Consider the following 113,528-nt stretch of genomic DNA (forward strand, 5'->3'; position numbering starts at 1 on the left):
CGTCGCGGTAGATCCGCTCCCGCGCCGCGACCGGCAGGTGACACGCCGCCAGGTGACCCGCCGCCCCTGCCGCAACCAGCTCAGGCACCTCGGTGCGGGACCGGTCGCCGTTCACCCCGGCCCACCGGCACCGCGGATGAAACGCACACCCCGACGGCAGGTTGATCAGACTGGGCGGGTTACCCGGAATCGGCACCAGATCCGCGTCCGCGTCACCGTGCAACGACGGCACACTCGACAACAACCCCCACGTGTACGGATGCTGCGGCGCCCGCAACACCCGCTGCACACTCCCGTGCTCCACCGCCCGGCCCGCATACATCACCAACACGTCATCAGCCACCTGCGACACCACACCCAGATCGTGGGTGATCAACACGATCGCCGACCGGAACTCCTCCTGCAAATCACTGAGCAGATCCAAAATCTGCGCCTGCACCGTCACATCCAGCGCCGTCGTCGGCTCATCCGCGATCAACAGATCCGGATCGTTCACCAACGCCATCGCGATCATCGCCCGCTGCCGCATCCCACCCGAGAACTCATGCGGATACTGCTCGAACCGCTTGGCCGGCTGCGGAATCCCCACCCGGCCCAACATGTCCACCGCCCGCGTCCGCGCCTCCCGCTTCCCGGCCCCCGGATGATGCACCCGATACGCCTCAACGATCTGCCTGCCCACCGAGTAGTAGGGATGCAACGCCGACAACGGATCCTGGAAGACCATCGCCATGTCCCGGCCCCGCAGCCGGCGCACCTCCTCCTCACGCAGGCCGACCAACTGACGACCGCCGACCGAGATCTCCCCCGAGATGGTCGTCCGCTTCGCGTTGTGCAGACCCAGGATCGCCAGCGACGTCACACTCTTACCCGAACCGGACTCCCCCACGATCCCCAGCGTGCGACCCCGCTCCACCGCGAACGACACCCCGTCCACCGCCCGCACCACGCCGTCCTCGGTGTCGAACCGCACCCGCAGATCCCTGACCCGCAGGTACGGGCCCTCGCCGCGACGCGGCGCCGGAAGCTCCACCATGTCCGTCTCCTTCTCCTCAGCCCAGCCGGACCCGTGGGTCGATCACCGCGTACAGCACGTCGACGACGATGTTGGCGACCACGATGAACACCGCCGCCAGCAGCACCGTCGCCATCACCACCGGCAGGTTGAGGAACTGCACCGCCTCCACAGTCGCCTTCCCGAGACCCTGGAGGCCGAAGATGGTCTCGGTGATGAACGTGCCGCCGAGGCTGGTGCCGATGTCCAGCCCGGCGATCGTGACGATCGGGGTGATCGCCGCCCGCAGCGCGTGCCGGGTGTGCACCGTCCGGGCGGGCAGCCCTTTCGCCCGGGCGGTACGGACGAAGTCCTCCGACAGCGTCTCCAGCATCTGGGCCCGGGACAGCCGGGCGTACAGCGCCGAGTTGAGGAAACCGAGCGTCATCCAGGGCAGCAGCAGCCCGGCCGCCCAGCGCAGCGGGCTCTCGGTCAGCGGGGTGTAGCTGGGGAACGGCAGCAGGCCGGTGGAGTAGACGAGCAGGTAGAGCAGGATCAGCCCGAAGAAGTAGACCTGCATCGACGCCCCGGCCAGGGTGACGCCGATGGCGGCGCGGTCGAACGCCGTACCCCGGCGTAGTGCCGACACCATGCCCAGCGAGACGCCGAGGCCGAGCCAGAGCACGGCGCCGCCGAGGACGATGCTGAACGTCACCGGGGCGCGCTGGGCGACGATCTCGGTGACCGGCTGGTTGTTGCGGAACGAGTAGCCCAGGCAGGGCGCCGGGCAGTCCTGCCGGAAGTCGCCCTCGCCGTAGGTCCGGCCGGCGAAGACGCCGCTGACGAAGTCGGCGTACTGCCGGGGCAGCGGCTGGTCGATGCCGAGGCGGCGCTCGACCTGGGCGATGTCCTCGGCCGTGCAGTTCTTGCCGCACATAACCTTCGCCGGGCTGCTCGGCACCGCGAAGAAGAGACCGAACGTGACAAGGCTGATGACGACCAGGGTCAGGGCGGCGACGAGCAGCCGCCGTACGACGAAACGGAGCACGGGAGCACCTCCCCCGGGGTGGGCGCGGGGACGGCCGTGGCAGCCGTCCCCGCGCGGCTGTCACTTCTTCACGTAGATGCCGTTGAGCGAGATGATCCCGAACGCGTCGCTGAGGAAGGCGTTGCCGACCTTCGAGCCGTGCAGCTCGTAGGTGGCGTCGTAGTAGCAGGGCACCACCGGGGCGTACTTGTCCATGATCATGCGGTCGAGCGCCATCCAGCCGGCGTCCTGCTCGGCGGCCGGCAGGTCGCGGACCCGGTCGATCTCCGCGCTCACAGACGGTTCATTGAGGTACGACAGGTTCTGGTTGCCCTCGGCCACGATCTCCCGTCCGTCGTAGACCGGCGGGATGACTGTCGAGCCGGTGGGCCAGTCCGAGCCCCAGCCGGTGAGGTACAGGTCGTACGGGTTGTCCTTGCGGCCGACCTCGTCGTAGTAGCTGCTGTTGTCGATCGGCTTCATCACGATGTCGAAGCCCATGTCGGTGAGGTTCTTGCGCAGCGCCTCGGCCTGCTGGGTGCGCAGCTCCAGGTTGGAGTGGGCGAGCACCAGCTTCGGCCGCTTGCCGGCGAGCAGCTCGGCGGTCTTGGCCTTGTCGCCGGTGACCGGGGCGCCGAACAGGTCGTACGGGACGAACCCGGCGGTGGTGGGTGACATGAGCGTGGTGGCCGGCGTCCCGGCGGCCTGCCCGCCGAGCACCTTGAGCAGGGCGTCCTTGTCGACCGCGTAGTTCAGCGCCCGCCGGACGCTCAGGTCGGTGACCCGCTGGGTGTTGATGCTCAGCACCCAGTTGTACTGCGTCGGACCGCGTACCACCCGGTCGGCGACGCCCGATCCGGTGGTGCGGGGCAGCACCGACGGCGGCACGTCCGACCAGCTCAGCGCCGCCTGGTCGGCCGGCCCGTCGGCGACCAGGCGCTCGGCGATCTGGGCCTGCTCCAGGCCGAACGTCATCCGGATCGCGTCCGGGTACGCGTTGCGGATCGGGTCGGTCGCCGGATCCCAGTTCGGGTTGCGTTCCAGCTCCAGCGACACGTCGCGCTGGTAGGTCTTCACCCGGTACGGCCCGGACGAGAACGGCCGCAGATCGTAGTTGGCGCGGGTGTCCTTCGCTGCGGGCACCGGCGCGCTGGTGGGCAGCGCCGCCGCGTACGGCAGGTCGCAGTGCGGCTGCGGGAAGGTGAACCGGATGGTCCGGTCGTCGGGGGTGGCGACGCCGTCGGGCACCGGCTTGCCACCGTCGTACGGTCCCTTGTAGGTGGCGTTGTACGCCCCGCCCGGGTAGAGCCACTGCTGGATGTAGTGCGGGCCCTCGTTGAGGTTCGCCGCGAACGACCGGGCGATGCCGTGGGCGACGTCCTTGCTGGACACGGGTGTGCCGTCCTCGTACTTCACGCCGTCGCGGAGGGTGAACTCCCAGACCTTGCAGTCGCCGTTGACGTCCTTGCCGGGGTTGGTGGCCAGGTCGCCGACGAGCAGCAGCTTGCCGGTGCCGTCCTCCTTGTAGCCGTTGAGCGCGCGGTAGAGCAGCCCACCGGCGACCTGCTGCACGTTGACGTAGTTGCGGGCCGGGTCGAGGTGCTCGAAGTCGGCCGGCTGCATCACGGTGAGGGTGCCGCCGCGGGTCGCCCCGGCGACGTCCTTCGCCGGGCCCTGGTTGTCGGCGGCCTCGTACGAGATCGAGCCGCTCTGGGTCTTGGTCTTCTGGTCGTCGCCGCCCCCGCCGTCGTCGGTGGTGGGGCTGCAGCCGGCGGCGGCCAGCGCCGCCGCGGCGAGGACACCTGTCAGTGTCCGGATTCGTGCGCGCACGGTGTGCTCCTTCCTGCCCGGCGGCCCCCGCCGGCCGGGCACTGATGGCCGTGGGGACTACCGGGTGGAGCGGGGGTCCAGCGAGTCGCGCAGCGCGTCGCCGAGCAGGTTGAACGCCAGGACCAGCAGGAAGACCGTCAACCCGGGGAACAGGGTGTACCAGGGGTCGCTCGCGACGTAGCCGATGCTGTTGAAGATCATGCGGCCCAGATCGGGCGTGGGTTCGGTGACACCGATGTTGACGAACGCCAGCGCCGCCTCGATGGCGATGAACTGCGGCACCATCAGCGAGACGGTGACCAGGATCGACGCCCAGATGTTCGGCAGCAGCTGCCGCAGCAGGATGTGTGCGGTGCCGGCGCCGGCGGCCCGGGCCGCCTCGACGAACTCCCGCTCGCGCAGCGAGATCACCTGCCCGCGGACCAGCCGCGCGGTGTACGTCCAGCTGAACAGGCCGAAGGTGGCGACGATCAGGGCCACCCGGAAGGCCGGCGACGGCGCCTCCCGGTCGGAGTAGAAGCGGTCCTGGAGGATCGGGATGACCGCGAGGGCGAAGATGAGGAACGGGAACGCCAGCGTGAGGTCGATCAGCCAGTTGACGACGCTGTCCAGCCAGCCTCTGGCCCACCCGGCCAGCACACCCACGGCGACACCGATGCCGGATGCCAGCAGCGCCGAGGCGAACGCGATGAACAGGGACGTCCGCAGGCCGTAGACCAGTTGCATCAGGATGTCCCGCCCGCTGCCCGGTTCGAGCCCGAGCCAATGGTCGGCGCTGATTCCACCGGCGTACCCGATCGGCATTCCGAAATCGTTGAGCCGGTCGGCGAACTTGTCGGTCGGGTCGATTCCGGTGAGCCGTTCCAGCAGTGGCGCGCCGAGCGCGACTAGGGCGGCGACGGCGAGCGTGACGGCGCTGGCGCGGGCCGTACGGTCGCGTTTGAGCCGCATCCAGGCGAGCCGTCCGGGTGACCGGCCGACGAATTCGCCGGGCTGGCCGACAGGGCCGGGAACGGCCTCGACATCGGGGCCGGGAGCGGCGGGTGGGTACGACAGTTCGCTCATGAGCAGTCCTCCCGACGGGGACGAAAACGCCCTGCCACCCGACGGTAATGCGCTATGAGGCGCCCAAAAGAATCGTTCCGGTAACGGCCGTTCCGGTTGTCGCGCATTGACAACGATCCGGCGTACGGAATGCATCGGCGCAATAACGGCGCGATTCGGTTGTCAGCCTTTCAGACAGGCGTGCCGCGAATTCGGAATGCGTTGCCGCAAGGCCTTCGGGCGGTTGTCAGCCGTTCGGGCATTCCCGTGCACCGATGTCACACCGACCGGACGGCGAGGTCGACTGGTGTAACACTTCGTGACTCTTCGCGTTCACACCGTCCACCTAGGGTTCTCGGCGGTCCGGTTCGCACGACATGCCGGGCCGTCCACCGGCCCGCACCCGGGGCCCCGACGGAAGGACCACCCATGCCCTTCGCCCGACGTACCGCCGCTGCGGCCCTGGCCGCCGCGCTCGGCGGCCTCGCCGCGCCGGCCTCGCCCGCGCAGGCCGCGCCGCGCCCCGGCCCGGAGACCCCCTCGGTGCTGCTGCTCACCGTCGACGACGGCGCCGGCCTGCGCGCCACGGTGCTGACCTGCGGGCCCACCGGCGGCCTGCACCCCGACCCGATCACCGCCTGCCGGCTCGTCGCCCGCGTCGACGGCGACCTGGACGCGCTCGACGTGGACGGCGCGCCGTGCACCTCCCAGTACGACCCGGTGACCGCGCGTGCCGTGGGCGTCTGGCAGACCCGCCCGGTCTCCTACACCCGGACGTTCACCAACGCCTGCCTGATGCAGCGCACCACCGCCTCCCTCTTCACCTTCTGACCCCGCCCCACCTTGTCGCGTTGATCATGAGGTTGGCGGCGGTTCCGGTCCGGTTCGCCACCGTCAACCTCATGATCGACGGGGTGGGTCGGGAGGTGGGCGAGTGGGGTGGGGAGAATGGGTGCCGTGTCGGGAGGAGGACGGGTGGTCGGCGGGCGGGAGTTGCGGGCGGACTGCTCGCGCTGCGCCGGGGTGTGCTGCGTCGCTCCCGCGTTCACCGCGTCGGCCGACTTCGCCATCGACAAGCCCGCCGGGCGGGCCTGCCCGAACCTGGGCGCCGACTTCCGCTGCGGCATCCACACCGAGCTGCGGCAACGCGGCTTCCCCGGCTGCACCGTCTTCGACTGCTTCGGCGCCGGTCAGCACCTCACCCGGCACACGTTCGCCGGCCGCGACTGGCGGGCCGACCCCGCCACCGCACAACGCATGTTCGACAGCTTCGCCGTGCTGCGGCCGCTGCACGAGCTGCTGTGGTACCTGACCGAGGCGGTACGCCTGACCCCGCCCGGCCCGCTGCGCGACGAGCTGACCGCCGCGCTCGACGAGACCGGCCGGCTGACCGACGGCACCCCCGACGAGCTGCTCGCCCTCGACGTCGACGCGCACCGGGACCGGGCCAACCGGCTGCTGTCCCGCGCCGCCGACCAGGCCCGCGCCGGGCGGGCCGGCCCGGACCGCCGGGGCGCGACGCTGATCGGGGTGGATCTGCGCCGTACCCCGCTGACCGGGGCGAACCTGCGCGGCGCCTGCCTGATCGGCGCCGACCTGCGGGGCGTACGCCTCGGCGCCGCCGACCTGACCGGCGCGGACCTGCGCGGGGCCGACCTGCGCGGCGCGGACCTCGGCGAGTGCCTGTTCACGCACCAGTCACAGCTCGACGCCGCCCGCGGCGACCACCGCACGGTCCTGCCGCCGGGCCTACGCCGCCCGTCCCACTGGTCCCTGACCCTGACCCCGGCAAACCCCCAGCCCCGCAGGCGCCACCCCCGCCCCCGACCTCGTCGGTGATCAAGGAGTTCGTGTCCGGTTCGGGGCCGGATCAGGACACCAACTCCTCGATCACCGCGTGATGGGTCCGGGGGCGGTTTGGTGGGGGTGAGGTGGGGAAGGCGGTGCGGACGAGTGTTGCCGACGGGAGGGGCCCCGGTGGGATATCGGGCACGCGACGGTGCGGAGCCGGTCGACCCGGCGCACGCCGAGGACGAGGCCGGGCAGGTGCCGCTGGTGCAGACGGCCGCGGACACCGACGTGCCGGCGCCCGCTCCCGGTGCGCCGAAACCGGACGAGGTGACCGAGGACGACGGATCCGGCATGGCGGGCGGCGCCTCCGGCAGCAGCTCGGGCGGTTCCTCGATGCCGACCCACCCGGACGCGGCCCGCGGGCGGGACGCCACCGGCTGAGCGGGTGCGAGCACCGGCCGGACAGCAGGCCACCCGAACGTTTGCCGTCACCCGCTGCGGGCAGGAGTGCGACATGACCAGTGAAGAATCCTTCGGCCGCGCGGCCGGCGACGAACCCGACGGCGCGACCGCGTACGAGGCGTCCCTGCGCCCGCCGGGCGAATCCCTGCACACCACCGACGACACCGGTGACGACTTCGCCGACCTGCCCGCCGAGGACCGGCGCTCGGCACGGGAGGTCAGCCGCGCCGGTTACGACGTCGAGGCGGTCTCCGGCACCGGCGACCCGTCCGAGGAGCCGGAGGAGATCGAAGAGGGCCGGCCGCTGCGCTGACGCGCGCGCGGGGTGGCGGCCGGGCCGGCGCCCCGCGCCTCGGTCATGCCCCGGTTCGCCAGCGCGTCCGCGCGCTCGTTCTCCGGGTGCCCGTTGTGGCCCTTCACCCACAGCCACGTCACGTCGTGCCGGGAGCAGGCCGCCTCCAGCGCCTGCCACAGGTCGGCGTTCTTCACCGGCTGCTTCGCGGCGGTCAGCCAGCCGTTGCGCTTCCACGCGTTCAGCCAGCCGGTGATGCCGTTGCGTACGTACGTGCTGTCGGTGTGCAGCCGTACCGTGACCGGGCGGGTCAGGCTCTCCAGCGCCCGGATCGCGGCGGTCAGCTCCATCCGGTTGTTCGTGGTCGGGGTGGCCTCGCCGCCGCACAGCTCCCGCTCGTGCCCGCCCCAGCGCAGCACCGCACCCCACCCGCCGGGCCCGGGATTGCCGCTGCACGCGCCGTCGGTCCAGATCTCCACGACCCGGCCGGTCTCCGCCTCCGCCATGCCCGGCAACCTACCGGGTACGCGAGCACGCGGGACCACCCGACCCGCCGCGCCCGGCTAGCGTGCCGGTGTGACAACTCCCCCGGACTTCGCCACGCTCTGCAACTTCCGTGACCTCGGCGGCTGGCGGACCGGCGACGGCCGCACCGTCGCCCCGGGCCGCCTCTACCGCTCCGACTCACTGGCCAAGCTCGCCGGTGCGGATCTGGAACGGTTCGCGGCGCTCGGCGTCCGCACCGTGATCGACCTGCGGTACCCGTGGGAGATCGCCGATCGCGGCCGGGCCCCGGAGAGCCTCGGCGTCACCTGGCACAACCTGAGCATCGAGCACCGGCCGTACGTGCAGGCCGACATCGATCCCGGCGTGGACCCGTGGCGCTACCTGGCCGACCGGTACGCCGAGGTGGCCGAGGACGGCGTGGCCGAGCTGCGCCGGGCGATCGAGGTGATCGCGGACGGCGAGCACCCTCTGGTGTTCCACTGCGCGTCCGGGAAGGACCGCACCGGGCTGCTCGCCGCGCTGGTGCTGTCCCTGCTCGGCGTGGACGACGACCAGATCGCGGCGGACTTCGCGCTCACCGAGCACGCCACCGACCGTCTGGTGGCCGAGTGGCGGGACCGCAACGGCGGCGCGACGCCGGGCTGGCCCGCGTACGGGCGGGCCCCGGCCGAGATCATCCGGCTGGTGCTGGCCGAGCTGCGGGCCGCACACGGTTCGGTGCACGGCTACGTGACCGGCCGGCTCGGTGTCGGCGAGGAGACGATCGACGCGCTGCGCGCCCGGCTGCTCGCCGGCGGCACGAACCCGCTGCCCACCCAGGGCACCACCGGCAGTACGCCGACGGCGGCCGCCCGGTAGAGCACCGCCGGCCGCCGCCGTCCCCACGAAAAGCAGACGACGCCGATACGGCGGTCTGGCACGCTGCGGGATCGTGGACACGCGGTGGGACGGCCTGCGGGCCGAGGTACGGGCGACTATCGACGAGCTGGTCTCCTCCGGCCGGGAGGCCGGAGTGCAGGTGGCCGCGTACCTGGACGGGGTCGCGATCGTCACCGAGCAGGCCGGGCTCGCCGACACCACCACCGGCCGGCCGATGACCGCGGGCACGCCCGTGCACGCGGTCTCCACCGGCAAGGGCCTCACCGCCACAGTGGTGCACGTGCTGGCCGAGCGGGGACGGCTCGACTACGACCTGCCGCTCGCCGCCGTGTGGCCGGAGTTCGCCCGGCACGGCAAGGACGGCATCACACTGCGGCACGTGCTCACCCACACCGCCGGCCTGCCCGCGCTGCCCGCCGACGTCACACCCGAGGACTTCACCGACTGGACGCGCATGTGTGAGCTGCTGGCCGGCGCGCGGCCGCTGTGGGCACCCGGCGAGCGGCTGGCGTACCACGCCTGGACGTGGGGCTGGCTGCTCGGCGAGGTGGTGCGGCGGGTCACCGGCGCCCCGGTGTCGCGGGTGCTCGCCGAGGAGGTGGCCGGGCCGCTCGGCGTGGACCGGGAACTGTTCCTCGGCGTACCGCAGGCGGACCTGCCCCGGCTGGCGCGGCTGGAGGACGCCGGCCTGTCCGCGCTCATGAGCTGGGCCGGGGCCAACCTGCCGCACTTCGACGCGGTCGCTCCGCCCGCCGTACGGCCGGACACCGTCATCGGCTCCCGCCCCGACGTGCTGCGCGCCGACGTGCCGTCGGTCGGCACGATGAGCGCCCGCGCGGTGGCCCGGATGTACGCGGCGCTGCTCGGCCCGGTCGACGGGGTCCGGCTGATCTCCGCCGAGCGGATGCGGGAGGTGTCCGCCCCGGCGGTCCGCGCCCAGGAGTGGGTGTTCGGGCAGGAGAGCACGTTCGGGCTCGGGTACGCGGTCGAGGACGACGGATCGTTCGGCACCGCCGGTAGCGGCGGGAGCCTCGCGTACGCGTACCCGGAACTGGGGTTGACCGTGGCGGCGGTGCGCAACCGGCTCGGCGCGGGCGACGGCGACCCGATGGAGCAACTACGGACGCTGGTGCGCGACCGCGTCACCGAGGCGACCGGCCACCGAGGCTAGCGGCGCAGGCGGGCGCGCAGCCGGCCGGCCGCGTCGCCGAGCACCGCGCCGGTCATCGGCAGCAGCGGGCTGGACCGCATCACCGCCAGATCCTCGGCCGGGCTGGTCACGCCGTCGAGGAACCGCAGCACCCGCTCCGGCGGGTTGCGGTCGAACAGCCGCTCGAAGAACTCCACGCCGCCGACGTGCCCCCGGTCCAGCGCGCGCAGCGCCACCGCGTCCATCCACAGGTGCCGGCCCGGGTACGCGGGCGCCGGCACCGGCGGGCGGCCGGCGGCGAGCGCCAGCGCCACCTGGCCGGCCTGGCGCAGCATCGCGGAGAACGTGAAGCCGGTGGACGGACGGGTCGCCCCACCCGCGGTGCCCAGCCGCACCACCCGAGGGCTCGGGCGGGACTCGAACGGGCCGTCGGTCATCGGGATCACGCCGTCCTCGACCTCCCGCACCCGCAGCGCGGTCAGGTCCAGGCCGAGCAGGTCGGCGTACCCGCGCAGCGCCGCGTCGTAGCCCGCGTCGTCGAGCAGGGCCGGGCCGAACTCGGTGTACTCGACCAGCGCGAACCGGTCGTCGACGGGCAGCACGTACCCGAAGGAGACGCCGCGCTGCGGCTGCGGCGTGCGGAAGTCCATCAGCACCGCCCGCTGCGGATCGAACGTCGGCCGGTCGGCGGCCAGCCACCAGCCCCGGAAGTGCTGCAACCAACTGGTCCGCCCCGGCCGCCTCGGCCGCCGGGGCCGCGAGTCCAGCACCCACCCGGCCCGCACCAGATCCCGCCCGTCCGGGTCGCGGACCGTGACCCGCTCACCGTCGTCGTGCAGCTCCCCCGCCGGGGCGCTGATCCGGACCGCGTCCAGCCGCCGCTCGGCCGCGGCAGCCCGGTCGTAGACCGGGGCGGAGCGGAGCATGGCGTACCGCAGGGGGTCGAGCGTGAGGACGCGGCGGCCGGCCGGCGTGACCACGTCGACCTGCGACCAGCTCGCGCTCAGCAGCGGGTCGAGGTCGTCGCCGGGCAGGCCCCAGAACGCCCAGGTGCGGTCCTGGCCGCGCTTGTGCACCGGGTCGACCACCGCGACCCGCAGCCCGGTCACGTCGTGGCGGTCCAGCGCGGCCAGGACCAGGGACGCGGCGCCGCCGCCGCCGACCAGCGCGAGGTCGACGTCGACCGGGAAGGAAGCGTGCATCCGGCCACGCTGCCACATCGGCGGAGGCGGCCACCGGCCGACCCGCTCAGGCCACCGGCGCGGGCTTCTGCGGGGCCGGCTCGGCGTAGGCGGCGGCCACCGTCGCCCGGTCGAAGACCCGCCACGTCGCGGCGATCACCGCGACCGCCACCACGAAACCCACCCAGTACGGCGCGGTGATGCCGAACCGGGCCGCCACCACGCCGCCGAGCAGCGCGCCGACACAGTTCCCGCCCGCCGCGACGAACAACGTGGTGCTGCCGACCCGGCCCATCAACGCCGGCGGGGTGAGCCGCTGCCGCAGCGAGTTCGCCACGATGTTCCACAACGCGCTGTGCGCCCCGAACGCGAACAGCGCGAACCCGACCACGGCCGCGCTGCGGGACGCGGCGAGCGCCAGGTGCAGTCCCGCCTCGATCAGAAGCCCGGTCCGCACCGTCCAGGTGGGCGTGATCGCGGCGATCAGCCGGTCCCCCACCAGCGAGCCGAGCACGCCGCCGACCGCCATGCAGGTGAACAACGCGCCGTAGCCGACCGAGCCCAGCCCCAGCCGCTCGGTGGCGAGCAGCACCAGCACCGCCACGGCGGCGGTGAGCGTGACGTTGAGCAGGCCGATCAGCACGGTCATGGTGCGCAGCAGCCGCTGCCCCCACAGCCAGCGGAACCCCTCGGCGACCTCCGCCCGCACCGAGCGCCGCTCCTCCGGCGCCGGCCCGGCACGGTACGTCCCGGCGAGCAGCCCGACCAGCACGGCGCTGAGCGCGTACGTGCCGGCGTTGAGGGCGAACGGCAGCGACGCCGCCAGCACGAACAGGAACCCGCCGAGCGGGCCGGCGATCATGTTCTGCATCACCTGGGTGCCGCCGCCCAGCCAGCCGTTGGCGCGTTCCAGCAGGGAGCGCGGCACCACCGCCGGCAGCACCGCCTGCGCGGCGGTCCGGAACACCACCTCGCCGGTGTTCACCACGAACAGCACCGCGTAGAGCAGCGCGATCCCGGCCCGGTCGGTGAGCATCGCCACCGCGAGCACGGCGAGCGCGGCGACGCGTACCCAGTCGATGAGCACCATCAGCCGCCGCCGGTCCACCCGGTCCGCGAGCACGCCGCCGGGTAGCGCGAACAGCAGCCACGGCAGCCACGACACCGCCGCCCCGGCCGACACCACCAGCGGATCGTCGGTGATCGACGCCACGTACAGCGGCGCGGCCACCGTCGCCGTCCCGCTTCCCAGCGCGGACAGCGTGCTCGCCGTCCACAGTCGGGCGAAGCGCCCGCCGAGCCGTTCCCCCGTCACGGCGAGGCAACCTACCAGCGGCGACGCGCGCCGCCGACCGGTTTATCCGGGGCGGCGGCTGTTGAGGCGGGCCGCCTGCCGGTGCAGGTGGTCACGTTCGGCCAGGCTGGACGCCCGGCGGGCAGCCTCGGCGTACAGCCGCGCCGCCGTGTCCGGGTCGCCGTCGCGTTCGTGCAGGTACGCGGCCACCGCCGTGTACCGGGGCAGCGTGTCGTCGAGCGCCGCGAGCGCCGCCAGCCCGGCCCGCGCGCCGTCCGCCTCGCCGACCGCCACCGCCCGGTTGAGCCGGGCGATCGGGCTGCCGGTCAGGCGCACCAGTTCGTCGTACCACTCGACGATCTGCACCCAGTCGGTCTCCGCCGCGGCGGGCGCGTCGGCGTGCAGCGCCGCGATCGCGGCCTGGGCCTGGAACTCACCCAGCCGGTCCCGGGACAGGGCGGTCTGGAGGATGCCCACGCCCTCGGCGATCAGCGTGGTGTCCCACCGGCTACGGTCCTGCTCGGCCAGCGGCACCAGGCTGCCGTCCGGCGCGGTCCGCCCGGCCCGGCGGGCGTGGTGCAGCAGCATGAGCGCGAGCAGCCCGGCCACCTCGGGGTGGTCGATCGCGGCGGCGAGCTGCCGGGTGAGCCGGATCGCCTCGGCCGCCAGGTCCACGTCGCCGGAGTAGCCCTCGTTGAACACCAGGTACAGCACCCGCAGCACGGTGCCGACGTCGCCGGCCCGATCGAAGCGGACGCCGGACACGGTGCGCTTGGCCCGGCTGATCCGCTGCGCCATGGTGGCCTCCGGCACCAGGTACGCCGCCGCGATCTGCCGGGTGGTGAGCCCGCCGACGGCGCGCAGCGTCAACGCGACGGCCGACGACGGGCTCAGCGACGGATGGGCGCAGAGGAAGTAGAGCCGCAGCGTGTCGTCGACCGCCGGCACCGGCCCGGGCGGCGGCTCCTCGTCCACGAGGTCCTCACGTCGGCGCCGGGCGGCGTCGGCGCGGACCACGTCCAGGAACCGCCGCCACGCCACGGTGACCAGCCAGCCGCGCGGATCGCGGGGCATGTCGTCCGGCCAGACGCGCAGCGCCTCGATCAGCGCGTCCTGCACGGCGTCCTCGGCCGCCGCGAAGTCGGCTCCGCGGCGGACGAGGACACCGAGCACGCCCGGGATGAGGCTGCGGAGCGCGACCTCGTCCATCGGACGGATCACTCGGTGATGGTCGGCGGCGCGGTCAGGAACGGGCGCAGCTCCAGCCACTCGTGGATCGGCTTGCCGCCCTGCCCCGGCGCGGCCGACAGCTCGGCGGCGAGTTCGAGGGCGCGCTCGTAGCTGTCCACGTCGATCACCATCCAGCCGGCGATGAGATCCTTCGTCTCGGCGAACGGGCCGTCGGTGACCGGCGGGCGTCCCTCGCCGTCGTAGCGGACGAACGTCCCCTCCGGGGCGAGTGCCTGGCCGTCGACGTACTCGCCGCTCTCCTGGAGCCGGGCCGCGAACTCCTGCATGTAGTGCACGTGCGCGGAGATCTCCTCCGGCGTCCACTTGTCGATCATCGGCATGTCGGACACCGGGGTCGGGCCGCCACGGTAGTGCTTCAGGAGCAGGTACTTCATCTGTGTCTCCTCGTGGAGGGTGCGACCCATTCTGGCCGCGTTCACTCCGGGGACGAAGCCGCCCTGGCGTTCTCGACATCGGCGGCGGAGGAATTCCGGGCGTCACATCGCGTAGGGCGTCCTAGGAGGCTGGTTCTGATGGTCCGGGCCGCCTGCCCCCGTCGCAGCGGTCCGGACCCGTCAGCGGATCGCCGCGCGTCAGCGGGCGGCGGTCCGGCGCAGGCCGGTGATCAGCACCGCGCCCGCGACCAGATGCAGCGCCACGAGCGTCAGCGTCGCCCCACTCCCCGCTCCCCCGCCCAGCGGCCCGAGCAGGGACACCAGCAGCACCAGGCCCGCGACAGCGGTCCAGGCCGTCCGGGCGCGGGCGGTGAGCCGCTCCAGCAGGGCCAGCAGCGCCCAGCCGGCCAGCCCGGCGAGCAACGTGCTCACCACCACTGCCACCGGCGTCACCCGCTGGTCCGTGGAGCCGCTACGCGCGATCAGCTCCACCCCCGCGACCGGTACCGCGACCACCCAGCCCAGCAGCGCGGCGGCGGGCGCCGCGAACACCGTGAGCAGGCGGTCCCGGCGGCGGTTCGGGCGGGCGGCGACGGTCGGGATCGTGGTCTCCATCGGTGACTCCTCCACATCGGGACGACTGCCGGAGACGCTAGGTCCGGCGGGCCGCCGCGCGGATCGGGCCGCGGAGCGGTTCCCGGCTCCGTCGCCGGAACGACCACCGGCCCGGATCTCCGTCCGGCGACCGATGAGAAGCGGTGGACCGGCGGCCTAGCATCCGGACATGAGGTGCGCGTCCCGGTCCCGGTTCCTGCTGCTGCTCGACGGCGGCATCGCCACCGTGAGCATCGCCGTCTGCCTGCTCGCGCTGCTGGCCTCCGACGCCGGCCCGGACACGCCCAGCGCGACCGCCGTCGCGGTCGGCCTCGCCGTGGCGCAGGCGAGCTGTCTGCTGTGGATCCGGCGCCACCCGGGGTACGCCCTCGGCGTCGCCGCGCTGGCAGGCGTCGGCTTGGAGGCGCTCTGCCCGCAGCTCGGCTGGCTCGGCCTGGTCGCGGTGCCGATGGCGTACACGGCCCGGCTGCGCCCGCCCCGGTACTCGCTCGTCGCACTCGGGCTGCTGCTGGCGCCCACGCCGTGGAAACTGGTCACCGGCGGCTGGCGGGACCTGCTGCTGGCGGTGACCGCGCTGGGCCTGAGCTGGACGCTCGGCGAACTGCAGCGGGGCCAGGCGCAACGGCGCTGCGCGTGGGAACGGCAGGTGCTGGCGGCCGAGCGGGAACGCATCTCCCGGGAACTGCACGACGTGGTGGCGCACCACGTCGCGGTCATCGCGGTGCAGGCCGCCGCCGCCGAGGACGTGTTCGACGAGCACCCGGCACAGGCCCGCGCCGCGCTCGGCGCGATCGACACGGCGGCCCGGTCGGCGCTGACCGAACTGCGGGCCATGCTGCACGCGCTCGCCGTCGACGACGGGTCCGAGCAGGGCGGGCCGCAGCCGGGTCTGGCGCAGCTCGACGCGCTCGCCGACGCGGTCCGGGCGGTCGGTCTGCCGGTGACGCTGCACCGGGAGGGCGACGGCGAGGCGCTGCCCGGCGGGGTGCAGCTGTCGGCGTACCGGATCGTGCAGGAGTCACTGACGAACGCGCTGCGCCACGGGCACGCCACCCGCGCCGACGTGGACGTCCACTACCGCGACGGCGTACTGCGGCTGGAGGTCGTCAACGACGGCCCGGCGCCCGCCCGCCGGCCCGGTACGCCAACCGGGCGCGGCATCGTCGGCATGCGGGAACGGGCCCGGCTCCTCGGCGGCACACTCGACGCCGGCCCGCTGCCGGCCGGCGGATTCCGGGTCCACGCCCGGCTTCCGGTCGGAGCGGGCCGGTGACCGTGCGGGTGGTGGTCGCCGACGACCAGGAGCTGATCCGCGCCGGGCTGCGCACCGTCCTCGACGCGCGGCCCGACCTGAGCGTGGTCGGCGAGGCCGCCGACGGCGTCGAGGCGGTCACGGTGGCGACGCGGACGAGGCCGGACGTGGTGCTGATGGACGTGCGGATGCCCCGCCGCGACGGCATCGCCGCCACCCGGGACCTGGTGGCCGCCGGCAACCCGGCCCGGGTGGTCATGCTCACCACGTTCGACCTGGACGAACACGTCTACGGCGCGCTGCGCGCCGGGGCGAGCGCGTTCCTGCTCAAGGACACCCGCCCGGCCGACCTCGCCGAGGCGGTACGCGTGGTGGCCCGCGGCGAGGCACTGCTCGCGCCCACCGTGACCCGGCGGCTGCTGGACCGGTACGCCGACCGGCTGCCCGCGCCCGCGCCCACCGCCGACGCGCTCGCCGTGCTGACCGCCCGCGAGCGGGAGGTGCTGACGCTCACCGCGCGGGCACTGTCCAATGCGGAGATCGCCGCCCGGCTGCACCTGAGCACCGCCACAGTGAAGACACACGTCTCGGCGATCCTCACCAAGCTGGGCCTGCGGGACCGGATCCAGGCGGTGGTGCTCGCGTACGACACCGGACTGGTCCGGCCGGAGCCACCGGTCCGGTAGGCGCCGAACCGGACAGCGGACCCAGACGTGCCGAACCGGGACGGCACGCCGCCCGGCCTGGCCCGGCATGTCCGCCGTCTCGTGGCGGCAGGGAGCACACCGGACGGCAACGAAGATTTCTCAATTACCCCCAGTGACCGCCGCAACCCTCCTAGTGTTGACCACACCGGTGCTCGTCACGGAGTTGGCCACCCGAACGACGTCCCACGCCTACAGCGGACGAAAAGTGAGGGAAGACGCGGATGAAGGCACAGTCATTTCTCGGATCGGCGGCGTTCGGCGTGGGCCTCGGCGCACTGCTGCTCCCGGCCGCCGCGCTGGCGGACACCAGAGTCTCACCCGCCACCACCCCGGTCGGCGGCACCGTCGTGCTGACCACGACGTGCAACCCGAACGCCGGTGACGCGATCTTCCGGGTCACCGGCCCGGACCGGGACCAGAACGTCCGGTCCACCACTGCCGCCGCAGGCGGTGGCCTGAGCGCCGAACTGTTCACCGCCGGGTTCACGCTCGGCACGTACACCGTCGCCACCACCTGCGGCGACGGCAGCGACGGCGGCAGCGCCACGTTCACCGTCACCCCGATCGGCGGCGCGCAGGCCGGTGGCGGCGGACGCGACGGCGACACCGGAGTGCTGATCGCCGGTGGCGTGCTGGCCGCCGGTGCGCTCGCCGGAGGCGCGTACGCGGTCATCCGCCGGCGCCGGGCGGACGCCGTCGCCTGACCGGCTCGCCGAGCGGTCCGCCCGCGCCGGAGCATCCGGCGCGGGCGCCGCGTCCCTGTCGGACGGAGGTGGGATGCTGTCGGAGTCGCAGCGCCGGTCGCGCCTGCACGCCGCTGTTGTGGTCACCGCCGTCACGGTGGCCGCCGCCACCGGCGCCGGCCTGGTCTCGGCCGGGCTCGGCACCACGTCGGCGTCACCACCACAGCCCGGCGTCTCCGCCGCACCGGCGACCGAACGCCCGGGTACGGCAGGCCCCGCGCTGCCCCGCGCCACGCCGGTGCGGGTCACCATCCCGCGCATCGGCGTCGACGCCGAGATCGTCCCGGTCGCCACCGACGCGGACGGCGCGCTGGAGGTGCCGCCCCTGGAACGCCCGGAGGTCACCGGCTGGTACCACCCCGGTCCCGCCCCCGGTCAGGCCGGCAACGCGGTGCTGGTCGGGCACGTCGACTCGCAACACGGCCCGGCGGTCTTCTTCGACCTCGGGCGGCTGCGCGGCGGCGACACGATCCGGGTGCTGCGCGCCGACGGGCGGACCGCGACGTTCACTGTGGACGGCGTCGGGGCGTACCCGAAGGAGCGCTTCCCCACCGCGCGGGTCTACGGCGGCGACGCGGCGGCGCGGCTGCGGTTGATCACGTGCGGCGGGCGTTTCGACCCGCGGACCGGCAGCTACCCGGACAACATCGTCGTCTTCGCCACCGCGACCCGGTGACGCTCAGTCCGCCAGGTCGGCCAGTTCCGCGTCGAGGAGTTCGGCCAGCAGCTCCACCCGGCCCGGGTCGTTGCCGGCGGTGATGTTCCGGCTGGGCATCTCGACGGTCATCAGCAGGTAGAGATACAGCCGGTACAGCCCGAGCCGCCGCCGCGCCCCGGCGTCCAGCGGGAACGGCGCCGCCGCCCGGTAGGCGCGTACCAGGGGGTCGTCCGGGTCGTCCTCGGCGCGCCGGAACAGCAGCGGCGACACGAGGTCCATCAGCGGATCGCCCCACAGGTACCGCTCGCCGTCGACCAGGCCGGTGAGCCGGGGCTTGCCGTCCGGCCCGTCCACGGCGAGCACGTTCCCGGCCCAGCCGTCGAAGTGCAGCAGCGCCGGACGGCGTACCGCGTCGAGCACCCACGCGTGCCGCGCCACCAGCTCCCGGATCCGGGTCGCGGGCACCGGCAGCGGCACCGCCCAGTCCGCGGCGTCGGCGAGCATGTCGTCCACCATGGCCGTGTACGCGTCCCGCCACGTCGCGCCGGAGGCCCGGTCGCCGTCGTAGCCGTACCGCTCGCCGGTGACGCCGTGCAGCGCGGCGAGCGCGCGGCCGAACTCGGCGCGCAGCGGCCCGACGTCCGCGCCGGCCCGGCTCAGCTCCCACAGGGTACGACCTGGTAGCCGCGCCATGAGCAGCCAGTCGCCCAGCGCGGGGTCGGCGCCGTGGTGCAGCAGCGCCGGCGTCGGCACCCCCGGTGCGCGGTCGGCCACCAGGCGCAGGTAGTGCGCCTCCGCGCCGATCATGTCGCGCTCGTAGCGCAGCAGCGGTACGTGCGGCGGCGGGCCGACCTTGAGCACCACGTCACGGTCGTCGGTGAGGCGTACCCACCAGACGGCGGCGAAGCCGCCCCCGGTCAGCGGCCCGCAGTCGGCCACCTCGGCGCCGGTCCCGAGCGAGGCGGTGAGGTAGCGGCGGACCTGCGCGGGGTCGAGGACACGCTGAGTAGGACTCACACTCATGAGGGTAAGGAAGGGCCCCCTGTTAACGCCTCCGGTAGAGGAAGGGCCCCCTGTTAACACCTTCCCGACGCTTGGGAGACTCGTGCGATGACGAGACGGGGCGAACGGACGGCGGCCTGCCCGTGCGGCACCGGCCGGCCGTACGCGGACTGCTGTGCCCCGGTCCACCGGGGCGAGGCGACGGCGGCGACCGCGGAGGCGCTGATGCGGTCCCGGTTCAGTGCGTTCGCGCTCGGCGACGCCGCGTACCTGCTGCACAGCTGGCACTCCACCACCCGCCCCGACCGCCTGGAGCTGGACGCGGGCACCCGCTGGAGCCGGCTGGAGATCGTGGGGACCGGTCAGGGCGGCCTGTTCGACAGCGCCGGTACGGTCCGGTTCCGGGCGCACTACCGCGAGGACGGCCGGGCGGGCGTGCTGGCCGAGCACAGCCGCTTCGCCCGCGAGGACGGCCGCTGGGTCTACCTGGACGCGCTGCCCGAGTGACGCGGCCCGGCGCGCCGGCTCCCACGGCACGACGATCCGGCCTACACTGAGGCTCGGCGCCGTCCCGCGCCCCACCTCCTTCCCGGTGCCCACGCCACCGGCCCGCGGAGGCAAAGGGAGCCTCGAGCCCTCGGGACGCGACACCTGACCACCGCGCGGCAGCCGCACGGCACGGTCGCCGGAAGCGTGGGTTCCCCGACCGGGTCGTGACAGGGAGCGCGCGATGACCCGTCAGAGGTCCTTCAAGTCCCGGGTACGCACCCGGATGGACAAGACCGGCGAGAGCTACACCACCGCCCGCCGGCAGTTGCTCGGCAGAGCCGCACCCGCGCCGTCCCCGACGGCGGCCCCCACCGGTGGGCGAACCCAGCAGGACCGCATCTCCGATGCGCTCCTGCGCGAGCGGACCGGGCAGGACTGGGCCGGCTGGTTCGACCGGCTCGACGCGTGGGGCGCGGTCGACCGGACCCACACCGAGATCGCCCGTTGGCTGGTCGACACCCACGGAATGCCGGGCTGGTGGGCGCAGACGGTCACGGTCGGCTACGAGCAGGCACGCGGCCTGCGCGCACCGGGCCAGCGGCGGGGCGGCGGGTTCGAAGCCGCCGGCAGCCGGACCGTCGCCGTGCCGGTGCAGACACTGTTCCAGGCGTTCGCCGACGAGGCGACCCGCCGGCGGTGGCTGCCCGGCGTCGAGGTGCGGGTGCGTACCGCCACAGCGCCGAAGACGTTCCGGGCGGACTGGGCGAACGGTCCGAGCCGGATCGTGGTCGGGCTGACCGCGGTGGGCGCGTCGAAGTCGCGGGTGGCCGTGCTGCACGAGAAGCTGGCCGACGCCGCCGAGGCGGAACGGCTCAAGGCGTACTGGCGGGACCGGTTGGGCGCGCTCAAGGCGCTGCTGGAGCGGGAGTCGGCCCGATGACCGGCGCGACCTTCGTCAACCTCCCGGTACGTGACCTCGACGCCGCGGTGGCGTTCTTCGCCGCCCTCGGGTTCGTCCCGGTGCCCCGGCCGCCTGGTGCGCCGGGCGCGCAGCTCACTTTCGGGGCCACCACGCACCTGGTCCTGCACCTCCCGGCCGCCTTCACCGCGTTCGCCGGCGTCGACGTCTGCGACACCGCGACCGCCCGGGAGGTGATCGTGGGCCTCGCCGTGGATCGCCGCGAGCAGGTGGACGCGCTGGTGGAGCGCGCGGTCGACGCGGGCGGGAGCGCGCTCGGTCCGGGTCAGGATCTCGGCTACCTGTACATGCGGGGCTTCCGGGATCCCGACGGCCACCAGTGGTCGTTCCTGCACCCGGCGGGCTGATCCGCGCAGTCGGTTCGAACCGGCCCGGCCCGCCTCTACCTCCGAGGGGCGGGCTGGGCCAGTTCGCCGATCTCCCGCGGCAGCTGGGACAGCGCGCGGTCGAACTGGGCCGGCCCGATCACCCGGTGCAGCGCCTGCAACACCGCCCGCGCGCCGCGCTCGGCGTCGGACGGGGTCGCGCCGGAGCGCTCGGCGACCCGGCGCAGGAATTCGTCGTACCCGAAGACCTCCGGATCCTCGACGCGGGCGCGGGCCAGCAGCGGACGCAGCTCGTGCGCGACGTGCGCGGACAGGTCGTCGGCCTCGCCGCCGCTGATCCGTTCGGCGAGCGTGCGCAGTGTCGCCTCGGTCAGCGCGCGGGCCGTCTCGACCGGCACGCCGGCGCGGGCGGACACCCGCGCGTAGAACTCCGGTTCGGCCATGGTCCGTCCTCCCGTCGCAACGGCAGCGTGGCTACCCGTCGTCGGCCGCGTCAAACCCGGCCGCGAGCGCCGTCGGCCCGGCTGACCCCGCCGCAGCCCGGGGCCCACGCCGCCGGTCCAGGCGACACCGTCTCAGGCCAGGGCCCGCGCCGCCGAGACGATCGCGCCGACGCCGATGCCGGCCCGGTCGAACTGCTGGGCGGGGGTGCCGGAGCCGGGCAGCCCGCGTACCGCCAGGTGGTTGACCCGGGCCGGTTCGCCCAGGTCGGCGAGCGCCTCCAGCACCGCGGACCCCAGCCCACCCTCCGGGTAGTGGTCCTCGACCACGACCAGCCGCCCGCCGGTCTCCACGACGGTCGCGGCCAGGCGCTGCCGGTCCACCGGCTTGATCGAGTACAGGTCGATCACCCGGGCGTCGATGCCCTCGCGGGTCAGCTCGTCGGCCGCGGCGAGGCAGAGGTGCACCGTGACGCCGGTGCCGAGCAGCGCCACGTCGCCGCCGGCGCGCACCATCCGGCTGCCGCCGATCGGGAACGGCTCGGCGTCGTCGTAGAGCACCGGGTACTTGCCGCGCGTCGTCCGCAGGTAGCTCACGCCCGGGTGGTCGGGCATCTGGGCGACGAGCGCCGCACAGGAGACCGCGTCGGCCGGGCACAGCACCGTGGAGCCGGGCACCGCACGCAGCGCCGCGATGTCCTCCAGCCCCATCTGGGACGGGCCGTCCGCGCCGATCTCCACCCCGGCGTGCGACCCGACGAGCGCGATGTCGGCCCGGGAGACCCCGGCCATCCGGATGAAGTCGTAGGCCCGGGACCAGAACGCGGCGAACGTCGCCGCGAACGGCCGGTAGCCGCGCACCGCCAGGCCCACCGCCGCGGCGGCGAGCTGCTGCTCGGCGATGAACATCTGGAAGAACCGATCCGGGTACGCGGCGGCGAAGCGCTCCGCCCGGGTCGAGTCGCTGACCTCTCCGTCGAGCGCGACCACGTCGGGCCGGGCGGCGCCGAGGGCGCGCAGCGCGTCACCGTACGCGTCCCGGGTGGCGACCTTCGCGCCGCGGGAGTACCGGGGCAGTTCCGGCTGTCCGTGCTCGGCCGGGGCGGTGCGCGGCGCTGCCGGTGGTTTCGGTCCGGCGACCCGGATGCGCCGGGGGCCGCCGAGCGCGCGTACGGCCCGGTCGGCCAGTTCCGGGTCGAACGGCCTGCCGTGCCAGGCCGGGTCGTTCTCCACCTCGGGTACGCCCTTGCCCTTGACCGTGCGGGCCAGCACCACTGTCGGCCCGGTGGCGTCGCGTGCCTGCCCGTACGCCTCGTCGATCGCGCCCGGGTCGTGGCCGTCGACGACGATCGCCCGGCAGCCGAACGCCTCGACGCGCCGCCGGTAGGTGTCCAGGTCCCACTCCAGTTCGGTGGGGCCGCGCTGGCCGAACCGGTTGACGTCGACGATCGTGGTGAGGTTGCGCAGCCCGTAGTGGCCGGCCTTGTCCAGCGCCTCCCACACCGAGCCCTCGGCGGTCTCGCTGTCGCCGCACAGCACCCAGACGTGGGCGGGCGACCGGTCGAGGTACTGGGCGGCGAGCGCCACCCCGACGCCGACCGGCAGGCCCTGCCCGAGCGAGCCGGTGGCGACGTCCACCCAGGGCAGCACCGGTGTGGGGTGGCCCTGCAGGCGCGACCCGGACCGCCGGTACGTCTCCAGCAGCTCCTGCTCGCTGATCGCGCCGGTGGCGCGGAACACCGCGTACAGCAGTGGGGAGGCGTGTCCCTTGGAGAAGATCAGGTGGTCGTTGCCGGGGTTGCCCGGGTAGGACCAGTCGTAGCGCAGGTGCCGGGCGACGAGTACGGCGAGCAGGTCGGCGGCGGACAGGCTGGACGTGGGGTGCCCGGAGCCGGCCATCGTGCTGCACCTGATCGCGTCCACCCGTAGCTGGGCGGCCAGGTCCGCCAGCCCGGTCAGCTCCTCGTCGCGCAGCGTGCGCTCTGCTTCCAACGTCACCGCGATCGTCTCCCGGGGTCGCCGAATTCCCGGACCAACGCTAGGCCGCGAACGCGACCATTGGTCCCTTTTCTGCCGATTCATGCTCGACCGGTGAGCAGCCAGAGCGCCACCAGCAGGTACGGCAGCACCGCGACCGCGAAGGCAGCCGGGTTGCCCACCGCACCGGCGAGCAGCCCGTACCCGGCGTAGAAGGCGACGATGGTCAGGTCGGTGGCCATTCCGGCGAGCGAGGTGACGGTGGCCCGGGCCGACCCGGTGATCCGGGCCTGGAGCCGCACGTCGGCGAGCACGGTGGCCAGTTGGAACGCGGCGAACGCCGCCGCCAGCAACACGAACCCCGCCGGGTGCCGCAGCAGCGCCCCGGCGGCGGTCGCCGCGGCCGCGAACACGAGCAGACCGGCGTACCCGCGGTGGGACAGCCGCTCGCCCAGCGGCGCGAGCAGCCCGCCCACAGTCATCCCGGCCCACACCAGCAGGAGCAGCAGCGGTACGCCCACCTCGGCCATGCCGGTGTCGGCGGCCAGCAGGCCGGTGTACTCGTCGAGCCCGCCCCAGATCGCGGTGACGGCCGCGACCAGCAGTACGGCGGCGCGGACGCGGCGGTCGGCGCGCACCTCGCGCAGGCCCAGGCGCAGGCTGTCCAGCCAGCCGGGCCCGTCGTCACCCGGCCCCTCCCCCGGCGCGGCACTCGCGCGCGGCCCGTCCGGCTCGCCACCTGGAACCGGCGCGGACGGTGGGGGGCGGTGTTCCGGGAAGCGGGCCGCGACGGCAGCCGCCAGCAGGCACGTCGCCACGCTCGCCGCACCGACCGCGAGGTAGCCGCCGAGCGCGTACACCGGCCCGGCGAGCACCCCGGAGCCGACCGCGCCGAGCACCTCGGCGGTGCGGGTCCGGCCGATCAGCCGGGCGTACCTGTCGGCCGCGCCGAGGCGTTCCAGCTCGGTGAAGACCAGCGCCTCGAGCGCCCCGGAACGCAGCGCGCCACCGGCGCCCCAGAGCAGGAAGCCGACGGCGAACGCCGGATAGGACGGCAGCAGCACCCAGAGCGCGAACCCGGCGGCGGCCAGCAGCGGCGCGAGGCAGAGCAGCAGGCGGCGCGACACCGCGTCGGCCCACACGCCGGAGGGCACCTCCAGCACGATGCCGGCGGCCGCCCAGAGCACGAACAGCGAGGAGATCTGCCCGACCGACAACCCGGTGTCGGCGAACAGCAGCACGTAGAGCGGGTAGAGCAGGACGAGGTCGGTGAGGAACGCGTACCCGTAGAGCGTCGCCGCCAGACGGCGGGTCGCTGGTACGCGGGCAGGAGCGACGAGCATGGAACCTTCCCACGGGACGTGACGGACACCGGTCGGAATGCACGGCGTCCGCGGCGGCCCGCGGCCTCGTCGCTCAGGAAGGCATCAACATCGCCAGGTCATGCCGGGATCCTATCCGCCGCGAGCCGCTCGGTGGTCCCCCGGCGGGCACGAGATCGGGGCGGGACCGTGCGGTCCCGCCCCGATTCGTCGCCGCTGTCGGGTCAGCGGCGGAACTTCTCCACGTCGGCCTGCGGGATGACCATGGTGGCCTCGCTGTCCGCGGCCTGCTCGGCGGTCGGCTGACGCGGCGTGGTCGGCTGGGTGCGGTCGGAGTCGGCGTACGCCGGGATGTGCTGCGTGGCCTCCGCGCCCGCCTGCGACGGCACCGGCTCGGTGGGGTCCGCACCCGTGGCGGCCGGGGTGGCCGGGTAGGCCGGGACCGGCTGCGTGCGGTCCGCCTCGGCGTCGCGGCTCACCGGCTGGGTCAGCTCGGAGTCCGCGTACGGGCCGGTGGCGGCCAGGCGGGCCTCGACGTCACGACGGCCGGCCTGGTACGCGCGGGCGTGCGTGGCGATGGTGCGCGACTCCTCCTCGGCCCGGGTCAGCCAGTTCTCCCAGCGGCTCTGCATCGGCCGGACCAGCCCGCCGCCGACGCCGACGACCAGGATGCCGCCCACGGTGGCGAGCACCGCGATCAGCACCGGGGTGGTGACGGTGGTGGCGACGCCGATCTGGTTGAGCGCGGCGATGACGCCGAGGCCCAGGATGAACACCGAGGCGAGGTTCGCCAGCACCCGGCCGTACGAGAGGCCGCCGAGCGCGCTGGAGATGATGTCCTTCACCGCGCGGGCGATGGCCGCGGCGACCACCACGATGACGATGGCGACGAACGCCCGGGGCAGCCACGCGATCACACCGGCGATCAGGTCGGAGATGGGGTTCGGGCCCCAGATGCCGAACGCGAGCTGCAGCGTCACCAGCAGCACGCCGTAGTAGGCCAGCTTCGCGACGATGTCGCTGGCGTCGTACTTCGAGCGGGCCAGCGCGGTCTTGATCCCGCCGCGCTCCACGGCCCGGTCGAAGTGGACCCGCTCCAGGACCTTGTCCACGAGCTTCAGCACGGCCTTGGCGATCAGCCAGCCGACGATCAGGATCGCGACGAACGCGACCGCCTTGGGCAGGAACAGCATCACCGAACGGAACGCGTCGCCCACCGCGTCCCCGAAGTTGTCTCTCATCGAAGGGCCTCCACGTACGTGGTCCATGTTTGTTCGGGTGGGGCTACCCGGACCCGCGCGCGGGGAAACGCGGGTCAGCCGCCGGGGCAGCGGTAGACGACCCGGGTGCTGGCCTGCGCCGTCGACGGTTCGACGATGTTGACGGTGGCGATCCCGGTGGTGGTCCCGGCCCCGGTGAACGTCCACTTCAGGGTGAGCGCCGCCGTGTGCTGCCCGCTGCCGACCCGCTCGGTGAGCACGGCGCCGGGTGGCGCGTCGGAGCGGAACCACTGGTACCTGATCGTCCCGCCACGCCCGTTGGTGCGCACGGTGGCCACCACGTCGACAGTCACGTCGCAGGCGGCCCCGGCCGGCCGGGGCACCGCGACGGTGACCCCCTCGACCTCCAGCGGGCGCAGCCGCTGCCACAGGTAGAGGCCGACGGTCAGCAGCAGCACCACGGTGAGGAGCGTGGACAGTACCGAGACGGCGCGACGCCAGACCGGGCGCGGCCGGATCGGCGGTGCGGTGGGCCAGGGCGGCGCGGGCGGCGGCGTCGCCGGCACGCCCGGCCCGAAGCGCAGCTCACCGCCGGGGGCCGGCACGCCGCTCGCCGCCCGCGCGTGGCCGGTCCGATCCGGGTACGCCCCGACACCCGTCGCCGCCGTCCCGGTGGGTTGGCCCTGATGCGGTACGCCGGTGGGTTGCCAGGAGGCGGTGGGCTGCCACGACGCTGTCGATTCCGCGCCGGGCCGCTGGGCCGGTTCCCCGCTCGGACGCGGGTAGACGGTGGCGTGCCCGGTCGCACTTGCCGGTGCCGGGCGCATCTGGACCGTCGCCTCGCCCGCCGGATCAACCGAAGACGACCGCAGGCTCACCGTCTGCTCGTCGGCTGGACCGTCCGGAGCCGTGCCGGGGTGGACCGTCGCCTCGCTCACCGAGCCGACCGAGGCCGGACGCAGACTCACTGTCTGCTCCCCCGCCCTGCTGTCCGGACCCGCCGGGAGGTGAACGGTCGCCTCGTCCGCGTCGTCTGCCCGGCCCGGCCTCAAGTGCATGGTCGGCTCGGCAGCCGGCGGTGCCGCCGTGGCCGAGACGGCGAGGTCTGCGGTGCGGTCGTCCCCGCTGGGGATCGCCGTCAGGTGGACCGTGGGTTCGGCGGTAGGTGGCTGGTCGGCCGCCGCCCCGGGGAGGTGGCCGGTGGGCTCCGCCCGCTCAAGGGCCAACGACACGGTCGGCTCCGCTTTCTCGGGGGCCGACTCCGCCTGCGTGACGGCGAGCGGCACCGTCGGGTCGGCGTCGGCTCGGGGGCGGACCAGGTGCACGGTGGGCTCGGCGGCGTCCGCGTCGCCGGTGATCGGCAGGGCGCGGGTGGGCAGCGCCTCGGTGGGCTCGTCGGGGCGGGTCACGCCGACCGTCCCCGGGACGGGCTGCGGTGCGGGGCAGCGGGCACTGTCGTACTCCTAGCCGGGGGTGCAGTCGTGGTAGAGCGTCACGTACACCGGTGACGTCGAGGTGGTCGTGTTGCCGGCGGCGTCGGTGGCGGTGACCCGGATGGGGATGCGGGCGCTGCGCTTGGGCGTGGACAGCGGGCCGAGCGTGCCGGTGAACAGCCCGCGCCCGGCGGCGGCCATCCGGATCGTGCCGGTGGCGCCGTCGACGGTGTAGCCCAAGGTGACGGTGAGCGCGGCCGGACCGCTGCGGTCGTCGGTGACGGTGGCGGTGACGGTGCTGCTCTTGGCGCCGTAGGGGCATCCCTTCGGGTCCAGCTCGCCCGGGTCGGCGCTGACGCCGTCCACGACCGGCGCTGTCACGTCCGGTGGCGGCGGGCTGGTGGTGCGCGACGCGCTGGGGGTGGGTGTGCCGGTGCGGGCCGGCGTCCCGGTCGGGTCGGGGGTGGCGGACGGCGCGGGAGGTGGCGGCGCGGCGGACACGGCGGACGGGCTGGGCGTCGGTGACGGGCTCGGCGTCGCGGTGCCGGTCGGGTCCGGTACGGGTACGCCGGTGGTGGCGGGAGCGGCGCTCGCCGGGCCGGTCGGTCCCGCGGCGGACGTGTCGTCGTGGGCGGCGTAGCTGTAGCCGGCGCCCCCGGCCAGGACGGCGGCGACCAGGGCGCCGGCGGCGAGCGCGGTGCGGGCGCGGCCCTTGCGGAACCGTCCGGCCCGGCCGGTGGTGGTCGTGCCGAGTTCGGTGTGCGCGACGGCGGTGGCGCCCTCGGCCCGGTCCGGGAACGGCCACAACGCGGCCAGCAGCAGTGCCCGCCGGGCCAGCTCGCGCAGCCCGCGTTCCTCCCATTCCGGGCCGTAGCCGGTGCCGGCGACCCGTTCCAGCAGGTCCAGGAACGCCTCGGCGGACGGCGGACGCTCGTCGGGGCGTTTGGCCATGCCGTGGCGCAGCAGTTCGTGCACCGGCGGGGGTGCCGCCTCGGCGGGGATCGGCGCGCTGGCGTGCTGGTCGCGCAGGGAGAGCAGGTCCGGTCCCTGGTACGGGGGCCGGCCGGTGAGGCACTCGAAGAACGTGGCGGTGGCGGCGTAGACGTCGCACGCGGGGCTTGCCGGGGCACCGGTCCACTGCTCGGGGGCCATGTAGCGGGGCGTGCCGGACACCGTGGTGTCGGAGCCCTGGCCGATCGGCATGGCGATGCCGAAGTCGGCGAGTTTGCTCAACCCGGTGCCGTCGACCAGCACGTTCTCCGGTTTGTAGTCGCGGTGCACGACACCGTGGGCGTGCGCGGCGGCCAGGCCGGCGAGTGAGCCCTTGAGGACGCAGAGTGCGGCCTCGGGTGTGGTCGGGCCGTGTTCGCGCAGCATCTGGCGCAGGGAGACGCCGTCGACCAGTTCCATCACGATGGCCGCGCCGTGCGGGCTCTCCACGTACTCGTAGAGGCGGCTGACGTGCGGGTCGTCGATCTCGCCGAGGAGCCGGGCCTCGGTGCGGAACGCGGTCCGGAAGGCCGAGTCCTCGCCCAGGTCGCGGATCAGGTACTTGATCGCGACAGGGGTGCCGGTCGGGTCGTGGGTGGCGAGCACGACGCTGCCCGACGCGCCGGCGCCGAGCCGGCGGACCGGGGTGTATCCGGACAGTTCCCAGCCGCTCATGCGACAGACTCCACGGCGTCCCACGGGCGGATGTCGGACGCCGCCTCGCTCGTCATTCTCACCGTGGCGCAGCCGCCGGCCATCGCCGCAACGGCTGCTTCCGGACGCCGGTCGGCGCCCGGTTCCCCGCGCGGCGCGGCGCGGCACGACAGGTGGTCGGTATCGGACACACCGCCACGATTACCAGACCCCGGCAACCACCGTCAGCTCGTCGATCATGAAGTTGACAGGAACAAAGAGGACAGACATCGCCGCCAACTTCATGATCGACGGAGAGGGAGCACGGCGGGTGAGAGGGCGCGGGTCAGAAGCGGCGAGGTGCGGGGATGCCTGCGGGTGGAGGGGTGCGGAGCAGCCAGAGGGGATTGCTCGCGCCGACTATCGCGCCGTCGCGGTCGCGGACCTGGGTGCGGACGTACGTGCCGGCGCCGACGCGCACGGGGAGGTCGTACCAGCCCTGCCGCAACCGCCGCCAGGGCACCTGCCCGACCCGGACCGCCGGTGTCGGGTCCGCGACACCGGCCCGGTCGACCTCACCGGTGACCGTCTCCAGCGTGGCCCCGGCGGGCAGGTCGGTGGCGCGCAGCCGCACCGTGACGGTGTCCTCGGTGAGCACGGCGAGCGCGCCCATCGCGCTGCGGCCGCCCAGTTCCAGGTCCAGCGCGCCCCGGTAGCCGGTCAGGTCGGCGAACCACGCCTGCCCGGCGCGCAGCGCCGCGACCAGGTCGTCCCGGCCGGTCGAGGCCGCCCACACCGAGGTGACGTTGCGGTCCCGGCCGGCCCGCCAGTCGGTGCCGTCGTGGTCGTCGGTGACCCCCACGGCGGTGAGCGGGATCGCGTTGCGGGCCGCCACGTCGTACGCCCAGAGGTGGTCCTCGACCGGCCGGCGTCCGATCTCGATCAGGTCTACGCCGAGCGCGTCGCGGGTGACCAGCAGGCGGGCCAGTGATTCGCGGCGTTCGGTGTCCAGCGGGTGGTTCCAGCACACCACCCCGCCGTGCGCGTGCAGGAACTCCACCATCCGCTCGGTGGCGTCGACGTCGTTGTCCCGGTACGGCGGGGACGGGAAGCGCGGCAGCGTGCCGTCGCCGCCGAACCAGTTGAGGTGCCGCACCATCGACACCTCGTACGCCCGGTGGTGGGTGACGCCGGGGTACGCGCCGTCGTAGCCGCGCAGCACCTCGGCGCGCAGCTCCTCGCCCGCCTGGCCGGCGCGGCGGGCGCGGTCGAAGACGAGCCGGTCCACCAGGTACGCGCCGCGCCCGCCACCGGCCACTGTCACGCCGAGGCGCAGTCCGCGCAGCGAGTTGTCCCCGGCGACGATGTCGGGCCAGAGCCGCCGTACGTCGGCGAGCAGGTCGAACGTGTGCCGCCGCCAGGCGCCGGGCGGGGCGGGCAGCTCGACGGTGCCGTGCCGGCCGTCGACAGTGTGCCGGACCGTGTCGACGCCACCGAGGCGGTAGCGCAGCACGAGCTGCCCGGCGGGCCGCCCGGGTCCGGCCGGGTGGTGCGACAGCGCGAGTTCCACGGTGAGCGTGGCGTCGCGGCCGGCCGCCTCGGGGCGTACGTCGAGGTGCAGTGTGGTGTCGGAGATGTTGGAGGTGTGCGTCCAGTTCCACGCCTTGCCCGCGTACCAGAGGGTGCCGGAACCGGCGGCGGTGAGGCGCAGCGCGCGGCCCGGACCGTCGGGGGCGTCCGGCGCTTCCACGAAGTCGGCGGCCGAGCTGGTCAGCCGTCCCTCGGTGGCGGGCTGCCAGGTCCAGGCCAGGCCGCCCTCGCGTTCCTCCGGGCCGTCGAAGTGGACGACCCGGCGGTGGTCGTGGGCGGCGACCCGGAAGTCGTGGTCGGTCCACCACAGCACGTCGACGCCGTTGCGGCGGGCCTGGTCGAGGTGGGCCGCGTAGCTGGCCACGCCCTCGCTGAACGAGGCGTGCAGGTGCATCGCCATGCTGACCGGCCGCCGGCCGCGCGGCGGGGGCGGCGGCCCGTCGTTCGTGGCGGCCAGCCCGATCGGCACGCCGATCCCGGCGACCGCCAGCCCGCCCGCGGCGACGAGCACGCTGCGCCGGTCCAGCCGCCCGCGACCCGCCATGCCACTCCCCCCGTCCGCCGGAGCCAGCGTACGGGCGGAACCTCAGCGCGGGGGCACCGCCACCCGGGCGGCGAGCGGACGTCCCGCCAGCCGCCGGATCGTCAGGTACGCCTCGCAGCCGAGGCAGAGCCCGAACGCGGCGTTTCCGAAGGCGGCGGCGAGCGCCGCGCCGGTGGCGGCCAGGCCGAGCGCGGGCAGCCCGGCGAACCAGCCGGCCGCGCCGGCGACGCTGAAGACCAGGCCGACGACCTGGGCGAAGCGCACCGGCGAGACCGGCTCCAGCTCCGCCGGCGGGTCCAGCCGGGGCGCCACCAGGGCGCGGAACAGCAGGCCGTACGGCCCGACGCGCGGGTTCAGGGCGGTGAGCGCGAACACGACGGCCTGGGCGAGCAGGAGCAGCCCGGAGCCGGTGACGAGGACGATCGCGAGGACGACTGTGGTGAGGACGGCGGCGAAGCGCGGTCCCCGGGGGTCGAGCAGCATGGGGCGGGTCCGTTCGTGCGGGGGGCGGTCGGTCAGGCGGGACGCGCCGCCGCACAGAGGCTCGTGGCGAGCCGGCCGTGGTCCACCACCCGGCGGCGGGTCAGCCGTACGCCGGTCAACGCGCCGCCCCGGCCGTGAGCGCGGCGATCAGGTCGTCGCGGTCGGGCACGCCGGCGGCGCGGCGCACCACGCGGCCTGCGGCGTCCACCACCAGCACCGTCGGGGTACGCCACACGTCCAGTTCCCGGGCCGCGTCGAGGTGTGCGTCCACGCCGACCTCCAGCACCACGACCCGGTCGAGGCGGGCGGCGACGTCGGCGAGCACCCGGCGGGCGGCCCGGCAGGGCGCGCAGACCGGGGCGGAGAACTGCACCAGTGTGACCTCGCCGGGGCGTACCCCGAGGGCGGTGAGGGTGGCCCGGTGCGGCGCGTCGGCGGCCGGTGGGCGCTTCCGGACGGCGCGCAGCCGCCCGTCGTGGCGGCGGCGCCACCAGCCGAACGCGGTGGCGCCCGCGAGCACCGCGACGAGCACGACGATCCCGGTCAGGCTGGGCGACTGCACCGGCCCAGGCTGCCACGGCGGGTCGCGGAAGACCATGGTCCGTCCCGGTCAGCGGACGTGACATCGCCTACTCCGGCGGTAGGAGCAACCGGCTCACCGGCCGGTGAACGTCGCTTTTGTCCTCTGGCGCGCCGCGCGAGCTTGGCAATATTCTCCACCACGCGCGCAGTCGTTGCAGTTCCTTTACATCGCCCGGCGCCGGCCGGGCCATCGAGGAGGCGAGATGCACTTCGACCACCCCGAGCTGGACCGCCGTACGCTGCTGCGGGCCGGCCTCGGCGCCGCAGCGGTCGCGGTCGTCGGCAGCGAACTCGCCCTGCCGGCCGCCGCGCACGCCGCGCCGGGCACGGACCTCGACTGGATCATCAGTTGCGACGAGTGGGCCGCCCGCCCGCCGGCCGACCCGCTGTCGGTGAGCGCGATCCCGACCAACAAGATCATCGTGCATCACATGGCGTTCCCGAACGTCACCGACTACTCCGAGGAGCACGCCAAGCAGCTCGCCCGCGACTGCCAGGACCTGCACATGGACGGCAACGGCTGGTCCGACACCGGGCAGCACTTCACGGTGAGCCGCGGCGGTCACGTCCTGGAGGGACGCCACGGCAGCCTGGACCGGCTGCGGGCCGGTGACCGGCAGATGATCGCCGCGCACTGCCCGGGCGAGAACGGGCGGGCCATCGGCATCGAGAACGAGGGCACCTACGTCACCGAGACGCCGCCGGAGGAGCTGCTCGACTCCCTCGCCCGGCTGTGCACCGCGATCTGCCGGCAGTACGGGCTGCACGCGCACGACATCTTCGGTCACTGGGACTTCCGCGCCACGCTCTGCCCGGGCGCGATGTTCTACCGGGAGTTCCCGGCGCTGCGCCGCGCGGTGTTCCAGAAGCTGGGCACGAAGCCGGGCGACGTGCCGGCCCGCCGCTGGCCCGACATCTGGCGTTTCGTCGGCGGCCCGGTGGTCCAGGTCGCGCAGTATCTGCTCACGTTCCGCGGCTACACCGTGCCGGTGAACGGCGTGTTCGACGCGGCCACCGTCGCCGCGGTCCAGGACTGGCAGGCGCGCAACGGCGTCCCGGTCGACGTCGACGCCACGCTCACGGCGCCGACCTGGGAGACCCTGGCCCCGGAGCTGGACCAGAAGTCGTCGGGCGTCCCGGTGGTGGCCGCGCAGTTCATGCTCGCCTCCAAGGGCTACGCCGAGGTCACCGCGACCGGCGAGTACGACCACGCGACCCGCACGGCGGTGAAGGACCTCCAGCGCCTGCACGGACTACCGCCCAACGGCAAGATCAGCACCACCACGTGGTGCGCGCTGGTGGGGGGTGTGGTGCGCCAGTCGTTCCACAAGCACTGACGGCGCACCGGCGGGGAGAGCGGTGGGGGTGGCAACGGCGCCACCCCCACCGCGTCGTTGCGGCCCGGATCGCGGCGAAACGTCGGCATTGACGGCTGGTGAACGACGGCTATCCCGGACGGCGGTGGTGCGCCGATCATTGCCCGCAGATAGATATGAGTCATTCTCACCTCCGGGCAGGACGCCCGGGCGCGGAGGCCGAGACGCCGTCAGCCGGGCGTACCGAACGGCCCTACTCCGCGTCCCCCGGAGGATCGCCATGCCATTACCCGCCATCCGTGCCCGCCTCGCGGCGCTCACCGCCGCCGCCCTCACCGCGAGCGTCCTGACGGTCATCGCGCCGTCACCGGCGCTCGCCGCCACCACGTTCACCCCCGACGACTACTGCCTCGGTCAGTGCGCCGACATCCTGCCGCCCGGGCAGAACGGCAACGCCACGCTCGTGGCGATCCTGGCCCACCAGGCGCTCGGCACCCGCCCCGCGCACTCCAGCGACCAGCTCGACGAGTACGCGAACCTGGTCTACAACTACGCCGGGCTGACCGACGAGCAGATCGCCCACTTCTACAACGACGCCTCGTTCGGCGTCCCCGACGCGCAGGTCGAGAGCAGGATCTCGCCGCGTTCGGACGTCACCATCGTGCGGGACAAGGCCACCGGCGTCCCGCACGTCACCGGCACCACCCGCGCCGGCACCATGTTCGGCGCCGGTTACGCCGGCGCCCAGGACCGGCTCTGGGTGATGGACCTGCTGCGGCACGTCGGCCGCGGCAACGTCAGCTCGTTCGCCGGCGGCGCCCCCGGCAACCGGGAACTGGAGCAGAGCGTCTGGGCCAACTCGCCCTACACCGAGGCGGACCTCCAGGCCCAGGTGGACGCGCTGCGCCTCAAGGGCACCCGGGGCCAGCAGCTCTACACCGACGTCGTCGACTACATCGCCGGCATCAACGCCTACATCGACAAGTCGATCGCCGACGACAACTACCCCGGCGAGTACGTGCTCACCGGCGCCGGGAAGCCGAAGCACTTCACCATGACCGACCTGATCGCCACCGCCGGTGTCATCGGCGGGCTGTTCGGCGGGGGCGGCGGCAGCGAGATGCAGTCCGCGCTGGTCCGGGTGGCCGCCCGGGCCAAGTACGGCCCGACCGAGGGCGACCGGGTCTGGACGGCGTTCCGCTCGCAGAACGACCCGGAGACCGTGCTGACGCTGCACGACGGGCAGAGCTTCCCGTACGGCGCGACGCCACCCGGTGCCACAAGCGCGGTGCTGCCCGACGCCGGCACGGTGGTCGCCGAGCCGCTCGCGTACGACGCCACCGGCGGGGCGGCCGCCCGCACCGGCACCAGCGCCGCCACCAAGGACCTGGTCGGCGGCCTGTCCAACCTGCGGGCGCACGGCATGTCCAACGCGGTGGTGGTCTCCGGCCGGCACACCACCACCGGCAACCCGGTGGCCGTGTTCGGCCCGCAGACCGGCTACTTCGCCCCGCAACTGCTCATGCTCCAGGAACTCCAGGGGCCGGGCATCAGCGCGCGCGGCGCGGCGTTCGCCGGGCTGAACCTCTACGTGCTGCTCGGCCGCGGCCAGGACTACGCGTGGAGCGCCACCTCCGCCTCGCAGGACCTGACCGACACGTACGCGGTACCGCTGTGCACCACCGACGGCAGCGCGCCGACGCTGAGCTCCAACCGCTACCTCTACCGCGGCCAGTGCGTCGCGATGGACGTGCTGGAGAAGCGCAACTCCTGGTCGCCGACGCTCGCCGACTCCACCCCGGCCGGCGCGTACACGCTGCGCGCGCTGCGCACCAAGTACGGGCTGGTGGCCTACCGAGGGCTGGTCGACGGACAGCCCACCGCGTTCACCAAGCTGCGCTCCACCTACCGGCACGAGGCCGACTCGGCGATCGGCTTCCAGGCGTACAACGACCCGGCGGCGATGGGCAGCGCGGCGGCGTTCCAGGCGTCCGCGGCCAGCGTCGGGTACGCGTTCAACTGGTTCTACGTCAACTCGACCGAGGCGGCGTACTACAACTCCGGCTCGAACCCGGTGCGCTCCTCCACCTCCGACCCGAACCTGCCGATGAAGGCCGAGCCGGCGTACGAGTGGGCCGGCTGGAACCCGGACACCAACGACGCCACGTACGCCCCGGCGTCGGCCCACCCGCAGTCGGTCAACCAGGACTACTACGTCAGCTGGAACAACAAGCAGGCGCGGGACTTCGGCGCGGCCGACGGCAACTTCAGCTACGGCGCGGTGCACCGGGGCCAACTGCTCGACGGTCCGGTGAAGGCGGCCATCGCCCAGCGCAAGGTCGGCCGCGCCGACATCGTGCGGATCACCGCCGAGGCGGCGGTGACCGACCTGCGCGGCCAGCAGGTCCTCGGCGAACTGCTGCGGGTGCTGGACAGCACGCCGGTCACCGACCCGGCGCTGGCCGCCGCGGTGACCAAGCTGCGGGCCTGGCAGCAGGCCGGGTCGCGACGGGTGGAGACGTCACCCGGCTCGAAGGTCTACCAGCACGCCGAGGCCATCCGGATCTTCGACGCCTGGTGGCCGCTGCTCACCTCGGCACAGTTCCGTCCCGGCCTCGGCCCCGACCTGTACGGCGCCCTCGTCGGCGCCCTCCAGGTCAACGAGGCGCCCTCGGGCGGCCAGAACGGCGGCCGCGACGGCACCGTGAACTGGGCGGCGCAGGGCCAGGCGCACAAGGGCTCGGCGTTCCAGTACGGCTGGTGGGGTTACGTCGACAAGGACCTGCGGGCCGTGCTCGGCGACCCGGTCGCCGGCGGGCTCGGGCGCACGTACTGCGGCAACGGCAACCTGGGCGCGTGCCGGCAGGCGCTGCTGGACACGCTCGGCCAGGCCGCCGCGGCGCCGGCGACCACCGTCTACCCGGGCGACTCCTCGTGCGGGGCGGGCGACCAGTGGTGCGCCGACTCGATCGCCCAGTCCGGGCTCGGCGGCATCACCCACCCGCTGATCGCCTGGCAGAACCGGCCCACGTACCAGCAGGTCGTCTCGTTCCCGGCGCGCCGGGGCGACGCGGTGACCAACCTGGCGCAGGGCCGTACCGCCACCGCGTCCAGCACGCAGTTCCTGACCAGCAACACCCCGGCCAAGGCGGTCGACGGCAGCCTCGGCACCCGGTGGGCCAGCAGCTACAACGACAACCAGTGGCTGCGGGTGGACCTCGGCTCGGCCCGGACGATCAGCCGGGCGGTGCTGCGGTGGGAGGCCGCCTACGCCACCGGCTACCGGATCGAGGTCTCCGGTGACGGCAACTCCTGGCAGCCGGTGTTCAGCACCACCGCCGGCAACGGGGGCGTCGACAACGTGACGTTCGCCCCGGTCAGCGCCCGCTACGTGCGGATGTACGGCGTCACCCGGGCCACCTCGTACGGCTTCTCGCTCTACGAGTTCGAGGTCTACGGACGGTGAGGCGCAGGCGACCGGCCGGCGGGTGCTCTCGCCGGCCGGTCGCCTGTGTCCGGGCAGGTCAGCCGCGCTTGTTCGAACATGTGTGCGAGGATGGCGGGGTGTCGAGCGAGGCCACCATCCTGCACGCCGACCTGGACGCGTTCTACGCCTCGGTCGAGCAGCGCGACGACCCCCGGCTGCGCGGCCGGCCGGTGATCGTCGGCGGCGGCGTGGTGCTCGCGTGCAGCTACGAGGCCAAGGCCCGGGGCGTGCGCAGCGCGATGGGCGGCCGGCAGGCGCGGCGGCTCTGCCCGGACGCCGTCGTCGTGCCGCCCCGGATGGCCGCGTACACGGCCGCCAGCCGGGCGGTGTTCGAGATCTTCCGGCACACCACCCCGCTGGTCGAAGGGCTCAGCATCGACGAGGCGTTCCTCGACGTGGGCGGGCTGCGGCGGCTCGCCGGAACGCCGGCCGCCGTCGCGGCCACGCTGCGGGAGCGGGTACGCCGCGAGGCCGGCCTGCCGATCACCGTCGGCGTGGCCCGGACGAAGTTCCTGGCGAAGGTGGCAAGCGGTGTGGCGAAGCCGGACGGGCTGCTGGTCGTCGAGCCGGACCGGGAACTGGCGTTCCTGCACCCGCTGCCGGTCGAGCGGCTGTGGGGCGTCGGCCCGGTCACCGCCGCGCGGCTGCGCGACCGCGGCATCCGTACCGTCGGGCAGGTGGCCCGGCTGGACGAGCCGGCGCTGGTGTCGCTGCTCGGCGCGGGCGCCGGCCGGCACCTGCACGCCCTGGCCCACAACCGCGACCCACGGGCGGTGCAGGTGGGCCGGCGCCGCTCCTCGATGGGCGCGCAGCACGCGCTGGGACGCGGCCCGCACTCCCCCGCCGACCTGGACGCGGTGCTGGCCGGGCTGGTCGACCGGGTCACCGGCCGGATGCGCGCCGCCCGCCGCACCGGCCGCACGGTGACGCTGCGGCTGCGTTTCGCCGACTACACCCGCGCCACCCGGTCGCACACGCTCGACGAGCCGACCGCGCAGACCGGGCCGCTGCGGACCGCCGCCCGTGACCTGCTGCGCGCCGCGCTGCCGCAGATCGCGGAACGGGGCGTCACGCTGCTCGGCGTCTCGGTGGGCAACCTCGGTGCCGGGCACACCCAGCTCACCCTGCCGTTCAGCGCCGAACCCGGCCCGGCGCTGGACGCCGCCGTCGACGCGGTGCGGGACCGCTTCGGCTCGCGGGCGCTGACCCGTGGCGTGCTGCTCGGCCGCGACCCGGGCGTCGAGATGCCCCGGCTGCCGGACTGACCGCCCGGCCTCCTCCCCGGGTAGGAGACGCGCTCCGACCCGGGGCCGCGGACGCGGCCTCCGGGCGGGCGCGACCGGCCCGGCCCGCCACCAGCATCTACAGGCATGACTACGGTACGGAACCGGGCGGCCGGATGGCACCGCCCCCTGATGCTCCTCGTGTCCGCGATGGCGGTGCTCACCGTCGTCGCCGCGGTCGGCGTCGTGGCCGACCCGCGCGTGCTCACCGGCGCGCCGATCTGGCTCAAGCCGCTGAAGTTCGCGATCTCGTTCGTCCTCTACGGCGTCACGCTGGCCTGGATGCTGTCCCTGCTGCCCCGCCGCAGCCGGGCGGCCGAGCGGGCGGCCACCGTGATCGTGGCCATGGCCGTGGTGGAGATGGTCGTCATCGTCGGCCAGGTGCTGCGCGGCACCACCAGTCACTTCAACGGCACCACCACGCTGGACGCGATGCTGTTCAGCGTCATGGGCGCGGCGATCACCGTCCTGTTCGCCGCCCAGCTCGTGCTGGCGGTCGTGCTGTCCCGCCGGTCCCTCGCCGACCGGGCCGGCGGCTACGCGGTACGGCTCGGCCTCGCCGTGTCCCTGCTCGGCATGCTCGTCGCGTTCCCGATGGTGGCGCAGCCACCGGCCGGCGCGCCCGCCGGGATCAGCGGAGCGCACAGTGTCGGTGTGCCGGACGGCGGCCCGGGGCTGCCGCTGCTCGGCTGGAGCACCACCGGCGGCGACCTGCGCGTGGGGCACTTCGTCGGCATGCACGCGTTGCAGGCGCTGCCGCTGCTGGCGATCCTGCTCGACCGGTTCCTCGGCACGCGGCTGGACGAGCTGACCCGGGCCCGGCTGGTGCTCGTCGGCGGGGCCGCGTACGCGGCACTGACGCTGCTGCTGACCGCCCAGGCGCTGCGCGGGCAGCCGCTGCTCGCGCCGGACGCGCTCACGCTCGCCGCGGCGGCCGTGCTGGTCGCGGCCACGGCGGCGGCCACCGCGCTGGTGCTGGCCCGCCGGGCCCGCCGTACCGAGGTGGTGCTGGTCGGATGAGCACCGCGCTGTTCAGCCTGACGTTCGCGCTCGCGGCGCCGTTCTGGGCGCTGATGGTCCTGGCGCCGCGCTGGTCCTGGACCGGCCGGATCGTCGGCTCGCCGCTGATCGTGGTGCCGGTGCTGCTCGTCTACGCGGCCCTGGTGCTCCCCGCGCTCGGCACCGTGCTGCCGGTGGTGACCGCGCCCACGCTCGACGGCCTGCGGGATCTGCTCGGCACCGCCGACGGCGCGGCGGCGGCCTGGGCCCACATGATCGCCTTCGACCTGTTCGTCGGCAGGTGGATCTGGCAGGACTCCCGGGACCGAGGGCTGCCGTCCCTGCTCACCGCCCCGGTGCTGCTGCTCACGGTCCTGCTCGGCCCGATCGGGCTGGCCGTCCACCTCGGACTGCGCTCCGCGTGGCGGCGGCCGGCGAACGCGGTGGCTCCGGCCGCACCGGTTGCCTAGGCTGACGCGGTGGGCTGGGTCGGTCGGCTGTTCGACGCGCGGGACACGTTCGCGCGGATCCTGCTGCTGGACCTCAGCGGCATCGGCTATCTGGTCTTCGGCGCGCACGGCGGCCCGGCCGCCACCGGTACGCAGTGGGCGCTGGCGGTCCCGGCGTTCGTGCTGGCGCTGCTGTGCCACCGCCGGCCCCTGATGAACCTGCTGGTCCAGTCGGCCCTGCTGGTCGCCGCGCTCGTCCTGGTCGACGACGTGATGATCAACCAGGTCGGAGCGAGCTGGGCGCTGCTGGAGCTGACCATGCGGGCCACCCGGCCGCGCACGATCTGGCTGGGCGCCGGGCTGCTCGCCGCCGTCGACCTGTCCGGCCAGATCGGGGAACCGGTCCGCCGGGCGCTCGCCGGCCTGTTCGGGCTGGCCGTCACCGTCGGCCTGCCGCTGCTGCTCGGGCTGGTCGTGCGGACCACCCGGGAACTCGGGCGGCAGGCCGAGGTGCGGGCCGAGGCGGAGCGGCGCCGGCGCGAGTCGGAGAGCCGGGCGGCCCGCGCCGACGAGCGCGGCGCGATCGCCCGCGAACTGCACGACGTGCTCGCGCACCACGTCGCGTCGATGGTGCTGCGGGTCGGCGTGGCCCGGCACGTGCTGCCCGACCTGGATCCCCGGGTCGGCGAGGTGTTCGACGACGTACACGCCACCGGCACGGCCGCGCTGACCGACCTGCGGCGGCTGGTGGCGGTGCTGCGCGACCCGGACGGCGTCCGCGGCGACGCCGCGCTGACCGCGATCGAGCCGTCGGCGCTGCCGGCCGCGCTCGGCGCGGCGGTCGACCGGGCCCGGCAGGCGGGCGTCGTCGTCGAGGCCGACGTCGACCCGGCCGTCGGCACCCTCGACGCGGTACGCGGCCAGGCGGTGCTGCGACTGACCCAGGAGGCGTTGACGAACGTGGCGAAACACGCCGGCGCGGCGGCCCGCGCACACCTGACCGTGTCGGTCGAGGACGGCGCGGTGCACTGGGCGGTCACCGACGACGGGCGGGGCGCCGCGCCGGCCGGGGTGCCCACCGGCGGCGGCCACGGCATCGTCGGCATGCGGGAACGGGTCGAGGTGCTCGGCGGACGGCTGGAGGCCGGCCCCACCGGGTCCGGCTGGCGGGTCCGGACCGTGCTGCCCCCGGCCGGGCCCGCCCACTCGGCGCCCCGGCCCCGCGCGGGCACGCCGGAGCCGGCGTGATCCGGGTGCTGCTGGTCGACGACCAGCACCTCATCCGGGCCGGCCTGCGGATGCTCTGCGACGCCCAGCCCGACCTCGAGGTCGTCGGTGAGGCCGGCAACGGCCGGGACGCGGTCACCCTGGCCGCCCGGCTACGACCCGACGTGGTGGTGATGGACCTGCGGATGCCCGGTGTCGACGGCATCACCGCGACCAGCCGCATCCTCGCCGACCGGCCCGCCACCCGGATCATGGTGCTCACCACGTTCGGCGACGACGACCACCTCTACCCCGCGCTGACCGCCGGCGCCTGCGGGTTCCTGCTCAAGGACGCACCCCCGGCCGACCTCCTCGACGGCGTCCGCCGCGCCGCCGCCGGCGACAGCCCGTTCAGCCCGGACGTCCTGCGCCGGCTGGTCGACCGCGCGGTGCACGCCCGCGCCGGCGCGCCCCGGCGGACGGCCGACCTGACCGCCCGCGAGCGGGACGTGCTGGACCTGGTCGCCGACGGCCTGTCGAACACAGAGATCGCCGACCGGCTGCACATCGGGGTGACCACAGTGAAGACGCACATCACCAGCCTGATGACGAAGACCGGCAGCGCCAACCGGGTACGCCTGGCGCTGTGGGCGCGCGGCGGCTGACCGGGTCATTCCTCGATCGCGCCGCCCACCGCCCGCAGGTGCGCCCGGAACGTCAGCGCCGGGTCGGCCTCCCGGGCCGCCAGGAATGCGCCGAACCCGACCTGCGCGCGCAGCGACTCCCCGGCCCGGATCCGGCCGGCCTGCCGCCGTTCGGTGTCCCGGATGGACTCGGCCAGGTCGAACAGCTCCCCGGCCCGGTCCGCGGCCACGAACAGCACGCCGTCGTCGTCGGCCAGCGCCAGATCTCCTGGGCCGACGGTGAACGGCCCGACCCGGGCGTGCGCCAGCGCGCCGTCCGGGCGCGGGTCCAGCTCCAGCGGACCGCTCGGGGTGGCGCCGAGGCTGTACACCGGCAGCCCGACCGCGACCAGGTCCGCGGTGTCCCGGTGCGCGCCCCACACCACCAGCCCGGCCAGGCCGGCGGCCCGCGCCTCCAGCACCACCAGGTCGCCGACGCAGGCCCGGTCGGTGCGCCCGCCGTCGTCGACGACGAGCACGTCCCCCTCGGCGGCCTGCTCGATCGCCTCCAGGAAGACGTCCACGCTGCCGGCGTGCCGGGCCGGGCGGACCGGGCCGGCCAGGCGCCGTCCGGGCAGCACCGGGACGACGGCGGCCGGGGCGCAGCGGACGGGGACACCGGCGCGCAGGCACGCGTCGGCGACGTGGGCGGTGCTCAACGCGGCGAAGCGCGCGGCCGGCGCGTCGTGACGGATGTCCATACGCCGACGCTAACCAGCCGGACCGGCCCGGGCAGGTGCCAGTTGACGCCCGGTGGCCTTCGGCCGGTGCCGTACGCCGGGCCGGCCCGGGACCGGCCGGCTCATCCTGGCGCGGGCCGGCGGACGCGCCTCCGACTCCCCCGCACCGGCGGCCCGGCGCACACTGCCGTTGGCGTCCTCGGGCCGGCAGCCGGTGGCTCGCAGCAGTTCGCTCTGCGCGGTCCGCAGGTCGCTGATCATCGCCTCGCCGAACGCGCGTACGCCCTGCGACCAGGCGCGCCCGGCCAGCTCGGCGCCCTGCCGGACCATCTCCCGGGTGCGTTCCAGGTCCGCACCGGACTTGCAGGCCCGCTTCAGCTCCCGTACCGCCTGGCCGAGGCGGGCCACCGCGTCGGGCAGCGCGGGCGGAACCGGCTCGTCGTACTGCAGCGCGGTGGCGGAGCGGCGGGCGATCGAGCGGGCGTACAGGACCAGGCGTTCGAGGTGCTGGGTCGCTTCGGCGTACCTGTGGAACAGGGCCCGGCGGTGCCAGCGGGCGGGTGCGATGGTGACCACCTCCTCGGCCCCGCTGAGCGCGTCGTTGAGCCGCCCGATGTCCGGTTCGATCCCACGCAGGTCCTCCAGGGCGCGCTGGGCCGCGTCGGCGTCGCGGCGGGTCAGCGCGTGGGCGACGGCGTCGAGCTGTTCGGTGAGCCGGGCGACCACCGGTTCCACCGCCCGGTCCAGCACCCGGATCGGGTTGACCGGCAGCAGCAGCGCCACCACGAACAGGCCGACCAGGCCGCCGACCAGCGCGTCGAAGATGCGGGGCAGCTCCAGGCCGGGCTGCACCGGCGCGAGCGTGGCGATCAGCACCGCCGTACCGCCGGCCTGGCCGACGAGCGCGCCACCGCGCCCGGCCACCAGCAGCGCGGTGGCGATGGCCAGCGTGACCACCAGGCCGGTCTGCCAGGATCCGCTGCCCAGCAGCGCGCGCAGCAGGTCACCGACCAGGATGCCGAGACCGACGCCGATGAGCAGCTCGAACGTGCGCCGGGCACGCTGGCCGATGGCGGTGGCGATGGTGCCGACCGCGGCGGCGGGGGCGAAGACGTGCGCGCCGGAGCCGAGCAGCTCGTCGGCGAGCAGCGCGGCGAGCGCCGCGGCCAGCCCGGCCTGCGCGGAGATCACCACGGTGACCTCCAACTGGCGCAGCCGGTTGCGGCCGGCCGCGCCACCCTCGGCGCGGGCCCGGGACAGCGCGAGACCGCCCCGCTCGACCGCCCGGTCCAGGGGCGAGCGGACGGTGTCGGCGCGGCGGTCGGCCATGACGGCGGTTACCCGCCTCCGGGCCGGTGAATCGTCCGCCGCGCTCCCGCGCGCCTTGCGCGGGTCAGCGGCGGTACGTGCGGTCGAGCAGGTCGAACAGCGCCGTCCAGTGCCGCTTCGTGGCCTGCTCGTCGTACATCGGGGTGTCCGACTGGGTGTAGCCGTGGCGGGCGCCGGCGTACACCTCGGAGCGGTACGTCACCCCGGCCGCGTCGAGCGCCTTCTCCAGCGTGGCGATCTGCTCGGCGGTCATCGACGGGTCGGCGTCGGCGTGCCCGAAGTAGAGCTCACCGGTCACCGCGCCGACGGCCAGGTGCGGGCTGTCCGGGGCGTCGGTGACCACCCGGCCGGCGTGGAACGCGGCCACCGCGGCGATCCGGTCCGGCAACGCCTCGATCGCGCGCAGCGCGTTCGTGCCGCCCATGCAGTAGCCGGTGATCACCGCCGGTCCCGGCGCGACATCCGGGCGGGCGGCGAGGAAGTCCAGGTAGGCGGCGGTGTCGCGGGCCACCGCGTCCGGCGTCAACGCGGCCATCATCGGCCCGATGCGCTCGAACAGGGCGCCCCGGCGGCTGTCGTCGGCGAGCGCGCCGAGGTCGATCAGCGGGGCACGCCCGGCGCGGTGGAACAGGTTGGGGGCGAGCACCACGTACCCGCGCTCGGCGATCGTGGCGGCCATCTCCGCGACCCGGGGCCGCAGCCCGAACGCGTCCATGAACAGCAGCACGGCCGGGAAGGGCCCGCCGGTCCCCGGCGTGGCCAGGTAGGCGTCAGCGGTTCCGTCGGGGGTGGGCACGTCCACGGTCGTCGGCTGCACTGCCAGGGCCTCCTCGCTGCGGGTTCCGCGCTGCACGCTACCCCCCGGCCCGGCGGCCGTTTGCGGAGGTCCAGCGTGGGAATCCGGCGATCCCGGCGGAGGAAGGCGGCGAGATGGACCAGGATCAGTTCATCGGCGCGGTGGCCCAGCGGTGCGGCGCGTCCGCGGAGCAGGCCACCGCGATCACCCGGGCGACCTTGACCACGCTGGCCGAGCGGATCGACGGCGGGGAGGCCCGTGACCTCGCCGACCGGCTGCCGGAGGCGCTGCGGGCGTACGCGTTCGGCCCGGCCGAGGACGCCGAACCGTTCGGGCTCGACGTGTTCGTCGAGCGGGTGAGCGGACGCGCCGACGTCGACGCCGACGCCGCCCGGGACGGGATCACCGCCGTGTTCGACGTGCTGCGCGACGCCGTCGACCCGGCCGCCTACGCGCAGGTCGTCACGCAGCTCCCGGCCGAGTACGGCGAGGTGGCCGACCAGAGCGCCCCGTTCGTGCGGCGCACGGCGTGACGGGCACGCGATGAGCGAGGACGCGCTGCGCCGGCCGCCCCCGGCCGACGCGCAGGAGCAGCGGCAGGACGAGACGCTCGTCGGGCCGCCCGACACGGTCGGCGCGGCGGTGCCCGAGGCGAGCGAGGCGGACCTGGCCGAGCAGGGTGTGCTGCGCCCGCCGAGCGACCGGGCGGGCCTCGGCGAGTCGGTGCGCGACGACCTCACCGCCGCCGACGCGGTCGAGCAGAACACGGAGATCCCGCTGCCCGACGAGGAGCACTGGGCCTGACCGGTCAATGGTCCGGGCTGTCCGCCCGGGCCATCAGCCGCAACGCGTTCGGGTCCAGGCCGATGCGGACCGGCGTCTGCCCGTACGGCTCGCCGTCGACCTCGATGCGGGCCGGCCGGTCGGTGTCCAGCCACAGCTGGCGTACCGCCAGGAACGGCTCGTCGCCGAGGGTGCGGCGGTGGCCGGCCGCCGCGTTGCGCGCCGTCTCGCGCAGCAGCCCGCGCCGGGTCGGCCCACCCACCGGGTACGCGACCAGCAGCCGGTCGTCGGCGGTGGCGTCGGCGGTGATCGGCCGGCCGGCGTGGAAGCCGCCGTTGGCCACGTACACCTGGTGGGTGGTGAACGTGTGCTCGCGGCCCTCGGCGCGGACCGTCACGGCCAGCGGCCGCTGCCGGGCCAGCAGCCCCAGCCCGGTCATCGGGTACGCGAGCCGCCCGACGACCCGCTTCAGCCCCGGCGGCGCGGCCTGCATGATGTCCGCGGACAGCCCGATCCCGACGTGGTTGGTGAACCGGGTGTCGCCGATCAGGCCCAGGTCGACGTCGATGACCTTGCCGTCGGTGAGCACCGAGATGGCGGCGTCCAGGTCCAGCGGGACACCGACCGTACGGGCGAAGTTGTTAGTGGTGCCCAGCGGCAGCAGGCCCATCGCGATGTCCCGGTGGGCGAGCAGCCGGGCCGCCGCGCCGACGGTGCCGTCACCGCCGCCGGTGACGAGCAGGTCCGGCCCCAGGCCGGCGGCCTCGGCGAGCACCCGGTCCAGTTCGCCGGGCCGGTCCACCGGGTACGCGCCGAGCAGCGCGAAACCGGCTGCGCGCAGGCGTGCGTGGACGGTGTCGTAGAGCCGCCGGCCGCGGCGGGAGTGGGCGTTGACCACCAGCGCCGCCCGCCGTCGTTCCCGGATCGCCGTCGACAGCTCCTGCTTGGTCCGCACGGTTGCGACCCTATCCGGCGGCGCCGGGTCGCCGGTCGGCCGCCGCGCGCCGGTGGACGGCATCGGTTATCGTCGCGACGGCCATGATCGTCGATCTTCGAGGGTGGATGTCCAGATGAGTCAGCCGGCCGCGCCGCAGACGACAGCGCCAGTGCCCCCGCAGCCGTACCGCCCGGCGCGGGCCCTGATCGGGCTGGCGCTGATCGTCCCGGCGGTGATCGCCTGGGTCTGGTCGTACGTCCTGCCCACGCTCTCCACCGTGACCCGCAGCTTCCAGGCCGACGGGCCGCGCCGCTCGGGTGAGTCGGCCGGTACGGCGAACTACGAGGCCGCCCTCACCTCCGGGTTCGCCGGGCAGGTCGGGTTCGCGGTGCTGCTCGCGCTGATCCCGCTGGCGGTGGCGCTGCTCGCCGCGCCGCTGCTCGCGGTCCTCGCCGACCGGGCCGGCCGGGTCACCCGCCTGGTCACCCGGGGCGTGCTGGCCCTGCCGCTCGCCGCGTACGCGCCGGTCGCCGTGCTCCTGGGCATGCGCGCCGAGGGCATCGAGGACGGCAGCCTCGTCCAGGATCTGCAGTCCCCGCGCGTGTTCCTCGCCTCGGCGACGGCGCAGGTGACCGCGGGGCTGGTCGTCGCGGTGGCCGCGACGCTGTACCTGAGCGCCCTGCGCCGGCGGGACCCCGACCACCGGCCCGCGCCCGCCATGCTGACCGTCGGCGGGCTGCTCGGCCTGGGTGTCCTCGCCGCCGCCCTGCAGACCTACGCCGCCCCGCTGATCCTGACCGGCGGCGGGCCGCGCGGCGAATCCACCGCGACGCCGGTGTTCACCGCCGTGCAGACCACTTTCCGGACGATGCGCTTCGGTGTCGGGTCCGCCACGTCGACGCTGCTGCTGGTGCTGCTCGGCCTGCTCGGGCTGGCCGCGGCCGGGCTCATCCTGGCCACCCGGCTGCGCATCGAGTTCGACGGCTGGCGGGACGGCCCGGCCGCCCGGGAGGCGGAGTCCCACTCCGGCCGCCGGCCGCTGCTCGTCGGCCTGACCGCCGCCGCGCTCGTCGTCGTCCTCGGCGTGACCGTCTGGGCGTCGCTGCCGTGGCTGCGGAACCTCTCCTCCGGCACCGGGCGGCTGCCCAACGGGGTCGAGACCTCGACCGTGTTCGCCAACACCTGGGTGCCGCCGCTGATGTCCACACTCGTCGCGGTGACGGTCGCGGCGCTGGCCGGGTTCGGGATCGGCGCGCTGCGCCCGCTGGGGCGCTACAGCGAACTGCTGCTGGTGCCGTTCGCGCCGTGGTTGTTCGTCGGCGTCGGCCCGCTGGCCGTCGCCGGTTACGAGCGCACCGAGGAACTCGGCCAGCTGGGCCTGTTCCTCGGCCTGGTGCCGCCGGTCTGGCTGTCGGTGCCCGCGCTGTTCGCGTTCACGCTGCTGTTCCGGGGCCGGCACGCCCGGGCCGGCGGTACGGGCCGGACGCTGCTGCTGCCGGCGCTGCCGATGCTGGCCGTGACCGCGCTGCCGACCTGGCTGGCGCACGCCCAGTCGCCACTGTGGGCGACACTGGTGAGCCGGGGCCCGGACAGCCTCACCGCGCCGGTGCTGGTGCAGACGGTCGCCGGCAACCGCTTCGGCGCCGGTGGCGAGCTTCCGCTGGGCCTGATCCTGCCGCTGCCGATGCTGGTGCTGTTCGTGCTGCTGTTCGCCGCGCTGATGGTCGGCTACCTGGAGCGGCTCGCCATCCGGGTGGGACGGCCCAGCGGCACCGACGAGCAGCCCGCCGGGGCGGACGAGCCGGTCCGCAAGGTCACCGCATAGGGAAACCCCCGATTACCGGCGGTGACGACGCACCTAGCGTCGGAGTCATGGCATCTGACGCGCTCACACCCGCCCGGACCGCCCGTACCCGCCGCGACGGCGGGCTCCCGCTGGGGCTGATCCTGCCCATGCTGCTGCTCGCCCTGCTCGCGCCGGCCGGGTGCGACTCCGGCGGCGGAACCGTTGACGCCGGGTCCGCCGGCACCGCGGCGGGCGAGGACGGCGGCGACCCGGACGCGGGCGCTGTGGACGATGTCCGGCCGCCGTGCCCGTTCACCGCCGCCCAGGTCTCCGAACTGGTCGACCGGAAGCTGCGCGACGAGGGCAACTGCTCGTTCGGCGACGGCATCGCCCAACTGGCGGTCACCACCGCCTCGGCGACCGCCGGCAAGGCCACCTACGACTACCAGTACGACCAGGCCGGCCAGCAGTACGAGAAGGTCGTCGACCTGGACCGGGGCGAGCGGGGCTACCTCGCGGTCAAGGACGTGCGCGGCGAGGCGGTGCTGATCGACGGCAAGGGCACGTACACGGTGACCATCAGCAGCTTCGGCGGCGGCACCGCCGGCAACGAGCAGATCCTGCGCCGCACGCTCGACGCGATCCCGGCCTGAGGGGGCAGGCATGCGAACCCGCCGACTGATCGCGCTCGCGCTGGCCGCGGCCCTGCTCACCGCGTCCGCCGGCTGCGGCGGCGACGAAACGCCGGCCGCCGGTGGCGCCGTACCCGGGGCGGGCACGCCGGTCGCGGACCCGACCGGGGAGGCGCCGGCCGAGCCGGGCGCCGAACCGGTGGACGGTGCCGCCGATGCGCCGCAGGCATGCACGCTGGTGTCGAAGGACGACGCCGAGCGTCTCGCCGGCACGCCGCTGGAGGAACCGGTGGTGGCCGGGCAGTCCTGCACCTACACCGGCCCGGTGAGCGGGCCGACCGCCCAGGTCGAGGTGTTCGTGGGCGAGGGCGCAAAGAAGTACCTCGACATCGAGCGGCAGCTCGGACACGAGATCCGGGAGCTGACCGGCACGGCCGACGAGGCCCTGCTCACCTACGAGGCGTTCTTCCTGCGCAAGGGCGAGCTGTGGGTCGCGGTGCGGCTGATGCGGCTCAACGACCCGCAGGAGAACCGGGCGCCGCTGGAACGGCTCGCTCGTACCGTCGCCGGCCGGATGTGAGGCGGCCGGTGCGCGGCCGGCGGCTGCTCACGGCCGGCTTGGTGGTGCTGCTCGTGGTGACCGGCTGCGGCGGCCCCGTACCGGGCCCGGCCGACGCGGGCGACGGCGAGCCCCGGTACGGGCGGGCCCCGGCGCCGGGCAAGGACGTCACGCTGCAACCGGACGTGGTGCTGGTCGGCGGCGGCAGCCGCACCGTGCGGTCGGTGAGCCCGGACGGGCTGATCTGGCGGCTCGACCCCGGCGCGCGCGACGCCGACCGGCTCGCGCCCGGCCGGGTCATGTTCCTCACCGGGCGCGGCGTGGGTCGGGTGCTCGACCTGGCCGAGGACGGCGGCGACCTGGTCGTCACGATCGGCCCGGTCACGCTCACCGAGGTGATCCGGGACGGCACGTTCGGCGGGGACGGCGTCATCCTCGACCGCCCTACCGTCTACGTGGCGGGTGAACCGTCGTGGACCCGGGAGGCCGCGGCGGCCGGCGGCACGCTGGGCCGGTCGCGTCCGCTCGCCGTCGCGCCCGCGCAGCCGCCACCCGCGCCGGGCGGGCAGGCCGCCGCGAGCGCCCACGGCTACCGGGTCCGGACGTTCTGCTGCGCCGGTGGCGTCGGCACGCACTTCACGTACGACGACGGGGGGCTCCGGCTGGCCGGCACCGTGACGCTGACCGTGGGCCGACCGGCCGCGTCGTTCCACCTGGCCATCGGCGCCGGCAAGGTGACCCGGGCCGAGCTGGAGATCGGCGGCGGCTTCGGTATCAAGGTGGACTTCACCGCCGGTATCGACGGCGGGCAGAACCACCGCCGGACGTTCCCGGTCCCGGTCGACATCGCGTTCCCGATCGGGCTGGTCGCCGGCCTGCCGCTGTCGTTCACGGTGAGCCAGACGCTTGAGGTGGCCACCGCGTTCGGCGCGAAAGTGGGCACGTTCCGCGGCTCCGGCGAGTACGCCCTGGCCGGCAAGCTCGGGTTCGGCTACGCGGGCGGCCAGGTGGGCTCGCGCGTGACCGAGGGCTTCGCCCGCCGGGTGAGCCTGCTCGACTCGCTCACCGGTGTGCCGGTCGGCGTGATGGGGCTCGTCGTCCGGCACGGCGTGCGGTTCACCATGGGCATCAGCGCGTTCCTGTTCACCGCCGGGATCTGGTTCGAGCTGGTCACGTCGTACGGCGCCACCATCGGGTCCGCGCTCGGCGCCCCGTACGCGCTGTGCCGGGGCGTCGGGCTCGGCGTGCGGGCGCGGTTCGGGATCGGCTACCGGATCCTGGAACCCGTCGTCCAGGTGATCAACAAGTTCCTCAGCCTGCTCAGCCCGTCCCGGGCCCCACGGATACCGCCGATCGTGGCGTCCGGCGGGCCGAGCTGGAGCGCCGACGTCTACCGCAACCAGGAGGTGATCCCGCCCGTCTCGATATGCGGACAGGTTCCGGGCTAGGCCGCGCCGACGCTGGGTTCACGGGCGCCGCTGTGCCACCATCCCGCCATGGACGCCGCACTGGTCGGCCGCGACGCGGTCGTCGAGCGGGTGTGGCGTGCCCTGACCGCCGGTACGCCGGTGCTCCTCGACGGCCCGTCCGGCATCGGCAAGACCGCGCTGTGGCGGGCGGTGGTCGCCCATGCCGGGCGGACCGGCTGGCGGGTGCTGTCCGCCGCACCCACCGAGGCCGAGACCGCGCTGCCGTACGCGGCACTCGCCGACGTGCTGCGCCCGCTCGCGGACGCGCTGGAAGGGCTGCCCGCGCCGCAGCGGGCCGCGGCCGACATGGTGCTGCTGACCGGTGAGCACGACGGCGCGGTGGACGAACGGGCCGTGGGCGCGGCCACATGCACACTGCTCGACGCGGCGGTCACCGACGCGCCACGGGTCCTGCTCGCGGTCGACGATCCGCAGTGGCTGGACCCGCCGAGCGCCCGGGCGCTGCGGTTCGCGCTGCGCCGGCTGAACCGGTGGCCCGCCGTCCTGGCCACCCACCGCACCGGGGACGGCCCGCCGGTGCCGGTGCCGCTCGGGCTGGACGACGACCCGACCGGACGGCACCCGCTGCTGCGCGCCGGCGTACCGCCGCTGGCCCCGGCGGACCTGCACCGCGTCCTGGCGGCCCGGCTCGGCGGCACGCTCAGCCGGCCGCTCACCGACCGGCTGGCCCGCGACGCCGACGGCAACCCGCTGCTCGCCATCGAACTCGCCCGGGCGGTGCTGCGGCTGCCCCGCCCGCCCGCGCACGACGAGGACCTGCCCGTACCGTCGTCGCTGCGTCTGCTGCTCGCCGAGACGCTGCGGGCGCTGCCCGGCCCGAGCCGCGACGCGGTGCGGCTGGCCGCGCTGCTGACCGTGCCGACAGTGCGCGACCTGGCGTCGGCGGGCGTGCCGGCCGGGGCGCTGGACGCGGCCGAGGACGCCGGGCTGGTCGTGGTCACGGCGAGCCGGATCGACTTCGCGCACCCCCGGTACGCGGCGGCGGTACGCGAGAGCATCCCGCCGGGAGCGCGGCGCCGGCTGCACGCGCTGCTCGCCGGCGCGGTCGCCGACCCGGACGAGCGGGCCCGGCACCTGTCCCGGTGCACCGTCGCGCCGGACGCCGCAGTGGCCGCCGACCTGGCCGCGGCGGCCGCCCGGCAGCGGATGCGCGGCGCGTCGGCGCTCGCCGCGGACTGGTACGCCCGGGCCGCCGAGCTGACCCCGCCGCCGGCTGCCGCCGACCGGAACCGGCGCCGCCTCGACGCGGTGCAGTGCCGCATCGACAGCGGCGACTACGCGGCGGCCGGGCGGGCCGCCGAGGCGGCGGCGGGCGAGCTGACCGGCGCCGAGCGGGGCGAGGCGCTGCTGTTGCGCGCGCTCGTCGCGTGGTGCGCCGACGACCTGGTCACCGCCGTCCGGGTCGCCGAGCAGGCGCTCACCGCCGCCGGGCCGGACGGGCACCTGGCCGGGCGCATCCACACCCACCTGACCATGTTCCACGACCAGCCGGAGACCGCCCGCCGGCACGCCCGGGCCGCGATCGCCCGGCTGTCCGACCGGGACGAGCACCGCCCGCTGCTCACCGCCGCGCTGTTGCTGCTGTTCTTCCACGAGGTACGCGCCGGCGGCACGGCGCCCACCGAGTTGCTGGACCGGGCCCTGTCACTGGAGGACGGCGAGCCGTCCTACCTGGCCGGTTCGGTGCCGGCCATCTGGTGGAAGTCGGTCGACGACCACGACCGGGCGCGGGCCCGGCTGCACCTGATGCTGGACCTCGCGGTGGCGCGCGGCGACGACCCGCTGCGGCACGAGGTGCTCACCCATCTCGGCGAGACGGAGCTGCTGGCGGGGCGCTTCGCCGAGGCCGGCACGCACATCGCCGCCGCCCGCGACCTGGGTGAGCAGCTGGGCACCGGGCTGGTGGGCGAGAGCTGGCTGGCCGGTGTGCTCGACGCCCACCGGGGCCGGCTGGCGCAGGCGGGTGCCGCCGCCGCCGGGCTGCGCCGCGACGACGACCTCGGCGACGCCTGGAGCCGCCGGCTGCACCACCAGCTCACCGGCCTGGTGGCGCTTGCGTCCGGGGAGTGGGCCGCCGCCGCGGCGGCGTACGGCGCGCTCGCGGCCGACCTGGACGGGTCGGGCATCGCCGAACCGTTGGGGCAGCGCTTCGAGCCGGACTGGATCGAGGCGTGCGTGGGCGCCGGTGACCTGGACACGGCGCACGCCGCGCTGGACCGGCTGGCCCGGCGCCACAGCCGGCTGCCGCGCCCGTGGACGACGCTGGGTCTGGCCCGTAGCCGGGTGCTGCTGGCCGGGGCGACCGGGACGGATCCGGGCGCGGCGCTGGACGCGCTGACGCAGGCCCGGGCCGCGGTGCCGGAGGCGGTGCTGCCGCTGGACCGGGCCCGCTGCCTGCTCGCCGCCGGGCGCGCGTACCGGCGGGTGCGGCGACGGCGGGAGGCGCGGGCGGTGCTGGACGCGGCGGTGGTCGAGTTCGACGCGCTCGGCGCGTCCGCGTTCGCCGACGGGGCGCGGGCGGAGCTGGGCCGCATCGGCGCCCGCACTCCGGCGCCGACGGCGCTCACCGCGACCGAGGAGCGGGTCGCCCGGCTCGCCGCGCGGGGGCAGACCAACCGGCTCATCGCCGACGCGCTCTACATCAGCCCGAAGACGGTGGAGGCCAACCTGGCCCGGGTCTACCGCAAACTGGGCATCGCCAGCCGCGCCGAGCTGGGCGCGGCGATGGGCCGGCCGCCCGGCGACTGAGCGGTCACGGCGCGACGAGCGCGTCCAGGTGCGCGCCGAGCAGTTCCCGGGCGCGCCCGGGCGGCATCCGGTCGGGGTGCAGCAGCGTGTGCAGCGCGAGCCCGTCGAGCAGGGCGTGCAGCCCGGCGACCACCTCGGGGTCGGCGGCCGGTTCCCCGGTGAGCAGCGTGACGGCGAACTCGACGGCGCGTCGGATGCCGTCGTCCGCCTCGGCCGTCCGGGCCCGGGCGGCCGGGTCGGTCGGGGCGCGCGCGGCGAGCAGCAGCCACACCTCGGCCTCGCGGACGCGCTGGCGGTCCAGCGGCAGCAGTTGTTCCAGGATCCGCTGGGCGATCTCGCGTGGGCTGCCGCTGCGGTCGCCGCCGGTGATCCGCTCGGCCGCCTCGGCCTGTACGTGCTCCATGGCGAACACCAGCAGCTCGGTCTGGGTGGCGAAGTAGTGCCGCAGGGCGCTCGGTGACCAGCCCGCCTCGGCCGCGATGCTGCGCACGGTGGCGGCGCCGACGCCGTCGCGGTAGACGACCCGCCACATCGCCCGCGCCAGCTCGGCACGGCGCGCGTCGTGGTCGACGATCTTGGGCACGGGCCTCCGGAACCTGGTGGACGAGCGCTGTTACGGTTATCGCACAGCGTACTAAAAAAGGAGGCCGCATGCTCGTGGCAGTGATCGTCGGATGCGAGGTGGCGTTCTGGGTGGTCCTGCTCGCCGGACTGATCGCCCGGTACCCGCTGCGACGACCCCGCCTCGGCGCCGCCCTGCTGATCGCCGTGCCGGTGGTCGATCTCGTGCTGCTGGCCGCCACGATGATCGACCTGCGCCGGGGCGCGACGGCCACGTTCGCCCACGGCCTCGCCGCCGCGTACCTGGGGTTCTCGGTGGCGTTCGGGCACAGCATGGTGCGCTGGGCCGACCAGCGGTTCGCGCACCGGTTCGCCGGCGGCCCTCCCCCGAGCCGCCCGCCCCGGTACGGGATGGCGCGGGCCCGGCACGAGTGGCGGGAGTGGGGCAAGGGCATGATCGGCTGGGCGGTCGCCTGCGCCGTGCTGCTCGCCGGCATCGCCGTGGTGGGCGACAGCGAGCGCACCGCCGAGCTGTGGGCGTGGACCGGACGGCTCAGTGTGGTGATGGCGGGCTGGCTGGTCGCGTACACCGTCTTCCCGAAGCGGGCGCCGCGCGGCGCGTGAGGGTCACCCGCCACGCCCGGTGATCCGGCCTCAGACCGGTTGATGCGCGTCGGTGACCGTCGATCGTCCAGCGGCGGCCCGCTCGCCTAGCCGATCGACGGCGATCGCGGCCAGCAGCAGCCCGGCCAGCGCCGCCAGCGCCAGCGGTGGCGGCAGTACCGTCCCGAGCGCGGCCAGCGGCAGCGCCGCACCGGCGACGGCCAGCCGGGCCGCTCCGACCGGCTGCCCGGTCAGCCGCCGGAACAGCAGCCGTCCGGCCAGGTAGACGGCCGCGCCGCCGAACAGCGCCACCGCGGCCGAGCGGTTCAGCCGGGGCCCGGCCTCCGGGTCGGCGACGTGCTCCAGCACCTGCTCGACGCCGAGCGCCAGGTAGATGACGCCGACGACGAGCAGCAGATGGGTCTGGCTGTAGGCGTCCGCGGCCATCCGGTCCCGCTGCGCCGCCGGTGCGGCGGCGAGCGCCCGGGCCGCCTCCGGGGACGTGCGGTGGAAGTAGAGCCACCAGAGGCTGACGGTCACCACGAAACCGACGAGCGCCACGGCGAGGACCGGCGGCTCGGTCACCGCCGAGGCCGCGCCCACCCCCGCGGCCACCACCGACTCCCCCAGCGAGATGATCAGCACCAGGCCGTACCGCTCGGTGAAGTGCGTCGGGCTGCGCAGCGGCCAGGCACCCCGGCGGGTGTACGCCAGCCGTTGACCGGCCACCTCGACGGCGAAGCCCAGCACCCACAACGCCGCGTGCGCGGCACCGTCCATCAGCGCGCCGAGCAGCAGCGGCACCCAGCCGACGGCGCTGACGAACGCGAAGAACCGGATCCGGGCGCGCAGTTCCGGGTCACCCGCCGCGGCCCAGTGGAACAGCGTCAGGTGCACCACGCGCAGCACCACGTAGGCCAGCACCACGATCAGCGGCCCGTCCAGCCCCGGACCCGGCGTCCACGCCTCCGGCATGGCGAGCGCGGCCAGGAACAACGCGGCCATCGCGACCAGGAACCCGCCACGCACCACCCCGACGTCGGCGGGCGTGTGGTTGCCCAACCAGGTGTACGACAGCCACGCCACCCAGAGCAGCACGAGCAGGAGCAGGCCCTTGGCCATCGCGGCCGGGGTCGGGTGCGGCTCGATCAGCGCCATGATCCGGGTGAGCGCGAAGACGAAGACCAGGTCGAAGAAGATCTCGAAGGGGGTGACCCGGCGCTCGTCCGGCCCCGGCCGGGGCGCGCGCAGCCGCCCTCGCACCCGTTCGCGCCCCACGTCCGCCGCCCTCCGCCGGTCCACCTCCTGCGCCGACGGTAGGCGGCCCCGGACGGCCGGTCGGGTGATTCCCGCGATCACGCCCGGCACGGTCTGCCGAACCGGTGCCCGCTGGGCGGGCGACGAGGCGGCGCGGCCAGGCTGTCAGGCAGGGTGGCGGCGGGCGGCTCAGCCGGCGGCAGCGTCCGGCCAGGCGGCGCGGACCAGCGCCGGCAGCACCTCGCCGGCCGGGCCGCGCAGGTTCACCGCGCAGATCGCGTCCAGCGGCGTCGGTACCGGGTTCACCTGCACCACCGGGGCTCCGAGGCGGGCCGCCACGAGCGGGATCTCGGCGGCCGGGTGCACGAGCGCCGACGTGCCCACCGTCAGCAGCAGGTCGCAGCCGGATGCCGCCTCGACCGCCGCGTCGAGCGCGGCCGACGGCAGCGCCTCGCCGAACCACACCACACCGGGACGCACCGGCGCGCCGCATCCGGCGCAGGCAGGTGGCGTGACGCGCCCGTCCGGTGGTTCCGGCATGCCGCCGGGTGCCACCGCGTCGCCGGACGCCACGCCGTCGTCGGGTGCCGCCGCGTCTCCGGGTGCCGCGTCGTCCTCCGGCGCCGTTGCGTCCTCGGGGATCGGCGCGGGCCGGGCGCAAGCCGAGCAGCGGGGCGCGAACAGGCTGCCGTGCAGGCGGACCGGGGCCGGCACGCCGCCGCGCTCGTGCAGGTCGTCGACGTTCTGCGTGATCACCACCGTCTCCGGGCGCCGGGCCGCGATCGCCGCGACCGCCCGGTGCCCCGGGTTCGGCTCGGCCCGGCGCACCCCGTGACGGCGTGCCTCGTACCAGCCCCAGACCAGGGCCGGGTCGGCCCGGAACGCGGCGAGGGTCGCCAGCTCCTGCGGGTCGTACCGCTCCCAGAGCCCGGTCTGGGCGTCCCGGAACGTCGGCACGCCGCTCTCGGCCGACATGCCGGCCCCGGTGAACACCACCGGCCGCCGGGCGGCGGCGAGCAGCCGGCCCGCCTCGGCCGGCTCCGGCCCGGTCACACGTCCACCGTCAGCCGCACGTCGACCCGGTCACCCAGCTCGATCCCCTCGGCCCGGCGCGCCGCGACCCGCAGCGGCACCACGTACCGCCCGTCCTTGGGCCACAGCGACGTCCGCCAGCCGGTCTCACCGATGCGGACCGTCACCGGGATCATGCCCCAGCCGTAGGTGACCGACGCCGAGGCGGCCTCGATCGCCGCGCTCTGCTCGTCGGGCACTGTGACGAAGTGGTACGGCGCCGGGCCGCGCCAGAACCACACCTCGCCGCTGAACGCCAGCTCCATCCGGTCAGGATAGGGGCCGGGACCGACGCGACCGCAGCAGCCGCAGCCCGGCTCGGATCCCAGTCCAGGCCGACGACCACGTTGGCGGCCAGGAAAGACACGGCGGCGAGCAGCCGGCAGGCGCCCGCGAGGCGGCTTCTCATCCGCCGAGTGCGCCGCCCGGGTGCGTCCCGGCGCACGGGGCGTGGCGGGCCGGTCCGGGGTAGGGCCAGACCTACCCGGGAACCGGGGTCCAGCCGGCTGGGAAGCACTGACCTGCCGCCGGACGAGGACACCAACCGGCGGCTGCTCGCCGTGCTGGCCTGGCTGCGGGCGGCGCGCTGACCGGGCGTTACAGGCTCATCGGCACGGGGTCGGTGGCCAGCGCTCGGAACCGCTCACGCGGGTCCGGCACGAGCCGCCGTTCGGCGAGGTCGAGCAGCCCGCCGACGCCGCTGACCGACGCGACGGGGGTGCCGTCGGCGCGGGTGAACTCCTGGCCGATCCGGAACGTCTTGCCCTCGCCCCAGTGGAACTCGCAGGTCACGTCGACCTCGTCGCCGCCGCGCAGCTCCCGCAGGTAGCGCACCGTCACCTCGAGCGCGACCGGCCCGACGCCGCCGGCGAGCAGCCGGTCCTGGCCGATGCCGGACGCGCGCAGGCACTCCCAGCGGGCGTGCTCGGCGTACTGGAGGTAGACCGCCTGGTTGAGGTGTCCCTGCGTGTCGAGTTCGTAACCGCGCACGGTGACGCGTACCCGGAACGGATCTGCCATGCCGGCAGCCTAACCAGGGGCGCAGCGGTAATCCGCGTGCGGTCCGGGCCGTGTGGTCCTAGCCTCCCGGCGTGACCCTGGAGATCGTGACACTGGCGCAGCGGCCCGGCCTGGCACCGCTGCTGGACACCGACTTCGACGGCGCCTGGCCGCCGTTCATGCTCTGGGATCCGATGGGCGCGCTCTACTACGGCGTCGCGCACGAGCTGTACCCCGAGTTCGTCTTCGCCGCCGTCGACCCGGCCGAGCCGGGACGGGCCGTCGCCCGCGGGTACGCGGTGCCGCTGCGCTGGACCGAGGACGAGCTGCCCGACGGCGGCTGGGACCGGGTGATCCAGCGGGCCACGCTCGACCGCCTCACCGGGTCCACACCCAACCTGGTGTCCGCGCTGGAGATCTGCGTGCGCCCGGACCGGCGCGGCGGCGGGGTGTCCGGGCTGATGCTCGCGGCCATGCGCGCGGCGGTGGCCCGCGCGGGCTTCGACACGCTGGTGGCGCCGGTGCGCCCGAGCGGCAAGGCCGCCGTCCCGGACGTGCCGATGACCGAGTACGCGGCCCGGCGCCGCCCCGACGGACTGCCGGCCGACCCGTGGCTGCGGGTGCACGTCCGCGCGGGCGGGGTGATCGAGCGGTTCGCGCCCCGGTCGATGACGGTGACCGGCACTCTCGCGGACTGGCGGCGCTGGACCGGGCTGCCGTTCGACACCTCCGGCCCGGTACGCGTGCCCGGCGCGCTGACGCCGGTGCTCGTCGACGCCGACCACGACCACGCCGCGTACGTCGAGCCGAACGTGTGGGTGCGGCACCGCCTCTGAGCGGGCCCGCGTGTCAGGCCGGCCAGGCGTGCCCGATCCCGTCGAGCAGCAGCACCACGCCCTCGGTGGCCGCCTCCCGGTCCCGGGAGATCTCCCGGTACTCCGGCGAGGTGGACCAGCGCTCGAAGTCCTCACGGCTGTCGAACGACAACAGCACCGCCTTCTGGTGCGGCCACTCCCCCTCGACCACGCGGGGGGCGGTGTCGGCGGCGAGCAGCTTCCCGCCGTAGCGGGCCAGCACCGGCGGGAAGGCGGCGGCATACCTGTCGTAGCGCGCCCGGTCGTGGATGGTGAGCTGTGCGAGGGCGTAGACGGTCACCGGCTCAGGCTACCGACGTCCGACGGCTGCGGCCTCGTCCGTCGGGCCGGATCCCGCGCCGCCGCGAGCCGGGCCGACTGTCCGGTGTGCTCTAGCCATTATGGCTCTGACCTGCGAATACTGGTAGCAGGACCGCGCGGCGTGGGGAAAGAGGTGGGGCACGATGATCGAGCAGGAGACCCAGCCGGAGGCCATACCCGAGCCCCGGAACGCGCCGGAGGGCGGGCCGTCCCGGCCGGCCACCCCGGTTCCCGGCGCGGTGTGGCAGGTCCGCGTACGGACCAAGCTCGACGACCTGTACCAGCAGCTCGCGGTGCTGTCCCCGCGCGATCCCGAGCGGGCCGAGGCGCTGCGCGCGCAGTTGTCCCGGGTGGAGGTGGTGCTCGGGCGCAGCGGCGTGGTCGAGTGGTTGCGCGGCGGCGACCTGGAGTACGCGTGGCAGACGATCCACTCGGTGGAGCGGGCCATGGTGGCGCTGCGCTCCGCGGACGAGCTGACCGGGCTGCTGCCCGCGTACCGCAGCGCGGCGGCACAGGTGCTGCCCGCCGACGACAAGGTGCTCACCGACCTCGACCCGTCGGCCGGCGCCCCGTCCGAGGCGCTGCTGCGCGCCCGGGTGCAGGCGTTGCTGCTGCGCTATTACTCGGCGTCCGACGAGTTCCACGAGTCGGCGCGCCGGCTGCGCAACCGGATGCTGGGACTGTCGGTGTTCGCGCTGCTGGCGGAGGTTCTCGTGGTGCTGGTGCAGTGGCTCAGTCACGACGTCCGGCTGCTGGAGGCGCCGACCGACGCCGGCGGCGTACCGGCCTGGCGGCTGCTGTTCTTCGTGCTGATCGCGGGCGCCCTCGGGGCGTTCCTCAGCGCGCTGCCGTCGATGATCACCTCCCGGTCCGGCGGGCTGCCCTACAAGCTGCCGTTCCAGCAGGGGCTGCTCAAGCTCGCCGTCGGCCCGCTGGTCGCGGTGGTCGGCATCATGCTGGTCATCGGCGGCCTGGTGGAGACCAGCGTGAGCAGCACCGCCGCGCTGCTGGGCCTGGCGATCGTGTTCGGCGCCGGGCAGCAGGCGGTCACCGCGTTCGCCGACCGGCGGGCGGCCGAACTGCTCGGCCCGGCGGCCAAGAGCTGATGCCGCGCGGGCGGCCGCCGGCCCTCGGTAGCCTGATCCCATGATCTTCATTACCGCCAAGTTCCGGGTCCGTCCGTCCGACGCCGACCGCTGGCCGCAGATCGCCGCCGACTTCACCGCCGCGACCCGGGCCGAGCCCGGCTGCCTGTGGTTCGACTGGTCCCGCAGCCTGGACGACCCGACCGAGTACGTGCTGGTCGAGGCGTTCCGGGACGACGAGGCGGGCGCGGCGCACGTGCAGTCGGAGCACTTCCGGACCGCCCAGCGCACGCTGCCGCCGCACCTGGCCGAGACGCCCCGGATCGTCAACACGACGGTGCCGCAGCAGGACTGGTCGCGCCTGGGCGAGATGGCGGTGCCGGGCGACGCCTGACCGGGTGGCCGGTCCGGCGCGGGCGGCGGTCGTGCCGCCCGCGCGGCCGGTCAGGGGATGGTCAGGCCGTACGCGGCGAGGATCTCCAGGATCGGCTGGTAGTAGCTGGTGCCGCCGCTCGTGCAGTTGCCGCTGCCGCCGGAGAGGACGCCGATGACGGTGCCGGTCGCCGCCACGTAGAGCGGGCCGCCGCTGTCGCCCGGCTCGGCGCAGATGTTCGTGCGGATGAGCCCGGTGACGCTGCCCTCGGCGTAGTTGACTGTGGCGTTCAGCCCGGTCACGGTGCCGCACCGCACGCCCGTGGTGGCGCCGCTGCGGCAGACCGCCTGCCCGACGTACGCGCTGCCGGCGGCGGTGACGGTGATCTGCCCCGGGTAGGTGTGGATCGCGCCCGGGTGGGCGACGGTGCCGGTGTAGCGGACCACGCCGTAGTCGTCGCCGGGGAAGCTGCTGCCGGTCCGGCTGCCCAGCACCGTGGTGCCGGCGCCGTCGGCGTACCAGGTGGCGGCCAGGCGGGTGCAGTGCCCGGCGGTCACGAAGTACCAGGTGGTGCCGCGGCGCACGTTCGCGCCCAGCGAGCAGCGCCCGCCGCCGCCGTAGATCGCCTGACCACCGGCGATGAGCGTGCGCAGCCGCCCGGGTTCGTGGCGCAGCACCGCGCCGGCCCGGTCGGCGGTCCGGCGTACCGCGGCCAGCTCGCTGCCGCGTACCGTGTCGTCGGCGGTGACGGTCAGCCGGCCGGTGGCCGGGTCGTTCCCCCAGGCGGTGCCGGGCGTGCGGAGCCCGGCCAGGGCGGCGGGGTCGGGCGGCGGGGCGGCGGCGCCGGCCCGGGCGACCGCCGGGGTGCCGGCGAGCAGGGCCGCGAGGACGAGTACGACGAGCGCGGGTCGGCGCATCGGCCAGGACCTCCTTCATCGTCTACGGTCGATTCGCCAAGCATCGGCCCGGTGGCGCGATCCACTCAACCGGCAGAACCGGCGGTTCCCGAAACTTCCGGAGCCGCGGCGGGCGGGACGCGCGCGCCCGCAGGCCGTTCCCGCCCGCGGATTCCGCCCGTTCAGCGGGTGCCGCGTGCCCCGATGTCGACGCATCGAGGTGATTAAGTTTTCGGAACGCTTCCGGTAGGCTCCGGGGCAGAGATTCGCTTCTATCCACTCACGATGTGCCGGGGAGTCCCTCCCCCACCGGACGCGGCCACCGGGCGGCCGCGCGGAGCCGACATCGTGGCGGGCGGTGGCCGAGGCGAGCCGATCCCATTGACAGGCTAGAGAGGCGTTCAGATGGACAAGGTGCTCGCCCGCGGCAGCGGGAGCGCGGCAGCCCGGTCACGCCCGCGGACCGCAGTGGTCGCGATGGTGGCGGGGGCCGCGGTGGTCGCCGCGACGATAGCGGCGGCGACAAGCGCCAGCGCCGGCACGACGCTCGGCGCGTCGGCGGCGGAGCAGGGCCGGTACTTCGGCACGGCGGTGGCGGTCAACAAGTTGTCCGACAGCACGTACGTCGGCATCCTGAACCGCGAGTTCAACATGGTCACCGCCGAGAACGAGATGAAGTGGGACGCCACCGAGCCGTCCCAGAACCAGTTCAACTTCAGCAGCGGCGACCGGCTCGTCGCGCACGCCCAGGCCAACGGCATGCGGGTACGCGGCCACGCGCTGGCCTGGCACCAGCAGCAGCCCGGCTGGGCGCAGAACATGTCCGGCAGCGCGCTGCGCCAGGCGATGCTCAACCACGTCACCCAGGTCGCCACCCACTACCGGGGCAAGATCTACGCCTGGGACGTGGTGAACGAGGCGTTCGACGACGGCAACAGCGGCGCCCGGCGCAACTCCAACCTGGAGCGCACCGGCAGCGACTGGATCGAGGCCGCGTTCCGTGCGGCCCGCGCCGCCGACCCCGGCGCGAAGCTCTGCTACAACGACTACAACACCGACAACTGGAGCTGGGCCAAGACCCAGGCCGTCTACAACATGGTGCGGGACTTCAAGTCCCGGGGTGTGCCGATCGACTGCGTCGGCCTCCAGTCGCACTTCAACAGCGGGTCGCCGTACCCGAGCAACTACCGCACCACGCTGCAGAACTTCGCCGCGCTCGGCGTCGACGTGCAGATCACCGAGCTGGACATCGAGGGTTCGGGCAGCAGCCAGGCCACCACGTACGGCAACGTGACCCGGGACTGCCTGGCCGTGGCGCGCTGCAACGGCATCACGGTCTGGGGCATCCGGGACACCGACTCGTGGCGGGCCAGCGGCACCCCGCTGCTGTTCGACGGCAGCGGCAACAAGAAGCAGGCGTACACCGCCGTGCTGAACGCGCTGAACGAGGGCGGCACTCCGCCGCCCACGACCGCGCCGCCGACGAGCACCCCGCCCACGTCGACGCCGCCGACCAGCACGCCGCCGACCAGCGCGCCGCCGACGACTCCCCCGCCGACCGGCGCCTGCACCGCCACGTTCACCACCAACCAGTGGCCGGGCGGCTTCGTCACAAACGTGCGGATCACCGCGGGAGCCGGCGGGCTCAACGGGTGGACCGTGTCGCTCACCGTGCCCTCGGGCTCGGCCGTCACGAACACCTGGAGCGCCCAGGCCAGCGGCACCACCGGTGCGGTGACCTTCCGCAACGTGGACTACAACCGCCAGGTCGGTGCCGGCGGCACCACCGAGTTCGGGTTCCAGGGCACCGGCACGGCGCCCTCCGGCACGCCGGCCTGCGCGGCCGGCTGACCGTCGGCGCGACCCGGCACGGTGCCACCGTGCCGGGTCGCGTCCCCGGCGGTCGCCGGCCGCCGACCGTACAGTGGGGTAGGTCCTGTTCCACCGTTTCGCCTGGAAGGACCACAGTGAACCGACGCATCAGGACCACCCTCGGCGTCGCCCTGGCCGCCGCCCTCGTCACCACCGCCGCGCCGGCCCCCGCCGCCGCTGCCCACGACCGCCGTCCCACGGTCATCGCGCTGCCGGACGGCTTCCAGCCGGAGGGCGTCGCCGCCGCCGGCCGGTACGCCTGGTTCGGCTCGCGGGCCACCGGCGAGATCTACCGCGCCGACCTCATCACCGGCGCGGGCCGGCAGGTCAGCCCCGCCACCGGCACCCCGTCACTCGGCCTGAAGGTCGACCCGCGCGGCCGGCTGTTCGTCGCCGGTGGCACCGCCGGCGACGCCCGGGTGATCGACACGCGCACCGGCGCCGTGCTCGCCCGCTACCGGTTCGCCGAGGCGCCGAGGCGCCGACGTTCGTCAACGACGTCACGCTCACCCGTGACGCCGCCTGGTTCACCGACTCGAACCGGCCGGTGCTCTACCGCCTGCCGCTGGGACGCGGCGGCAAGCTGCCGCCCGCCGGCGGCTTCACCACGCTCCCGCTGACCGGCGACTTCCAGCAGAGCGGCACCGGCGTCAACCTCAACGGCATCGTGCCCACCCCGGACGGGCGGGCGCTGATCGTCGTGCAGTCGAACACCGGCACGCTGTTCCGGGTGGACCCGGCCACCGGCGTCACCACCACCGTCGACGTGCCGGGCACCACGTTCGTCAACGGCGACGGCCTGCTGCTGCTCGGCCGCACGCTGTACGTGGTGCAGAACCGGCTCAACCAGGTCGCCGTGGTCGAGCTGAACCGCGCCGGCACCGCGGGCGCGCCGCGCGGGGTCGTCACCGACCCCGGCTTCGACGTCCCGACCACAGTCGCCGCCGCGCTCGGCCGGCTCTACCTGCCCAACGCCCGGTTCTCCACCCCGCCGACGCCGACCACCCCGTACACGGCTGTCGCTGTCGACGTGCGCTGAGCCACGCCGGCCGCCACCCGTCCGGGTGGCGGCCGGCCCGGTTCACTCCTCCATCTCCGGGCCGAGCAGCCGGATCTCCTCGATGTCGATGGCCGCCTGGAGCTGCCGCAGCACCGCGTCGTCGATCTGCCTGGTGTTGCGCAGCCGGGTGATCTCCTGCCGCTTGTGGTCGAGCACCCGCAGCCGCAGCCGGCGGGCCATCTCCCGTTCCGCCTCCGCATCCTCGCCACCCGGGTCGCGGGCGTCGGCCAGGTGCTCCTCGTAGTCGGCGCGTAGCCGGTCCACCGTGTCCTGCGTGGCGCCCACGTCGTCGGCGGCCCGGGGCAGCGCCTCCAGGGCGGCCTCGGTGGCCCGGATCCGGGCCCAGCGCACCTCGTCGTCGCGTTCCCGATCGCCGGTCAGGCCGGCCCAGCTCACGACAGCGGGAAGGGTGGTGCCCTGCACCAGCATGATCAGCACGATCACCACCACGGTCACGAAGATGATCAGATCCCGCTCGCGCACGGTGCTGCCGTCGTGCATGGTGACCGGCACGGCGAGCGCGGCGGCGAGCGAGACGGCGCCGCGGAACCCGGCCCAGCCCACCGCGGTACGCATCCGGCCGTCGAAGTGCCGCGCGCGGCTCGACTCGCGCCGGTCCACCCGTTGCAGCGCCGACACCGACAGGTGCACCCAGACCAGCCGGATAACCACCACGACCAGGGCGACGAGCGCCGCGATGCCGAGCGACGCGGCCGGCGAGTGGCTGGTGATGCTGCGCAGCGAGCGCGGCACCTGCGTGCCGAGCAGCACGAACAGGCCACCGTTGACCATGAAGGTGGACAGGTCCCAGAACGCGAACGCGGTGACCCGGGAACGGGCCCGGATCACCCGGGGCGCGGCGTACGACAGCAGCAGCCCGGACACCACCACCGCGAGCACGCCGCTGGCGTGCACCGCGTCGGCGAGCAGGAACGCGACGAACGGGGTGAGGATGCTCAGTCCGCCCTCGCGCATCGGATCGTCGACGTGTTTGCGGATCAGCACCACGACCGCGCCGACGAGCAGACCGGCGGCCACCCCGCCGGCCGACTTGCCGACGAACTCGCCGGTGAGCGTCAGCGCTCCGGGCACCGTCCCGCCCGCTACCACGCCGGCGGCCACGGCGAACAGCACGAGCGCCGTACCGTCGTTGACCAGGCTCTCCGCGCGCAGCGTGGTGAGGATGCCGCGCGGCATCCGCTTGGCCAGGCCGGCCACGGCTGCCGCGTCGGTCGGCGCCAGGACCGCGCCGAGCACCCACGCGGCGGCCGGCTGCACGCCGAGGGCCTGCGCGGTGAACGCGACGGCGGCCATCGTGACGATCACCAGCACGACGGCGAGCCCGACGATCACCGTGAGGTTGGCCCGGATCTCGCGGAGGCTGATGACCAGGCTCTCCCGGTAGAGGATCGCCGGGAGGAACAGCACCAGCACGACCTCGGGTTCGAGGATCAGGTTGTCGAACGGCGGCAGCAGGCCGATCAGCGCGCCCATGGCGATCAGCAGGACCGGCGGCGCGACGCTGTAGCGACCGCCGATCGTGGTGCCGACGAGCACGGTGGCGCCCAGCACCGTGATCAGCACGAGTGCTTCCACGCCGTACCCCCGTCACCGTCCGCCGGGAATCACGGTGCCCTACGGCGGCGGCCGGGCGGGACGGAATCGGTGATCGCTACTCGAAGCGGGACGGATCTCCGGCGCCGCGGCGCAGGATCTCCGGCTCCGGGCCGGACAGGTCGACCACGGTGGTCGGCTCCAGCCCGCAGTCCCCGGCGTCGACCACCGCGTCGACGAGGTGGTCGAGCCGTTCCTTGATCTCCCAGCCCTGGGTCATCGGCTCGTCCTCGCCGGGCAGCAGCAGCGTGCTGGTCAGGAGTGGCTCGCCGAGTTCGGCGAGCAGCGCCTGGGTCACCGTGTGCCGGGGCACGCGCGCGCCGACCACCCGCCGCCGCGGATCCTGCAACCGGCGCGGCACCTCGGCGGTGGCCGGGAGCAGGAACGTGTAGCTGCCCGGGATGACGGACTTCACCTGACGGAAGACCGCGTTGCTGAGCTTGACGAACTGGCCGAGCTGGGCGAAGTCGGCGCACATCAGCGTGAACGGGTGGCGGTCGTCGAGCCGCCGGATCTCCCGGATCCGCTCCACGCCGTCGCGGTTGCCGATCCGGCAGCCGAGCGCGTAGCAGGAGTCGGTCGGGTAGGCGATCACCCCGTCGGCGCGCAGCAGGTCCACCACCTGCCGGATCACGCGGGGCTGGGGGTTGTCCGGATGCAGGTCGTAGTACCTCGCCACGCCGGTCAGCCTATGTCCGAGCCCGGTCGGGCGCAGGTTTGGCCCGGGCGGTTTCCGGAAACAGGTGGGGGCCGTTCACGACAGGGGGACCGAATCATGTCCGAAGCCAGCACAGACCGCGTCGCCGACCGCCCCGCGGAGGTGACCGATCCGCTGCTGTGGGACCTGGCCGCCGCGGTGGCCGACGCGCACCAGCCGGACGACGAGCGCGTCTGCGCCAGCCCGAGCTGCGCCGGGGCGGCGTGGCCGTGCGCGGCCTGGAACAACGCGCAGGCGGGGCTGAGCGCCGCCCGGACGCCGCGGCAGTCCGCCGCGCCCCGGCAGTCCGCCGGCTCGCCGCAGTCCGCCTCGCGGCCGGTCGCCGGGCAGCCGGGCGACCGGCAGCCGGGCAACGGTCGGGCCGGTGCCGCCGGTGAGCCGGGCACGGCCGCGACCCGCACCGACGCGCGGAGTCTCGCCGCCACCGCCGCCTGACTCAGCGTAGGCGTACGCGTCCTCGCGCCGCCCCCGGCCGCCTCGGCCGGGGGCGGCGCTCGTGCGCGCCGTCGACGCTGGTCAGTGCGCTTCGCGAGGTGACCGTGAGCGCGGGAGAGCGCTCTCTTTGGTAACGAGACATTGACGGACCCGTAACCCGAACCTTACTGTCCCTTCTCAAGAGAGCGCTCTCACGACTGCCGGACCACCACTCCGTACCCCGCCTTCTCCTTGTGAAGGGGACCTCCATGACCCTCCTGCGGGACTTCTCCCCCGACCCCGTACCCCCGGCCCCGCCCGGCCCKYMYSMAGGTCAGCGCTCTCACGACTGCCGGACCACCACTCCGTACCCCGCCTTCTCCTTGTGAAGGGGACCTCCATGACCCTCCTGCGGGACTTCTCCCCCGACCCCGTACCCCCGGCCCCGCCCGGCCCGTCCCCGGCCCGCCGGCGCGGCCTGCGGGCGACCGCCCTCGTCGCCGCGTCGGTGCTCGCCGCCGGCCTGCTCGGCGTCGTGGTCGGCGGTGGCGGCACCGCCACCGCCGGCGCCGTCGGCGCGGGCAGCTACACCGAGACCCGGCCGCCCGGCACCCTGCTGCCGAAGGGCTGCGGCGCGATCAGCACCGAGCCGAGGACGTTCGTCACCGCCGACGCGCCGTCCGGCGCGATCCCCACGAACGACTGGTGGTCGTCGCTGATCTGGAAGCGCAACAACTGCGCCGGCAGCGAGATCCTGCACGCCCACCCGCTGGCCTTCAAGGCCGAGAACAACGGGCTCGGCCTGTCGTACACCACCACGCCGGCGATCAGCGGCACCGCGACCGGCGTGGGCGAGTTCCACTACCCGTACGGCGAGGACGTCCGCGTCGGGATGCCCGGGCTGTCCGCACCGGTGGTGAAGGCCGCCGGCTGGAGCGACTGGACGGTCACCGCCGACTGGAGCGACGGCAGCCGCACCATGCGCGCCACCATCGGCCACGGGCTGCCGTTCAGCTACTACACGGTCAGCGGCGGCACCGCGCAGCTCACCGCCACCGCGACGCCCACCGTGTGGCGCAACTCCGGCGCCACCATCGGCTTCACGGTCAACGGCCACGACTACGTCGCGTACGCCCCGGCCGGCGCGACCTGGACCGTCAACGGCGCCGGCATCAGCTCGACGCTGGCCGGCAAGGGGTACTTCTCGGTCGCGGTGCTGCCCGGCGGCGGCGACCGGGCATCCCTGGCCGACACCTACGCCCGGTACGCACACGCCCACGTCACCGGCACCCGGATGAGCTACGCCTACAACCCGTCCGCCGGCACGGTGCGCACCACGTACGCGTTCACCACCACGCCCCGCGAGGGCAGCGAGACGAAGACGGTGGTGGCGCTCTACCCGCACCAGTGGCGCAGCCTCACCGGCGCCACCCCGATCACCCCGACGTACGTCTCGGCGCGCGGCGCCATGCGGGTGCTCACCGGTGTGCCGTCGTTCACCACGTCCATGCGCTTCACCGGCGTGCTGCCCGAGGTGCCCGCCGTGGGCGACTCCAGCGGCGCGGACCTGTCCACCGTCACCGGCTACCTCAACGCCGAGCAGGGCAACCCGGAGGGCGTCAGCGGCACTGACACCTACTGGGCCGGCAAGGGGCTCGGCCGGGCCGCCCGGATCGCCGAGATCGCCGACCAACTCGGGCAGACCTCGGTCCGCGACGCGGCGCTGACCGCGATGCGGAACCGGCTGACCAACTGGCTCACCGCCGGCTCCGGCGAGACCGGCCAGTTGTTCTACTACGACCGCAACTGGGGCACGCTGATCGGCTACCCGGCCTCGTACGGCTCCGACGAGGACCTCAACGACCACCACTTCCACTACGGCTACTTCATCGCGGCCGCCGCCACGCTCGCCAAGTTCGACCCGGGCTGGGCCGACGACAGCCGCTACGGCGGCATGGTCGACCTGCTCATCCGCGACGCCAACAACTACGACCGCGCCGACAGCCGCTTCCCCTACCTGCGGGACTTCGACATCTACGCCGGGCACGACTGGGCCTCCGGGCTGGCGCCGTTCTTCGCCGGCAACAACCAGGAGTCCTCGTCGGAGGGGATGAACTTCGCCAACGCGCTGATCCAGTGGGGCCAGGCCACCGGCGACACCGCCGTCCGCGACGCCGGGGTCTACCTGTGGACCACCCAGTCCGCGGCGATCTCCGAGTACTGGTTCGACGTGTACGACCAGAACTTCCCGGCCGCGTTCGGGCACAAGACGGTCGGCATGGTGTGGGGCGACGGCGGGGCGTACGCGACCTGGTTCTCCGCGGCGCCGGAGATGATCCAGGGCATCAACATGCTGCCGATCACCGGCGGTCACCTCTACCTGGGCGACTTCCCGGAGTACGTCAAGGCCAACTACGCCGAGCTGGTCACCAACAAGGGCGGCCCGCCGACCGTGTGGCAGGACATCGTCTGGGAGTTCCTGGCCCTCGGCGACGGCGAGCAGGCGCTGCGCAACTTCCGCGCCAACAGCGGGTTCACCAGCGAGGAGGGCGAGAGCAAGGCGCACACGTTCCACTGGATCCGCAACCTGGCCGCGCTCGGCACCGTGGACACCACGGTCACGGCGAACCACCCGCTGGCGAAGGTGTTCGTCAAGAACGGCGTCCGCACCTACGTGGCCTCGAACATCACCGCCCGGCCGCTGACCGTCACGTTCTCCAACGGCACGACGCTCGCGGTGCCGGCCGGGAAGACCGCGACGTCCGGGGCGTACACGTGGAGCGGTGGCGACGCCACCGGCGGCGGCACCGTGCCGACCGGTCCCCCGCCCACCACGACGCCCACCCCGACGCCGACCACCGCGAGCCCCACGCCGACCACCGCGAGCCCCACGCCGACCACCGCGAGTCCCACGCCGACCTCCGCGAGCCCCAGCCCGACGAGTACGGGCAGCCCGCTGACGCCGGTCCGGTACCTGCGGTCCGGCGGCGGGCTGGACGGCACCGCAGGCACCGCCGGCACGGTGAACGTGGCGGCGGCGACCGGCAACTCCGACGGCACGCCGACCAACCCGCAGGTGTTCACCGCCACCGGGCTGACCGGCGCGTACACCGGCGGGGCGACCTCCTTCGACCTGGCCGTCGACGCGGGCACCGCGGTCGGCAACGGCGTCCAGATCCGGGTGTCCTACGACCTAACCGGCGACGGCAGCGTCGAGCGGGCGGAGACCTACAGGTACTTCGCCACCGACCCGATCCCGGGTGCGGAGCGGTACCGGCAGACCCAGGGCCTGCTCTCGTCCACCGGCACGCTGGGCGATCTGTCCGGCGGCACGGTACGCGTCGAGGTGTGGAACGCCATCGGTGGCGCACCCACGATCCTCGGCGTCGGCAACGCCTCGACGGTCACACTGCCGTACGGCTCCTGACCCACGATCCCGGCGCCCCGGCCCTCGTGGCCGGGGCGCCGGCGGCGGCAGCCCGGCGGGGTCAGGCGGTCACGTGGGCGCTGTCGCCCGCGGTCGCGGCGAACGACGTGCCGCTGACCATCCGGGCCGCGTCGGAGGCGAGGAACACCACCAGCGGCGCCACGTCCTCCGGTTCCACCCACGGCACGCCGAGCGGCGTCTTCGACCGCAGCGCCTGAACCGCGGCGTCCTCCACTTCGGCGAGGTCACCGGAGGCCGGCTTCCCCGCCTCGACGAGCGCCTGGACGTACCGGTCCCGGTGCCGGGTCAGCGCGGTGTCGACCAGCCCCGGGATGACCGCGTTCACCGTCACGCCGTGCGGCCCGAGTTCCAGCGCGGCGGACTTGACCAGCCCGATCAGTCCCCACTTGGACGCCGAGTACGCGGACCCGTTCGTGGTGCCGTGCTGCCCCTGGGTGGACGACGTCACCACGATCCGGCCGCCGCCGCGGCGTGCCAGCAGCGGAGCGAAGACCCGCAGCACGTTCGCGGTGCCGGTGAGGTTCACGTCGATCTGGTCGTGCCAGTGCCGGTCGGTCATCTCCAGCAGCGGCGCGAACGCCTGGATGCCGGCGTTGGCGAACAGCACGTCCACGCCGCCGTGATCCCGTTGCACCGCCTCGGCGACCGCGCGTACCGCGCCGATGTCCCGCTGGTCGGCCACGTGCGCCGACCAGCGGGCGCCGGCCGCCGTCACCCGCCGGCCGGTTTCGGCCAGGTCCTCCGGGCCGGCGGGCGGCAGGTCCAGGATCGGGCTGACCGGCCCCGCGACGTCCATCCCGGCGACGTCCGCGCCCGCTTCGGCCAGCGCCACCGCCGCGGCCCGGCCGATCCCCCGGGCGGCGCCGGTGACCACGGCGACCCGTCCCGACAACACCCCCGCCACCGCGTCACCCCTCCCGTGGACTCCCCCACTCGCACCGTAAGCCCTGCCGCCCCCGCCCCGCCCGCAATCGAGACCCCGGTACGCCCGCCCAGCTCACGGCCCCCGCTCCGCTCATCACCGGTGTCTCCCTCAGCCGGCACATCGCTTCGCCTGTAGGCGGCATCCCCTGGACGAAGCAGCCGCCCCGCCCCGACCTGGTGTCGATCACGCAACCCCACGCGCACCCAGCCACGCGAAGATCAACACCATTGCGGGGAGGTGGACGCATCCAACCCACCTGGACCCCGCCACCAACCCGAGCTGGTGTCGATCACGCGGGCAACCCGGCCCTCCGCCGGCGTCGCTACGGGGAGGTGGCCTCGGCCAGCAGCTCCAGCAGGTGCCGGTACGGCTGCCCGGTGGCCCGCGCCAGCCCGATCTCGCAGGTGCGGTTCACCGAGGCGTACCCGTCGAACGGGCGTGCCGTGACGGCGGCGGCCTCGGCCCGGGTGGCCGACGCCGTCAGCTCCGGATGCAGCAGCCCCCGGTCACCGGCGAAGCCGCAGCACTGCCAGCCCTCCGGGACCACCACCTCGTCGGCGACCGCGCGGGCCACGGTGAGCAGCGCGTCGTCCAGGCCGAGCCGGACCGACGAGCAGGTCGGGTGCAGCGCGAGCGAACCGATCCGGCGGCGCACCGTCAGCCGGGGCAGCAGCGTGCCGGCGGTGTACGCGACCGCGTCGACGACCCGGAGGTCCCCGGCGCCGTCGAGCAGCCGTTCGAAGCCCTCGGTGCAGGACGCGGCGTCGCTGACCAGCGGCAGCGCGCCGTCGCGGCTCGCGGCGCGCAGCACCGGCGGCACGCGGTCGCGCACCGCCCGGTAGCCGTCGGTGAGTCCCTTCGACGACCACGGGGTGCCGCAGCACAGGTCGCCGATGCCGTCCGGCACGAGCAGGCGTACGCCGGCCCGCTCGGCGAGCGTGAGCAGCGCGGCGGCGACGCCGGTGCCACCCTGCGCCGGGGCGAACAGCGTGCCGAGGCAGGACGGCACGAACACCGCGTCCGGGTCGTCGGCCGGGTGGGGGCGGCGCGGGGTGCCGCCCCGCGGCAGGTCCCGCTGCCACCGCGGTACCCGGTCGGCGCCGAGCACCGCGCGGGCGGCCCGGGTGGCGGCCTCGGGCAGCGCGGGCGGCAGCGCCCCGGCCAGGTCGAGCCCTCGGGCCATGCCCCGGGTGGTGGCGCCCCAGCGGCGGGCCGCCCCGCGCCAGGCGGTTCCCGCCGTCCGGCCGTGCTCCTGCGCGCGCAGCCGCTTGACCAGGTCACCGGTGTTGATCAGCACCGGGCAGGCGGTGGCGCACATGCCGTCGACCGCGCAGGTCTGCACCGCGTCGTAGTCGTACGCGTCGGTCAGTTCCCGGGCCAGCGCGGTGTCTCCGGCGGCCTGCGCGGCGGCGATCTCCCGGCGCAGCACGATGCGCTGACGGGGCGTGGTGGTGAGGTCGCGGCTGGGGCAGACCGGCTCGCAGTAGCCGCACTCGACGCAGCGGTCCACCTCATCCTCCACCGTCGGCACGGTCTTGAGGTGCCGCATGTGGATCTCCGGGTCGTCGCTGAGCAGCACGCCCGGGTTCAGCACACCGTCCGGGTCGCAGAGCGTCTTCAGCTCGCGCATCACCTCGTACAGCTCGTCGCCGAACTGGCGGCGCACGTAGGGGGCCATCACCCGGCCGGTGCCGTGCTCGGCCTTGAGCGTGCCGCCGTGGCCGAGCACCAGGTCGACCATCTCCTCGGTGAAGCCGGCGTAGCGCGCCGGGGCCTCACCGCCGTCGAACCGCTCGTTGAGCATGAAGTGCAGGTTGCCGTCCTTGGCGTGGCCGAAGATGACGCTGTCGGCGTACCGGTGCCGCTCGAACAGGTCGGCGAGCGACGCGCACGTGCCGGCGAGCGCCTCGACCGGGACGGCGATGTCCTCCAGCAGCGCTGTGGTGCCGGACGGGCGGGCGCCGGCCACCGCCGCGTACAGGCCCTTGCGGATGTGCCACAGCGCGGCGCGGGCGGCCGGCTCACCGCTGAGCCGCGCCGGGGCGCTCAGCGGCAGGCCGGCCAGCACCGGTCCGGCGTCCGCGACCCGGTCGGCGAGCGCCGCCGGGTCGGACTCCTGCCACTCGGCGAGCAACGCGGCGTGCCCGCGCACGGCCAGGCCGCGCAGCGCGGCGTCCGCCTTCGGGTCGCGCTGGGCGACGCGCAGGGCGGCGGCGTCGAGCAGCTCGACCGCCGCCGGCCCGGCGGCCACCAGCGCCGGCATGGCGGCCATCGCCGCGCCCAGGGAGTCGAAGACCAGCAGGCCGGTCGCGGCGTGCCGGTGCACGGGTACGGTCCGGAACGTCGCCGAGGCGACGAACGCGAGCGTGCCCTCGCTGCCCACCACGAGCCGGGTGAGCAGGCCGGCCGGGTCGTCGTGGTCGAGGAACGCGTTCACGCCGTACCCCATGGTGTTCTTCATGGCGTACTGGGCGCGGATGCGGCGCACCGAGTCGGGGTTGCCGCGTACCCGGTCGCGCAGCCGCAGCAGCCCGGCGTGCAGTGCCGGTTCGGCGGCGCGCAGCCGGGCGTCGGCGTCCGGTGCGCCGGTGTCCAGCACGGTGCCGCTGGGCAGCGCGAGGACCAGCGACTCCAGCGTCCGGTACGTGTTGAACTCGGTGCCGCAGGTCATGCCGCTGGAGTTGTTGGCGACCACGCCGCCGACCGTGCACGCGGACTCGCTGGCCGGGTCGGGGCCGAGCTTGCGGCCGTACGGCGCGAGGCGCGCGTTCACCTGCCGCAGCACCACCCCGGGCTGCACCCGTACCCGCCGCCCGTCGTCGAGGACCGTCAGGTCGCGGAAGTGCCGCCGCACGTCGACGAGCAGCCCGTCGGTGACCGCCTGGCCGCTGAGGCTGGTGCCGCCGGAGCGGAACGTCAGCGCGGTGCCGGTGCGGACGCCGTACGCCAGCAGCGCGGCCACCTGACCGGCGTCGGCCGGCGTGATCACCGCGCCGGGGTGCAGCAGGTAGTGCGAGGCGTCGTGGGCCATCCGCAGCCGGTCCGCGGCCCGGGTCGCCACGCCGCCGGGCACCACCGACTCCAGTCCGGCCCGCGTGGACGCGCTCAGCTTCGTCATGATCACCGCACCTCCCCCGGCTCACAGTAGTCACGCACGGCGGGGCTCACCGCACGGTGATCCGGTCCAGCACCCGCCGCTGGAACGCGCGGGCAGCCGGGCCGGACGGCGGCGTGCCGCCCCGGCGGGCTTCGATCGAGGCACGGATCAGCGCGGCGTCGGGGTCGTCGGCGGCCACCCGCAGCCCGGCGTCGACCTTGCCCAGCCAGACGCCGTCGCGCCAGCGCACCAGCGTCCGGCAGGCCCCGAGCACCGCGTCCTCCGCGCCGGGGGCCGGTGCGTCGCCGGGCGGCGTGGGCAGCGCCAGCCACCAGCGCAGCGCGTCCGCCAGCAGCGCCCGCAGCGCCTCCGGGGACGGGTCGGCGAACACGTCGGCGGCGGGCGGGCCGAGCAGGGCCCGGCCGGACTGGCGCAGGATGCTGCGGTCCAGCGCGTACCAGAACCGCCCGTCGGCGGCGGGCCGGTCGGCCGGGTCGTAGGTGGCGCGGAACGGCATGGTCGCGCCGGTGTTCAGCTCGACCTCGAAGCCCGGCTCCGGGGTGCCGGAGGCGGCCACGTCGCGGCGGTGGACGACGAGTTCCAGGCCACGTGCCGGGCAGGGCAGCGACTCGTGCCGCAGCCGGTCCACGAGCAGGCGCTTGTCCGGCTCCGGCACCGGTCCGGCGGCCACCAGCGCCACGTCCACGTCGCTGCGGCCCGGCTGGTACGCGCCCAGCCCGACCGACCCGGCGGCGTACGCGCCGACCAGGTCCTCACCGAGCACGTCCCGGGAGCGGCGGACCACTTCGGCCAGGTAGTCGCGGATGTCGTCACGCATGCCGGCATCCTGCCCCGGCCCGGGCGCGGTCAGTCCGCCGGGTCGGGACAGCACACGGTCAGCGCGCCCGGCACCACCTTCACCTTGAGCCGTTCCGCCTTGCCCCGGGCGCCGCCGTCCAGCTCGTACGTCTTCGGCGCGTCGAACCGCACCGTGATCTTGCGACCTCGGGTGATCCGCACGAACGGCGACTCCTCGGAGCGCCCGGCGGCCATCCGGCCCAGCGTGCGCGCCCAGTCCACCGCGCCGCTGGCGGTGGACACGCCGACCTCGAGGGCCCCGTCGTCCGGACGGGCGTCGTCGAAGGCCGGGATGCCGCCGGTGATGGTGCCGACGTTGCCGAACAGCACGCAGCTCGCCTCGTCGTCGAACCAGTCGGCGCCGTCGACCCGGATCCGCGTCCGTACGCACTCGCCGCGCACGTGCCGCAGCCCGGTCCAGACGTACGCGATCCGGCCGAACCGGCCCTTGAGCTGCCGGTCGGCGTCACGGATCAGGTCGCCGTCGAACCCGGCGCCCGCCATCACCGCGAAGTGCTCGCCGTTGATCCGGCCCAGGTCCAGCTCGCGCCGGCGGCCGTGCAGCGCGATGCGTACCGCCTCCGGCAGGTCTACCGGGATGCCGAGGTTCACCGCGAACAGGTTGGCCGTGCCGGCCGGCAGGATGCCCATCGGCACGCCGCTGCCGGCGAGCGCGTCGGCGCACCGCTGCACCATGCCGTCGCCGCCCCACACCAGCACCAGCTCGGCGCCGGAGTCCAGTGCCGCGCGGACCCGCTTGGGCGCCTTGCGGCTCTTCGGCACCTCGTACCAGAGCAGCCGCCCGACCCCGGCGGCGACGAGCCGGGAGCGCAGCTCGTCGAGCCCTCCCCCGAACGTCTTCTTCCGGTGGGCGACGACGGCGACCACACCGGCCGGGGGCGCGGCGGGTGCGGGGGTGGTGTCCGGGCGTTCGGCCGTGCGCGTGTCCATGGCCCGGCTGGTACCCGCCCGCAGCGGATCCCACGCCTGCGCGCGACGCGCCCGACACCCGTCGGCGGCGTACTGTGCCCGGGCCGCCACGTTCGGTACAGTGCGGGGCGTCGATCCGTGGCGCCGGGTACGGGTGCGAAAGGTGTGGAATGTCGGGACAGGCCGGGTGGGTGGCGCGCTGCACGCTGCGCCTCGGTCTGCTGCTCGGCGGCGTGGCAGTGGTCTGGGGTGCCCACGAGGCCGCCTCCGGCTCGGCCGCCCACGCCGCCGACGGCCGGCCGTCCGGCCCGCTCACCGCCACCGTCGGGGTGCTCACCGACACGCTCGGGACGGTGCTCGGCCTGCCCACGTCCGGACCCGGCGCCGCGATCCCCGCCGGGTCCGGCGGCACCGCGGCGGAGCCGGCGACGCCCGCCACGTCCGCACCTGCGGCCGACTCGGCAACACCCGCGCCTGCCTCCGACTCCGCCGCACCGGCACCCGCACCCGACGCGACCACGCCGAAGCCGGGCACACCCGCGTCCGGCACCGGCCGGCCGAAGGCGCAGCCGGCCCCCGCGACCCCGTTCACCGGCCGGGTGGTCGAGGCGGTGGTGACGCCGGTACACGACCACGTGCTCACGCCCGTCACCGACGTCCTGCGCCCGGTCACCGACCCGGTGAGGGCAGGCGTGCTCGACCCGGTGGCGGACCTGCTGTCGCCGGCCGTCGAGCCGCTGCGCCCGATCCTCGGCCCGGTCTGGCGGGGCCTGGAACCGGTGCTCGACCCGCTGGCACCGGTGCTCGACCCGCTCAGCCCGGTGACCGATCTGCTCGACCCGCCCGCCGCGCCGGACCCCGGATCGCCTCCGGCACCCGGCGAGCCCGGGCCGGTCGAGCCGGGCCCACCGGCCGAGCCCGTCCATCCGGCCGGCCCGGCCGCGACGCCCGCGCCCGCCGCCGAGCGTGCGCACGACACACCGTCCCGCCTCGGCGGTCCGGTAGTCGCCGCCCCGGCGGCGCGCACCCTGGCCGTCGTCGGCGCGCGGTGGGCCGACCCGGCACAGAGCCGGGCACCGGCGGCCCTCGGCCCGGCGGTGCACGTCACGACCACGCCCGCCGTACCGCTGCCACCGCACGGCCTCAGCCACGGCGGCGGCGCGGTGCACAGCGAGGCGGCCGACGCGGACACGAACCGCTGGCGGCTGCCGGCCCTGGCCCACCGGTACGCGCGACCGGCGGCCGATCCGCTGCCGCCGTCGCGCACGTCGCGCCCCGGCACCAGACCCGCCTGAGCGGACTCCACAGACACCACCTCCGATCCGGAGCACGGGCGTGTCCCGCCCGTCTGCCGCGTGCCGCGGCGGCGCCGTCGTCCGGCGCCCGCAACCGACCCGATCACGCCTGGACAACAGGAGTTCGTTCATGAGCACAGCCCTGCCCGTCGTCCGCGCCCGGTGGTGCGACATCGGCCGCATCGCCGACCTCGTCGCCGAGGCCCTCGCGCCCACCGCGCTGGCCGCCTGGCTCGTCCCCGACACGTCCCGCCGGCTGCCGGTCCTCGCCGCCGTGGCGCGGATCTGGACCGAACACGCGTTGCTGTTCGGCGACGCGTTCCTGCTGCCCGACGGCAGCGCCGCCACCGTGTGGTTCCACCGCTACCGTCCGATCCCCGCCCCCCACCGGTACGCCGACCGGCTCGCCGGCGTCGCCGGGCCGGACGGGGACCGGTTCCGCCGCCTCAGCGCGGAGCTGGCGGCACGCCGTCCGGCCGAGCCCCACAACCATCTGGCGCTGCTGGCCGCGCCCCGGGGCGGCGCGACGCAGGCGCTGTCCGCGGCGCAGCGCCGGATGGACACGTTGAGCCTGCCCACGTACGCGCATACGTGCGCCGGTGAGCAGGCGGAGGAGCTGCTGCGGCGGCACGGCTACGCCGAGCGGGAGACGTTCGCCGCCCCCGACGGCACGCCGGTGCGGTCGTTGTGGCGGTCGGCGCCGTTCCACGGTGGCAACGACAGGTGGCGTTCCCGCCGGGCCGCCCGCCGGGAACGCGACGGCCACGCCGCCGGATGGGCGGCGCGCTGACCGGATGAGCCCTCCGGGCCGGGGCGGCGCCCGTGCGCCCCGGCCCGGAGCACGCCACACCGTCCGGGTTCTTCGCCGGTGCCGTCGGCGCTGCTCGGTTAGCCTGCGAGCCGGGCACGACTCAGCCGACCAGTCGGAGGTAACGCGTGCGGAACAGCGGATCCACAGCGGAACCGGGCGGCGCGGCACCGGTGCGCCCGAGGCGAAAGCGGCGGCGTCTGCTTGTCGTCCTCGCGGTCTGCACGCTGCTGGCCGGCTGCGGGCTGGTCGCCGGCGGCTACTACTTCGACAGCGTGCCGACGCCCAGCGACCTGAAGCTGCCCGAGTCCACCACCGTCTACTACGCCGACGGGCGCACGCCGATGGCGAAGCTGGGCGCGCAGAACCGCACCATCGTGCCGTACGACGAGATGAACGACTCGGCGAAGCAGGCGATCGTGGCGGCCGAGGACCGTACGTTCTGGACGAACCAGGGCATCGACGTCAAGGGTGTGCTGCGGGCGGCCTGGGCCAACATCAGCGGTGGGCAGCGGCAGGGCGCGTCCACCCTCACCCAGCAGTACGCGCGCATCGCCGCGGACCTGCGCGGGGTCACCTACTCCCGCAAGCTGCGCGAGGCGGTGATCGCGTGGAAGCTCGACGACGCGTACTCCAAGGAGGAGATCCTCGGTTTCTACCTGAACACCGTGCCGTTCGGGCGGGGCGCGTACGGCATCGAGGCGGCCGCGCAGACGTACTTCGGCAAGACGGTACGCCGGGACGCGCCGGCCGCGCGGCAGCTCACGCCGGCCGAAGCGATGGTGCTCTGCGCGATGGTGAAGCAGCCGGAGGCGGACCCGGCCGACCCGGAGGGCGCGCCCGGTTACGATCCGCGCCGCAACGCGCTGGCCCGGCAGAACTCGATCGACAGGTGGAACTACATCCGCGACGGCATGGTCAAGCTCGGCTACCTGACGCCGCAGCAGGCGGAGGATCTCGCGTACCCGGACACGGTCCGGCCGATCGACAAGGACGCGGGCCGGTCCGACCTGGACCGGCCGACCGGCCTGGTGGTCAACCACGTGCTCGCCGAGCTGCGCGAGACCGAGCCGTTCCGCGGCAAGCCGGACGAGGTGATCCGCGACGGCGGCTACCGGATCGTCACCACCATCGACAAGCGGGTGCAGGACGCGGCCGAGGCGGCGGCGGACATCCGCCGCGACACCGCGCCGCAGGCGGTCCGCGGCCAGCCGCGCAACTGGCAGGCGGCGCTGGTGGCGGTGGAGCCGGGCACCGGCCGGGTGCTCGGCTACTACGGCGGCGACAAGGGCTCGGGCGCGGACTACGCGGGGTGGTACTACGACGAGAACGGCGAGACCCGCGGCTTCGGCCAGCATCCGCCGGGGTCGTCGTTCAAGGTGTACGACCTGGCCGCCGCCGTACGCGACGGGATCTCGGTGAAGCAGCGGTTCGACTCGCCGGACACCAAGGAGTTCCCCGCCTCGGGGCGCACCAGGGGCAGCGCGGCCGGGCCGATCCGCAACGCCGAGCGTGCGCCCTGCCAGCCGGACTGCGCGCTCTGGGAGGCCACCGTCGCCTCGCTGAACGTGACCTACTTCGAGCTGACCGAGAAGCTGGGCACCGACAAGGTGATCGAGATGGCCCGGCAGGCGGGCGTGGAGTCGATGTGGGAGACGGTGCGGGGCGATCCCCGGCCGCAGCGCGTCGACCTGCGCAGCGACCCGGCCGACGAGGTGGCGAAGCGGTTCTCCACCGAGGTCGGCATCGGGCAGTACGGCATCACCGTGCAGGACCACGCGAACGGCATGGCCACGTTCGCCGCCGGCGGCAAGCGCGCCGACGCGCACTTCGTCCGGTCGGTCAGCAAGGACGACGAGGACGTGTGGACCGAGCAGCTCCGTACGACGGACCTGGGCCTGGACCGGGAGGCGATCGACCAGCTCGACTGGACGCTGCGCCGCGTACGGGCCGCCGAGCTGGGCAACGGCTGGGACTCCGCCGGTAAGACCGGCACCTGGCAGGCCGGGCAGAGCACCACGCAGAACGTGCACACCTGGATGGTGGGCTGGACCGGCGCGCTCGCCTCGGCCGTCTGGCTGGGCACCACCGACGGCAAGCCGCTGCGGACCAGGGGCGGCAGCTACGAGGTGTACGGCTCGACCGGCGCCGCGCCGATCTGGCGGCAGTTCATGACCCGGGCCACCGCGGCGATGAAGCTCGACCCGGAGAAGTACCGCTTCGGTCAGCCGACGTTCCCCGGCGAGGCCCCGGAGCCGACGCGGTCCGCGCCACCGCCGCCGACCACCGCCGCGCCGACACCGCCGGAGTCGCCGAGCCCCAGCCCGTCCTCGTCGAGCCCGAGCCCGGACCCGACCGGGCGGCCGACCTCGCGGCCGACGCTGACGCCGACGCTGCCACCGCTGCCGACCGTGTCGCCGACGCGGACCCGTGGCCCGCGCTGACCCGCTCGGGCGGCGGCTCGGCCGCCGCCCGGCCGCAGGAGCGGCGGCCTCGCGTCTATGCGCGCCATTCGCACACAGCGGCAACGTCCGCAATTTGCACCGGCATCCATCCACCGTCGGCGATGTTCGCCCTGATCAGGGCCTATTGAAGATCATGGTTACCTGAATCGACGCGTGTGGCGACACGCCCGACTGCCAGTCGTTGCCCAGGTCACTTATTGCTCCGGCCTCGCGCGGCGTGTGATCGTGCACCAGCGAGCCGCCGACCCCCGGCGAATCGCGACGGTCGATCTGTCGACCCGGAGCCACGCCGGCAGCTCCGGTGACCGGCCGTCACCCTGCCTCGCACCACCGCGCCGCCCGTCCCCACCGGGCTCCGTGCGGCGCGCCTGTAGAACAGGAGCAAACCCCCGTGAAACTCTCACCTCGCCTCGCCGCGCTCACCGGCGCGGCCGCGGCCGGCCTGCTCGCCGCAGGAACCGCCGCCGCCGTGCAGGCCGCGCCACCCGGACCCGCCGCCCCGAACCCGGCGCAGGCCCGCGCGACCGCCGCCGACTCGGCCCGCGCCCTGGTCGCGAACCGCCCCGCCTACCTGCAGGCCGGCTCCGACGACGCGTTCGTCCAGAAGCCGGTCATCTCCTCCGAGGGCACCCAGTACGTGCCCTACGAGCGCACCTACAAGGGCCTCCCGGTGGTCGGCGGCGACTTCGTGCTCGCCACGGACTCGGCCGGCAACCTGAAGTACGCCTCGGTCGCCCAGCAGCGGCCCATCGGCGCCCTCGCCACCACGCCCGCGCTGACCCCGGCCGCCGCCGCGAAGACGGCGCGCGCCCAGCTCAAGGCCGTGAACGCGGTCGAGGGCACCACGCTCGTGGTCTACACGCTCGGCGCCGCACCGGCGCTGGCCTGGGAGACCACCGTTCGCGGCACCGGCGCGGACGGCCCCAGCCGGCTGACCGTCGACGTCGACGCCCGCACCGGCGCGGTCCTGCGCAAGCAGGAGCACGTCGTCCGCGGCACCGGCACCGGCGCCTGGAACGGGCCCAGTCCGCTCACGCTCAACACCACCCAGTCGGGCTCCACGTACACCATGAAGGACCCGACCGTCACCAACCTGAGCTGCCAGGACGCGGCGAACAACACCACGTTCAGCGGCTCCGACGACGTGTGGGGCAACGGCACCGCCACCAGCAAGGAGACCGGCTGCGTGGACGCGCTGTTCTCCGCGCAGACCGAGCACAAGATGCTCGCCCAGTGGCTGGGCCGCAACGGCGCCAACGGCAACGGCGGCTACTGGCCGATCCGGGTGGGCCTCAACGACCAGAACGCCTACTACGACGGCAGCCAGGTGCAGATCGGCAAGAACACCGCCGGCCAGTGGATCGGCTCGCTGGACGTGGTGGCGCACGAGATCGGCCACGGCATCGACGACAACACCCCGGGCGGCATCTCCGGCGGCGGCACGCAGGAGTTCGTGGCTGACACGTTCGGCGCGGCCACCGAGTGGTTCGCCAACGAGCCGTCCAGCTACGACGCGCCGGACTTCCTGGTCGGCGAGAAGATCAACCTGGTCGGTTCCGGCCCGATCCGCAACATGTACAACCCGTCGGCGCTCGGCGACCCGAACTGCTACTCCAGCAGCATCCCGTCGACCGAGGTGCACGCCGCGGCCGGCCCGGGCAACCACTGGTTCTACCTGCTCGCCAACGGCAGCAGCCCGACCAACGGGCAGCCGTCCAGCTCGACCTGCAACGGCAGCAGCGTGACCGGCCTGGGCATCCAGAAGGCCATGAAGATCATGTACAACGGCATGCTGCTGAAGACCTCGTCCTCGTCGTACCTCAAGTACCGCACCTGGACGTTGCAGGCGGCGAAGAACCTCTACCCGGGCAGCTGCGCGGAGTTCAACACGGTCAAGGCGGCCTGGGACGCGGTGAGCGTGCCGGCCCAGTCCGGTGACCCGACCTGCTCAGGCGGCACCCCGACGCCCACCCCGAGCACCACGACCACCCCGCCGTCGGGCGGCTGCTCCGGCAACAAGCTCGCCAACCCGGGCTTCGAGTCGGGCAACGTGAGCTGGAGCGCCTCGTCCGGCGTCATCACCACCGACAGCGGCCAGGCCGCCCACGGCGGCTCGTACAAGGCGTGGCTGGACGGGTACGGCTCGTCGCACACCGACACGCTCAGCCAGTCGGTGACGATCCCGGCCGGATGCCGGGCGACTTTGAGCTTCTGGCTGCACATCGACAGCGCGGAGTCGACCACCAGCACCGCCTACGACAAGCTCACCGTCAAGGCGGGCAGCACCACGCTGGCCACGTACTCCAACCTGAACAAGGCCACCGGCTACGTGCAGCGGTCCTTCGACATCTCGTCGCTCGCGGGCACCACGGCGACCATCTCGTTCAGCGGCGTGGAGGACAGCTCGTTGCAGACGTCCTTCGTCGTCGACGACACCGCGGTCACCCTGAGCTGACCGTGGCGTAGCGCGGCCGGTCGTCGTCCTCCCGGCGGCCGGCCGCCTCGTCGTGCCCGGCCGGCGCCGCGTGGCCGGCGCCGCGTGCGGGGCGGCGCCTCGTCGTGCCGGGTCGGGTGCGGTCGGGTCAGACCGCGCGCCCGGCCCGGGACGCGGCACCGCGGTCGCGGTGGATCCGGGCGGCCGCCTCGTGCATCGCGCGGCCGAACAGCTCGGCCTGGTCGCCCATGCTGCCGAGCCGGGCGGCGAGCGCGTCGGCGTCGGCGCGCGCCGACGCGCTGACCCGGTCGTCCAGCTCGGACAACGCGGCGTTGGCGGCGGTCACGAGGTGTCCGCAGAGGACGTCGAGAGGCTCGCCGGCCAGCTCCGGGTCGATAGTGACGGAATCGAGCCGGCCACCCTGGACGGCGACCGCGCGGACCCGGCCGCCGGCGGCAGTGCCCTCGGCGAGCAGCAGGTCGCCCGGCTCGCCGTCGGCGTGCGCCGAGGCCCGGGAGCGCATCGCGGTGAGCGCCTGCTGCGTGCGGGTCAGCAGCTCGTCGATGCTCGCGGCCGCCGAGAACGGGTCGTTGGTCATATCCGCGCTTTCTTCACGTCTTAGCCGAGCATTCGTGACCCTAGCAACCGGCTCCGACGAATCCCCGTCACCGGCCGGTCCGGGTCGCGTCCCGGCGCCGCGAGCAGGCCGGACACCGGCCACGCGGCGTGTCGCGCCCGGCCGGGCGAACCGGCCGGGCGCTCGGACGAGATCAGCGCAGGCGCAGCCGCTGACCCGGGAAGATCAGGCCCGGATCGTCGCCGACCACTGCCCGGTTGCGCTCGTGCAGGGCCCGCCAGCCGCCGTCGACGCGCTGCGCCACGGCGATCTCCGACAGCGTGTCCCCGCGCCGGACCACGTACTCTCCGGCGCCGGACGACGGCCGCGGCGCCGCGTTCGTCGTGGCGCGTTCCGGCGCGGCCTTCGTCGCGGCGGCCCGCTTCGGCGCCGCCTTCCTCGGTGCCGCCTTCGTGGTGGCCCGCTCGGACCGGCTCGCCGCGCTCGCCGAGCCGCCCTTCTTGCCGCAGACCGGCCAGGCGCCGATGCCCTGGCCGCGCAGGACCTTCTCCGCGACGGCGATCTGCTCGGACCGGCTGGCCAGGTCGGCGCGCGCGGCGTACTTCTGGCCGCCGTAGCCGTTCCAGGTGGCACGGGAGAACTGGAGCCCGCCGTAGTAGCCGTTGCCGGTGTTGATCTTCCAGTTGCCACCGGACTCGCAGCGCGCGACCGCGTCCCAGTTGACGCCCGCGCTGGCCGGAGCGGCCGGGCCGAAGAGGGTCGCGGCGCCGACGGCGGCGCCGGCCAGGACCGCTCCGAGAGCGGTACGGCGGCTTCGGGCTGAGTATTCAGTTGCCATGTGGATTCCTCCACGCCGACGAGGTGAGCTGTCGGGTTCGGGCCGAGGAGCCCGGCCGCCGGTGGCGGCTTCACCCCGAGGTGACGATGCACCGTGGAACGTGTGGTTCCCCCGCTCCCGCACGAGGTTCGGTTACCGGGGCCGGCGGCGGGATTTGGCGTTTCCGGCCCGCGGTGTCCGCGTCTGCGAACGAAACCGACGCTAGGAGCGATTTGCGACGTTCGTCCACTTCTTGTGACGCTCTTCACCCGGCCGGGCGACCGGCGGCGGCGCTACGGTGGCAGGGCCAGGCAAGATCACGGGAGGGCTTGACGGATGACCGATCACGGACACGAGCTGGCCTTCGGCGGCTTCGTCACCCCCGCCGCCGGGCAGCCCGACCAGGTGGTGGCGCTGGCCCGGCTCTGCGAGCAGGTCGGGCTGGACCTGGTCACGTTCCAGGACCATCCCTACCAGCCGGGCTTCCTGGACACCTGGACGCTGATGTCCTACGTGGCCGCCGCCACCGAACGTGTCCGCCTGGCCGGGAACGTCCTCAACCTGCCGTTGCGCCAGCCGGTGGTGCTGGCCCGCAGCGTCGCCAGCCTGGACCTGCTCACCGGCGGCCGGGTGGAGCTGGGCCTCGGCGCGGGCGCGTTCTGGGACGCGATCGAGGCGGCGGGCGGGCGGCGCCTGTCCCCCGGCGCCGCCGTCGAGGCCCTCGACGAGGCGATCCGGGTGATCCGCGAGGTCTGGGACACCGACCGTCGCGGCATGATCCGCGTCGACGGCGAGCACTACCGGGTGGTCGGCGCCAAGCGCGGTCCGGCGCCCGCGCATCCGGTGGGCATCTGGGTCGGCGCGTACAAGCCGCGCATGCTGCGCCTGGTCGGCCGCGCCGCGGACGGCTGGCTGCCGTCCCTGTCGTACCTGCCGAAGGGCCCCGACGAGCTGCCCGCCCTGAACGCGCTCGTCGACGAGGGCGCCCGGGCCGCCGGGCGCGATCCGGCCGCGATCCGCCGCATGCTCAACGTGACCGGCACGTTCGCCCGCTCGTCGGCCGGTTTCCTGGCCGGGCCGCCGGAGCAGTGGGTGGAGGAGCTGGCCGGGCTCACGCTGGAGCACGGCATCACCACGTTCATCCTCGGCAGCGACGAGCCGCGCGCGATCCAGATCTTCGGCCAGGAGGTCGCGCCCGCCGTGCGGGAACTGGTCGCCGCCGAGCGCGCCACGCCCGCCGGCGGAACCCGCACGGCCGCCGACGCGCCTGCCGCCGCCGGCGGCCCGAGCACGCTCGGCGTCACCCCCACCCCCGACCCGGGGGTACGCCTCAGCGCGCGCCGCCCCTGGGACGAGTCCACCCGCCCGAGCGCCCCGCCGCCGCCGGCCGGGCACGTCTACCCGGCCCGGGGACAGGCCGCCGGGCAACACCTGGTGGACGTGCACGACCATCTGCGCCAGGAGCTGGCCCAGGTGCGCGACCTGCTGGAACAGGTCAAGCAGGGCAGTGTCTCGCCGGGCCGGGCGCGAGCCGCGCTGAACGAGATGACCATGCGGCAGAACAACTGGACGCTCGGGGCGTACTGCGCGGCGTACTGCACCATGGTCACCCAGCACCACGGACTGGAGGACGCCTCGATCTTCCCGCACCTGCGCCGCTCCGAGGCCGGGCTGGCGGCGGTGCTGGACCGCCTGGAGGAGGAGCACGTGGTGATCCACGGGGTGGTGGAGAGCGTCGACCGGGCGCTCGTGGAGCTGGTCCGCCGGCCCGGCGACTTCACCGGCCTCCAGGGGGCGGTGGACCTGCTCACCGACACGCTGCTGTCGCACCTGTCGTACGAGGAGCACCAGATCGTCGAGCCGCTGGCCCGGCACGGATTCTTCCCCGGCCAGCTGTGAGGTAGCTGACTTATGTGTTCCTAAGTCAGGGGGGTACCGTCGACGCCATGACGGACCTCCTTGCGCAGCGTGACTCCTGGTCCACCGCCAACTGCTCGATCGCCCGGGCGCTGGAGGTGGTCGGCAACCGCACCACGCTGCTCCTGCTGCGGGAGGCGTCGTTCGGCACCCGCCGCTTCGACGACTTCGCCCGGCGGGTCGGCGTCAGCGAGCCGGTGGCCGCCGCCCGCCTCAAGCAGCTCGTCGCGGACGGGCTGCTCGACCGGCGTCCCTACCGCGAGCCCGGGCAGCGCACCCGCGACGAGTACGTGCTCACCGCCAAGGGCAGCGACCTGATCCCGGTGCTGGTCGCGCTGCGGCAGTGGGGCGACGCGTACGCCGCCGACGAGGTGGGCCCGGCGGTCCGGGTGGCCCACGACGAGTGCGGCGCTCCCGTGCACGCCCGGCTGCGCTGCGACGCCGGGCACGACGTACCGCCCGGCGAACTCGCCGTGCTGCCCGGTCCGGGCCTGCTGTCCGCCTGACCTCCCTCACCACACCTCGGAGCGACACATGAAGATCGCTGGAAGCACCGCCCTGGTCACCGGCGCCAACCGCGGCTTCGGCCGGCACCTGGCCGCCGAACTCGTCGCGCGTGGCGCGACCGTCTGGGCCGGCGCCCGCAACCCGGACGCCGTGGACCTGCCCGGCGTCACCCCGGTACGCCTGGACGTCACCGACCCCGCGTCGGTCGCCGCCGCCGCGGAGCGGGCCGGTGACGTGACGCTGCTCGTCAACAACGCGGGCGTGAGCACCGGCAGCGACCTGCTCGACGGCGACCTCGACAAGATCCGGCTGGAGCTGGAGACGCACTACCTCGGCACACTGTCGGTGGTCCGGGCGTTCGCGCCCCGGATCGCCGCGAACGGCGGCGGCACGATCCTGAACGTGCTGTCCGCGCTGTCCTGGTTCACGTTCCCCGGCGTCGGCGCGTACGGCGCGGCGAAGGCCGCCGAGTGGTCGATGACGAACGCCCTGCGCCTGGAGCTGGCCGGCCGGGGCGTCCGCGTCGCCGGCCTGCACGTGGGCTACATGGACACCGAGATGGCCGCCGCCGTACCCGGCCCGAAGGCCCACCCGGCTGACGTCGCCCGGCTCGCCGCCGACGGCATCGAGTCCGACAGCTACGAGATCCTGGCCGACGACGTGGCGCGCCGGGTCCAGGCCGCACTGTCCGGCGGGGTGGCCGCGCTCTACCCCGCCCTCCCCTGAGCCGACCGGGCTCGCCGCCCCGGCGCACCGGCTCAGCGGCCTCTTCACCAGCCAACGGCGATTACGGCCGGCCGCGCGGGCTGGACACCAGGCCGGCGCCTCACCGGCGCCAGCAGATCCAGCCCGACCCACACCCGTCCAACCAGGCAGGCCCTGCCGACGCGGGCGTGCAGAGACCACCAACCGGGAGCTCACTCACCGAGCCGGCTCCCTCCATCTGGGACTGATCTTCCCCATCCTGGGACAAGACAGCTTGATCCACCAGCTCGGCGAGGTGGCGGTATCGGGGGCATCCTGATACCGCCACCTCGGCGTAATGGAGTCGATCAAGCCGGCCGGGTCCGGCCGGCGGGGCGGGTGGGGCTAGAGGCCTCGGGCCAGGCGGTCGGCGAGGATGCGGGTGAACCGGGCCGGGTCGGCCAGCTCGCCGCCCTCGGCCAGCAGCGCCATGCCGTACAGCAGTTCGGCGGTCTCGGTCAGCGCGGCCGTGTCGCCGCCCTCGCCGTGTGCCTTGCGCAGCCCGGTGACCAGCGGGTGGGCCGGGTTCAGCTCCAGGATCCGCTTGACCGGGGGCACCTCCTGACCCATCGCCCGGTACATCTTCTCCAGCGTCGGCGTCATGTCGTGCGCGTCGCCGACCACGCAGGCCGGTGAGGTGGTCAGCCGGGTGGACAGGCGCACCTCCTTGACGCTGTCGGCGAGCGCGCCGCCGAGGAACGTGAGCAGGTCGGCGTACTCCTGCCGTTCCGCCTCGGCCTTCTCCTTCTCCTCCTCGGTCTCCAGGTCCACCTGCCCCTTGGCGACCGAGCGCAGCGTCTTGCCGTCGTACGCGCCGACGCGCTCGACCCACACCTCGTCCACCGGGTCGGTGAGGATCAGCACCTCGTAGCCCTTGGCGCGGAACGCCTCCAGGTGCGGCGAGTTCTCGATGGTGGCCCGGTTCTCGCCGGTGGCGTAGTAGATCTCGGTCTGGCCGTCCTTCATCCGCTCCACGTACGCGCGCAGCGTGGTCGGCTCGGCCGGGTCGTGGGTGCTGGCGGCGCGGACCAGCTCCAGCAGCGTCTCGGTGTTGTCCGGATCCTCCAGCAGGCCCTCCTTGACCGCCGCGCCGAACTCGGTCCAGAACGTGCGGTACGACTCGGCGGACATGTCCTTGAGCGTGGCGAGCACCTTCTTGACGAGCCGGCGGCGCACCGCGCGGATCTGCCGGTCCTGCTGGAGGATCTCCCGGGAGATGTTCAGCGACAGGTCGTGCGCGTCCACCACGCCCTTGACGAAGCGCAGGTAGTTGGGCATCAGAGCGTCGCAGTCGTCCATGATGAACACGCGCTTGACGTAGAGCTGCACACCGCGGCGGCCCTGCGGGGAGAACAGGTCGAGCGGGGCGTGCGAGGGCAGGAACAGCAGCGCCTCGTACTCGAAGGTGCCCTCGCCGCGCATGTGGATCGTCTCGAGCGGGTCGGCCCAGTCGTGCGCGACGTGCCGGTAGAACTCCTTGTACTCGGCCTCGTCGACCTCGTCCCGCGAGCGCGCCCAGAGCGCCTTCATCGAGTTGAGGGTCTGTTCCTCGCGGGTGGTGGCGCCGTCCTCGCCGGGCTTGTCGACGGTCATCCGGATCGGCCACGAGATGAAGTCGGAGTACCGCTTGACGATCTCCCGGATCGTCCACTCGGCGGTGTAGTCGTGCAGGTTGTCCTCGGTGTCGACGGGCTTGAGGTGCAGCGTGACCGAGGTGCCCTGGGGTGCGTCCTCGACCTCCTCGATCGAGTACGTGCCCTCGCCCGCGGACTCCCAGCGGGTGCCGCCGGACTGCCCGGCGCGGCGGGTCAGCAGTGTCACCCTGTCGGCCACCATGAACGTGGCGTAGAAGCCGACGCCGAACTGGCCGATCAGCTCCTGGGACGCGGCGGCGTCGGCGGACTCGCGCAGCTTGCGCAGCAGTTCGGCGGTGCCGGACTTGGCGATCGTGCCGATCAGGCCGACCACCTCGTCGCGGGTCATGCCGATGCCGTTGTCCCGCACGGTGAGCGTACGGGCGTCCTTGTCGACCTCGATCTCGATGTGCAGGTCGGACGTGTCCGCCGGCAGCTCCTTGTCGACGAGCGACTCCAGCCGCAGCTTGTCCAGCGCGTCGGACGCGTTCGAGATCAGTTCGCGCAGGAAGACGTCCTTGTTCGAGTAGATCGAGTGCACCATCAGCTGCAACAGCTGACGGGCCTCGGCCTGGAACTCCAACGTCTCGACCCGGTCGCTCACACCGACTCCCTTCCCTCTGGCGGGCCTACGGCGGAAAGGATACGAGGGGTGATCGAGGGGGCACGCACCGGCCACCCTCGAAATCCACTGGTACAACCAGTTGACGGGTTGATGTGTTCGGGGCCACACTGCTGCGCATGACCTTCGATCCCGCGCCCCGTGTCTCGGTCTCCGACCACGTCTTCGGCCGGCTGCGCGACGCGATCGTGTCCGGCCGCTACGCGCCGGACGAGACGCTGCCCGGCGAGCGGGAGCTGGCCGGGGCGTTCGCGGTGAACCGGCACGCGGTCCGGGAGGCGCTGCGGCGTCTGCAACAGCTCGGCCTGGTCCGGGTCAGCCAGGGCGGCGCGACCCGGGTGCTGGACTGGCGGGTCCACGCCGGACTGGACCTCGCGCTGTCCCTGGCCCGCTCCGGTGACGTACTCCCGGTCGAGACGCTGGTGCGCGACATGCTGGAGATGCGGGCGTGCGTCGGGATCGACGCGGCCCGGCTCTGTGCCGAGCGCGCGGACGCGGCGGTCGTCGCCGCCCTGGTCCGGGCCGCCGAGGAGTACGGCGACCTGGCCCCCGACCTGGACCTGATGAACGAGGCGAACATCGCCATCTGGCGGCTGATCGTGCGCGGCAGCGGCAACACCGCCTACCAGCTCGCCTTCAACAGCCTGGTGGCCGGCACGTTCGCGGTCGGCGACGTCCCCCCGGACGCCCGCGCGGCCGAACTGCTCGACGTGGCCGGGCACCGCCGTCTCGCCGCGTCGATCGCCTCCGGTCAGGGCGCGGCGGCGGCCCGGCACGCCCGGGAACTGCTGACCGCGCCGGTCACCACCCCCACCACCCCCACCCCCGGAAGGGAAGCGCGCGCATGATCCCCGCCGTGCTGTACGCCGTCCCGGCGTTCCTGCTCCTGATCGTCATCGAGGCGGTCTCCTACCGCTTCCTGCCCGACGACGACGAACGGGGCTACGAGCTGCGCGACACCACCACCAGCCTGTCGATGGGTCTGGGCAGCCAGATCATCGGCTTCCCGTGGAAGCTGCTCACCGTCGGTGTGTTCGCGGCGCTGTGGACCGTGGCGCCGGTGCACCTGTCCCCCGGCGACTGGTGGACCTGGGTGATCCTGTTCTTCGCCGACGACCTGGCCTACTACTGGTTCCACCGCTCGCACCACGAGGTACGCGTGCTCTGGGCCAGCCACGTCGTGCACCACTCCAGCGTCTACTACAACTTCTCGACCGCGTTGCGGCAGAGCTGGACGCCGATGACCTCGCTGCCGTTCTGGCTGGCGCTGGCGCTGCTCGGCATCCCACCGTGGATGATCTTCCTCCAGCAGTCGGTCAGCCTGCTCTACCAGTTCTTCCTGCACACCGAGCGGATCAGGGTGCTGCCCCGGCCGATCGAGTGGATCTTCAACACGCCGTCGCACCACCGGGTGCACCACGGCTCGAACACCGAGTACCTGGACCGCAACTACGGCGGCATCCTGATCATCTGGGACCGGCTGTTCGGCACGTTCGAGCCGGAGCGGGCCACCGCGCGCTACGGCCTCACCACGAACATCGCCACCTACAACCCGCTGCGGGTGGCCACCCACGAGTTCGCCGCGATCTGGTCCGACGTACGCCGGGCCGACTGCTGGCGGCACCGCCTCGGCTACCTGTTCGGCCGTCCCGGCTGGCAGCCGGCCCGATGAGGCGCCCCTGGCTGCTGCCCCTGTTCGGGCTGGTCGCGGCCGTCGAACTGGTCGGGGTCGCGCTGGACTCGACACTGCTCCAGTGGCTGGCCAAGCCGCTGCTGGCGCCGGTGCTGCTGGCGTACCTCTGGGCGCACCGGCGCCGCATCGACGCGGTGGCGGTCGGCCTGGTCGCCGCCACTGCGGGCGATGTCGCGCTGCTCGTGGAGGGCCACATCGCGTTCCTGGCCGGCATGGGCTTCTTCCTGGTCACCCAGATCGCGTTCATCACCGCCTTCGTGCGGCACCGGCGCGCGCCGGGCGTGGCGTGGGCCGGTTACCTGGTCGCCTGGGCCGGCGCGAACGCGCTGCTCTGGGGCATGCTCGGGCCGCTGCGGCTGCCGGTGCTCGGCTACAGCCTGGCGCTGTGCCTGATGGCCGCCGCCGCGACCGGGGTGTCGGCGCGGGTCGCCGCGGGCGGGGCGCTCTTCCTCGTCTCCGATCTGCTCATCGGCGTGGGCGCGGCAGGGGTGGACCTGCCCGGGCGGGGCCTGCTGGTGATGGTCACCTACTGCGCCGCGCTTCTGCTCATCACCACCGGCTGGGTGACCGCGACCCGCCCGGCGACCGGCCCGCAACCGCCGCCGGCGGGTACCCTGCTCGCGTGGCCAGGGAGAACGGGCGCAAGCTGATCGCCTCGAACAAGAAGGCGCGGCACGACTACGACATCCTCAAGACGTACGAGGCGGGCATCGTGCTGGCCGGCACCGAGGTCAAGTCGCTGCGCGAGGGGCGGGTGTCGCTTGTCGACGCGTTCGCCCAGGAGCGCGACGGCGAGATCATGCTGTACGGCCTGCACATCGCCGAGTACGGCTTCGGCACCTGGACCAACCACGCGCCCCGGCGCACCCGCAAGCTGCTGCTGCACCGGGTGGAGATCGCCCGGATCCTGGAGAAGCTGCGCGACGGCGGCATCACGCTGGTGCCGCTGTCGATGTACTTCGCCGACGGCTGGGCCAAGGTGGAGCTGGGCCTGGCCCGGGGCCGCCGGTCGTACGACAAGCGCCAGGCGCTGGCCGAGCGGGACGCGAAGAAGGAGATCGCCCGGGAGATGGGCCGCCGCCTCAAGGGCCGGACGGCGGCGCGGCGGGGCTGAGCGGGACGTTTTCTGTCCCAGGGCGGTGGCACGCTGAGGCGCATGACCGATCCGACCTGGAACCCGCTGCTCCGCGAGCAGCTCACCTGGCACTGGACCTACCAGTTGCGCGACCGCCTCGCCGGGCTCAGCGACGCCGAATACCTCTGGGAGCCGGTCCCCGGCTGCTGGAGCGTGCGGCCGCGCGGCGACGGCGGCACCCCGGCGATCGATTTCGCGATGCCGCAGCCGGACCCGCCGCCGTTCACCACCATCGCCTGGCGGCTGGCCCACGTCGTCGTCGGCGTGCTGGCCATGCGCAACGCGTCGCACTTCGGCCGCGCGCCCACCGACTACGCCTCGTTCCCCTACTCCCCGACCGCAGCCGGCGCGCTGGCCCAGCTCGACGAGGAGTACGCCGCCTGGACGGCCGGGGTCGAGGCGCTCGGCGAGGAGGGCCTGGCCCGCCCCTGCGGCCCGGCGGAGGGGCCGTTCGCCGACGTCCCGATGGCCACGCTCGTGCTGCACATCAACCGGGAGGTCATCCACCACCTGTCCGAGGTGTGCCTGCTGCGCGACCTGTACCGCCACATGCCAGAGGCAACGCGATAAATACAAGACTCCTTGTACATCGTGTCTTGTAGGTCTAGCCTGGCGGCATGACTGACGGAACCGGCAACCGGCGCGTGAGCGACCCGCGAGCCATGCGGGCGCTGGCCCACCCCACCCGGCTGCGGCTGCTCGGCGAGCTGCGCCTGCGCGGCCCGCAGACGGTCGGCATGCTGAGCGAGCGGACCGGGGAGGCGATCGGGTCGGTCAGCTACCACGTCGGCAAACTGGCCGAGCACGGCTTCGTGGCCGAGGCGCCCGAGCTGGCCCGGGACCGGCGCGAACGGTGGTGGCGGGCCGCGCACGCCACCACCGACTGGGATCCCCTCGAACTGCTCGACGACCCGGAGCGCCGGCTCGCCGGCAACATGCTGCGCCAGGCCGCCATGCAGCGCTACGTCGACCGCTACCAGGCGTACCTGGACTCGGAGGCGAGCCTCGACCCGGCGTGGGTCCGCGGCACCACCAGCAGCGACATGGTGCTGCGCCTGACGCCGGAGGAACTGGTCGAGCTGCGCGACGAGCTGTCCGCGCTGGGCCGGCGCTGGCAGGAGCGCGGTGCGCCCGGCCGGTCCGGCGCCGAGATGGTCACGCTCATCTGGCAGGCGTACCGGGGGCCGCAGTGACCCGCGACCGCCGGCCCCTGACCGGACTGCTGATCGGGCACGCCGTCTCGCTGACCGGCAACGTGCTCACGCTCATCGCTCTGCCCCTCTACGTGCTGACCGAGACCGGCTCACCGGCCGCCACCGGGCTCGCCGGGGCGTTCGCCACCGCGCCCGTGGTGCTCGGCGGCGCGTTCGGTGGCGTACTCGTCGACCGGATCGGCTACCGGCGCTCCAGCGTGCTCGCCGACGTGATCTCCGGCGTGACGATCGCCGCCGTACCCCTGTTGCACGCCACCGTCGGCCTGCCGTTCCCGGCGCTGCTGGCCCTGGTCTTCGTCAGCGGGCTGCTGGACACACCCGGGCAGACCGCGCGCACGGCGTTGCTCCCGGAGGCCGCGGCGGCAGCGGGGGTGCCGATCGAGCGGGCGGTCGGCTGGGCCGAGGCGACCTCACGCGGCGCCCGGATGATCGGCGCACCGGTGGCCGGCCTGCTCGTCGGCGTGTTCGGCGCGCTGCCGGTGCTGGCGGTGGACGCGGTGACGTTCGCGGTGTCGGCGCTGGTGGTGGCGCTGCTGGTGCCGCGTCGGCTGAGCCCGTCCGGCGAGGAGAGCGAGCCGGAGACCGGCGGCTACTGGCGGCAGTTCGCCGCCGGGCTGCGCTTCCTGGTCCGCGAGCCGCTGCTGCGCGCCATGGTCCTGCTGGTGCTGGTGACGAACCTGTTCGACGCGGCCAAGAGCCAGGTGCTGCTGCCGGTGGTCGCCGACCGGGAACTGGGCGGCCCGGCCGCGTTCGGCCTGCTGGTCGGCGTCATGGGTGGTGGCGCGCTGGCCGGCTCGCTGGTGTTCAGCGCGATCGGGCACCGGCTGCCCCGCCGGGCCACGTTCGTCACCGCGTACGTGCTGTGCGGCGCTCCACCACTGTGGGCGCTCGCCGCCGCGCCGCCGCTGCCGGTGGTGGTAGCGGTGGTCGCGGTGGCCGGGCTGGCCGCCGGCTCGCTCAACCCGCTGATGGGCGCCGTCGAGCTGGAGCGGGTGCCGCCGGCCATGCGGGCCCGGGTGTACGGCGTGATCGGCGCGGGCGCGTGGGCGGCCATGCCGGCCGGCGCGGTCGGCGCGGGATTCGCCGCGGACCGGTTCGGCCCCACGTCCACGCTCGTCGTGATGGGCGCGTGCTATCTGCTGGTGGTGCTGACACCGCTGCTCGGCGGCCCGTGGCGGGAAATGCGCCGGCCCACTGTGGTGCGGCAGCGCGAGCCGGAGCCCACATCGGAGCGCCAGCGGGAAACGCTCTCTTGACATCGGCCGGCTTCGTTCATACCTTCATCGAAGTCTATCTGTATGGTTTGTTAACCGTTGGGCGGGGCCGGCCGCCGTGACGGTGACGACCACCACCCCCGCAGGAGGCGCCCCGTGCGCACCATCCGTACCCTCGCCGCCCTGGCGGTGACGGCGGTCGGCCTCACCGCCGCCCTCGCCGCCGTCCCCAGCACCCCGGCCGCCGCCGCCCCCGGCGCGGTCACCTGGTCCGACGACTTCAACGGCCCGGCCGGCGCCGCCCCCGACGCCAGCAAGTGGCGCTACGACATCGGTGGCGGCGGCTGGGGCAACAACGAGCTGCAGTACTACACCAACAGCACCCGCAACGCCGCGCTCGACGGCAACGGCAACCTGGTCATCACCGCCCGCAAGGAGAACCCGTCCGGCTACTCGTGCTGGTACGGAAGCTGCCAGTACACCTCGGCCCGGCTGCTCACCAACGGCACGTTCGCCCAGGCGTACGGGCGGTTCGAGGCGCGCATCAAGGTGCCGCGTGGACAGGGGCTGTGGCCGGCGTTCTGGATGCTCGGCAACGACATCGGCACGAACCCGTGGCCCGGCAGCGGCGAGATCGACATCATGGAGAACGTCGGCTACGCGCCGTCCACGGTCTGGGGCACGCTGCACGGCCCCGGCTACTCCGGTGGCAGCGGCGTCGGCGCGTCCACCTCGCTGCCCGGCGGCCAGGCGCTCGCCGACGCCTTCCACACGTTCGCGGTGGACTGGGCGCCGGACTCGATCACCTGGTACCTCGACGGCGTCGCGTACTCGCGCAAGACGCCCGCCGACATCGGCGGCAACCGCTGGGTCTTCGACCACCCGTTCTTCATGATCATGAACGTGGCGGTCGGCGGCAACTGGCCCGGCTCGCCGGACGGCAGCACCACGTTCCCACAGACCATGACCATCGACTACGTCCGCGTCCAGGCCTGGGACAACGGCGGCGGGGGCACCGGCGGCCAGATCATCGGGTACGGGAACAAGTGCGTCGACGTGGCCAGCGCCAACACCGCGAACGGCACCCCGGTGCAGCTCTGGACCTGCAACGGCACCACCGCACAGCGCTGGAGCTGGAACGCCGACGGCTCGGTACGCGCACTCGGCAAGTGCCTCGACGTGGCCGCCGGATCAACCGCGAGCGGCGCCAAGGTGCAGCTCTACGACTGCAACGGCACCGGCGCGCAGAAGTGGGTGTTCAGCGCGGCCGGGGACATCGTGAATCCCCAGGCGAACAAGTGCCTGGACGCCACCGGTCCCAGCTCGGCCGACGGCACCCGGCTGCAGATCTGGGACTGCACCGGCACCGCCAACCAGAAGTGGCGGCGCTGACCGGTCCCCGACCCGGGGCGGGCGGCACCCCCGCCCGCCCCGCCCGCCCCGCCCGCCCTCGCCCTCGCCCTCGCCCTCGCGATCTTGCACTTTCGGCCCGAGCGGCGCCCCGAATGCACCATTCGCATGGGCACAGACTGCAAGATCAGCGGGGCTGCCGCGCCAGGGCTGCCTGCCCCGGGGGTCGCTCATGGCGTTGCGCCCGTCGGGGCGGTCCGGGATACCGTGAGGTCTGTTTCGCTGCCGCGAGACCAGGTCATCGATCTCCTGGAAGCGCGATCATGGATGAGTCGACCGGCGCGCCGACGCCGATGAGCGGATACGCACCCCAGCCCATTCCGACCGCACGGCTGGTCCTGGTGCCGCTGGGTGTCGAGCATGCCGAGGAGATGGCAGCAGTCCTCGCCGACCCGGCGCTGCACACCTTCATCGGCGGCGAGCCCGCCGGCCCGGCCGCGCTGCGGGCCCGCTACGAACGGCTGGTCGCCGGCTCGCCCGACCCGGCCGAGTCGTGGTGCAACTGGGTCATCCGGCTCCGGGACGGCGGCCGGCTGGCCGGCTTCGTCCAGGCCACAGTCACCGAGCCACACGAGCCGGTGGCGGACGCCGCCACGGCGGGCGCGCGGGCGGTAGGACACCGGCACCTCGACGAGGCGGCACCGGCCACCGCGGTACCGGTCGCGGAGATCGCCTGGGTGGTGGGAACCCAGTGGCAGGGGCGCGGGATCGCCACCGAGGCCGCCCGAGGGATGGCCGGCTGGCTGGGGCGGCGCGGTGTGCGTACCCTCGTGGCCCACATCCATCCCGACCACCGCGCGTCGGCGGCGGTGGCCACGGCCTGCGGCCTGGCTCCGACGGACGTGTGGCACGACGGCGAGGTCCGCTGGGCCGGACCTGCCGCCCCGCCTCCCCCGCCCGCCCGGAGTTGACCAAGGAGTTCGTGTCGGAGACGACGTCCGATCCGGGTACGAACTCCTTGATCAACGGGGAGATCTGGGGGCGGTCAGAAGGGGGCGTCCACTGACAGGCGGCGGACCTGGGTCAGGTAGGGGTCCAATTCGCCCACCTCGAAGCGGCACGTGCCGATGACGTGCCAGAACTGGCCGCCCGGGTCGCCGTCCAGCTTGTACCGGCCGTCCGGGCTGACCGCCGCCCACCCGTCCGGCAGGCCGATGAGCGTGGTCCGCAACTGGGCGTGCTCCGGGTCCGCCACGTCCCACAGCCGTACCGTGCCGTCGTCACCGGCGCTGGCGAGCAGGCTGCTGTCCGGGCTGAAGTGCACCGACCAGACGCGCCGGGTGTGCGCCGCAAGGGTGCCGTGCAGCCGGCCGGTGACCGGATCCCACAGCCGGATCACCAGGTCGTCCCCGGCGGTGGCGAGCAGGTTGCCGTCCGGGCTGAACGCGCAGGACCAGAGCCGTCCGTCGTGTTCGGTGAGCACGAGGCGCCGTTGCCCGGTGACCGCGTCCCACACCACCGCCGTGCCGTCGTTGCCGGCGCTGGCGAGCAGCGTGCCCTCGCTGTTGAAGCCGACCGAGTAGACCCGGTCGGTGTGGTGCTCGAGGGTGAGACGGCAGGTGGCGGTGGCGGCATCCCACAGCCGTACCGTCTGGTCGTCGCAGCCGGTGGCGATGGTCTCGCCGTCAGGGCTGAACGCGACGGTGCGCACGCGCCCCCGGTGCGGGGTGAGCGTGGCGAAGTGGCGGCCGGTACGGCGGTACCACAGGCGTACCGTGTCGTCGTCGTTCGCGGTGGCGAGGGCGTCGCCGTCGGGGCTGAACGCGACCGCCCAGACGTGGTCGGTGTCCACGTTGAGTTCCCGCTCGTCGGCGCCGGTGTCGGTGTTCCACAGGTGCACGCCGCCGTCGCCGCTGGGGGTGGCCACCAGCGGTTCGTCCGGGCAGAACACCACGGACAGCAGCCGGTCGGCCGGGCTGGCGAGCTGCCGCAGCAGACGGCCGGTACGCGGCTCCCAGAGCCGGATCACGCCGTCGTTGCCGCAGGCGGCCAGCACCTCGCCGTCGTCGCGGAAGGACAGCGCGGTGACCTTGCGGCCGTGCCCGCGCAGCGTGTGCTGGAGCTGCCCGCTGCGGACGTCCCACAGCCGGGTGGTGCCGTCGTTGCTGCTGGTCGCCACCTGGTTCTGGTCCGGCCGCCAGACCACCGGCCAGACCGAGCCGCGGTGCCGGGTCAGCTCGTGCCGTACCTGCCCGTCGTCGGTGTCCCAGAGCTGGATCGCACCGTCGCTGGCGGCGGTGGCGAGCAGGCTGCCGTCGCCGTTGAACCGGACGCTGTAGATCGCGCCGCGCTGCCGGCCGAGCACCCGCACCGGCCGGCCCGTCTCGGTCTCCCACAGCCGCAGCGCGCCGTGCGTGTCGCCGGTGGCCATCAGCGTGCCGTCGGGGTGGATGTCGAGGGCGTACACGTCGGCCTCGTGGCCGCGCGGCGCGCGCAGCAGCTCGCCGTCGGTGGCCCGGCGGATCCAGATGCGGCCGTGCTGCCCGACGGCGGCCAGCAGCCGGCCGTCCGGTGAGTGCACGACCCGGTAGACCACCTCGGGCTCCTGCACCTCGAACGCCAGCTTGCCGGTGGGGATGTCCCAGCCGCGGAGCGTGCCGGCGCTGTCGGCCACCACCACGCGCCGCCCGTCCGGGCTGAACGAGGTGCCCCAGATCGGCGCGGAGTGGCCGGGCCACTCGTGGCGCAGCCGGGCGCCGCGGGTGTCGTAGAGCCGCACCACGCCCGCCGCGTCGCCGACCACCAGGCGGCCGCGGCGGCCGTCGGTGAGCAGCGGCCACACCCAGCCGGTGAACACGTCCTCGATGACGTGCCGCACGTCGCCGTGGTCGGCGTCCCACAGTCGTACGGTGAGGTCGGCCGAGCCGGTGACGAGCTGGTGGGACGCGGCGTCGTAGCGGACCGCGTACACCCGGGACCGATGTCCCTGGAGCGTGCGCACCGGCAGCCCGGTGGCGGTGTCGCAGAGCAGCACACCGCCGTCGTCGCTGCCGACGGCGAGCACCGCCCCGTCGGGGCTGTACGCCACCGGCACCGGCAGCCGACCCACCTCGAAGCCGTAGCCGACGCCCACGGCGGGCGGGGCCAGGCCCGGCGCGACCGGCCGGCCCGGTGCGACGACGGCGCCGCGCAGTTCCGGGGCGCGCAGCAGCGCCGGGTCGGCGCTGACGTCGATCAGCGCGGTGCGGTGCCAGCTGCTGCCGGCCACGCGCGCGCCCCGCAGGTCGGTCCGGAACAGCCGGGCACCGGCCATCTCCGCGTCGCGCAGGTCCGCCCCGGCGAGGCGGGCCTGGTCCAGGCGGGCGCCGCGCAGCCGGGCGTGTTCCAGCCGCGCCTCGGTCAGGTTGGTGGCGATCAGCCGCGCGTCGGTCAGGTCGGCGCCGGTCAGGTCGGCGCCGGCGAGTTCGCGGTGCGACAGATCCTCGCCGCGCAGCACCGCGCCGCGCAGGTCGGCCCGGTCGGGCAGGCGCAGCCGGGCGGACAGCCGCAGCGCGTTGGCGCGCAGCGTCTCCCCCGCCGACTCGTCACCGAGCACCCGCGCGGTCCAGGCGGTGCAGCGAGCCGGGTCGGCGAGGTCGCCGAGGAACTCCACCGCGAGCGCGGACAGCGACCGCACCGCCAGCGCGGCCGGCTCCTCGCCCCTGTTGATCTGCTCGGCCACCCCCTCGGCGACCAGCCACTCCATCACCGAGGTGTGGATGAACCCGAACAGCCCGTCGTCGGTGCGGACGAGCAGGCTGCCCGCGCCGACCGCGTGCGCCGCCTGCGGGCCGGACAGCCGCGAGTCGGCCCGCCCGGCGAGCTGGCCGGTGGACTCGGCCAGCTCGGCCAGGCGCAGGTATGCCTCGCCGCTCTCCCAGAGCTGGAACGCCAGCCGGCTCACCGCCTGCCACAGCTCGGGCCGGCGCAGGCTCACCGGGGCGCCCGGAATGCCCTGCGTGCGGCGCTCCTCGAAGTCCAGCCAGGACTCCAGGATCTCCCGGTAGAGCGCGGCGGCGCTGAACGTGCCGCCCGCCCCGGCCACCGCGGCGAGCCGCCCCTCGTCCAGGTTGGCGATGAAGCCGAGCATGCGCGGGTTGCGGGAGAGCCCGAGCAGGTCCTTCACGCCGGCGAGCAGGTCCATCCGCTCGCGGGCGGCCCGCTCGTCGCCGCCGTACCGGTTGCGCAGGAACGCCTCGATCTGCCCGGGGGTGAAGTCCTCCACGGCCAGCACGCGCCGGTGCGGCAGCAGGCCGACCCGCTCGCCGAGCGCGGTCAGCACCTGCGAGTTGGTCTTGAAGTGCTGGGTACGGCTGCTCACCACGATCTTCGCGTTGCCCTCGGCGGCCTGGAGCAGCGTCTCCAGGTGGTCGGCCGCCCGGTCGTACGTCACCCGGGCCACCAGCTCGTCGAACCCGTCGAACAGCAGCACGATGCGGCCCTGGCGCAGCATGTAGCGGAACGCCTTCAGGTCGATCACCTGCTCGCCGTGATTCGCCAGGTGCGCGGCGACCAGGCCGTCCACGGAGTGCGCCTTGTCCAGCGCCCGCAGCTCCACCAGGATCGGGATCAGGTCGGGCGCGGCCGTGGGCAGCCGCCGGGCCACCTCCCGCAACGCGAACGTCTTGCCCCGGCCGAAGTCACCGAGCACCAGCACGAACCGGCCGTCCGGCGCGGAGACGGTCTCCAGCAGCTCGTCGACCACGTCGTCGCGCACGCGCTGGTCGGCGCCGACGAGGTGGCGGTAGCGCTGCGGCACGTACTGCCCGGGCGGGTAGAGCCGGTCGGCCTGCAGCCGGGCGGTCTGCGCGGCGACGTACTCGCGCAGGTCGAGCAGGCCCTGGAACTCGGTCAGGTGCAGCACGCGGACGCCCCGCCGCTGCGCCTCCTCGGCCAGCCCGCGCGGCACCCGGTCGCCGTCGTAGACCAGCTCGGAGGCGATGTCCGGGTCGGTGGCGTGCACCCGGCGGGCGAAGACGTCCACATCGGCGGCGGTGGGGGTGCCCACGTGCGCGCCGACGCGCTGCTGGCGGACCACCCCGTCGGAGCGGTAGCTGATGTACAGGTGCGGCGGGTCGGTGCCGACGCGGCGTACCACCACCCGGTCGTAGCGGGCCTCGCAGACCTCGGCGAGCCGGTCCAGCAGCCGCTGCACCGGGGCGACCGGCGCGGCGACCACCGCCACGCCCTGGGTGGCCCCCTCGACGGCGACCGGGCGGCGCGGGTCGGGCACCTGGGCCGGGCCGGACGCGCCGAAGGTGGCCTCGGCGTGCGGCCAGGACACGGCGGTGACAGTGCCGCCGTCGAGCCGGTCGTCGCGGCCGAGCACCCAGCGGGTCATCCCGTCGCCGCCGAGCCGCAGCACCTGCGCCCGGCCGTCGCGGGGCGCGGCGGCCAGCGGTACCACCGGGTCGACCCGGGCCGACGGAGCGGCGTCGGAGAGCAGCAGGTTGAGCATCGGGCCGACCAGCCGGTTGACCGAGCCGCGGTCGCGCAGCGACACCGGGTCCGGGGGCACCTCGTCGGCGTACGGGCTGCGCGCCCCCGGCGCGTGCGCCATCGCGCCCAGCCGCAGCCAGCCGGACTGCTGGTAGTGGCGCAGGCGCTGGGCGAACCAGCTGGACTGCGCCTCGCCGAGGAAGCCGTACCGGTCCTCCTCGCGGTGGGTGATGGCGATGGTGGAGTTCAGCCCGGCCACCACCACCCGCAGGTCGGGGACCGGGAACAGCGTCCAGGGCTGCTCGCTGTCGAAGATCCGGTCGTCGAGCCCCTGGTAGAGGTCGTCGAACAGGCGCGCGTAGTGCCGCCACTTCGGCCAGTACGGCGGTTGCGGGTCGACGTCGTCGGCCTCGCAGGTGGCGAAGTACGCGCGGCTGGCGGCCATCGTCACGTCACGCGGGCCGGGCACCACGACGAGGCGGTGCGGTTCCAGCCCGAGCAGCACCCGCAGGCCGGTGAGGAAGCTCAGCGCGTCGGAGAACTCGCGCGGGCTGCCCGACTCGGTGAGGTTGCCGGCGACGACGAGCAGGTCCGGCCGGGGCACGCCGTCGTTCATCAGCAGCGTGAGATCGCCCATCAGGTGTTCCTGCACCTCACCCGGGGTGACCGGCGCGCCGGGGTTGATCACGCCCCGGCCGAAGCGCGGCCCGGCGACCTGGAGCACTGTGACGGTGTCCCGGGTGGTCGGTGGCGCCACCGCGGCGGGCGGGAACGGCGGCGGGTTGATCGGGGTACGCCGGGCGCGGCGGGGCGCGGGCGCGCCGGCGGCCGGCGCGGCGAGCACGCCGTGCGGGTCGGCCGGGTGGTGCGGGAACGCCGGCTGCCGCATCGGCTTGGCGCGCCCGTCGAGCGCCTCCCGGATGCGGTCGAGCACCCGGTTGCGGGCCTGCACCGGATCGTCCACGCCGACCAGGTCCACATAGGTGATGGTTGCGAGCAGGCCGTCGATCGGGCAGTCCTCGACGCGTACGGTGACGAGCTTGTTGCCGGTGCCGTCCGGGTCGGCGCGCAGCGCGGCCTGCCACTCCAGCTTGCCGTACGTGGAGTGCAGGTAGCGCTCGGACAGCACCGCCACGACCACCTCGGCCTCGCGGACGCCGCGGTCCATGAAGTCGATGAAGTTGGTGCCGGCGACGAAGTCCCACGCCTGCAGCAGCGTGCGATAGCCGGCCGCCTCGAACTCCCACGCCAGCCACGTGGCCCAGCGTTCGTCCGCCGGCGAGTAGCTGATGAAGAAATCGATGGGGCGGTCGGACCGGGTGGGGTGCGCGCCTACAACCACATGGTCATTATGGCCACCGACGGTCAACAGATCGACACCCTCGGCAGCTCGGATCGTCCCGCGTCGGGCTCCTCCGCCCCCGCCGGCATGTGCGAGGATCATCCCTCGTGGAGACCCCCGGCGATCCGCCGAACGCCGTGCCCGACCGATCCCGCTGGGGCCGCCTGCACGTGCTGGACTGGATCGCGATCGGGCTCGCAGTGCTCGGCGTGGTGTTCGTGCTCACCGGGCTGCTGCCCCGCGCCGACGCCGAGGCGACGATGCGCCGGATCGTCCCGATCCTGATCTTCCTCGGCACGGTGGTGGTGCTGGCCGAGCTGACCGCCGTGGCCGGGGTGTTCGACGCGCTCGCGACCCGGGTGGCGGTGACCGCGCGGGGCAGTTTCCGGGCCCTGTTCTGGCTCTGCGTCGGCTTCGCCTCGGTGACCACCATCGCGCTCAACCTGGACACCACGGCGGTGCTGCTCACGCCGGTGATGATCGCGCTGGCCCGGGCGCTGAACGTGCCGCCGACGCCGCTGGCCATGACCACCGTGTGGCTGGCGAACACGGCGAGCCTGCTGCTGCCGGTGTCCAACCTGACGAACATCCTGGCCAGCGACCGGGTCGACCTGGACCCGGTGCCGTGGGCGGCCCGGATGTGGTGGCCGCAGCTGGTCGCCGTGGCGGTGACCGCGCTGCTGCTGTGGTGGTGGTACTGGCGCCCGGCGCGCGCCGGGGCCGACCCGTTCGTCCCGCCGCGGCCGTACGTGCCGCCGGACCGGGTGCTGTACCGCACCGCGCTCGCCGCCTGCCTGCTGTTCGTCGCCGGGATCCTCGCCGGGGTGGAGATCGGCATCGCCTCCGGGGTGGCCGCCGCGATCCTGGTCGCGGGCTTCGCGGTGCGGGCCCGGCACCGGCTGCGGCTCGCGCTGGTGCCATGGCGGCTGCTGGTGTTCGTGACCGGGTTGTTCCTGGTGGTGCAGACCATCGGCCGGCACGGGCTGGACACGGTGATGGGCACGCTCATCGGCACCGACCCGGGAGCGGAGGGGGCACTGCGGGCGGGTGCGGTCGGCGCGCTGTTCAGCAACGCGGTGAACAACCTGCCCGCGTACCTGGCCGGCGAGGCGGTGATCGCGGCCGACCGGCACACCCAGTTGCTGGCGCTGCTGATCGGCACGAACGTGGGTCCGCTGGCCACGCCGTGGGCGTCGCTGGCGACACTGATCTGGTACGAGCGCTGCCGGGCCGCCGGGGTCGCCGTACCGCTGGGCCGGTTCGTGGCGACCAGCGCCGCGCTCGCCGTGCTCGCCACCGCCGCCACCGTCACGGCGCTTCTTGTCGGTCCCGGCGCCTAGCATCGCGACCATGCGCAAGCCGCTGGTGTCGTACGAGATCACCGACGTGGAGCAGACACCGGCCGGCACCGTGGTGACGGCCACGATCAGCGGCGACTTGCCCGGCAGCCCGTTCGCCGGGCTGCGATTCCGGTTCGCGGAGTACGACGACACCCGCATCCGCCGGCTGCGCATCGCCCCCTGATGCGAGGCGGGAAAACCGCTACGGCCCGAACCCGGCGGCTGGCTACCGTGCCCACATGACCGCCGCGCCCACGCTGCACTTCTGCACCGACCCGGGCCAGTTCCTCGCCGACGCCGAGACCTACCTGGCCGCCGACCCGGTGGTCGGCACCGTCGTCGCCAGCGTCACGCGCCGGATGGCGGCCCGCCGCGCCGAGGGCGTCGCGCTGCCCGAGGACGTCTGGTGGCTCGTGGTGCGGGACGCCTCCGGCGCTGTGGTGGGCGTCGCGATGCGTACCGCGCCGTTCCCGCCACGACCGCCGTTCCTGCTGCCCATGCCGCGCAAGGCCGCGGTGGCGCTGGCCGAGGCGTGGCACCGGCGTGGCGAGCGGGTCCGCGCGGTGAACGGCGCGCTGCCCGCCGCGCGAGCGTGCGCCGACGAGGTCGCACGCCTCGACGGCGGGCGGGTCGCTGTGGCCCAGCACACCCGGCTGCATCTGCTCGACCACCTGACGCCGCCCGCTCCGGTGCCCGGCGCGCTGCGGGCGGCCACCACTGACGACATCGACCTGGTCGCCGCCTGGTTCGGCGCGTTCACGGCCGACGCCGACGAGCAGGCGGGCCGCCCGCGCGGCGCCGGTGCCCACGAGACTCCCGGCCGCGCCGAGATGCTGCACCGGATCCGGGACGGCCGGGTGTGGTTCTGGACCGACGAGTCGGGTGCTCCGGTGCACCTGACCGCCGCGAATCCGCCGTCGTTCGGCGTGGCCCGCGTCGGCCCCGTCTACACGCCGCCCGGGCAGCGCGGACGCGGCTGGGCGGGAAACGCGGTCGCCGAGGTCAGCCGGCGGCTCACCGCCGAGGGCGCGCGGGTGTGCCTGTTCACCGACCAGGCCAACCCGGTGTCGAACCGCCTCTACGCCCGGCTCGGGTTCCGGCCGGTGGTCGACATGGTCAATCTGGTGCTGGTCGACTGAGCCCACCCGGTCTGGCCGACCGACGCGGTTCCGGGTCAGCCGCTGAGGCCGAGCGCGGCCAGCCGGTGTGGGTCGGCGATCACGTCGACGGCGGCGATCCGGCCGCCGGTGACGGTGAACGCCATCACCGACAGCGGGCGGTCCCCGGCGCTCACCAGCACCCCCGCGGCGCCGTTGACGAGCACCGGCCGGGCGTGCGGGAACAGACGGCCGAACGTGGTCGCCTGCGCCGCCACGGTCGTCGCGCCGGTGAGCACGACCGTGTGGCGGGCGCGGGCGGTCCCGGCGTCGGAGCGCAGCACCACGTCCGGGTGCAGCACCGCGATCAGCGCGTCGAGGTCACCGTCGCGGGCGGCGGCGAGGAAGGCGTCCACCACCGCCCGCTGCCGGGTCAGGTCGGGATCGGGGGTGGGCGCCTGTCCGCGTACCCGGCGGCGGGCCCGGCTGGCGAGCTGCCGGGCCGCCGCAGGTGAGCGGTCGACGAGCGGGCCGATCTCCTCGAACGGCACGCCGAACATGTCGTGCAGCACGAACGCGAGCCGCTGCGCCGGGGTCAGCGTGTCCAGCACCACGAGCAGCGCCAGCCCCACCGAGTCGGCGAGCACCGCGGCGTGCGCCGGGTCGTCGGCGCCGGTGTCCACCACGGGGTCGGGCAGGCGTACGTCGAGGGGGTCCTCCCGGCGGGCGGCGCGGGACCGCAGCGTGTTGAGGCTGACCCGGGCGACCACAGTGGTGAGCCACGCGTCCAGGTTGTCCACGGCGGCCGGGTCGGTACGGGACAACCGCAGCCAGGTCTCCTGCACCGCGTCCTCGGCGTCGGTGAGCGACCCGAGCAGCCGGTACGCCACCGCGCGCAGCCGCTGCCGCTCCCGCTCGAACCGTTCCGCGAGCCCGCTGTCCATCACCTGAGCCTCCCCTCCCGCACACCGTCCCGACCCGCGCCGGGTCACCGATGTGACCAGACGTGACGGCTGTCACATCTGTCACGCCGGCGGGCCGGCGCGGGTCGACGTGGCAGCACAGGCGACGGAAGGCGACACGATGAACCCACAGATCCTGGTCACCGGCGGCACCGGCACGATCGGCCGGCACGTCGTACCGCTGCTGCGCGCCGCCGGGCACCCGGTGCGGGTGCTCAGCCGGCGCGGCGGGCGAGGCGGTGACGGCATCACCCACGTGACCGCCGACCTGCTCGGCGGCACCGACCTCGGCCCCGCCCTGCGCGGGGTGTCCACGGTGCTGCACCTGGCCGGCGGCGCGAAGGGCGACGACCGCGCCACCGCACACCTGGCCCGCGCCGCGCACCGGGCCGGTGTGGCGCACCTGGTGCACATCTCGGTGACCGGTGCCGACCGGGTGCCGCTGGCCTGGATCCGGTCCAAGCTCGACGCCGAACGCGCGGTGGCGGACTCCGGCGTCCCGTGGACGGTGCTGCGCGCCGCGCAGGTGCACGACCTGGTGCTGACAATGCTGACGGCGATGACCCGGCTGCCCGTGGTTCCGGTGCCGGGCGGTCTGCGGTTGCAGCCTGTCGACGCCGCCGAGGTGGCGGCCCGGCTGACCGAGTTGACGCTGGGCGCACCGGCCGGGCTGGTGCCGGATCTGGCCGGGCCGGACACGTACGGCATCGGCGAACTGCTGCCCGGCTACCTGACCGCCACCGGGAAGCGCCGGGCGCGGCTGCCGGTACGCATCCCCGGGCGGGCCGGCCGCGCGTACCGGGACGGCGCGAACCTCGCCCGGCCCGGTGCGGCGAGGGGCGTGCGGACCTGGAATGACTTCCTGGCCGAGCGGGCGCCGTCGCGGCCGGTAACCTGACGCGCCCCGTGGCGCTCAGCGGAGGGCCGCCCAGGCCGCCCCGGTGACGGTGAGGATCACCGCGCCGAGCCCGGCCAGACTCCACCCACCACGGTCGATGCGCCGGCGCACCGACTGCCGGTCCGGGCGGAAGTCGTCGAACGGGCTGGATCGGAACCAGAAGCGGGCGTACAGCACCATCACCGCTCCGAACACCAGGGCGAAGCCACCGGTCAGCGCCACGCTGCCGAGCACCCAACCGTCGGTGAGCACGCCACGGATGCCCACCCGTCCGGCGATGACGGTGCGGACGACCTGCACGATCCCGTTGACCACGCCGAGGGCCACACCGACGCGTCCGGCGACGAGCCAGATGCCGGCCTCGCGCCGGCCGCCTGCCGCGTTCTCCGCCCGCGCCATCACAGGCCCCGCGGCTCGATCGGAAAGCGACCGAGGCGAAGGCGGCTCCGATCCTGCCTGACCTCGCCCCACTGCTCGTCGTGGCTCAGCAGCGGCAGCAGTTCGCGCAGCATGTTGACGGTGGCGACCATCAGCTTCTCGTCGCGGTAGATCTGGCTCAGCAGCGGCCTGACGACGCTTCGGCGAAACGTCGCGGCGAACCACGCGACGATCACCGCGGCACCTGCCGCGACGCCCGCCCCGGTCCACCGGTCGGACGCCGACACGGCCGTCACCAGGCCGGCGAGGACCAGTACGGCCAGGACGACCACGCGCAACGCCTCGTACCACCGCAGCCGCTCTCGCGCCGCGTCCACCCGCGTCAGCAGGTGTTCCGCCCCGCGCAGCAGCCGCTCGAACTCCGGGCCGGAGAGGCCGCCGCGGTCAGGAGGCGAGCCCACAGAACTCTCCCACTGTCGTCCGGAGGCGTCGCTGCACCGCGGCGAACTTCATGTCGTCGAACATCGCCTGTTTCTCACCGACTCCCGGAATGAAGCGGTAGTCCTGCCGGCGACCGGCGACCGGAAGCACGGCCAGCCGAGGGCGGTTGCGGTGGCCGAAGGCACGGATGAGATTGACCAGCTGCCGCTGGAACTCGGAAGCCGGCTCACCGTCGGCGCCCGGCAGGTAGTAGTTCTCGACCTGGCCCAGCTGATCGGTCCAGTAGAGGTCGGCCTTGGTGACCGCCAGGATGAACCAGAGGTCCTTGGCCGCTGGATTGTCGACCCAGCAGGGCAGAAGGTTCTGGCAGAAGCGGGAGAAGTGTTCGAGTTCGACGTCCCGGTTCTGTGCCCAGAGCTGCTCGGACGGCGACGGGATCGCCTCCTCGACCTCCCGGGCGATCCGGTCCGCCCGGTCACGCCGTTCCTCCTCGGTGGGTGCCGCGTCGAGCGAGGCCAGCCACTGCTCCCAGAGCCGGGCCTCGACCTGCTGCCGAAGCTCGTCCTCACGCCGCTGCCGCCGCTCCTCGAGGACGTTGACCTCGCGGGGATCCCACGGCTCGTCGTATCCGGCCGCGGCGACGTAGATGACGCCTGTCGGGTGGTTCGGCGGCTTCAGCATGGCGTCCCACTTGTCCACCTCGCCGGAGGAGTAGTCGCCGCCCGCGGTCTGACCCGGGCTGACCACGAGCGTCACGTGAGCCTGGCGCCGGCCGGCTGCGAGCACGAGGCGGTGCGGCACGTGGTCCTCGTCCCGTCGCCGGACATAGCCGTTGTCGCCGAGCAACGCCTGGTACAGCGCGCTCTTGCCGACCCCGCGCTGACCGGCCACCAGGACCGGGATGATGTGGCCGGTGGGTCGTCGGCTGGTCTCGGCGATCGACACCCGCCCGCCACCCGGGTCACCGGCGCCGGAGTTGCCGACCGCGGCCACTGCGCGCGACCAGCGCTCCCGGACCTCCGTCCAGTAGTCGTCCGGCTCACCCATGGCGGGAGGAGGTCGGCCGGGCGGTCAGCGTCCTCTGTGGGCATACGAGTGATCCGATCGGGCGTGAGAACACGCGAGGAGCCTAGCGACGGAGGTACGACATCGAATCCTATGAACAGTCGGCGGCATCCGGCACGTACGGTCAGGCGCGCGTGACGGGATGGAACTGCTCGAACATGACCTCGTAGCCGTCCGGGTCGAGCCCGTAGAAGATCCGCGCCCAGCCCACGTCCTCCGGCTCCAGCGTCACCGGCAGCCCCTCGTCGCGCCACAGCGCGTACGTGGCGTCCAGGTCGGCGGTGGGCACGGTGAGCACGAACCCGAGCCCGGGCGGCCCGGCCTTGACCGCGCGTTCCCGGTCCGCGTCGTGGTGCCCGTGGCGGTGCAGGTCGGACAGGATCAGCCAGGTGTGGCCGAACGTCAGGTAGCGCAGGTTCGCCTGGGCGGTCTGCGGGATCTCCTTGAAGCCGAGCCGAAGGTAGAGCCGGTGGGAACGGTCCAGGTCCCGCACCCGGAGCCCGAGCTTGAGTTGTCTGGCGGCCATCCGGCCGAGGCTAGCCGACCCGGCTCACCAGCCGACCGAGCCGAGTCCGACCGGGGTGAGGCGGCGCACCTGCGGCTCGATCCACTGTGCCGCGGTGACCAGCTTGACCAGCCGGTCGATGGTCTCCGGTGGCCCGGCCACGAAGCTACGCCGGTCGGCCGGGCAGCCGTACCTGTCGTCGAACGTGCCGCCGTCGAGCGCGCGGACCGCCATACCGGCCTCGGCGGCGAGCAGCATCCCGGCGGGCAGGTCGACCGCCTCGGGGCGATAGCCGACGATGCCGTCGATGTCGCCGCGAGCCAGCATCACCCAGGACAGCAACGGCGCCCACAGTTGCAGCACCCGGCGGGCGCTGGTGTCCAGCACCACCTTCAGCGCCCGGGCGGTGCTGTCGTCCCGGCGTACCTCATGCCCCTGGGTCCAGGCCAGCACCGGCGCGGACGGTACCGGGCGCTGCGCGGCGCGCAGCGGCCGCGCGGCCGGGCCGGACGCGTGCACGAACGCGCCCCGGCCGCGCACCGCCGACCAGGTACGGCCGGCGACCGGGTCGTGCACCACGCCGAGCACCGGCGAGCCGTTGTCGCACAGGGCGATCCCGACCACGTACGCGGGCAGCCCGATCGCCACGTTGTTGGTGCCGTCGAGCGGGTCGACGAGCCACGCCCAGGCGGTGTCCGGGGCGTACTCGCCGCCCTCCTCGGCGATCACGCCGTGCTCCGGCCAGCGGGCCCGGATCCGGTCGACGATCAGCCGCTCGGCGGCCAGGTCGAGGTCGGTCACCAGGTCACCGGTGTCGTTCTTGGCCCGGGCGTGCACCTCCCCCCGGGTGCCCCGGCGCAGCAGTCGGCCCGCCGCCTGCGCGGCCTCCACCGCGAACCGGTGCGCGTCGCGCAGGTCGGGCCCGCCTCTGCTCGGCTCCACGTCCATGGCTCCTCCAGCCAGTCAGCCCCGTGCCACCAGTCGCGCGATCTCCCGCGCCATCCGCGCGGTCTCCGCCGCGTCGCAGCGGTCCCGGCGTACCCGGTGGCTGCGCCCGTCCACCGCGCCGAGGCTCAGGTCGCACGCGCCGGGAGTGGTCCGGCCGAGCGCCACTGTCACCGCCGGCTCACCGGCGTCGACCTCCGAGGTGTGGAAGCCACCGGCGCGCAGCGCGTACGAGTCGCCTGCCGAGTGCGTCTCCACCGTCGCGGTCATCGCGGTGACCAGCCGGTCGGTGGCGGCCATCTCGTCCACCTCGCCGAGGCTGTGCACCTCGTAGATCCGCCAGGCCGGGTCCGCCGGCGCGTCGTCCACCTCGATCAGCTCGTTGCGGACGGTGCCGTGCAGCACGTGGCTCAGCAGATCCCAGCTGTGCGAGTGCATGGTGGAGGTGGTCGGGCGCACCGGCGGCGGGTCGGCCGGCCAGGCGTGCACGCAGATGCCGTCCGGGCCGTCGCGTTCCACCGGCAGGCAGGTGAAGCCGAGCGGGTGCCGGACCGCGCGCAGCGGCCGCCGCCCGTCGGCGACGTCGCCGAGCACGTCCAGCACCCAGCCGCGCAGCATCTCCGGCCGGGTGCCCCGGTCGATCTCCCGTTCGAGGTCGGCGTAACTGGTCATGAGTAGGGGTTCCTCGCCTGGACGGCCTTGCCGATGATGCCGGCGACCTCGCGGTCGCCGAAGGACCGGGGCAGCGTCAGGCCGAGGGCGGTGAACAACCGCCGTACCTGCTCGACCGACGGCTCGTCGTCGAGCTTGACCTGGGCCGCCGCCTCGATCGGCACGCGCCGGCTCTGCCGGCGGCTGTAGTCCAGCTCGATGTTGAAACGGTTGTAGTAGACCTCGCCGCGGTCGATGCGCAGCGCGGGCGTCTGCGGATTCTCCTGCGTGATGACGACGCAGGAGGAGGAGAGGTCGTAGCGGAACGTGGTCATCTGCGCGGAGAGCCGCACGTCGACGGTGAGCAGGCCGGAGCGCTGCAGGTGCCAGCAGGCGGCCAGCACCGTCGCGTACGACTCCTTGCGGGTGCGGTCGACGGTCCACGGCTCGCCCGGCGCGTCCGGGTCGAGGCTGCGCCGGAACCGCGCGTACCGCTCGCAGACCTCCTCGTCGGTCGGGTCGATGATCTCGATCGCGACGGTGAGCGTGGCGTTGCGCCGCCGGGCGTGTTCCAGGCAGTCCGGCAGCGTGACAGCGCGCAGGAAGGTGCCGGTGCCGCCCTTGAAGCTCCACTGGTCGGTGTGCCGCCGCGCCTCGGCGAGTGCCTGCCCGACCTCGCTGCCGTGCAGCACGCGCACCATGGAGACGCTGTCGATGGCCTCGCGGGCCCGGTTCAGCGCGCCCTCCGGCCCGGTGATCTCCCGCATCTGCGGCACCAGGTCGGTCAGCCGGTCGCGGGTGTCCGAGATGACCTGGCGGACCTCCCGCTCGGTGGTGCGCCGGCGCAGCCGGTCACGCAGCATCGCCTGCGCGAGCAGGCCCAGGACCAGCAGGATCGCACTGTTGACGACCTCCTGGTCGACCGCGTTGGTGAGGCCCAGCACGGACACCGTGAGCGCCAGGACGAGGCCGATGAACGCGTCGAGATTGGTCACGACCCAGGCGAGCAGGCGCGTCATGACATCCCCCGGTCGACGACGGAACCTCCATGATAGCCCGCTGTCAATGTCGCCATCACACCCTGTTTCCGGCCGGTGGCGGTCCGCCCTGCCGGCGGGCCGCGCAGATCAGCGAACCGCCCAGCCCGGGCGCGGCGCGGGCCAGCCGGCGCGAGGCCACCCACCGGCCGCTCGGCAGCCGCCAGCCGACCTCGTTGGAGCGCAGCGCCACCGGTGTGAACCCGGCCCGGCGCAGCGTGCGGCGCAGCAGCGAGGCGGTGAACGGGCGGATGTGCAGCCACAGGTACGGGTGCAGCGGGTCGACCTGACGTGGCGCCCGCCCGGCGAGGAACGCCAGCCGGTCCTGCACCGGCGCGAGGTTCGGCGTGGTGAGCACCAGCAGGCCGTCCGGCGCCAGCACCCGGTGGCACTCCCGCAGCAGCGCCAGCGGGTCGTACACGTGCTCGATCAGCTCCCCGGCGAGCAGCCCGGCGAAGCTGCCCGCCCGGAACGGCAGCCCGCGGGTGGCGTCCAGGCAGACCGGCAGCGCCCGCCCGCCGGCCGCCGCGCGGGCCGTGCGAAGCGCCGTCTCGGCCGTGTCGGCGAGCACCACCGGGCCGGGCAGCGCGGCCGGGTCGAGCATGCCGCGCGGCCCGCAGCCCAGTTCCAGCACCGGCCCGCGCCGGGTCACCCCCTCGGCCATCAGCCGGGCCGCGACCGCGCGGCGCACCCGGTGGTACGGGTCGTCGACGTACCCGTCGACCTCGGCGCCGTCGTGGTAGCGGTGATGGTTGGCGTGCCTGCCGTGCGCCTGCGCGCGGT

106 protein-coding genes and 1 riboswitch (1 of these 107 cut by a window edge) are annotated in these 113,528 nt (G+C 74.4%); of the genes, 56 read left to right on the forward strand and 50 right to left on the reverse strand.

Annotated features, from left to right (window positions below):
* From NMK34_RS16300 to NMK34_RS16315, 4 genes are all read right to left on the reverse strand, one after another.
* Positions 1-1,036 (reverse strand): ABC transporter ATP-binding protein (locus NMK34_RS16300; protein ID WP_318334114.1); only part of this gene is annotated, 1,036 nt, incomplete at its 3' end.
* 16 nt (positions 1,037-1,052) lie between these two features.
* A complete protein-coding gene (locus tag NMK34_RS16305) occupies positions 1,053-2,042 on the reverse strand; it encodes an ABC transporter permease (RefSeq protein ID WP_318334115.1) in 990 nt (329 codons plus the stop codon).
* 60 nt (positions 2,043-2,102) lie between these two features.
* Positions 2,103-3,851, reverse strand: a complete 1,749-nt coding sequence (locus NMK34_RS16310; protein WP_318334116.1) for an ABC transporter substrate-binding protein — start codon at positions 3,849-3,851, stop codon at positions 2,103-2,105.
* 57 nt (positions 3,852-3,908) lie between these two features.
* The gene (locus NMK34_RS16315) at positions 3,909-4,916 is read right to left on the reverse strand and encodes an ABC transporter permease (protein ID WP_318334117.1); all 1,008 of its coding nucleotides are present in this window, start codon (positions 4,914-4,916) and stop codon (positions 3,909-3,911) included.
* A 408-nt stretch (positions 4,917-5,324) separates the two neighbouring features.
* Between NMK34_RS16315 and NMK34_RS16320 the strand changes: the two genes are divergently transcribed.
* From NMK34_RS16320 to NMK34_RS16335, 4 genes are all read left to right on the forward strand, one after another.
* Positions 5,325-5,726: an SSI family serine proteinase inhibitor gene (locus NMK34_RS16320; RefSeq protein ID WP_318334118.1), complete on the forward strand. Its 402-nt coding sequence runs from the start codon at positions 5,325-5,327 to the stop codon at positions 5,724-5,726.
* A gap of 117 nt (positions 5,727-5,843) precedes the next feature.
* Positions 5,844-6,734, forward strand: a complete 891-nt coding sequence (locus tag NMK34_RS16325) for a pentapeptide repeat-containing protein (protein WP_412098891.1) — start codon at positions 5,844-5,846, stop codon at positions 6,732-6,734.
* A 138-nt stretch (positions 6,735-6,872) separates the two neighbouring features.
* A complete protein-coding gene (locus NMK34_RS16330; RefSeq protein WP_318334120.1) occupies positions 6,873-7,127 on the forward strand; it encodes a preprotein translocase YidC in 255 nt (84 codons plus the stop codon).
* A 73-nt stretch (positions 7,128-7,200) separates the two neighbouring features.
* Positions 7,201-7,461, forward strand: a complete 261-nt coding sequence (locus NMK34_RS16335) for a hypothetical protein (RefSeq protein WP_073829398.1) — start codon at positions 7,201-7,203, stop codon at positions 7,459-7,461.
* Here the strand turns inward: NMK34_RS16335 and rnhA are convergent.
* Positions 7,380-7,946, reverse strand: a complete 567-nt coding sequence (gene rnhA / locus NMK34_RS16340) for a ribonuclease HI (RefSeq protein ID WP_318334121.1) — start codon at positions 7,944-7,946, stop codon at positions 7,380-7,382. The genes NMK34_RS16335 and rnhA overlap by 82 nt on opposite strands.
* Before the next feature lie 70 nt (positions 7,947-8,016).
* On the opposite strand from rnhA, the gene NMK34_RS16345 reads away from it, so the two are divergent.
* Together NMK34_RS16345 and NMK34_RS16350 are read left to right on the forward strand one after the other, a co-directional pair.
* Entirely contained in the window at positions 8,017-8,805 is a 789-nt protein-coding gene (locus NMK34_RS16345; protein WP_318334122.1) for a tyrosine-protein phosphatase, read from the forward strand.
* Positions 8,806-8,878: 73 nt separating this feature from the next.
* Positions 8,879-9,997 carry a serine hydrolase domain-containing protein gene (locus tag NMK34_RS16350; RefSeq protein WP_318334123.1) on the forward strand — a complete coding sequence of 373 codons (1,119 nt, stop codon included), beginning with the start codon at positions 8,879-8,881 and terminating at the stop codon, positions 9,995-9,997.
* On the opposite strand, the gene NMK34_RS16355 is transcribed toward NMK34_RS16350, so the two are convergent.
* The 5 genes from NMK34_RS16355 to NMK34_RS16375 all read right to left on the reverse strand — a co-directional run bounded on the left by NMK34_RS16355 (position 9,994) and on the right by NMK34_RS16375 (position 14,691).
* A complete protein-coding gene (locus NMK34_RS16355) occupies positions 9,994-11,178 on the reverse strand; it encodes a lycopene cyclase family protein (RefSeq protein ID WP_318334124.1) in 1,185 nt (394 codons plus the stop codon). The two genes, NMK34_RS16350 and NMK34_RS16355, sit on opposite strands and share 4 nt — an antisense overlap.
* A gap of 46 nt (positions 11,179-11,224) precedes the next feature.
* Positions 11,225-12,472, reverse strand: a complete 1,248-nt coding sequence (locus NMK34_RS16360) for an MFS transporter (RefSeq protein WP_318334125.1) — start codon at positions 12,470-12,472, stop codon at positions 11,225-11,227.
* A gap of 42 nt (positions 12,473-12,514) precedes the next feature.
* Positions 12,515-13,660 (reverse strand): RNA polymerase sigma factor, encoded by a 1,146-nt coding sequence (locus NMK34_RS16365; RefSeq protein WP_318336362.1) that lies wholly within the window; start codon positions 13,658-13,660, stop codon positions 12,515-12,517.
* Between the two features lie 8 nt (positions 13,661-13,668).
* Positions 13,669-14,076 carry a YciI family protein gene (locus NMK34_RS16370; protein WP_318334126.1) on the reverse strand — a complete coding sequence of 136 codons (408 nt, stop codon included), beginning with the start codon at positions 14,074-14,076 and terminating at the stop codon, positions 13,669-13,671.
* Positions 14,077-14,274: 198 nt separating this feature from the next.
* Entirely contained in the window at positions 14,275-14,691 is a 417-nt protein-coding gene (locus NMK34_RS16375) for a DUF6069 family protein (RefSeq protein ID WP_318334127.1), read from the reverse strand.
* 169 nt (positions 14,692-14,860) lie between these two features.
* Between NMK34_RS16375 and NMK34_RS16380 the strand changes: the two genes are divergently transcribed.
* From NMK34_RS16380 to NMK34_RS16395, 4 genes are all read left to right on the forward strand, one after another.
* A complete protein-coding gene (locus tag NMK34_RS16380) occupies positions 14,861-15,964 on the forward strand; it encodes a sensor histidine kinase (RefSeq protein WP_318334128.1) in 1,104 nt (367 codons plus the stop codon).
* Positions 15,961-16,629, forward strand: a complete 669-nt coding sequence (locus NMK34_RS16385) for a response regulator transcription factor (protein ID WP_318334129.1) — start codon at positions 15,961-15,963, stop codon at positions 16,627-16,629. Before NMK34_RS16380 ends, NMK34_RS16385 begins: the two co-directional genes overlap by 4 nt.
* A 242-nt stretch (positions 16,630-16,871) precedes the next feature.
* Positions 16,872-17,354 carry a hypothetical protein gene (locus NMK34_RS16390; protein WP_194799418.1) on the forward strand — a complete coding sequence of 161 codons (483 nt, stop codon included), beginning with the start codon at positions 16,872-16,874 and terminating at the stop codon, positions 17,352-17,354.
* Positions 17,355-17,427: 73 nt separating this feature from the next.
* Complete coding sequence (locus NMK34_RS16395) at positions 17,428-18,069, forward strand: class F sortase (protein WP_318334130.1); 642 nt, start codon at positions 17,428-17,430, stop codon at positions 18,067-18,069.
* A gap of 3 nt (positions 18,070-18,072) precedes the next feature.
* On the opposite strand, the gene NMK34_RS16400 is transcribed toward NMK34_RS16395, so the two are convergent.
* Positions 18,073-19,074: an aminoglycoside phosphotransferase family protein gene (locus NMK34_RS16400; protein WP_318334131.1), complete on the reverse strand. Its 1,002-nt coding sequence runs from the start codon at positions 19,072-19,074 to the stop codon at positions 18,073-18,075.
* 87 nt (positions 19,075-19,161) lie between these two features.
* On the opposite strand from NMK34_RS16400, the gene NMK34_RS16405 reads away from it, so the two are divergent.
* The 3 genes from NMK34_RS16405 to NMK34_RS16415 all read left to right on the forward strand — a co-directional run bounded on the left by NMK34_RS16405 (position 19,162) and on the right by NMK34_RS16415 (position 20,868).
* On the forward strand, positions 19,162-19,560 hold the full coding sequence (locus NMK34_RS16405; RefSeq protein ID WP_318334132.1) for a YchJ family protein: 399 nt from the start codon (positions 19,162-19,164) through the stop codon (positions 19,558-19,560).
* 223 nt (positions 19,561-19,783) lie between these two features.
* Entirely contained in the window at positions 19,784-20,482 is a 699-nt protein-coding gene (locus tag NMK34_RS16410) for a hypothetical protein (RefSeq protein WP_318334133.1), read from the forward strand.
* A complete protein-coding gene (locus NMK34_RS16415; RefSeq protein WP_318334134.1) occupies positions 20,479-20,868 on the forward strand; it encodes a VOC family protein in 390 nt (129 codons plus the stop codon). Before NMK34_RS16410 ends, NMK34_RS16415 begins: the two co-directional genes overlap by 4 nt.
* 35 nt (positions 20,869-20,903) lie before the next feature.
* Here the strand turns inward: NMK34_RS16415 and NMK34_RS16420 are convergent, their stop codons facing one another.
* From NMK34_RS16420 to NMK34_RS16460, 9 genes are all read right to left on the reverse strand, one after another.
* Positions 20,904-21,290 (reverse strand): DUF2267 domain-containing protein, encoded by a 387-nt coding sequence (locus NMK34_RS16420; RefSeq protein WP_318334135.1) that lies wholly within the window; start codon positions 21,288-21,290, stop codon positions 20,904-20,906.
* A gap of 132 nt (positions 21,291-21,422) precedes the next feature.
* Positions 21,423-23,285, reverse strand: coding sequence for a transketolase (locus NMK34_RS16425; protein ID WP_318334136.1), 1,863 nt, complete (start codon positions 23,283-23,285; stop codon positions 21,423-21,425).
* 80 nt (positions 23,286-23,365) lie between these two features.
* Positions 23,366-24,607 (reverse strand): MFS transporter, encoded by a 1,242-nt coding sequence (locus NMK34_RS16430; protein ID WP_318334137.1) that lies wholly within the window; start codon positions 24,605-24,607, stop codon positions 23,366-23,368.
* A 203-nt stretch (positions 24,608-24,810) separates the two neighbouring features.
* The gene (locus NMK34_RS16435) at positions 24,811-25,827 is read right to left on the reverse strand and encodes a mechanosensitive ion channel family protein (RefSeq protein WP_412098892.1); all 1,017 of its coding nucleotides are present in this window, start codon (positions 25,825-25,827) and stop codon (positions 24,811-24,813) included.
* A 74-nt stretch (positions 25,828-25,901) separates the two neighbouring features.
* Positions 25,902-27,215: a hypothetical protein gene (locus NMK34_RS16440; protein WP_318334139.1), complete on the reverse strand. Its 1,314-nt coding sequence runs from the start codon at positions 27,213-27,215 to the stop codon at positions 25,902-25,904.
* 54 nt (positions 27,216-27,269) lie between these two features.
* Complete coding sequence (locus NMK34_RS16445; protein ID WP_318334140.1) at positions 27,270-28,904, reverse strand: serine/threonine-protein kinase; 1,635 nt, start codon at positions 28,902-28,904, stop codon at positions 27,270-27,272.
* A 304-nt stretch (positions 28,905-29,208) separates the two neighbouring features.
* Positions 29,209-30,996, reverse strand: a complete 1,788-nt coding sequence (locus tag NMK34_RS16450) for a hypothetical protein (protein WP_318334141.1) — start codon at positions 30,994-30,996, stop codon at positions 29,209-29,211.
* A gap of 42 nt (positions 30,997-31,038) precedes the next feature.
* Positions 31,039-31,479 carry a DUF4395 domain-containing protein gene (locus NMK34_RS16455; RefSeq protein WP_318334142.1) on the reverse strand — a complete coding sequence of 147 codons (441 nt, stop codon included), beginning with the start codon at positions 31,477-31,479 and terminating at the stop codon, positions 31,039-31,041.
* 115 nt (positions 31,480-31,594) lie between these two features.
* Entirely contained in the window at positions 31,595-32,041 is a 447-nt protein-coding gene (locus NMK34_RS16460; protein WP_318334143.1) for a thioredoxin family protein, read from the reverse strand.
* 223 nt (positions 32,042-32,264) lie between these two features.
* On the opposite strand from NMK34_RS16460, the gene NMK34_RS16465 reads away from it, so the two are divergent.
* From NMK34_RS16465 to NMK34_RS16495, 7 genes are all read left to right on the forward strand, one after another.
* On the forward strand, positions 32,265-33,398 hold the full coding sequence (locus tag NMK34_RS16465; protein WP_318334144.1) for an N-acetylmuramoyl-L-alanine amidase: 1,134 nt from the start codon (positions 32,265-32,267) through the stop codon (positions 33,396-33,398).
* A 259-nt stretch (positions 33,399-33,657) separates the two neighbouring features.
* On the forward strand, positions 33,658-36,843 hold the full coding sequence (locus NMK34_RS16470; protein ID WP_318334145.1) for a penicillin acylase family protein: 3,186 nt from the start codon (positions 33,658-33,660) through the stop codon (positions 36,841-36,843).
* 98 nt (positions 36,844-36,941) lie between these two features.
* The gene (dinB, locus tag NMK34_RS16475) at positions 36,942-38,129 is read left to right on the forward strand and encodes a DNA polymerase IV (RefSeq protein ID WP_318334146.1); all 1,188 of its coding nucleotides are present in this window, start codon (positions 36,942-36,944) and stop codon (positions 38,127-38,129) included.
* 105 nt (positions 38,130-38,234) lie between these two features.
* On the forward strand, positions 38,235-39,167 hold the full coding sequence (locus NMK34_RS16480; protein WP_318334147.1) for a hypothetical protein: 933 nt from the start codon (positions 38,235-38,237) through the stop codon (positions 39,165-39,167).
* Complete coding sequence (locus NMK34_RS16485; RefSeq protein ID WP_318334148.1) at positions 39,164-39,616, forward strand: ABA4-like family protein; 453 nt, start codon at positions 39,164-39,166, stop codon at positions 39,614-39,616. The genes NMK34_RS16480 and NMK34_RS16485 overlap by 4 nt, the downstream gene beginning before the upstream one ends.
* A gap of 9 nt (positions 39,617-39,625) precedes the next feature.
* Positions 39,626-40,843, forward strand: coding sequence for a sensor histidine kinase (locus tag NMK34_RS16490; RefSeq protein ID WP_318334149.1), 1,218 nt, complete (start codon positions 39,626-39,628; stop codon positions 40,841-40,843).
* A complete protein-coding gene (locus NMK34_RS16495; protein ID WP_318334150.1) occupies positions 40,840-41,466 on the forward strand; it encodes a response regulator transcription factor in 627 nt (208 codons plus the stop codon). The genes NMK34_RS16490 and NMK34_RS16495 overlap by 4 nt, the downstream gene beginning before the upstream one ends.
* Positions 41,467-41,471: 5 nt before the next feature.
* On the opposite strand, the gene NMK34_RS16500 is transcribed toward NMK34_RS16495, so the two are convergent.
* The 3 genes from NMK34_RS16500 to NMK34_RS16510 form a co-directional block, all read right to left on the reverse strand.
* Positions 41,472-42,185 carry an RraA family protein gene (locus tag NMK34_RS16500; protein ID WP_318334151.1) on the reverse strand — a complete coding sequence of 238 codons (714 nt, stop codon included), beginning with the start codon at positions 42,183-42,185 and terminating at the stop codon, positions 41,472-41,474.
* Positions 42,186-42,194: 9 nt separating this feature from the next.
* Positions 42,195-43,493 (reverse strand): FUSC family protein, encoded by a 1,299-nt coding sequence (locus NMK34_RS16505; protein WP_318334152.1) that lies wholly within the window; start codon positions 43,491-43,493, stop codon positions 42,195-42,197.
* A gap of 64 nt (positions 43,494-43,557) precedes the next feature.
* Positions 43,558-44,310 (reverse strand): dienelactone hydrolase family protein, encoded by a 753-nt coding sequence (locus NMK34_RS16510; RefSeq protein WP_318334153.1) that lies wholly within the window; start codon positions 44,308-44,310, stop codon positions 43,558-43,560.
* 113 nt (positions 44,311-44,423) lie between these two features.
* Here NMK34_RS16510 and NMK34_RS16515 point away from each other — a divergent pair, with 113 nt between their 5' ends.
* Together NMK34_RS16515 and NMK34_RS16520 are read left to right on the forward strand one after the other, a co-directional pair.
* Positions 44,424-44,822 (forward strand): DUF2267 domain-containing protein, encoded by a 399-nt coding sequence (locus NMK34_RS16515; protein WP_318334154.1) that lies wholly within the window; start codon positions 44,424-44,426, stop codon positions 44,820-44,822.
* A 10-nt stretch (positions 44,823-44,832) separates the two neighbouring features.
* Positions 44,833-45,093: a hypothetical protein gene (locus NMK34_RS16520; protein ID WP_318334155.1), complete on the forward strand. Its 261-nt coding sequence runs from the start codon at positions 44,833-44,835 to the stop codon at positions 45,091-45,093.
* Between the two features lie 4 nt (positions 45,094-45,097).
* Here the strand turns inward: NMK34_RS16520 and NMK34_RS16525 are convergent, their stop codons facing one another.
* The gene (locus NMK34_RS16525) at positions 45,098-46,027 is read right to left on the reverse strand and encodes a diacylglycerol/lipid kinase family protein (RefSeq protein ID WP_318334156.1); all 930 of its coding nucleotides are present in this window, start codon (positions 46,025-46,027) and stop codon (positions 45,098-45,100) included.
* 115 nt (positions 46,028-46,142) lie between these two features.
* Between NMK34_RS16525 and NMK34_RS16530 the strand changes: the two genes are divergently transcribed.
* From NMK34_RS16530 to NMK34_RS16550, 5 genes are read left to right on the forward strand one after another with little or no spacing between them, the layout of a single operon-like run.
* Complete coding sequence (locus NMK34_RS16530) at positions 46,143-47,834, forward strand: sugar ABC transporter permease (protein WP_318334157.1); 1,692 nt, start codon at positions 46,143-46,145, stop codon at positions 47,832-47,834.
* 47 nt (positions 47,835-47,881) lie between these two features.
* Entirely contained in the window at positions 47,882-48,448 is a 567-nt protein-coding gene (locus NMK34_RS16535) for a hypothetical protein (RefSeq protein ID WP_318334158.1), read from the forward strand.
* Positions 48,449-48,458: 10 nt separating this feature from the next.
* The gene (locus NMK34_RS16540) at positions 48,459-49,007 is read left to right on the forward strand and encodes a hypothetical protein (protein WP_318334159.1); all 549 of its coding nucleotides are present in this window, start codon (positions 48,459-48,461) and stop codon (positions 49,005-49,007) included.
* Positions 49,004-50,434, forward strand: coding sequence for a hypothetical protein (locus NMK34_RS16545; RefSeq protein WP_318334160.1), 1,431 nt, complete (start codon positions 49,004-49,006; stop codon positions 50,432-50,434). Before NMK34_RS16540 ends, NMK34_RS16545 begins: the two co-directional genes overlap by 4 nt.
* A 48-nt stretch (positions 50,435-50,482) precedes the next feature.
* Positions 50,483-53,224: an AAA family ATPase gene (locus tag NMK34_RS16550; protein ID WP_318334161.1), complete on the forward strand. Its 2,742-nt coding sequence runs from the start codon at positions 50,483-50,485 to the stop codon at positions 53,222-53,224.
* Between the two features lie 4 nt (positions 53,225-53,228).
* On the opposite strand, the gene NMK34_RS16555 is transcribed toward NMK34_RS16550, so the two are convergent.
* Positions 53,229-53,807 (reverse strand): TetR/AcrR family transcriptional regulator, encoded by a 579-nt coding sequence (locus NMK34_RS16555; protein WP_318334162.1) that lies wholly within the window; start codon positions 53,805-53,807, stop codon positions 53,229-53,231.
* 68 nt (positions 53,808-53,875) lie between these two features.
* Here NMK34_RS16555 and NMK34_RS16560 point away from each other — a divergent pair, with 68 nt between their 5' ends.
* Entirely contained in the window at positions 53,876-54,409 is a 534-nt protein-coding gene (locus NMK34_RS16560; protein WP_318334163.1) for a hypothetical protein, read from the forward strand.
* 30 nt (positions 54,410-54,439) lie between these two features.
* Here NMK34_RS16560 and NMK34_RS16565 read toward each other — a convergent pair whose 3' ends face one another.
* From NMK34_RS16565 to NMK34_RS16580, 4 genes are all read right to left on the reverse strand, one after another.
* Positions 54,440-55,747: a low temperature requirement protein A gene (locus NMK34_RS16565; protein WP_318334164.1), complete on the reverse strand. Its 1,308-nt coding sequence runs from the start codon at positions 55,745-55,747 to the stop codon at positions 54,440-54,442.
* Between the two features lie 87 nt (positions 55,748-55,834).
* On the reverse strand, positions 55,835-56,698 hold the full coding sequence (locus tag NMK34_RS16570; RefSeq protein ID WP_318334165.1) for an SIR2 family NAD-dependent protein deacylase: 864 nt from the start codon (positions 56,696-56,698) through the stop codon (positions 55,835-55,837).
* Positions 56,695-56,982, reverse strand: coding sequence for a DUF1905 domain-containing protein (locus NMK34_RS16575; RefSeq protein ID WP_318334166.1), 288 nt, complete (start codon positions 56,980-56,982; stop codon positions 56,695-56,697). The genes NMK34_RS16570 and NMK34_RS16575 overlap by 4 nt, the downstream gene beginning before the upstream one ends.
* Positions 56,983-57,313: 331 nt before the next feature.
* Positions 57,314-57,736 (reverse strand): thioesterase family protein, encoded by a 423-nt coding sequence (locus NMK34_RS16580; protein ID WP_318334167.1) that lies wholly within the window; start codon positions 57,734-57,736, stop codon positions 57,314-57,316.
* Positions 57,737-57,807: 71 nt separating this feature from the next.
* Here NMK34_RS16580 and NMK34_RS16585 point away from each other — a divergent pair, with 71 nt between their 5' ends.
* A complete protein-coding gene (locus NMK34_RS16585; RefSeq protein ID WP_318334168.1) occupies positions 57,808-58,551 on the forward strand; it encodes an N-acetyltransferase in 744 nt (247 codons plus the stop codon).
* A gap of 13 nt (positions 58,552-58,564) precedes the next feature.
* Here the strand turns inward: NMK34_RS16585 and NMK34_RS16590 are convergent, their stop codons facing one another.
* Complete coding sequence (locus NMK34_RS16590) at positions 58,565-58,870, reverse strand: DUF1330 domain-containing protein (protein ID WP_013286485.1); 306 nt, start codon at positions 58,868-58,870, stop codon at positions 58,565-58,567.
* A gap of 163 nt (positions 58,871-59,033) precedes the next feature.
* Between NMK34_RS16590 and NMK34_RS16595 the strand changes: the two genes are divergently transcribed.
* Positions 59,034-59,996, forward strand: coding sequence for a hypothetical protein (locus NMK34_RS16595; protein ID WP_318334169.1), 963 nt, complete (start codon positions 59,034-59,036; stop codon positions 59,994-59,996).
* Positions 59,997-60,036: 40 nt separating this feature from the next.
* Positions 60,037-60,369: a putative quinol monooxygenase gene (locus tag NMK34_RS16600; RefSeq protein WP_318334170.1), complete on the forward strand. Its 333-nt coding sequence runs from the start codon at positions 60,037-60,039 to the stop codon at positions 60,367-60,369.
* Positions 60,370-60,419: 50 nt separating this feature from the next.
* On the opposite strand, the gene NMK34_RS16605 is transcribed toward NMK34_RS16600, so the two are convergent.
* A complete protein-coding gene (locus NMK34_RS16605) occupies positions 60,420-61,265 on the reverse strand; it encodes a S1 family peptidase (RefSeq protein ID WP_318334171.1) in 846 nt (281 codons plus the stop codon).
* A 384-nt stretch (positions 61,266-61,649) separates the two neighbouring features.
* Between NMK34_RS16605 and NMK34_RS16610 the strand changes: the two genes are divergently transcribed.
* The 3 genes from NMK34_RS16610 to NMK34_RS16620 all read left to right on the forward strand — a co-directional run bounded on the left by NMK34_RS16610 (position 61,650) and on the right by NMK34_RS16620 (position 64,155).
* Complete coding sequence (locus NMK34_RS16610) at positions 61,650-63,095, forward strand: endo-1,4-beta-xylanase (protein ID WP_318334172.1); 1,446 nt, start codon at positions 61,650-61,652, stop codon at positions 63,093-63,095.
* Positions 63,096-63,211: 116 nt separating this feature from the next.
* Complete coding sequence (locus tag NMK34_RS16615) at positions 63,212-63,736, forward strand: hypothetical protein (protein WP_318334173.1); 525 nt, start codon at positions 63,212-63,214, stop codon at positions 63,734-63,736.
* Positions 63,664-64,155: a hypothetical protein gene (locus NMK34_RS16620; protein ID WP_318334174.1), complete on the forward strand. Its 492-nt coding sequence runs from the start codon at positions 63,664-63,666 to the stop codon at positions 64,153-64,155. The genes NMK34_RS16615 and NMK34_RS16620 overlap by 73 nt, the downstream gene beginning before the upstream one ends.
* 42 nt (positions 64,156-64,197) lie before the next feature.
* Here the strand turns inward: NMK34_RS16620 and NMK34_RS16625 are convergent, their stop codons facing one another.
* Complete coding sequence (locus NMK34_RS16625) at positions 64,198-65,772, reverse strand: Na+/H+ antiporter (RefSeq protein ID WP_318334175.1); 1,575 nt, start codon at positions 65,770-65,772, stop codon at positions 64,198-64,200.
* Between the two features lie 76 nt (positions 65,773-65,848).
* The gene (locus NMK34_RS16630) at positions 65,849-66,469 is read right to left on the reverse strand and encodes an L-threonylcarbamoyladenylate synthase (protein ID WP_091418190.1); all 621 of its coding nucleotides are present in this window, start codon (positions 66,467-66,469) and stop codon (positions 65,849-65,851) included.
* A 96-nt stretch (positions 66,470-66,565) separates the two neighbouring features.
* Between NMK34_RS16630 and NMK34_RS16635 the strand changes: the two genes are divergently transcribed.
* Both NMK34_RS16635 and NMK34_RS16640 read left to right on the forward strand, forming a co-directional pair.
* Positions 66,566-66,943, forward strand: a complete 378-nt coding sequence (locus tag NMK34_RS16635) for a hypothetical protein (RefSeq protein WP_318334176.1) — start codon at positions 66,566-66,568, stop codon at positions 66,941-66,943.
* Between the two features lie 379 nt (positions 66,944-67,322).
* The gene (locus NMK34_RS16640) at positions 67,323-70,349 is read left to right on the forward strand and encodes a glycosyl hydrolase (protein WP_318334177.1); all 3,027 of its coding nucleotides are present in this window, start codon (positions 67,323-67,325) and stop codon (positions 70,347-70,349) included.
* Between the two features lie 61 nt (positions 70,350-70,410).
* Here NMK34_RS16640 and NMK34_RS16645 read toward each other — a convergent pair whose 3' ends face one another.
* The 4 genes from NMK34_RS16645 to NMK34_RS16660 all read right to left on the reverse strand — a co-directional run bounded on the left by NMK34_RS16645 (position 70,411) and on the right by NMK34_RS16660 (position 76,201).
* Positions 70,411-71,274 carry an SDR family NAD(P)-dependent oxidoreductase gene (locus NMK34_RS16645; RefSeq protein ID WP_318334178.1) on the reverse strand — a complete coding sequence of 288 codons (864 nt, stop codon included), beginning with the start codon at positions 71,272-71,274 and terminating at the stop codon, positions 70,411-70,413.
* A gap of 343 nt (positions 71,275-71,617) precedes the next feature.
* Complete coding sequence (locus NMK34_RS16650) at positions 71,618-74,413, reverse strand: FAD-binding and (Fe-S)-binding domain-containing protein (RefSeq protein ID WP_318334179.1); 2,796 nt, start codon at positions 74,411-74,413, stop codon at positions 71,618-71,620.
* Positions 74,414-74,459: 46 nt separating this feature from the next.
* Positions 74,460-75,230, reverse strand: a complete 771-nt coding sequence (locus tag NMK34_RS16655; RefSeq protein ID WP_318334180.1) for a nucleotidyltransferase domain-containing protein — start codon at positions 75,228-75,230, stop codon at positions 74,460-74,462.
* Positions 75,231-75,259: 29 nt separating this feature from the next.
* Positions 75,260-76,201 (reverse strand): diacylglycerol/lipid kinase family protein, encoded by a 942-nt coding sequence (locus tag NMK34_RS16660; RefSeq protein WP_318334181.1) that lies wholly within the window; start codon positions 76,199-76,201, stop codon positions 75,260-75,262.
* A gap of 149 nt (positions 76,202-76,350) precedes the next feature.
* On the opposite strand from NMK34_RS16660, the gene NMK34_RS16665 reads away from it, so the two are divergent.
* The 4 genes from NMK34_RS16665 to NMK34_RS16680 all read left to right on the forward strand — a co-directional run bounded on the left by NMK34_RS16665 (position 76,351) and on the right by NMK34_RS16680 (position 83,203).
* Positions 76,351-77,475 carry a hypothetical protein gene (locus NMK34_RS16665; protein WP_318334182.1) on the forward strand — a complete coding sequence of 375 codons (1,125 nt, stop codon included), beginning with the start codon at positions 76,351-76,353 and terminating at the stop codon, positions 77,473-77,475.
* Between the two features lie 130 nt (positions 77,476-77,605).
* Positions 77,606-78,265, forward strand: a complete 660-nt coding sequence (locus tag NMK34_RS16670; RefSeq protein WP_318334183.1) for a hypothetical protein — start codon at positions 77,606-77,608, stop codon at positions 78,263-78,265.
* A gap of 191 nt (positions 78,266-78,456) precedes the next feature.
* Positions 78,457-80,727 carry a transglycosylase domain-containing protein gene (locus NMK34_RS16675; protein WP_318334184.1) on the forward strand — a complete coding sequence of 757 codons (2,271 nt, stop codon included), beginning with the start codon at positions 78,457-78,459 and terminating at the stop codon, positions 80,725-80,727.
* 412 nt (positions 80,728-81,139) lie between these two features.
* A complete protein-coding gene (locus NMK34_RS16680) occupies positions 81,140-83,203 on the forward strand; it encodes a M4 family metallopeptidase (protein ID WP_318334185.1) in 2,064 nt (687 codons plus the stop codon).
* Between the two features lie 127 nt (positions 83,204-83,330).
* Here NMK34_RS16680 and NMK34_RS16685 read toward each other — a convergent pair whose 3' ends face one another.
* Positions 83,331-83,780, reverse strand: a complete 450-nt coding sequence (locus NMK34_RS16685) for a YbaB/EbfC family nucleoid-associated protein (protein WP_318334186.1) — start codon at positions 83,778-83,780, stop codon at positions 83,331-83,333.
* Between the two features lie 172 nt (positions 83,781-83,952).
* Entirely contained in the window at positions 83,953-84,597 is a 645-nt protein-coding gene (locus NMK34_RS16690) for a transglycosylase family protein (RefSeq protein WP_318334187.1), read from the reverse strand.
* Positions 84,596-84,741: riboswitch (cyclic di-AMP (ydaO/yuaA leader) on the reverse strand. It overlaps the preceding gene by 2 nt.
* Before the next feature lie 171 nt (positions 84,742-84,912).
* On the opposite strand from NMK34_RS16690, the gene NMK34_RS16695 reads away from it, so the two are divergent.
* Genes NMK34_RS16695 through NMK34_RS16705 form a run of 3 tightly spaced genes read left to right on the forward strand, consistent with a single transcriptional unit; the run spans position 84,913 to position 87,726 of the window.
* Positions 84,913-86,475, forward strand: coding sequence for an LLM class flavin-dependent oxidoreductase (locus NMK34_RS16695; protein ID WP_318334188.1), 1,563 nt, complete (start codon positions 84,913-84,915; stop codon positions 86,473-86,475).
* A 47-nt stretch (positions 86,476-86,522) separates the two neighbouring features.
* Positions 86,523-86,999: a helix-turn-helix domain-containing protein gene (locus NMK34_RS16700; protein WP_318334189.1), complete on the forward strand. Its 477-nt coding sequence runs from the start codon at positions 86,523-86,525 to the stop codon at positions 86,997-86,999.
* Between the two features lie 28 nt (positions 87,000-87,027).
* A complete protein-coding gene (locus NMK34_RS16705; RefSeq protein ID WP_318334190.1) occupies positions 87,028-87,726 on the forward strand; it encodes an SDR family oxidoreductase in 699 nt (232 codons plus the stop codon).
* A gap of 363 nt (positions 87,727-88,089) precedes the next feature.
* Here NMK34_RS16705 and htpG read toward each other — a convergent pair whose 3' ends face one another.
* On the reverse strand, positions 88,090-89,982 hold the full coding sequence (htpG, locus tag NMK34_RS16710) for a molecular chaperone HtpG (RefSeq protein WP_318334191.1): 1,893 nt from the start codon (positions 89,980-89,982) through the stop codon (positions 88,090-88,092).
* A 137-nt stretch (positions 89,983-90,119) separates the two neighbouring features.
* Here htpG and NMK34_RS16715 point away from each other — a divergent pair, with 137 nt between their 5' ends.
* From NMK34_RS16715 to NMK34_RS16755, 9 genes are all read left to right on the forward strand, one after another.
* On the forward strand, positions 90,120-90,848 hold the full coding sequence (locus NMK34_RS16715) for a FadR/GntR family transcriptional regulator (RefSeq protein WP_318334192.1): 729 nt from the start codon (positions 90,120-90,122) through the stop codon (positions 90,846-90,848).
* Entirely contained in the window at positions 90,845-91,672 is an 828-nt protein-coding gene (locus NMK34_RS16720; protein ID WP_396883683.1) for a sterol desaturase family protein, read from the forward strand. Before NMK34_RS16715 ends, NMK34_RS16720 begins: the two co-directional genes overlap by 4 nt.
* Entirely contained in the window at positions 91,669-92,343 is a 675-nt protein-coding gene (locus NMK34_RS16725; protein ID WP_318334194.1) for a lysoplasmalogenase, read from the forward strand. Before NMK34_RS16720 ends, NMK34_RS16725 begins: the two co-directional genes overlap by 4 nt.
* On the forward strand, positions 92,316-92,807 hold the full coding sequence (gene smpB / locus NMK34_RS16730) for an SsrA-binding protein SmpB (RefSeq protein WP_018784184.1): 492 nt from the start codon (positions 92,316-92,318) through the stop codon (positions 92,805-92,807). Before NMK34_RS16725 ends, smpB begins: the two co-directional genes overlap by 28 nt.
* A gap of 42 nt (positions 92,808-92,849) precedes the next feature.
* Positions 92,850-93,398, forward strand: coding sequence for a DinB family protein (locus tag NMK34_RS16735; RefSeq protein WP_318334195.1), 549 nt, complete (start codon positions 92,850-92,852; stop codon positions 93,396-93,398).
* A 47-nt stretch (positions 93,399-93,445) separates the two neighbouring features.
* Positions 93,446-94,021 carry a helix-turn-helix domain-containing protein gene (locus NMK34_RS16740; RefSeq protein ID WP_318334196.1) on the forward strand — a complete coding sequence of 192 codons (576 nt, stop codon included), beginning with the start codon at positions 93,446-93,448 and terminating at the stop codon, positions 94,019-94,021.
* Complete coding sequence (locus tag NMK34_RS16745) at positions 94,018-95,298, forward strand: MFS transporter (RefSeq protein WP_318334197.1); 1,281 nt, start codon at positions 94,018-94,020, stop codon at positions 95,296-95,298. Before NMK34_RS16740 ends, NMK34_RS16745 begins: the two co-directional genes overlap by 4 nt.
* A 114-nt stretch (positions 95,299-95,412) precedes the next feature.
* Entirely contained in the window at positions 95,413-96,648 is a 1,236-nt protein-coding gene (locus tag NMK34_RS16750) for a ricin-type beta-trefoil lectin domain protein (protein ID WP_318334198.1), read from the forward strand.
* A 281-nt stretch (positions 96,649-96,929) separates the two neighbouring features.
* The gene (locus NMK34_RS16755) at positions 96,930-97,577 is read left to right on the forward strand and encodes a GNAT family N-acetyltransferase (RefSeq protein WP_318334199.1); all 648 of its coding nucleotides are present in this window, start codon (positions 96,930-96,932) and stop codon (positions 97,575-97,577) included.
* 74 nt (positions 97,578-97,651) lie between these two features.
* Here NMK34_RS16755 and NMK34_RS16760 read toward each other — a convergent pair whose 3' ends face one another.
* Positions 97,652-103,426: a TIR domain-containing protein gene (locus NMK34_RS16760; protein WP_318334200.1), complete on the reverse strand. Its 5,775-nt coding sequence runs from the start codon at positions 103,424-103,426 to the stop codon at positions 97,652-97,654.
* Positions 103,427-103,533: 107 nt separating this feature from the next.
* On the opposite strand from NMK34_RS16760, the gene NMK34_RS16765 reads away from it, so the two are divergent.
* Genes NMK34_RS16765 through NMK34_RS16775 form a run of 3 tightly spaced genes read left to right on the forward strand, consistent with a single transcriptional unit; the run spans position 103,534 to position 105,905 of the window.
* Complete coding sequence (locus NMK34_RS16765; protein WP_318334201.1) at positions 103,534-104,766, forward strand: SLC13 family permease; 1,233 nt, start codon at positions 103,534-103,536, stop codon at positions 104,764-104,766.
* 10 nt (positions 104,767-104,776) lie between these two features.
* Positions 104,777-104,950: a hypothetical protein gene (locus NMK34_RS16770; protein ID WP_318334202.1), complete on the forward strand. Its 174-nt coding sequence runs from the start codon at positions 104,777-104,779 to the stop codon at positions 104,948-104,950.
* Between the two features lie 55 nt (positions 104,951-105,005).
* Complete coding sequence (locus tag NMK34_RS16775) at positions 105,006-105,905, forward strand: GNAT family N-acetyltransferase (protein ID WP_318334203.1); 900 nt, start codon at positions 105,006-105,008, stop codon at positions 105,903-105,905.
* Positions 105,906-105,940: 35 nt separating this feature from the next.
* On the opposite strand, the gene sigJ is transcribed toward NMK34_RS16775, so the two are convergent.
* Entirely contained in the window at positions 105,941-106,807 is an 867-nt protein-coding gene (gene sigJ / locus NMK34_RS16780; protein WP_318334204.1) for an RNA polymerase sigma factor SigJ, read from the reverse strand.
* 139 nt (positions 106,808-106,946) lie between these two features.
* On the opposite strand from sigJ, the gene NMK34_RS16785 reads away from it, so the two are divergent.
* Positions 106,947-107,723, forward strand: coding sequence for an SDR family oxidoreductase (locus NMK34_RS16785; protein WP_318334205.1), 777 nt, complete (start codon positions 106,947-106,949; stop codon positions 107,721-107,723).
* A 15-nt stretch (positions 107,724-107,738) separates the two neighbouring features.
* Here NMK34_RS16785 and NMK34_RS16790 read toward each other — a convergent pair whose 3' ends face one another.
* From NMK34_RS16790 to NMK34_RS16825, 8 genes are all read right to left on the reverse strand, one after another.
* Entirely contained in the window at positions 107,739-108,122 is a 384-nt protein-coding gene (locus NMK34_RS16790; protein ID WP_318334206.1) for a hypothetical protein, read from the reverse strand.
* On the reverse strand, positions 108,122-108,562 hold the full coding sequence (locus NMK34_RS16795) for a hypothetical protein (RefSeq protein WP_318334207.1): 441 nt from the start codon (positions 108,560-108,562) through the stop codon (positions 108,122-108,124). The genes NMK34_RS16790 and NMK34_RS16795 overlap by 1 nt, the downstream gene beginning before the upstream one ends.
* The gene (locus NMK34_RS16800; protein WP_318334208.1) at positions 108,546-109,589 is read right to left on the reverse strand and encodes a hypothetical protein; all 1,044 of its coding nucleotides are present in this window, start codon (positions 109,587-109,589) and stop codon (positions 108,546-108,548) included. The genes NMK34_RS16795 and NMK34_RS16800 overlap by 17 nt, the downstream gene beginning before the upstream one ends.
* Positions 109,590-109,731: 142 nt before the next feature.
* Positions 109,732-110,133, reverse strand: a complete 402-nt coding sequence (locus NMK34_RS16805) for a VOC family protein (protein ID WP_318334209.1) — start codon at positions 110,131-110,133, stop codon at positions 109,732-109,734.
* Between the two features lie 24 nt (positions 110,134-110,157).
* Entirely contained in the window at positions 110,158-111,060 is a 903-nt protein-coding gene (locus NMK34_RS16810) for an inositol monophosphatase family protein (protein ID WP_318334210.1), read from the reverse strand.
* 15 nt (positions 111,061-111,075) lie between these two features.
* Positions 111,076-111,729, reverse strand: a complete 654-nt coding sequence (locus NMK34_RS16815) for a hypothetical protein (RefSeq protein WP_013286529.1) — start codon at positions 111,727-111,729, stop codon at positions 111,076-111,078.
* Positions 111,726-112,727, reverse strand: a complete 1,002-nt coding sequence (locus tag NMK34_RS16820; RefSeq protein WP_318334211.1) for a hypothetical protein — start codon at positions 112,725-112,727, stop codon at positions 111,726-111,728. The genes NMK34_RS16815 and NMK34_RS16820 overlap by 4 nt, the downstream gene beginning before the upstream one ends.
* A 55-nt stretch (positions 112,728-112,782) precedes the next feature.
* Positions 112,783-113,528, reverse strand: the 3' portion of a protein-coding gene (locus tag NMK34_RS16825) for a class I SAM-dependent methyltransferase (protein ID WP_318334212.1). It continues 31 nt past the right edge of the window; only the last 746 of its 777 coding nucleotides appear in the window; the start codon falls outside the window, past its right edge; it ends in the stop codon at positions 112,783-112,785.

Origin of the sequence: Micromonospora sp. BRA006-A (genome assembly GCF_033433935.1) — a bacterium.
Lineage (GTDB): Bacteria > Actinomycetota > Actinomycetes > Mycobacteriales > Micromonosporaceae > Micromonospora > Micromonospora aurantiaca.

Excerpts from the sequence above, each read along its gene's own strand:
- NMK34_RS16315 (WP_318334117.1), bottom strand. The coding sequence starts at position 4,916 with ATGAGCGAACTGTCGTACCCACCCGCCGCTCCCGGCCCCGATGTCGAG.
- NMK34_RS16320 (WP_318334118.1), top strand. The coding sequence starts at position 5,325 with ATGCCCTTCGCCCGACGTACCGCCGCTGCGGCCCTGGCCGCCGCGCTC.
- NMK34_RS16325 (WP_412098891.1), top strand. The coding sequence starts at position 5,844 with ATGGGTGCCGTGTCGGGAGGAGGACGGGTGGTCGGCGGGCGGGAGTTG.
- NMK34_RS16335 (WP_073829398.1), top strand. The coding sequence starts at position 7,201 with ATGACCAGTGAAGAATCCTTCGGCCGCGCGGCCGGCGACGAACCCGAC.
- rnhA (WP_318334121.1), bottom strand. The coding sequence starts at position 7,946 with ATGGCGGAGGCGGAGACCGGCCGGGTCGTGGAGATCTGGACCGACGGC.
- NMK34_RS16355 (WP_318334124.1), bottom strand. The coding sequence starts at position 11,178 with ATGCACGCTTCCTTCCCGGTCGACGTCGACCTCGCGCTGGTCGGCGGC.
- NMK34_RS16365 (WP_318336362.1), bottom strand. The coding sequence starts at position 13,660 with ATGGACGAGGTCGCGCTCCGCAGCCTCATCCCGGGCGTGCTCGGTGTC.
- NMK34_RS16370 (WP_318334126.1), bottom strand. The coding sequence starts at position 14,076 with ATGAAGTACCTGCTCCTGAAGCACTACCGTGGCGGCCCGACCCCGGTG.
- NMK34_RS16375 (WP_318334127.1), bottom strand. The coding sequence starts at position 14,691 with ATGGAGACCACGATCCCGACCGTCGCCGCCCGCCCGAACCGCCGCCGG.
- NMK34_RS16380 (WP_318334128.1), top strand. The coding sequence starts at position 14,861 with ATGAGGTGCGCGTCCCGGTCCCGGTTCCTGCTGCTGCTCGACGGCGGC.
- NMK34_RS16390 (WP_194799418.1), top strand. The coding sequence starts at position 16,872 with ATGAAGGCACAGTCATTTCTCGGATCGGCGGCGTTCGGCGTGGGCCTC.
- NMK34_RS16395 (WP_318334130.1), top strand. The coding sequence starts at position 17,428 with ATGCTGTCGGAGTCGCAGCGCCGGTCGCGCCTGCACGCCGCTGTTGTG.
- NMK34_RS16400 (WP_318334131.1), bottom strand. The coding sequence starts at position 19,074 with ATGAGTGTGAGTCCTACTCAGCGTGTCCTCGACCCCGCGCAGGTCCGC.
- NMK34_RS16405 (WP_318334132.1), top strand. The coding sequence starts at position 19,162 with ATGACGAGACGGGGCGAACGGACGGCGGCCTGCCCGTGCGGCACCGGC.
- NMK34_RS16410 (WP_318334133.1), top strand. The coding sequence starts at position 19,784 with ATGACCCGTCAGAGGTCCTTCAAGTCCCGGGTACGCACCCGGATGGAC.
- NMK34_RS16415 (WP_318334134.1), top strand. The coding sequence starts at position 20,479 with ATGACCGGCGCGACCTTCGTCAACCTCCCGGTACGTGACCTCGACGCC.
- NMK34_RS16420 (WP_318334135.1), bottom strand. The coding sequence starts at position 21,290 with ATGGCCGAACCGGAGTTCTACGCGCGGGTGTCCGCCCGCGCCGGCGTG.
- NMK34_RS16430 (WP_318334137.1), bottom strand. The coding sequence starts at position 24,607 with ATGCTCGTCGCTCCTGCCCGCGTACCAGCGACCCGCCGTCTGGCGGCG.
- NMK34_RS16435 (WP_412098892.1), bottom strand. The coding sequence starts at position 25,827 with ATGAGAGACAACTTCGGGGACGCGGTGGGCGACGCGTTCCGTTCGGTG.
- NMK34_RS16445 (WP_318334140.1), bottom strand. The coding sequence starts at position 28,904 with ATGAGCGGCTGGGAACTGTCCGGATACACCCCGGTCCGCCGGCTCGGC.
- NMK34_RS16450 (WP_318334141.1), bottom strand. The coding sequence starts at position 30,996 with ATGGCGGGTCGCGGGCGGCTGGACCGGCGCAGCGTGCTCGTCGCCGCG.
- NMK34_RS16455 (WP_318334142.1), bottom strand. The coding sequence starts at position 31,479 with ATGCTGCTCGACCCCCGGGGACCGCGCTTCGCCGCCGTCCTCACCACA.
- NMK34_RS16465 (WP_318334144.1), top strand. The coding sequence starts at position 32,265 with ATGCACTTCGACCACCCCGAGCTGGACCGCCGTACGCTGCTGCGGGCC.
- NMK34_RS16470 (WP_318334145.1), top strand. The coding sequence starts at position 33,658 with ATGCCATTACCCGCCATCCGTGCCCGCCTCGCGGCGCTCACCGCCGCC.
- NMK34_RS16480 (WP_318334147.1), top strand. The coding sequence starts at position 38,235 with ATGACTACGGTACGGAACCGGGCGGCCGGATGGCACCGCCCCCTGATG.
- NMK34_RS16485 (WP_318334148.1), top strand. The coding sequence starts at position 39,164 with ATGAGCACCGCGCTGTTCAGCCTGACGTTCGCGCTCGCGGCGCCGTTC.
- NMK34_RS16500 (WP_318334151.1), bottom strand. The coding sequence starts at position 42,185 with ATGGACATCCGTCACGACGCGCCGGCCGCGCGCTTCGCCGCGTTGAGC.
- NMK34_RS16505 (WP_318334152.1), bottom strand. The coding sequence starts at position 43,493 with ATGGCCGACCGCCGCGCCGACACCGTCCGCTCGCCCCTGGACCGGGCG.
- NMK34_RS16515 (WP_318334154.1), top strand. The coding sequence starts at position 44,424 with ATGGACCAGGATCAGTTCATCGGCGCGGTGGCCCAGCGGTGCGGCGCG.
- NMK34_RS16520 (WP_318334155.1), top strand. The coding sequence starts at position 44,833 with ATGAGCGAGGACGCGCTGCGCCGGCCGCCCCCGGCCGACGCGCAGGAG.
- NMK34_RS16530 (WP_318334157.1), top strand. The coding sequence starts at position 46,143 with ATGAGTCAGCCGGCCGCGCCGCAGACGACAGCGCCAGTGCCCCCGCAG.
- NMK34_RS16535 (WP_318334158.1), top strand. The coding sequence starts at position 47,882 with ATGGCATCTGACGCGCTCACACCCGCCCGGACCGCCCGTACCCGCCGC.
- NMK34_RS16540 (WP_318334159.1), top strand. The coding sequence starts at position 48,459 with ATGCGAACCCGCCGACTGATCGCGCTCGCGCTGGCCGCGGCCCTGCTC.
- NMK34_RS16550 (WP_318334161.1), top strand. The coding sequence starts at position 50,483 with ATGGACGCCGCACTGGTCGGCCGCGACGCGGTCGTCGAGCGGGTGTGG.
- NMK34_RS16560 (WP_318334163.1), top strand. The coding sequence starts at position 53,876 with ATGCTCGTGGCAGTGATCGTCGGATGCGAGGTGGCGTTCTGGGTGGTC.
- NMK34_RS16575 (WP_318334166.1), bottom strand. The coding sequence starts at position 56,982 with ATGGAGCTGGCGTTCAGCGGCGAGGTGTGGTTCTGGCGCGGCCCGGCG.
- NMK34_RS16580 (WP_318334167.1), bottom strand. The coding sequence starts at position 57,736 with ATGGCAGATCCGTTCCGGGTACGCGTCACCGTGCGCGGTTACGAACTC.
- NMK34_RS16595 (WP_318334169.1), top strand. The coding sequence starts at position 59,034 with ATGATCGAGCAGGAGACCCAGCCGGAGGCCATACCCGAGCCCCGGAAC.
- NMK34_RS16600 (WP_318334170.1), top strand. The coding sequence starts at position 60,037 with ATGATCTTCATTACCGCCAAGTTCCGGGTCCGTCCGTCCGACGCCGAC.
- NMK34_RS16605 (WP_318334171.1), bottom strand. The coding sequence starts at position 61,265 with ATGCGCCGACCCGCGCTCGTCGTACTCGTCCTCGCGGCCCTGCTCGCC.
- NMK34_RS16610 (WP_318334172.1), top strand. The coding sequence starts at position 61,650 with ATGGACAAGGTGCTCGCCCGCGGCAGCGGGAGCGCGGCAGCCCGGTCA.
- NMK34_RS16635 (WP_318334176.1), top strand. The coding sequence starts at position 66,566 with ATGTCCGAAGCCAGCACAGACCGCGTCGCCGACCGCCCCGCGGAGGTG.
- NMK34_RS16640 (WP_318334177.1), top strand. The coding sequence starts at position 67,323 with ATGACCCTCCTGCGGGACTTCTCCCCCGACCCCGTACCCCCGGCCCCG.
- NMK34_RS16650 (WP_318334179.1), bottom strand. The coding sequence starts at position 74,413 with ATGACGAAGCTGAGCGCGTCCACGCGGGCCGGACTGGAGTCGGTGGTG.
- NMK34_RS16655 (WP_318334180.1), bottom strand. The coding sequence starts at position 75,230 with ATGCGTGACGACATCCGCGACTACCTGGCCGAAGTGGTCCGCCGCTCC.
- NMK34_RS16660 (WP_318334181.1), bottom strand. The coding sequence starts at position 76,201 with ATGGACACGCGCACGGCCGAACGCCCGGACACCACCCCCGCACCCGCC.
- NMK34_RS16665 (WP_318334182.1), top strand. The coding sequence starts at position 76,351 with ATGTCGGGACAGGCCGGGTGGGTGGCGCGCTGCACGCTGCGCCTCGGT.
- NMK34_RS16670 (WP_318334183.1), top strand. The coding sequence starts at position 77,606 with ATGAGCACAGCCCTGCCCGTCGTCCGCGCCCGGTGGTGCGACATCGGC.
- NMK34_RS16685 (WP_318334186.1), bottom strand. The coding sequence starts at position 83,780 with ATGACCAACGACCCGTTCTCGGCGGCCGCGAGCATCGACGAGCTGCTG.
- NMK34_RS16690 (WP_318334187.1), bottom strand. The coding sequence starts at position 84,597 with ATGGCAACTGAATACTCAGCCCGAAGCCGCCGTACCGCTCTCGGAGCG.
- NMK34_RS16695 (WP_318334188.1), top strand. The coding sequence starts at position 84,913 with ATGACCGATCACGGACACGAGCTGGCCTTCGGCGGCTTCGTCACCCCC.
- NMK34_RS16700 (WP_318334189.1), top strand. The coding sequence starts at position 86,523 with ATGACGGACCTCCTTGCGCAGCGTGACTCCTGGTCCACCGCCAACTGC.
- NMK34_RS16705 (WP_318334190.1), top strand. The coding sequence starts at position 87,028 with ATGAAGATCGCTGGAAGCACCGCCCTGGTCACCGGCGCCAACCGCGGC.
- NMK34_RS16715 (WP_318334192.1), top strand. The coding sequence starts at position 90,120 with ATGACCTTCGATCCCGCGCCCCGTGTCTCGGTCTCCGACCACGTCTTC.
- NMK34_RS16720 (WP_396883683.1), top strand. The coding sequence starts at position 90,845 with ATGATCCCCGCCGTGCTGTACGCCGTCCCGGCGTTCCTGCTCCTGATC.
- NMK34_RS16725 (WP_318334194.1), top strand. The coding sequence starts at position 91,669 with ATGAGGCGCCCCTGGCTGCTGCCCCTGTTCGGGCTGGTCGCGGCCGTC.
- NMK34_RS16735 (WP_318334195.1), top strand. The coding sequence starts at position 92,850 with ATGACCGATCCGACCTGGAACCCGCTGCTCCGCGAGCAGCTCACCTGG.
- NMK34_RS16740 (WP_318334196.1), top strand. The coding sequence starts at position 93,446 with ATGACTGACGGAACCGGCAACCGGCGCGTGAGCGACCCGCGAGCCATG.
- NMK34_RS16755 (WP_318334199.1), top strand. The coding sequence starts at position 96,930 with ATGGATGAGTCGACCGGCGCGCCGACGCCGATGAGCGGATACGCACCC.
- NMK34_RS16770 (WP_318334202.1), top strand. The coding sequence starts at position 104,777 with ATGCGCAAGCCGCTGGTGTCGTACGAGATCACCGACGTGGAGCAGACA.
- NMK34_RS16775 (WP_318334203.1), top strand. The coding sequence starts at position 105,006 with ATGACCGCCGCGCCCACGCTGCACTTCTGCACCGACCCGGGCCAGTTC.
- sigJ (WP_318334204.1), bottom strand. The coding sequence starts at position 106,807 with ATGGACAGCGGGCTCGCGGAACGGTTCGAGCGGGAGCGGCAGCGGCTG.
- NMK34_RS16785 (WP_318334205.1), top strand. The coding sequence starts at position 106,947 with ATGAACCCACAGATCCTGGTCACCGGCGGCACCGGCACGATCGGCCGG.
- NMK34_RS16790 (WP_318334206.1), bottom strand. The coding sequence starts at position 108,122 with ATGGCGCGGGCGGAGAACGCGGCAGGCGGCCGGCGCGAGGCCGGCATC.
- NMK34_RS16800 (WP_318334208.1), bottom strand. The coding sequence starts at position 109,589 with ATGGGTGAGCCGGACGACTACTGGACGGAGGTCCGGGAGCGCTGGTCG.
- NMK34_RS16805 (WP_318334209.1), bottom strand. The coding sequence starts at position 110,133 with ATGGCCGCCAGACAACTCAAGCTCGGGCTCCGGGTGCGGGACCTGGAC.
- NMK34_RS16810 (WP_318334210.1), bottom strand. The coding sequence starts at position 111,060 with ATGGACGTGGAGCCGAGCAGAGGCGGGCCCGACCTGCGCGACGCGCAC.
- NMK34_RS16815 (WP_013286529.1), bottom strand. The coding sequence starts at position 111,729 with ATGACCAGTTACGCCGACCTCGAACGGGAGATCGACCGGGGCACCCGG.
- NMK34_RS16820 (WP_318334211.1), bottom strand. The coding sequence starts at position 112,727 with ATGACGCGCCTGCTCGCCTGGGTCGTGACCAATCTCGACGCGTTCATC.